This is a genomic window from Bacillus sp. YH3-2-B2, from assembly GCF_053663335.1.
In genome coordinates, this window is sequence record NZ_JBSJQE010000004.1 from 230,035 (window position 1) to 343,681 (window position 113,647).

Genomic DNA, 113,647 nt, shown 5'->3' on the forward strand with positions numbered 1-113,647 from the left:
ATCGGCGCCCTGCTCCATCATTCCGGCTATGACGTAGTTTTCGCTGATGTGAATGAAACGATGGTCAGCCTTCTCAATGAAAAGAAGGAATATACCGTGGAGCTTGCCGACGGCGGCAGGCAGACAGAAATCATCGGCCCCGTTTCAGCCATCAACAGCGCGGTGCAAGAACAAGAGCTGTACGGGCTGATTAATGAAGCGGCGATCATTACGACGGCGGTGGGCCCGAACGTTCTCAGACTCATCGCCCCGTCCATCGCGGAAGGTCTGAAGCGCAGAACGTCCTCTGAGCCTCTCAATATCATTGCCTGTGAAAATATGATCGGCGGCAGCAGTTTTCTGAAAAAAGAAGTTTTCGGACATTTGACGGAAGCGGAGCGGGAACTCGTGAACCGGACAGTCGGCTTCCCGGATTCTGCGGTAGATCGGATCGTGCCGATTCAGCACCATGAAGATCCGCTGAAAGTATCCGTAGAACCGTTTTTTGAATGGGTCATAGACAGAACCGGCTTTGCCGGCGATCAGCCGGTACTTAAAGGCGCGTTGTTTACGGATAATCTTACACCTTTCATTGAGAGAAAGCTGTTTACCGTCAATACCGGGCATGCCGTCACGGCGTATGTCGGCTATCAGCGCGGATTAAAAACCGTCAAAGAGGCCATCGGCCATCCGGAAATCCGGCGTGTCGTGTACGATGCACTTTCAGAAACGGGCGAGTACTTGGTGAAAGCGTACGGCTTTAAGCAAGCCGAACACGAGCAGTACATGAAAAAAATCATCAGCCGCTTTGATAATGAATACATCACGGATGATGTGACAAGAGTCGCCAGATCACCGCTCAGAAAACTCGGAGCGAATGACAGATTAGTAGGGCCGGCCAAAAAAATAAAAGAACCGAATGCGCTGGCGGAAGGTATCGCCGCCGCCCTGCGCTTTGACTATCAGGATGATCCGGAAGCGGTTGAGCTGCAAAAGCTTATCGCGGAAAAAGGCACGAGCGGCGTTCTTCAAGACATTTGCGGTATTCAGCCGCATGAACCGCTGCATGGCATCGTGCTCAAAAAGCTCAATCAATAAAAATGAACCCGCGTCGGGGGGACGCGGGTTTTTTCTTGCGTTATAATGAGAGAGAAGGGAGGCTGCGTGATGAATCAGAAGCTATTGCCCCATCGTTTTCCGTTTCTTTTGATTGACGGCACGACGACCAGTGAAGCCGGAAAATGGGCGGGTGCTTACAAAAACATCAGTGAAAATGACTGGTTTATAACTGAATCCCAAAAAGAGATGCCATTTTCGCTCGTCGTTGAAGCAATGGCCCAAACGGCGGCTTGCGCGGGAATTACCGGCGGTGACGGTCTCGGTCTCTTATCCGCGGTGAAGAAAGCGGAAAGGTTAGGTGCCGCTTTGCCGGGAGACCGTCTGGATCTTTTTTTTGAGGTCACGCGAATCAGACGCGGTTTTGTGTTCGGCCGGGCGAAAGCGTCCGTTGCCGGGAAGCCTGTGGCGGAAGCTGAACTCAGCATATTTATCCAGCTATCGTAAAAAAAGCCGCCACTGGAGGCGGCTTTCGGACAAGCGTGTTATTTTGTATCATAATCTCTTTCACTTTGTGAATTGTCCCTCTGGTCATGTTTGTGTTTTTCGTCATTGGCGTTTTCCTTCAGCTCTTCCAGCGGAATCGGATCGGTTAAATCATGATGTTCAGGATTTTCATTCGGTTTGTTCTTTTGTTTTCTTTCTTTCATCCTCCATCACCTCAATATTTATTTTCCTCAACGCTCGCCCTGCCAAACGCAGGAAGCGGTTTTTTGTTCCTGTGGGTCATATGTATTAAAATAGAGACGACTACAATATAAAAAGTGAGGTACATATATGCCGATACAAAGAGAAGACGCAGATATTAAACTGATCGCGATTGATATGGACGGAACCCTGCTCAATGACGAGCAGCTCATCCCGGAGGAAAACCGGCGGGCGATCAAGGAAGCGGAGGCGAAAGGAATTCACGTCGTCATCAGCACAGGACGCACGCTGATGACCTGCCGCGAACTGGCTGAGTCTCTCGAGCTGTCATCCTTTTTAATCACGGCAAACGGCAGCGAAATCTGGGATTCCAACTTTGAGCTGGTTGAGCGCAAGCTTCTTCATACCGATCATATTCAAAAATTATGGGATCTGAGGAATAAGCACAACACGAATTTCTGGGCTTCTACCGTCGATAGAGTGTGGAGAGGGGAATTCCCGGAAACGATTACGGATCATCAGTGGCTCAAGTTCGGGTTCGAAATCGAGGATGATGAAGTGCGGAATGAGGTGCTGAAAGAGCTCAAAGAATACAAGGAGCTCGAAATCACAAACTCAAGTCCGATCAACATCGAAGTCAATGCCCTCGGTATCAACAAAGCGGCTGCGCTGGCGAAGGTATCGGAAAAACTCGGCTTCACGATGGAAAATGTGATGGCCATGGGTGACAGTCTGAATGACATTGCCATGATTGAAAAAGCGGGTGTCGGCGTCGCCATGGGGAACGCGCAGGACATCGTGAAAGAAACAGCTGACTGGGTGACTGATGTCAACACGGAAAACGGGGTCGCCAAAGCGATCCGCCACTGGGTGTTATAATAGAAAAAAGAGAGAGTCTCAGCATGAGGCTCTCTTTTTTTGTTTTGTCAGATTTGTGACTAGGTCTATGGTAGGTTTTCTGACAAAAGGATGTTCAAACCTGTCAGAATTAAATATAATGAAGAGAAATTCAACAATTCGGAATAATCGTTCCGAATATCGGAATGATAATAAAATAAAACGTTTACAATACAGGAGGGAGCTTATGTTTCAGATTGACATCAATTGTGATTTAGGAGAGAGTTTCGGTGCTTATAAAATCGGACTGGATGAAGAGATTTTGGATTATGTGACATCTGCAAACATCGCCTGCGGCTTTCATGCGGGTGATCCCAGCGTGATGCGCAAAACGGTTGCGCTTGCGGCGGAAAAAGGCGTGAAAATCGGCGCTCATCCGGGACTGTTTGATCTGCAGGGATTCGGGCGGAGGCAGATCGCGATTACGCCCGAGGAAGCGTATGATCTGACGCTGTATCAAATCGGCGCGCTGTCAGGGTTTTTAAAAGCGGAAGGTGTCGAGATGCAGCATGTGAAGCCGCACGGCGCTTTATATAATATGGCCGCCGTCAATCCCGGCTTGTCAGAAGCCATCGCTCAGGCGGTCTTTCATTTTGATCCCGGACTCATTCTTTTCGGGCTTTCCGGAAGCGAGCTGATTAAAGCGGGAGATCGAATCGGACTGAGGACGGCAAGCGAAGTGTTTGCGGACCGCACCTATCAGGAAGACGGCACGCTGACGCCGCGTTCAGAGCCGGATGCGCTGATTCAGGATGACAAAAAAGCGGTCGGTCAAGTGATTCAAATGGTGAAAGACAGCACGGTGACATCACGTAAGGGACAAGCTGTAAACCTGAAAGCGGACACGGTCTGCATTCACGGAGACGGCGCCCACGCCCTCACATTCGCAAAAACAATCAAAAAAGAATTAAAAGCGGCAGACATTCAAATCAGCGCGCTTGCAAAAGACTGAGCAGCAGAGGGAGGAAGACAGCATGGAGCAAAAGAAAAAAACAGCCGGAAAGGCTTCCGGCAAATGGTCGCTTCTTTTAGGCGCGACATTTTTGATGGCGACATCATCAATCGGGCCCGGCTTTCTGACGCAAACGGCCACGTTTACCAATACATTGGCGGCAAGCTTCGGCTTTATCATTTTAATCTCTATTATTTTGGACATCTTCGCGCAAACCAATGTATGGCGGATTATCGCGGTTTCCGGAAAGCGCGGCCAAGAGATTGCCAATATGGTGCTTCCGGGCGCTGGTTATGCCATTGCTTTTCTGGTCGTGCTCGGCGGACTTGCGTTTAATATCGGAAACATCGGCGGCGCGGGTCTCGGTCTTCAAGTATTATTCGGAATCAAACCGGAGATCGGCGCTTTAATCAGCGCTGCGATTGCGGTTCTGATTTTCGTCATAAAGGAAGCCGGAAAAGTCATGGACCGTTTTATGCAGATCGCCGGAATCGTCATGATCGTATTGACTGTGTATGTTGCCGTAACGACGGCTCCGCCGGTCGGACACGCAGTTGTGAAAACTTTTATGCCTGATCATATCAGTGTGCTGGCAATCGTGACGCTTGTCGGCGGCACGGTCGGCGGATACATTACATTTGCCGGCGGCCACCGCTTGCTTGATTCAGGCATCCAAGGGAAGGAAGTCATTCCTCAGGTCACGAAAAGCTCCATCACAGGCGTCTTGATTACATCTATTATGCGGATTGCCCTGTTTCTCGCCGTGCTCGGCGTCGTCTCAAAGGGCCTGCGCATCGATCCTGATAATCCCGCGGCTTCTGTGTTCAAGCTTGCGGCGGGAAATGTCGGCTATAAAATTTTCGGCGTCATCATGTGGTCTGCCGCTATCACGTCTGTCATCGGCGCCGCCTATACATCGGTGTCATTCTTCAAATCGTTTTCGGCAAAAATCGAAAAGCACTCACATGGCGTAATTATCGGTTTTATCATTGTATCCACTCTTATTTTTGTCACGATCGGCCAGCCTGCCAAAATTCTGGTCGCGGTCGGTTCGCTTAACGGCTTAATTCTGCCGCTTGCATTAGCGATGATTCTGTTGGGCGCTTATAAGAAAAAAATCGTCGGCGATTACAAGCATCCGATCTGGCTCACGATTGCAGGGGCGATCGTAGTGGTTGTCATGGCGGTTATGGGCATCTATACATTATTCTCGCAAATGCCGCAGCTATGGAGCTGATGATATGAAAAACCATATGAGAGATACGAGTCCCGAAGAAGTCAGACAGCTTATCAGGAAAGGGCAGATGACCGGGCCGACGGCGGGGTTGGCCGCTTCTTACGCACAAGCCAATCTCGTTGTTTTGCAAAAGGATCTTGCCTTTGATTTTCTTTTATTCTGCCAGCGTAATCAAAAGCCTTGTCCGGTGCTTGATGTGACGGATGCGGGTTCACCTGTTCCGGCAATAGCGGCGCCGGGAGCTGATATCCGGACGGACTTTCCGAAATACAGGATTTATCGGCATGGCGTGCTTACTGAAGAGGTAACGGATATTACGCCGTATTGGAAGGATGATTATGTCGGGTTTTTGATCGGCTGCAGTTTTTCATTCGAGCAGGCCCTTATCAATCAGCACATTCCAATCAGGCACATTGATGAAGGCGTGAACGTTCCCATGTATAAAACAAATATTGACTGTGTTCCGGCGGGCTCGTTTTCAGGAAAGATGGTCGTCAGTATGAGACCGATTCCGGAAAGGCTTGCAGTCCGCGCGGCGCAGGTCACGTCACGTTTTCCCGCCGTGCACGGCGCCCCCGTCCGCATCGGAAATCCGCAAAGCATCGGCATCAGCGATTTGCATCAGCCGGATTTCGGAGATGCCGTAACGGTGCGGGAAGGTGAAGTTCCCGTATTCTGGGCCTGCGGCGTTACACCCCAGGCGGTGATCATGGAAGCAAAGCCTGATATCGTAATAACACATTCACCGGGGCATATGCTGATCACCGATATACGAAATGAATCGCTTGCTGTCCTGTAAGTGAGAAAGAATACAACGAGGTGATGACAATGATGCAGTATAGCGGAAATACAGCGCTTGATATACAGCCGTACGGTGATTCCGCCGTTATCATCCGCTTTGGCGGGCACATCAGCGAAGAGGTCAACAGCCGGGTGCATGCGGCGGCAGCCTGTATGGAAGAACGGCCGTTTCCGGGCTTCGTTGAATGTATTCCGGCATTCACAAGCTTAACGATCTTTTATGACGTGTATGCCGTCTCAAACATAAAAAAAGGCGTCTCTCCTTTTGCCCTGGTCAAGAAAGAAGTGACAGAACGTCTCAGTCATATAATGACCGGCCGCAAAGAAGAGCGCCGGGTGATGGAAATCCCCGTTTGCTACGGCGGTGATTTCGGTCCCGATTTAGAAGAGGTCGCTGAGATGAACGATCTGACCCCGGAAGACGTCATCCGCATTCATACTGAAGGCGAATATCTCGTTTATATGCTCGGATTTGCGCCGGGGTTTCCGTTTTTAGGAGGAATGTCTGAGCGGATCAGAGCGCCGAGAAAGGCGTCGCCAAGGCCGTCCATCCCGGCCGGTTCAGTAGGAATCGCGGGAATGCAGACCGGTGTGTATCCGATATCCACTCCCGGCGGCTGGCAGCTGATCGGCAGCACCCCGCTCCGGCTTTTCAGGCCGGAAGAACATCCGCCGAGTCTTTTGAGAGCGGGCGATACGGTGAAATTCGTCCGGATCACAGCAGAGGAGTACAGCCGCATCAAGGAGGGAGCCGAATGAGTATGAAAGTGGTAAAACCCGGTCTCTTGACGACGGTTCAGGACACGGGACGGACGGGATATCAGAAATACGGTGTATTGGGAAGCGGCGCAATGGATACGATCTCTCTGCGCATCGCCAATCTTCTTGCCGGAAATCAAGAAAAAGAGGCGGGGCTTGAAGTTACGCTCATGGGGCCAGGGCCTTCCTTTGAGTTCTCAGAACCCGCGGTTATTGCCGTTACGGGAGCTGATTTCGCCTTTCATATTAATGGGGAGCCCGCCCCTCTGTGGAAACCGGTTTTGATAAAGGAAAACAGCGTCGTCTCATTCGGGCCGTGCAAGATGGGGAGCCGCGCATATCTCGCCGTCGCGGGGGGATTTGACGTGCCCGCCGTCATGGAAAGCAAAAGCACGTATGTCAGAGCGGGGATCGGCGGCTTTTGCGGAAGAGCGCTGCAAAAAGATGATGAGCTGCCGCTCGGCCGTATGACGCCATGTTCGGAATCAATCGCGTACCGTCTGAGCGATTCTTTCGGACAGCATGGTTTCTCAGCGCCTGATTGGTCTGTCAGCAGCAGAGGGTTTCTGCCGCTGAAAAAAAATCCGGTCATACGAGTGCTTGAAGGCGCTCAATTTCACGCTTTTACAGAAGAAGCAAAATTACGTTTTTATCAAGAGTCATATACGGTCACGCCTCAATCCGACCGAATGGGCTACCGGCTGAAGGGCGCTCCGCTTGAATTGCGGGAGCCGCTGGAAATGGTATCTGAGGCTGTGACGTTCGGAACGGTGCAGGTGCCGCCGGACGGCAATCCGATTATTCTGCTGGCTGACAGACAGACGACGGGGGGCTATCCGCGAATGGCGCATATCATATCCGCCGATCTTCCCCTCGTCGCCCAAACGATGCCGGGGGAACATATTACGTTCCGGGCCGTTTCGCTGGAGGAAGCGGAAATGCTGCTTTTGGAGAAGGAACAGCAGCTGAAGGAGCTGAAAGCAAGGCTCAAAATGGAATGGCTGATCTGACAAAGGGGCTAAAGACCATGGAAAACAAAAACAAAACCGTCATCAAATCAATGGAACTGCTTCATTTGTTTCTCACTGAACCGAGCCTGAGCTTAAATGAGCTGGTTTCTCTATCGGAAATGCCGAAGACTTCGGTTCACCGGATGGCAAGCTCACTGGAGGAAACAGGGTTTCTCACCCGGGCGGCGGACGGCCGTTATCAGCTTGGTCTGATCTTTTTACAATTCGGCCAGCTCGTCTCTGAACGTCTGGATATCAGGAAAATAGCCAAACCGATTATGGAAGAGCTGTGCAGCGAAGTGGATGAGGCCGTTCAGCTGATCATGAGGGACGGGGATGAAGCCATTTACGTCGAAAAAATTGAAGGCACCCAAACCGTCCGCCTGTATACGGCAATCGGCCGCCGGTCGCCGCTGTACGCGGGAGCGTGCGCCAGAAGCATTTTATCGTTTCTGCCGGAAGAGGAGATTGACACATACATTCAGAAGACAAAGCTTGCCGCAATCGCCTCAGGCACGATGACGGATCGGGCTGAACTGCTTCACTCCATTGAAAGATCCTTGCAATCAGGTTATACGATCAGCTATTCGGAATTAGAAGATTATACGGCGGCGATCGGGGCGCCGATTTTCAATCACGAAGGTAAGGTGGCTGCCGGAATCAGCATCGCCGGCTTCGAAGCCCGGTTTTCAGAGGACAGGCTGCCGTATTTAACCGAAAAGGTCAAAAACGCCGCACAGCATATTTCTGAGAAATTGGGTTATTGACCGAGCCAATTTTTCTTCACTCGCGTACATTACAATATCGATAGTAACGAGTGGAGGAAAGTAAATGGGACTTGTTTATACGGCGCTGGGGGATTCTTTGACGACGGGGAGGGGATCCGGGCCGTTTTCCGCCGGTTTTGTCCAGCGGTTCGGGCGCTTGATGGCAGAAGATTTACAGACAAAAACCGACATATCCATCTTTGCCAAATCAGGCCTTGAGACGGGAGAAATTCTCGGGCTTATGTCCTTGCCGTACATTCAGAGGCGGATTCAGGCTGCTGATATGATTACGATTACAGGCTGCGGAAACGATTTGATTGATTCGGTTCAGGCATATCAGCAAACATCGGATGCTTCGGTATTCACCAGCGTGTCCAGTCACTGCCATGAGAACTTTGAAAAGATGATAGCCAAGATCGCTGCCTTAAAAGGGCCGCACCCGTCTCCTTATGAGATCCGCGTCTTCAATTTATACAATCCTTTCCCGGGCATCTCCATTGCAGAGAAATGGATATCCTCTTATAATGCGCACCTCAGCACGCTCGCATCGGCGCCGCACGTCAAAATTGCCGACGTCCACAGCGCTTTCAAAGGAAAAATGAATGAATATCTTTCTCATGACCGCGTACACCCCAACAGCAAGGGGTATGAAGTCATGGCATGCGTCCTGCGGGGGCTCGGATACGGAAGCCTCGCCCGCTCATAACCGCGCGCTCCTTTTCATGGGGAGCGCGCTTTTCGTGCTCCTTAAAACAAACTTAAAATTGTCCGACTTTCGTTCTATCCGCACAAAAAGTACGCTAGAATAATGGGGGATAAAGACAGAAATAGAATTGTGTTCAAAAAATGATAATAGAAAGGATGGATTGCTTTGCTGCGCGCCTTAAAACTGTCACTCGCGATGCTGATTATTATACTTGCGGCCGCCGCATTTACGTATGCGGAACATACCTCTGTCATACAGCCGGTTATGCTCGTGTTTCTCGGTGCGGTCATGTTCATTCAGGGGCTGGAGGAAAAACGGAAAGAAAACGACGGCTCCGGGAAATTCAATATCTATACCGCTGTTTTTGTATGGTCAATCTCCTTAATCGGTTTTACGCTTCACGCGATCTGAGTCTGATAGATCCTGAAAATGCTCCACAACGGGAAATGGTGAATAAAAACGGTGCAGTAAGGCTTTCCACTCCTGATATTCCGGCGATCCGCGAAAGCCTTTTGTATGATCTTCTAATGTCTCCCATTCCACAAGCAGCAAATATTTATGCGTCTTTTCCATACATTTGGACAAGGAATGGGACAGATAACCTTTCATGCCCGCGATAATCGGCTCCGCCCGGCGGAATGCCTCTTCGAATTCCCCCTCAAGGCCTTCTTTTACATACAGCATGGCTGCTTCTCTGATCATCTGAAATTCCTCCTTTTTTTAATAGATACATTGTATAAGAATATGGGCCGTGACGGCCGGAAAAACAAAAAAATTTTAAACGCTCTGAGAAAAAAATCCTTGCCAGCCTGATTTGGTTTAGGAGAAAATAACAGTTGGAAGGCAGGGGAATAGATAGTGAAAAAAGGGTTATACCTATTACTTTTACTCGCAGGAATCATAGGTTTGATCGGCTGCTCGAAAACGGAATCGGCCGAAGACAGAATGAAAGATTTCGTAAAAGACTGGAACGGCGGTCATTACGATAAGATGTACCAAAGCCTCACCCAAGATGAAAAGAAAAAACGATCCAAAAAGGATTTTGTAAAACGATATGAAACCATTTATGAACAAGCAGGGGTCAAAAATCTGAAAGTCACTGCCGAAAAACAGGACGAAGACGATAAGAAAAAAGATGACCTCCAGCACATCGATTATAAAGTCAGCATGGATACAAAAGCAGGGAAGGTCGCTTTTGAAAACACGGCCGTCCTGAAAAAAGAGAAAACAGACGATGGCGAATCATGGAACATTGACTGGAATCCTTCTTTTATTTTCAAACAGCTTTCCGATGACAAAACCGTGCAGATCGCAAATGAGGAACCGAAGCGCGGACAAATTTACGACAAAGACGGAAAAGGTCTCGCCGTGAATACCGAGGTGCCGGAAATCGGCATTATCCCTGGAAAACTCGGCAAGGATAAAGACAGCGTGATCAAAAAACTGTCTGAAAAACTGGACCTTTCTGAAGACGATATCAAAAGCAAACTGAACCAGGGCTGGGTAAAAGACGACTCCTATGTCCCGATTCAAAAAATCAGACCGGATGATGAAAGCAAGGTCAAAAGCCTGCTCGCACTAGACGGCGTGACGAAAACGAAAGTCAGCTCCCGCTACTATCCGTACGGCGAAAAAGCGGCCCATCTGACCGGCTATATTAAAACCATCACAGCGGAGCAGCTGAAAAAAGCGAAAGACGGCCAATACAGCGATACTTCCAAAATCGGCATCGCCGGCCTTGAGAATGTATATGAAGACAAGCTGCGCGGCACGACCGGCTGGAAAATTTACGTCCCGCAAACAGGTGAGGTCATTGCTGAAAAGAAAGCCGAAAGCGGGCGGGATATTCATGTAACGATTGACATGAAAACGCAGACGAAGCTGTATGATTCTATGAAAGACGACAGCGGAGCGGCAGTCGCCCTCGAACCGCAAACGGGAGAGACCCTCGCGCTCGTCAGCGCACCGTCTTATGACCCGAACGGCTTTCTTTTCGGCTGGAGCGGAAAAGAGTGGAAAAAGCTGAATGAAGATAAAAACAATCCGTTTTCAGCGAAATTCAACAAACTTTATGCGCCGGGATCAACGATTAAACCGATTGCCGCGGCAGTCGGCCTGACAAACGGCACATTGAAAGCGTCGGAAAAGAAAAAAATCACCGGTAAAGAGTGGCAGAAAGATTCGAGCTGGGGCGGTTACCATGTCACACGCGTATCAGAGCGCCTGAATGAAGTGGATCTCGAAAACGCGCTGATCACATCGGACAACATCTACTTTGCGCAAAATGCCATAGATGCCGGAGCGGACGCGTTTACAAAAGGATTAAAAACATTTGGCTTTGATGAAGAGATTCCGTACCAATTTCCGATTGAAAAGTCCTCAATCGCTAACGGCAAGCTTGATTCCGAGATTCTTCTCGGAGATACGGGCTACGGCCAGGGGCAAATGCTGATGTCTCCGCTGCACTTAGCGGCTGACTATACCGCATTTGTAACAGACGGAAATCTCGTCAAACCGACATTGATCAAAGACGGAGAAAAAACACCGCAAATCTGGCATAAGCAAGTGGTATCAAAAGCCAATGCCGAAGAAATCACAAAAGGGCTGAGAGGCGTCGTTGAAGATCCGCGCGGCTCTGCATATCAGCCGGCCGTAAGTGGCATTACCGTAGCCGGAAAAACCGGCACAGCCGAGCTGAAAACGTCTAAAGAAGATAAAGACGGCAAAGAAAACGGCTGGTTTGTCGGTTACGATTATAAAAAGAAAGACCTCTTGATCGCGATGATGATTCAAGACGTCAAAAAACGCGGCGGAAGCCATTACGTCGTTGAAAAAGCGAAAAAGCAGTTTCAGAATCATTAAATGACGATTTTTGCGGGCTGAAAGGAAAATCGGCCGCCGAAGCAGAATGAAACAGCATGGGCAATTCCTGAAAACAGAGATACAAGAGGCTCTAAGAAAAAGGGGGATTTCACATGCAGCGCATTCAATTGGCTGAAGACCTGGAATTTTCAAGAGTGATACACGGGCTTTGGCGTCTGAACGAATGGAATGTTTCAGACGGAGAGCTGCTGAATCTGATTGAATGGTGTATCAGCCAAGGCATCACCACCTTCGACCATGCCGATATATACGGCGGTTATACGTGTGAAAAGCTGTTCGGCGGCGCTTTGTCCCTTTCGCCTTCAATAAGGGAGCGAATCGAAATCGTCACAAAATGCGGGATTGTCATTGAATCACCGGAGCGGCCCGGAAACAAGTCGCATCATTATAATACGTCGAAGTCTCACATCTTAGCGTCGGCGGAGCAGTCGCTTTTGAATCTGAATACGGATTATCTGGATGTGCTGCTCATTCACAGACCGGACCCGCTTATGGACCCGGAGGCTGTGGCTGAAGCGTTTCACGCGCTGAAAAGCTCGGGCAAGGTCAGATATTTCGGGGTATCGAACTTTAAAGCGCACCAGTACAGAATGCTCGAATCCTATTTGGATGATCCGCTCATCACAAACCAAATTGAAATCTCGGCGTACGAGCTGGAAAATATTCATGACGGCACGCTGGATTTCTGTCTGGAAAAACGCATTCCGCCGATGGCGTGGTCACCGCTTGCGGGCGGGAGCGTCTTTACAGGACAATCAGATAAGGACCTCCGAATCCGTGCCGCGCTTCGTTCCGTACAGGAAGAAATCGGCGCCGCTTCCATTGACGAAGTCATGTACGCATGGCTGTTCACCCACCCGGCAGACATCATGCCGATTGTCGGCAGCGGAAAAGAGAACCGCATTTCCGCCGCGGTGCGTGCATCCGCGTACAAACTCAGCCATGATCAGTGGTTCAGGATTTATACCGGTGTCCAAGGCTGCGATATTCCATAAACAGAACAAACGCCCGGAAGGTATCTTCCGGGCGTTTGTTTATGTGGTGTGCAATGTCTAAAAACAAGTAAGGTCACTTTGAAGTATAGCTGTGCGGATCAAGAGTAACAAGCGTCATGGCATATTATCTGACACATTTTTCTTTTTCAATACTGTCACACGGCCCAGTGCCAAATTGCCATTTGAAAATGGTTGAATAATCATTGAAAGCGTTTTATATTATAATTTACACCACTTTCCCCGGCAGCACTCCCCATATGCCATACTTCTCACAACTAGAAAATCTGGAGGCGCGTTTCATGTATATGACAGCGAGAGAACAAAAATTAATGAAACATCTATTACTGCAGAACCGTTACGAGACAGTGCATGAACTGGCAGAAGCTTTACAAGTCAGCACAAGAACCGTTCACCGCGAGTTAAAAACAATCAAACCGATGATGGAATCATTCGGTCTGGCACTTGATAAACAGCCCGGCAAAGGACTGAAAGCGGTAGGAAACCCGGAGGACAAACAAAAACTCCTGTCAGACCTGTCCTATGAACAGCATGAATACAGCGCTGAGGAGCGGAAACTTTTAATTCTATGTTCACTATTAGAGTCGCAAGAGCCGATCAAGCTCTACAGTCTGGCGAACGAACTGCAAGTGACAAACGCGACAATCAGTTATGATCTGGATGAGCTGGAGACCTGGATCGCGCCCTTCGGCTTGACGCTGATCCGAAAAAGGGGCTTCGGCATTCAGCTGACGGGGCCGGAAAATGCGAAACGGAAAATCGTCGGCAATCTCATCGTCAACCGGCTTGATATTCAGAGCTTTTTGGAAGCGGTTGAATTCAATATTAAAGGAAAACCTGACGATGCTGAAAAAATGTTCGGGGTCGTAAATAAAGCGGAACTTTTGAAAATGGACCGGCTCTTGATTCAGCTCAAGGAAAAAATCGCGATCGCCTTATCTGACAGCTCATACATGGCGCTTGCGGTTCATTTAACCTTTGCGATGGACCGGATCAGACTCGGAGAAACCATCACGATGGAGGCTTCGGAACTAAAAGCGCTGCAGCAGACGAAGGAGTACGGCTCTGCGCTGGAAATGGCAAAAGAGCTTGAAAAAGCGTTCGGCGTTTCAATTCCGGAAGCTGAGATCGGTTATATCACCATTCATTTGCGGAGCGCCAACCGCCAATACAAAACGGAATTCAAACCGGAAAACATTGAAGTTGAAACGGCCTTGCAAACGAAGCAGCTGATCGGCTTCATTTCTGAAAAAATCAAAATTGATCTGACGGAAAACGGTTCTTTATACGACGGTTTAATCGCCCATCTGGAGCCTGCGATCAACCGGGTGAAAGAAAATATCGACATGTACAACCCGATGACCGAGCAAATTAAACGCGACTACTTTCTGCTGTACATGGCCGTAGAAGAAGGAATGGAAAAATTCTTTCCGGGGCTTCTTTTCTCTGATGATGAGATCGCTTTCATCGTTCTTCACTTCGGCTCCGCTCTGGAAATCAAACGGGAAGAAGCGAAGATCAAAGCGCTGATCGTCTGTTCCAGCGGCATCGGGTCGTCCAAAATGCTCGCATCCAGACTGAAAAAGGAGCTTCCGGAAATCCGTTCCTTTGATATGTCTTCCCTCATCGAACTGAAGGACCGAGACATCACCGCGTATGACATGATCGTATCCACCGTTCCGATCCCGTATGGAAACATTGATTACGTCATGGTCAGTCCGCTTTTAAACGAAGAAGACGCTGATCAGGTGAAGCAGTACATCAAAAGAAAAATTCCGCTGATTCTTGACAAAAAAAGAAACGGTAAAAGAGAAGAGAAGCAGCCGGAGACGCCTGATATGCTGGAAGCGGCCGGCCGTATGGCACATTATGCGGCGGTTATCCAAAGCGTGCTGCGGAACTTTTCGATCAAATCCATTGAGTCAAACACGGCGTACGAACTGTTTTTGAATCGTTTGTTTGCCATGCTTGAGCAAGAAGGATTTGTCCGTAATGCCAAACAAACCGCACAGCGCCTTGCAGAGCGTGAACGACAGGGCGGACTCGGCATTCCGGGAACGGCGATGGCGCTGTACCATCTCAAAAATGAAGAAATTGTCACGCCTTTTTTCAAAATTTATGATTTGACAGCTCCATGCAGTGTCAAAGGCATGGACGGAAATTCCCTGACCGTCGGCCGCGCTTTGGTGATGATGGCGCCGGCTGATATGCCCGCTGAAGGGTCGGAAATACTAAGTGCGGTCAGCTCCGCCATCATCGAGTCCGAAGACAGTATAAAAGCCTTCCAGACGGAGGATGAAGCCGATTTATACAAACGTTTAAACAAGCTGTTTTATCATTTCATTCAGGAGAAAGGACAGCGGTAAACAGAAAGCGCACACCTCATATGGGGTGTGTTTTTTTCTGCATGCATGAGGGTAAGGGGAAGGGAAGAAACTAAAAACATGGGACTATTGTATCATTCACGAATGGAATAGTTCTAAAACAAAATTGTTTTACAAGTTATATTTTTTGGTTTAAAATGGGTTGCGTGAGGAAGAAAATCTGACAGAGTTTTTTGTGATTTATGATTATGGGAGATGAAAATATGGAGACATTACAGCATATGATTCTGCATGACATTTCAAATAGCGAAGAGATCGAAGCTGTAAAAAGCGGTGCGCATACCCTGACCTACGCGGAATATCGAAAACGAATCAACCAGCTTGCACAAGCGCTTCTTGATAAAGGAATAAAAAAAGGCGACAGAGTGGCGATGCTTTGCAAAAACGGCCACGCGTCATCCATTGTCATGTTTGCGGCACTCGAAATCGGCGCGGTTGTTGTGCCGGTCAGCTGGCAATTAACACCTTACGAAATGAAAGGCATTTTAGCAGCCTGTGAACCGAAAGCTGTCTTTTTCGGCACTGAATTTAAAGAGATTATGGAAGAAGTTCTTCCTGCGCTGGTATCTTCTCTTAAACTGAAGATCGAGACAGGAACAGCTGCGGAGACAACGCCTGAGTTTGACGCTTTATTGACAGGCTCCGGTGATACACCGGATGTCGAAACGGTGTCTGAAAACGATACGGCATTGCTGATGTTTACCTCAGGTACAACCGGCAATCCGAAACGCTGCATGATCACTCACGGCGGCATATACAACTACGTAAACGCGACATTGGCTTACACGGGGAGAATGCAGCATGTCCGCTTCTTAGCATGCCATCCGAATTACCATACGAGCGCGATTATCTGCCAGATGGTCGGCACGATGAGCGGAACGACATTCATTATGACAGACAATCAGGACCCTGTGGAAAACTTGAAGCTCATCGAAAAAGAAAAAATTCAAACCATCATGGCGCTGCCAGTCTATTTCACATACCTGCTGAAAGCATGGGAAACGCACCAGACTGACATGTCTTCTATCGTTTATATGATGACGGGAGGCACAAAGGTGCCAAGCAGCCTGATCCAGCAGTATCTCGACATCGGCATCCCGCTCATGCACGGATACGGAAGCACGGAAGCGTGGGGCATCAGCTCTTGGAATCCGCAAATGGGAATGGATAAAGCCGCTTCCGCGGGTAAACCGATGGAAGAAGTGGACGTCCGCGTTGTAGATCCGGAAACAGGTGAAGTCCTTCCGCAAGGCTCAATTGGAGAAGTCGTTGTGACAAGTCCGTTTTTATTCAAAGGCTACGAAGGTAACGAAGAAGCGACACGAAAAGTGCTGAAAGACGGCTGGTTCCATACCGGCGATTCCGGCTATGTGGATGAAGACGGATTTATCTTTATCACCGGACGTTATAAAGATGTCATCATCTACGGCGGCGATAATATTTATCCTGACCAGATTGAAGAAGTCATTCAGCAAGTGCCGGGAATTCTCGAAACAGCGGTTGTCGGTATCCCTGATCCGCTCTACGGCGAAAAGCCGAAAGCGTTCATCGTGACAAACGGCAGAGAAGACCTGACAGAAGAAGAAGTGACCCGATTCCTTCAAGAACGTCTTGCTGCCTTTAAAATTCCGGACATTGAGTTCGTCAGCGAACTTCCGAAAAACAACCTTGGAAAAGTGAGAAAAGACGTGCTCCGCAAACAAGCGGTACGTTCATAATAGAGAACAAAAACCCGGCTGCCAGCCGGGTTTTTTTCTTGCGTTCCATGTGAAACATTTTTCTCCGAAAACGTTTTGAACTGTCTCAATCATGTTTATCCGGAAGACAGCAGAGGTAGACAAGAAATATGACAACGAACCAGAAGGAGGAACTTGACATGGAAAACTATCCGAAGGAATTCCCGGCGGAATCACAAAACCGCCAGCCGGGCATTGAAAGCGAAATGAATCCGGCGCCTGTTTACGAATACAAAGAATATAAAGGCGCTGACAAATTAAAAGGGAAAACCGCGCTCATCACAGGGGGCGACAGCGGTATCGGACGCGCCGTTGCGGTTGCTTACGCGAAGGAAGGCGCAAATGTCGCGATCGTCTATTTTGATGAACACGATGATGCGGAAGATACAAAAAAACGAGTGGAAGAAGAAGGAGTAAAATGTCTGTTAATCCCCGGCGATGTCGGTGAGGAAGACTTTTGCAATGAAGCCGTTGAAAAAACGGTTGAAGAATTCGGGCGTCTTGATATTCTCGTGAATAACGCCGCGGAACAGCATCCGAAAGAAAGCATTAAAGACATCACAAGCGAGCAGCTTCACAGAACCTTTAAGACAAACTTTTACTCACAATTTTATTTGACTAAAAAAGCAATTGATTACATGAAGCCGGGCAGCGCGATCATCAATACGACATCCATTAATCCTTACACAGGCAATCCGCAGCTGATTGACTACACGGCTACGAAAGGCGCGATTAACGGTTTTACGAGATCCATGGCGCAAGCGCTCGTCAACGATGGTATCCGTGTCAACGCCGTGGCGCCGGGGCCGATCTGGACACCGCTTATTCCGGCGACATTCTCAGAAGAAACAGTCGCTTCCTTCGGTCAGGATACGCCGATGGGCCGGGCAGGCCAGCCTGTTGAGCATGTCGGATGCTATGTGCTCTTGGCCTCAGACGAATCCTCTTATATGACCGGACAGACGCTGCATGTCAACGGCGGCAGATTTGTGACCACATAAGGAGGCTGACCGATGACGATATCGAAACATGACGTGAATGCATACTATCAAAAAGCGGGAATCGTTCTGACTGATGATGAAGTCGAAGACATTCAAATCATGGATTACGGCTTAGGCAAGGTTGAGGAAACCGGGCTTCAGCTGTTTATTTACGTGAATACCGACCGCTACTGTTCGAAAGAATTGGTGCTCTTCCCGCGCCAGACGTGTCCGGAACACCGCCATCCGCCGGTCGGCGGCGAGAAGGGAAAACAAGAGACATTCCGCTGCCGCTGGGGGAAGGTGTATCTCTACGTGGAAGGCGAAAAGACAGAGAACCCAAGCGTCCTCCCGCCGGAAGAAGACAAGGAGTACTACACCGTCTGGCATGAGATTGTGCTTGAGCCGGGCGGACAATACACCATTCCGCCGGATACGAAGCATTGGTTTCAAGCGGGAGAAGAAGGGGCGGTCGTTACGGAAATGTCATCGACAAGCACGGATGATCACGATGTTTTCACCGACCCGCGCATTTAAGGATGAGGCTGCACGCCTCATCTTTTTTGTATGGAAAAAAATAAATTTACCTGTATAATGGCTAATAAAGGAAAGAAGGTGCGGTCGTGTTTTCCTGTCAAATCCGGGAACATCTGACGATCAGATTGCTTGCCAAAGAAGATACGGACGAATTGTATTCTGTTATGAAGCGAAATCAAAACCATCTCAGCGAATGGCTCAGCTGGGCGGAAGAACTGGCTGACATCGATACGTACCGCGATGTGATCATCCCCGAATGGCGCTATAAATACGCGGAAGAGAATGGGTTTGACGCCGGAATTTTTGTGAAGGGCCGGTTTTGCGGCATGATCAGCATCCATAATTTTGACACAGTCAATCATCAAGCGGAAATCGGCTACTGGCTGGATCGAGAGCATGAAGGGTTCGGCATCATCACCGCAAGCTGCCGGGCGGTCATCACCCATGCATTTCAGGACCTCGGGCTGAACCGCATCATGATCAGCGCGGCTGAAGAAAACACGAAAAGCAGGGCGGTGGCGGAACGGCTCGGATTTCAGAAAGAAGGACTGACGAGAGAAGGCATTTTCGTACAGGGCGCCTATCATGACGCGGTGAAATACAGCATGCTGAAGCGGGAATGGAGCGAAGATCGGCAGAAGAGCACATTTCTTGGTTTAAATGTCTCCCCAATGTGGAAAAGTAACAGCGGAGACGTTAAAAAGGAGTGATTCTTCATGAATCAAAATGAAATCAAAGAAAAAGTGCTTGAAGTACTGGATCATCATAAAGTCGGTTCGCTTGCGACGGTAGAGCAAGGCAAACCGCATTCACGCTACATGACATTTTTCCATGACGGCTTAACGATTTACACGCCGACGAGCAAAGACACTCATAAAGCGGAAGAAATTGAAAACAATCCGAATGTTCATATTCTGTTAGGGTATGACTGTGAAGGATTCGGTGACGCTTATGTGGAAGTGGCCGGAACCGCCAAACTGAACAACTCAGCAGATTTAAAAGAAAAGCTGTGGGATCCGAAACTGGAACGCTGGTTTGACGGAAAAGACGATCCGAACCTGGTGATTCTCGAAATTGAACCGAAGCAGATCAAGCTCATGAACGCGGGTGAAAAAACGCCGGCCGAGCTGGAACTTTAATAAATCATTTGATTATTCAGGGGCAATCTGTTATACTTAACTGCTAAGTGACAACATGCAAATAAAAAAGAAAGTAAACTTCTTTTTTCTGTTTTGATATAGAAGCTTCAGGCTTCAACGGACAGCTTGAAAAAAAGCTGAGCTTATTCTTTTCCTTCTGATATTCGCCCCTAACGAAGAGATGGAAAAAAGACTTTTTGTTTTACAATTCACACCGGCGCGGCTTCGGAGCCGCAGTGACGATTGAGAGGTAGGGCTTTCGTTGTCTTGTGTTCAAGAACTTCCATGGTGTTTACTTTCGAAGAATGATTCTGTCGGAACTGTTAATACGAATCACCCGCGGGCTAAGGCGGGCAACCATATATTATTTATTTGCGTAAGAAAAGAATAAGACAAAACCGCGCCGGACATCCGGGCGGTTTTTTTATGTAAACGGCCGAAACCTCGCCGCAGTCTGCAGAGTCTAATCAGTATGAAAAGATTTGGAGGAATCATACATTGCACGTTATTACTTCACAAGTACTGTTTATCTTCTGTTTTCTGCTGCTGATACATTCGATTGAAACGCTTGCCTATGCAACACGGCTTTCCGGCGCGAGAGTCGGATTTATCGCGTCCGCGCTGTCATTATTTAATGTCATGGTTATTGTGTCGCGCATGTCAAACATGGTTCAGCAGCCGTTTACCGGACATCTGATTGATGCCGCCGGATCAAACGCTCTGTCTGTTGTGGGCGCTCAGTTTCGATTTTTAATATTCGGCTCCACGGTCGGAACGATGCTCGGCATCTGTCTTTTGCCGACATTCGTCGCGTTATTCTCCAGGGCGATTATACACTTGGCGGACGGAGGAGGCTCCGTCATGCAGGTATTTAAAAAAGGATTTTCACTGAACGGGCTTAAGCATGCGCGTTCTTATATCAGACTGCCGTCAGTCTCCTATTTAAAGGGGCTTCAATTCCGAATGATCCCGAAACGCTTGTTTGTCATTAATATGGTCATTACGTCGATTTACACGATCGGCGTTCTGTCCGCTCTGTACGCCGGCCTTCTGGCGCCTGAGCACAGCACGACGGCCGTGATGGCATCAGGCTTAATCAACGGAGTTGCGACTATGCTGTTGGCCGTGTTTGTTGACCCGAAAGTCTCCGTACTGGCAGACGATGTGGCGAAGGGCAAGCGCAGCTACGTCTCCTTAAAATGGACATCATTGACGATGGTCACATCAAGGGTCGCGGGCACGCTTCTCGCCCAGCTCGTATTCATCCCCGGCGCTTATTATATCGCCTGGGTGACGAAATGGATGTAACGCATGAAAAAAGCTCCTCTGCAGAAGAGGAGCTTTTTTATTGATAATTTCTCAGGCCGCGATCATAAATAAAATTACCGAACGGAATAAAGGCCGCGATAAAACCGGCGGCTGACCATTTCACATGCCATTTGACAGTAAACGCCACATACGCCAGCACCGCCAGATAAATGATAAACAAACCGCCGTGAATGGAACCGGCAATGGTGACGGCGAGCGGATGATGAGCCCAATACTTCAGCGGCATCGCGATAAACAGCAGCACCAAAAGCGACATTCCTTCAATAAACCCCATCGTGCGAAGTCTGCCGATCGGCGTGTGTAACATACAGCTCCCTCCTGTCGGACATCTTTTTTCCTCTATACTATAAGCAAAGGGCAGTCCTAATATGACCATTTCGCGTCTGTTCCTGAAAAAACCTTCATGATTTCAGCCTGTTGTTCTTGTCATTTTTCGGATTTCTCTTGATAATATAGCCAAAAGGGTAAGGAAGGACTACAGTCATGAAACTAGATAATGTGGATCTGAGCATCATTAAAGAGCTGCAGCGGGACAGCCGCCTGTCCATGCGGGAGCTGGGCAGAAAAATCAAATTGTCAGCCCCGTCCGTCACAGAGCGTGTCAGACAGCTTGAATCCTTCGGCGTTATTAAGCGCTATACATTGGACATTGATCAAAAAAAGATCGGGCTCCCCGTCTCCTGCATTGTCGAAGCGACGGTGAAAAACGGAAAATACGATCAATTCAAAACCTACATTCAATCCATTCCCAACATTGAATTTTGTTTTCGGGTCGCCGGGGCGGCGTGTTATATGCTGAAGATTAACGCGGACAGCCTGGAAACGATCGAACACTTCATCAACCGCACCTCTCCGTATGCCCAAACCGTGACCCACGTCATTTTCTCAGAAATTGACACAAAAAACGTCCTCGATTAGAGAGAGCGTGAGGAAGTCTGTTATAATAACAGGATGAGTGTGAAAGAAAGAGAAGTGAAAAGCATGTCAAAAACAGTTGTATTAGCTGAAAAACCTTCAGTCGGCCGGGACTTGGCCCGCGTTCTGAAGTGTCATAAAAAAGGAAACGGATATCTTGAAGGCGACCGCTACATCGTCACATGGGCGCTCGGGCATCTGGTAACGCTCGCTGACCCTGAAGGATACGGCAAAGAATTTCAATCATGGCGGCTTGAGGATCTTCCGATTATTCCGGAGCCTTTAAAGCTCGTCGTCATTAAAAAAACAGGAAAACAGTTCAATGCGGTCAAAGCTCAGCTTGTCCGGAAAGACGTCAGCCAGATCGTAATCGCTACAGACGCAGGACGGGAAGGGGAACTTGTGGCCCGCTGGATTATCGAAAAGGCAAACGTCCGCAAACCGATTAAGCGGCTGTGGATTTCCTCTGTGACGGATAAGGCGATTAAAGAAGGATTTCAAAAGCTCCGCAGCGGCAAAGAGTACGAAAACCTGTATCATTCCGCCGTTGCCAGAGCGGAAGCGGATTGGATTGTCGGCATCAACGCGACCCGCGCCCTGACCACGAAATTTAACGCGCAGCTGTCATGCGGACGCGTCCAGACTCCGACACTGGCGATGATCGCCAAACGCGAAGCGGATATTCAGGCGTTCAAACCCGTTCCTTATTACGGCCTCCGCGCGGCGGCTGATCAGATGACGCTGACATGGCAGGATAAAAAAACAAAACAGACAAGAACGTTCGATCAGACGGTGACCGGCCGTTTGGCAAAAGACCTGCAAGGAAAGCCGGCAGTCATTTCAGAATTGAAAAAAACGGCGAAGAAAAGCTTCGCTCCCGGTCTTTACGACTTGACGGAATTGCAGCGGGACGCTCATAAGCGCTTCGGTTTCTCCGCAAAAGAGACGCTGTCCGTGCTTCAAAAGCTGTATGAACAGCATAAGCTTGTCACTTACCCGCGGACGGATTCCAGATTCCTTTCCGCAGACATCGTGCCGACTTTAAAAGACCGTTTAAACGGCATGGAAGTTAAGCCGTACGCCCAGTACGTCAATCAAATACTGAAGCGGGGCGTCAAAGCGCATAAAGGATTCGTCAATGATGCGAAAGTATCGGATCACCATGCCATCATTCCGACAGAGGAGCCGCTGATCCTTTCAAGCCTCAGCGACAAAGAACGAAAGCTTTACGATCTGATTGCCAAACGTTTTCTCGCCGTGTTAATGCCGGCGTTCGAATACGAAGAAACAAAGGTCACAGCCGATATCGGCGGCGAAACATTTACCGCAAAAGGGAAAACGGTTCAATCGCCTGGCTGGAAAGCCGTGTATGATATGTACGAGGATGACGACGATCATGAGGAAGACAAAGACCAGACGCTCCCGGATCTTCAGCAGGGGCAGCGCCTCACTGTCTCATCATTGAAAGAAACGAGCGGTCAGACGAAACCGCCGGCGCGCTTTAATGAAGGCACGCTGTTATCCGCGATGGAGAACCCAAGCGCCTTTATGCAGGGAGAAGAGAAGAACCTTGTGAAAACATTGGGTGAAACCGGCGGACTCGGAACAGTCGCCACCCGCGCTGATATCATTGAAAAACTGTTCAACAGTTTCTTGATCGAGAAAAAAGAAAAAGATATTTTCATTACGTCAAAAGGGAAGCAGCTCTTACAGCTCGTCCCGGAAGATTTAAAATCGCCGGCCTTAACCGCTGAGTGGGAGCAAAAGCTCTCCGCCATCGCAGCGGGCAAACTGAAATCCGCCGTGTTCATTAAAGACATGAAAACATATGCGGGCAAAACGGTGAAGGAGATCAAAAACAGCAGCCAGACTTTCAGACATGACAACATTTCAGGCACCGCCTGCCCTGATTGCGGCAAAATGATGCTTAAAGTCAACGGCAAACGCGGCACGATGCTCGTATGTCAGGATCGTGAGTGCGGCAGCCGGAAAACGCTGGCAAGAAAAACAAACGCCCGCTGTCCGAACTGTCATAAGAAAATGGAGCTTCGCGGCCAGGGCGAAGGCCAAACCTTCGCATGTGTATGCGGCCACCGGGAGAAATTGTCCGTCTTTGAAAAGCGGAAGGCGAAAGATAAATCCGGACGCGCATCCAAGCGGGACATTAACTCTTATATGAAAAGCCAAAACAAAGAGGAGCCGATGAACAACGCGCTGGCAGAACAGCTGAAAAAACTCGGCCTGGATAAATAGATCAGAGAAAGGCAGCATTTGTAAAGAAATGCTGCCTTTTGTTGTGTTTTTTACTGTAATGGGAATACGATCCATGTGAAGAGGGAAAAGGTGAGAGGCGGCGCTTCCATTTAAAATTTTCCAATGTGAAAAAATGCTAGTATTCTTTTATCGTTTCCTTTATAGTAAAAATACTTTGTGAAAAAATAAGATATGGGTCTAAAAAAGGATTTGTAAAATAGGAGGATGGACTGTGAAGCAATTCGTTTTTCGTCTGATGATCCTTTTGATTTCGATCGTTCTGACGGCGGGGTGCGCGGAGGCCGGCACTGAAAAACAGACGGCGGCCGAACCGTCCGGACCGCTTCAGCCCGCAGAGCATTTTATTTATCATAAATTGATGAACGGGCGGGGGATGATCCGGACGAACATATCCGGTGAGCCGGAATATTTATCTGAGTCTCTCGGACTATGGATGGCATTTTTGCTGAACAGGAAAGATGAACGGCAGTTTCAAGCGCAATATCAGCTTCTCACCGATTCGTTTCTGACGAAAAACGGGCTCGTGTCGTGGAAGATTGACGGGAATAAAGCGAGCGGCACCAATGCCTTAATTGACGATTTCAGAATCATGAACTGTCTGAATGAGGCCGGAACCCTGTGGGGAAACAGTGAATACGGGAAAACAGCGGTGCAGATCGGGAAGGCGCTGGAAAAATACAATACAAATGACGGGTATTTTACGGATTATTATGATGCCGCTTCAAATGCCGCATCAAAGACCGTGACCTTGTCCTATGTTGACCCCGGCGCCTTACAGATGCTCAGAGAAAAAGGGATTATCGATGAGAAAACGGAAAACCGGAACCTTGATGTTCTCAATCTTGCGCCCCTGAAAAATGGTTTTCTGCCGAAATCATTCAATACCGAAACAAAGGAATACAAATATGACAGCGAAGTGAATGTCATCGACCAGCTGTACGCCGCCGTGAATCTGAAGCGGGGCGATGGCAAGGCTGCCGCGCTGTCAAAATGGATGATAGAGGAATTTAAGTCGCGCGGACAGCTGTACGGACGATACAGCGCAGACACGAAGGAGCCGGCGGTTCAGTACGAATCACCGTCCGTTTACGCCCTGGCCGTTCTTTTTTTAGCAGAACAAAAAGCTGATCCGGCTGTCATCAAGCCGCTTTATGAAAGAATGACTTCATTTGAAACACTGGACACGCTGAAACCCGATTACGGCGGCTATATGAGCGGGAGCGATACACATTCTTTCGATAACCTGCTGCCGCTTCTGGCTGAAAGGAAATTGTTTAATGAAAATATCATTCAATGAATCACAAAAACTGTGCAGCTACACAGCAGTTATGCTGGTGCTGCTGTCTTTTTTTATTTACTATGCGTCTCAGCAATCCGCAGGGCTTCTGATAACCTGCATCACATTGCTTGTTGCGGGAGCCGGCATATGGTTCGGGGCAATCTACGCGCTCGTCATCACCTTACTCGTCTTATTTGTTCTCGGCAGCCTGCTCCTGTGGTTTCAGACCGGGAGCTTTATGGCGTCTGCCGGTGCCGAAAGTCTGCAGGTGCTGGTCATTTGGGGGATTGCGCTGCTGCTCTTTTCTTACATAGCGGGAAGGATTCACGAGTTGGCGAAGGGGCTTGAGCGCTCAGTGAAACAGCTGCGTGAAGAGATTACGAGCTTTGTCGCCGTCGACAGGGTGACAGGCTTTGACAACCATCTGCGGATGAAGCTGGAGCTTTCCGAGGAGATCAAGCGGGCGGAACGCTACGGCAATTCCTTCGTCTTTTTGCTGCTGCACATGCATTATTTCAAGGAATTCAAATCCCTGTACGGAGAAAAAGAGACCGATCGGCTGCTGGCGTTTATCAGCCGCCAAATCCGGTCAAGCGTTCGGGAAACAGACAAAAAATTCAGGCCGTCCGCCGAACGGTTCGGCATCGTGCTGACCCATACGCCTGAAGAAAACATGCCGGCCGTTCTGGCGAAGCTGAAAAAGGAATTGGATACGTACCGGCTGCAAAACGGTAAATACGTCTCCATCACCTTCCGTGTATGTTACTTGGCGTACCGAAAAGATTTACAAACGGCCGAGCAATTTTTAAACGAACTGGAAAACGAGATGATGATGAATGAACTCTAAATGGATACGTCTCTTACTCTCGGCGCTCTTCATGATTTCGGCGGTTTATGTTCCCCGTCCGGCGGAAGCAAAAGACAAAAAGGACGGCATTCTCATTATTTATACAAGCACGGACGGCAAAGAAACCGCTGAGGTCAAAATGCTTGATCTGACCGCGGGCCATTTCTCATCCGCCGTGACCGTGAAAAGCGACGGAGACATCACAGCCGCGGACCTCAAAAAGAATCGGCGCGTCATCTATTACGGCGTCACGAAAAAAAAGCTCAGCACATCATTTATATCTCTGATCAGCAGCATGCCGCAGCAGCTTATCAGCATCGGCTATAACGCCGGACAGTTCCGCCAATTTGCGGGGTTGTCCCTGACAGAAAAAGAAACGGTATACCGCATTTACAGCAAGAAAGAAAAAACAGACATGCCGCTTGAAAAAGGGGTGTCCGTGCTCGGCGTATCGGGAGTAAAAGGAAAGTCCCTTTATACATACCGGTCCGGTGACGGCAGCACCCGCCCTTTTATGTGGAAAACGGCGCGCTCTGACTATTATTTCGGTGTGACGAGCCTGTTAAATGATTCGTTTCTGACGGCGAAAGCGCTGCGCAACGCATTCGGAGAATCAGAGGGCGGCACCCTCCTTTATTTGCGGCTTGAAGACATCAGTCCGATGTCAGATGAAACATTGCTTTACGAAGCGGGCGCTTACCTGCATAAAAGACACATTCCGTTTATTCTGGCGGTCATTCCGGTCTATCTCAATCCGGAAAACGGAGAAAAAGTATACCTGGCGGACAAGCCGAAAATGGTCAGCGTCCTGAAAAAACTTCAGCAAATGGGCGGCAGCATCATTATTCACGGCTACACGCACGCATACCGATACAGCGAAACGGGAGAAGGCTTTGAATTTTGGGATGCCAAAGCGGATCAGCCGATTACGTCAGAAAATGCGGATGATACTCCGGTCAAGCTTGAAAAGGAACAGGATTTTCCGAATGAAAAAGCGTACCGGGCGTATGTGAAACCTTTTCGTGAAAAAGAAAACATCTACACGAGAACGAAGCTGGAGCAGGCGATTGACGATCTGACAGAGCTCGGCCTTTACCCGCTGTCATTCGAAGCGCCGCACTACACGATGTCTGAAGAAGGCTACAAAATCGCATCTTCTTATTTCTCCAGCATTTTCGGACAAGTGCAGCTCAGCGGCACGACGTGGAAAACCTCGGGCGCCCCTCCGTTCGTCTCAAAGCCGGCTATGCTGGACGGGATGACGCTGTACCCTGAAACAATCGGTTATGCCGATAACTCAAAGGAAAATCCGCTCGGAGATATGGAAAATCATATTTCGCAGATGATTGATTTCGGCGGCGGAACGGCGGGCGGTTTCTACCATCCGTATCTCGGCATGAAATACCTTCCCGAGCTCGTCAATCAGATGGAGCGGATTCCCGGCGGCGAGTGGCTCGATCTGAAGAAAACGAAGCAAACGGTAACGTCGGACAGCGTCAGGATCAAAACGGACGGAGACGGAACCATTCATGTGGAAAACAAGATTCATCCGGTAACGGCCTTTTTCAATCACCATCAGCAGACGCCTCTGGAAAAAGCGCTTTGGATTCTCTCCGGCGTGGTGTTATTGTTTATCATCATGTTCGCCTGCTACGTTCTTTATTTGCGCGCCACATTAAAAAAACGAATCTTTAAGGAGAGAAGAAGCCTTGAGTAACATTCTGTTTTTTATCTCATTAAGTTTAATATGGGTGATGCTTCTCTATCACATGTTTCTGATGCAGGGCGGATTCAGGCATTATATGACCTTCGAACGGAACATTCCGAAATGGCGCGCAAAGATGGGGGAGCTCCCGAAGGTCAGCGTGCTCATTCCCGCGCATAACGAGGAGGTCGTCATCAGGCAGACGCTGAAGGCGATGGTGAACCTGTATTATCCGAAAGACAGGCTTGAGATCATTGTCGTTAATGATAATTCCTCCGACCGGACGGGAGATATCGTCAATGAATTTTCCCGTCAGTATGACTTCATTAAAATGGTTATCACAAAGCCCCCTAACGCCGGAAAAGGAAAATCTTCGGCGCTGAACTCAGGGTTCGCGGAATCGAACGGAGACGTGATCTGCGTGTATGATGCGGACAATACGCCGGAAAAAATGGCGGTGTACTACCTGGTTCTCGGTCTGATGAATGATGAGAAAGCGGGAGCGGTTGTCGGGAAATTCCGTGTTATCAATGCGGCCAAAACGATCCTGACGAAGTTTATCAATATTGAAACCATCTGTTTTCAGTGGATGGCGCAGGGCGGCAGATGGAAATGGTTCAAAATCGCCACCATCCCGGGAACGAACTTCGCGATCAGGCGGAGCATTATCGAACAGCTCGGCGGCTGGGATGATAAGGCGCTGGCGGAGGATACCGAGCTGACCATCCGCGTGTATAATCTCGGCTATCATATCCGCTTTTTCCCGGCGGCTGTGACATGGGAGCAGGAGCCTGAGACATGGAAGGTCTGGTGGCGTCAGCGGACAAGATGGGCGCGCGGCAACCAATACGTCGTTCTCAAGTTTTTATCCCAATTTTTCAAGCTGAAACGCAAGCGGATCATCTTCGATCTGTTTTATTTCTTTTTTACGTATTTTTTGTTTTTCTTCGGTGTGATCATGTCAAACACGATTTTTATCATCAATCTTTTTTACGACCTGCATCTGGCAGTCGGGTTTTTGGCGATGATTTTGTGGATACTGGCCTTTTTCCTGTTTATGACTGAGGTCATGATTACTTTGAGCATTGAAAAAACAGAAATGAACAAACAAAACTTCTTTATCGTATTTCTGATGTACTTTACATACTCCCAGGCTTGGATCGTGCTCGTCATCTGGTCATTATTCACAGAGATCAAGCACCGCTTGTTCAAGCAGGAAGTCAAGTGGTACAAAACGGAGCGATACAATCAAAATAAAAGCGGGTGACCTTTTTGAAAAAAGCGATCATATTGATAACCGGCCTTTTGCTATTGATGTATAACGGGCAGGCGGCCGCGGCCCGGGAGCTGAAAACGGACCGTTCCGCCCTCGGAACAAGCGCCGGCGCAAAAGAGCAGCAGGCGCTGACTGGCGATCTGATGACACTGTACGGGGCGAAAGACAGCTCAGAGCTGACCTATCAGATTCCTGCGGGAGCTTCGAATGCCGATCAGTCGCTTCTGATTGATTACGAGGCGTCAAACTTATTAATTGCCCCGTCTTCTTTAACCATCGCCATTGATGATGAACCCGTCAAATCCATAAAGCTTGACGGCAGCTCCAAGCGGAAAACGGTGAAGCTCAATCTCAGCAAAAGCCAATCCGCCCAAGGCTATCACAATGTATCATTACGGTTTTACGGCGTATTAAAAGAGGGCGTCTGCGTCAGGCAGGATACGTCAGGCAACTGGATAAAAATTTATCCGGACAGCCGCCTTGTGCTTTCAGAAGCAAGCAAGTCAAAGGGAGCGGATCTCGGCCATTTCCCGTATCCGTTTGCCCAATCAGGCAATACGGGTGAAGAAACCGATATTATCCTTCCTGACAAACCGACCTCGGCTGAAGCTGAAGCCGCAGTCAAAACAGAAGGATTTCTGAAAACGGCTGACAGCAGGCTGAAGGTATCCTATGTAAAAGAATCCGACGCCGGAAAAATCAGCAATCCGTCAATTGTCATCGGCGCTGATCAGCATTGGGACGGGAAAATAAAAGAGCTTTTCGATCGCGGGAACCTCAAAGCGGAAGACAACAAACTCCTTCTCGCTGAACGGGTTCTGACATCAGGGGACAAACGGCAGCCCGTCCTGTTTGTCACGGCGCACTCAGACAAAACGCTGGCGGATAAAATCCGCGTCATCACAGACAGCGCTTATTCAAGCCAGCTGGGCGGAGATACTTTGACAATCGGCCGCCTTCAGCCCGCTGCGGAAAAAACAGGCAATAAACTGACATTAGAGGACTTCGGCGCGGGAAATGTAACGGTCGGATCAAACAAAACGGCGTCAGAGCACTTCTTTTACCCTGCGGCGGCCGCTGTTGATAAAGACGGTAAGGTTAAGCTTTCACTTACATTAAAAACGTCGGAATCGATCCGGACGAAGGCGGATTCAGCTAATGACGCCGAGAGAGCGGAGCTGAACGTCATGGTCAACGGACAGCCGAATGCGGTGCGTCTTGATGATCTCGGCAATCAAGATAAAGACGGCTTTTACCACGTCTCAATCCCGATTGATCCGAAGCTTTTGCGAAGCAGCAGGTACATTGATCTGCAATTTGTCACGTCAGGTTTGAAACATAACAACCCGTGTATCGACCGTGACGAAAATAAATGGGTCTATATTGATAAAAGCAGCATGCTGACGTATCCGGTAAGTGATGCGGCGCAGAAAGCGGATTTCGGGCAATGGCCGCTCCCGTTTGCGGGCGGCGTGAAAGAGAAAACAGTGATCGTCATCCCGGATGACGTAAACATACAGACACTGAAAGAGCTTTCTCTGGTGGCGGATTCATTCGGAAACGGCTTTACCGTAAAGACGGCATCAGACATGAAGGAAGCGGATGCCAAAGGCCGGAATGTTGTGTTTATCGGAGGCCTGCCGCAAATTCCGCTTTTGAAATCAAACGCCTCTAAGCTTCTCGTGCCGTCAGACCGCAGCGGCGCGTACGATGTTTCTTCGTTTCAGATGCTGAATGAGACAACGAAACAAGTCGCGTTTACACAGGAATCACCTTGGGACTCCGGCCGGAGCATCGCTGTTTTTGCTCCGTTATCAGGCAGCGGCGCGTCTGTCACAAAAGAGCTGATCAGCTTTTTAGACAGCACAAGCGATGCCGCAACCGTCATTAACGAAACGGCCGGCCGGCAGCTGTTTTCGAACCATCAGCAAATCAAGTCCGATGACAGCAGTCCGGCGGCTGATACGAAGAGCCGGTCCGCAGCACTGAATGTTACGTATATCGCTGTTTTCGCTGCGCTTATAATTATTGCGGCCGGTCTGATTTGGCTGACGGCAAGAAGGAAAAAAAGAAAAGCGGACAATGAAAAAAGTGAAGAGTAATGAAGGAAAAAGAGGCCGTTAACAGGCCTCTTTTTTTGTATTTTTATTTCCATTTTTGGCGGTGATTTTTTTATTTTTGAAACAGCATAAAAGCCCCTTTACAACTGAACGGGACGGGAGTATGATCTCTTTTATAATCTATATCGCTTAATCTGTAATCAGAGCGGGGGAACCAATTTGCGGCGCGTCATGCCGCTTGGGGTGAATCCTTTTTCAGGTAGGGCCAACTCTCATCAGCCCGAATCCGACAGCTAACCTCGTAAGCGTTCATGAGAGGAGATGAATGAAACCTGTGCACGATTATGGCGCAGGGGCATCCGTTTGCCTCTGTGTCTTTTTGCTGTGCTGAAATATGGCATGCAATCGTTATTCGGAGACATCATAGCAGTAAGGGTTTGTAAATCAAACGGAAAATGAAAAAAAGGGGAAGACAAAAAATGTACCATTCAATCAAAAGATTTTTGATTGGGAAACCGCTGAAATCACAGGCGGCCGGAGAGCAGAAACTCACGAAACTCAAGGCGCTCGCCATGCTTTCTTCAGACGCGCTGTCATCAGTTGCTTACGGAACGGAACAGATTCTGATCATTTTGGCTGCGGTAAGCGCGGCCGCGTTTTGGTATTCCATTCCGATCGCAGCGGGTGTTCTCATTTTGCTGCTTGCTTTGATTCTGTCCTACAGACAGATTATTTACGCTTATCCGCAAGGCGGGGGCGCTTATATGGTGTCAAAAGAAAACCTTGGTGAGAAGCCGGGCCTGATTGCGGGCGGCTCATTGCTTGTTGATTATATTCTGACGGTGGCGGTAAGCATTTCTGCCGGAACTGATGCGATTACATCGGCATTTCCGGCTTTGCACCCGTATCATTTGCTCATTGCTGTTTTGCTTGTGATTCTGATTATGATTTTAAATTTGAGAGGACTGTCAGAGTCGGCGTCCATTTTGGCGTATCCCGTCTATCTGTTTGTGGCGGCGCTTGTCCTTTTGATCGTCGTCGGACTGTTTAAGCTCATGACGGGGCAGGTTCATCCGGCCGAGCATACACCGATCGGCACGCCCGTAGCGGGCATCACGCTGTTTTTGCTGCTGAAGGCCTTTTCATCCGGCTGCTCGGCACTGACCGGTGTTGAAGCCATTTCAAACGCGATCCCGGCCTTTAAAAATCCTCCGGCGAAAAACGCGGCCCGCACTTTGGCCATGATGGGGATTCTGCTGGCGATCTTATTTACGGGGATTACGGTGCTGGCGTACGGCTACGGCACGGGTCCGAAGCCTAACGAGACCGTTATTTCACAAATCGCCGCGGAAACCTTCGGACGGCATACGGTGTACTATTTCATTCAAGGCGTGACATCCCTGATTCTCGTGCTTGCGGCAAATACGGGCTTTTCCGCTTTTCCGCAGCTGGCGTTTAATTTAGCGCGTGATCAGTATATGCCGAGAATGTTTACAGTCCGAGGCGACCGATTAGGATTTTCAAACGGAATCATCTTTCTCGGTATCGCGTCCATCTTGCTCATTCTTTTATTCGGCGGCCGCACGGAACATTTAATTCCGCTTTATGCCGTCGGCGTGTTCATTCCGTTTACGCTGTCGCAGACGGGAATGTGCATCAAGTGGATCAGGCAGAAGCCGAAGGGCTGGGCGGTAAAAATGCTGATCAACTCATGCGGCGCCGCCATTTCATTTATGGTGCTGTGTATTTTATTCGCGACGAAGTTCAATCTTGTCTGGCCGGTGCTGTTATTCATGCCTGCTGTCGTCATGCTGTTTTTCGTCATTAAAAATCACTACACCGCGGTCGGCGAACAGCTGCGGGTCGTTGATCAGCAGCCTGAGGAAATCAAGGGAACCGTTGTCATCGTGCCTGTCGCCGGTGTCACCACCGTCGTCCAAAAATCGATTCAGTATGCGAAATCATTATCGGATCAGGTCATTGCGGTTCATGTTTCCTTTGACAGAGAACACGAAAAAAAGGTGGAAAAGCGCTGGGAAGAGCTTCATAACGGCGTCCGCCTCGTCACCCTGCATTCCTCATACCGCAGTCTGGTTCACCCGTTTGATAAGTTTTTGGAAACGGTCGAACAAAAAGCGAAAAAAGAACAGTTCTCCGTGATGGTGCTGTTTCCGCAATTTATTACGAAAAAACGCTGGCAGACCATCCTTCACAACCAATCAGCCTTCTTGCTCCGCGTCCGGCTGTTTTGGAAGAAGGACATCATCGTCGCCACCCTGCCGTATCATTTTAAAAAGTAACGGCAAAGACCGCAGGCTGAAATGCCGCGGTCTTTTTTGTAAAGGAGGACGACATGGCACAAGGCGCGTTTGTCATCATACAAAATGAGGGGCGGGAGATATTGCTCGTAAATCGAAAAGATATTCCCTTATGGGATTTGCCCGGGGGCAGGGTCGCAGAAGGTGAAATACCTGAAGCCGCAGCCGTCAGAGAGGCCTTCGAAGAAACCGGTTATAACGTGACCATTCTGCATAAAGCGGGTGAGTATGAAAGGCCGGCATTTGAAGATACACAGCATGTATTCATCGGGGCCATTACCGGAGGAACACCGCTGATGAACGGGCCGGAAACCGCCGCATTACGCTGGTTTCCCCCAAACCGGCGGCCGCTGTTCATGGTGCCGAACAGAAGACGGCAAGTAAAAGACGGACTCAATGGGGCGGCAAATCGTAAGACAGTTCTTAAAGACCGAAATTTGTTATCCATCCTTGATCTGCTGAGAAAAAAGCTGAGAGTATAGCCCGTGTTTCAACCCGTATGAAAAAGGGGATGAATACAGGTAAAAGGAGGATGCAGTATGCCAAGTAAAACAGCAGGACACGTAATGACGGAGCTGCTTGAACAATGGGGAGTCGGTCATATATACGGCATTCCCGGAGACAGCATTAATGAATTTATCGAAGAACTGAGACATGAACGAAATAACCTGACATTCATCCAAACCCGGCACGAGGAAGTCGCCGCCCTGGCTGCCGCGGCTGAGGCAAAACTGACCGGACAGATCAGTGTCTGCCTTTCAATCGCAGGACCGGGGGCCGTTCATCTGCTGAACGGTTTATACGACGCCAAAGCGGACGGCGTTCCGGTGCTGGCGATTGCGGGACAGGTGGCTTCCGATGAAATCGGCCGTGACAGCTTTCAGGAAATCAAATTAGAGCAAATGTTTGAGGACGTGGCGGTATTCAACCAGCAAGTACATACGGCAGAAGCGCTGCCCGATCTTCTGAATCAGGCGATCCGCACGGCTTACAGCAAAAAAGGCGTTGCCGTTTTAACCGTTTCTGATGATTTATTCGCGCAAAAAATCAAACGGGAGCCGGTTTACACATCGCCGATATACCTCAAAGCTGATATAGAGCCGAAAAAAGAACATCTCGTGACATGCGCGCAATATATTAACAACGCAAAAAAACCGGTCATTCTCGCCGGCCAAGGGTTAAAATCAGCAAAAGAGGAGCTGCTCGCATTCGCCGATAAAGCGGCCGCTCCGATTGTGATCACCCTTCCGGCAAAAGGCGTCGTGCCTGACAGCCATCCCCACTTTCTCGGGAATCTCGGGCAAATCGGCACAAAGCCCGCCTACGAAGCAATGGAGGAATGCGATCTGCTGATCATGCTCGGCACATCGTTCCCGTACAGGGATTATCTCCCGGATGATACGCCTGCCATTCAGCTTGATTCGGATCCGGCAAAAATCGGGAAGCGCTATCCCGTCAATGCGGGAATCGTCAGTGATGCGGCTCTGGGGCTGAAAGAGCTGACGGAATACATTGAATATAAAGAAGACAGAAGATTTTTGGACGCCTGCACCGAGCACATGAAGCATTGGTGGAAGGAAATCGAAAAGGATGAAACCGAAGCGACTCATCCGCTCAAGCCGCAGCAGGTCATTGCCCGGCTTCAGGATGCGGCCGCAGAGGACGCCGTCCTGTCAGTGGATGTCGGAACGGTTACAGTGTGGATGGCCCGCCATTTTAAAATGAAGAAGCAGGACTTTATCGTCTCAAGCTGGCTCGCCACAATGGGATGCGGGCTTCCGGGAGCGATTGCCGCAAGCCTTGCCGAACCTGAGCGGCAGTCCATCGCCATTTGCGGAGACGGCGGATTTTCAATGGTGATGCAGGATCTGCCGACGGCTGTTAAATATAAACTGCCGATTACGGTCGTCATATTAAACAACGAAAATTTAGGCATGATTGAATATGAACAGCGGGTCAAAGGCAACATTGACTACGTCACCCAGCTGCAAAATATGGATTACGCCGCTTTTGCAGAAAGCTGCGGAGCAAAAGGCATCAAAGTGACGAAACACGAGGAATTGGCTCCCGCTTTTCATGAAGCGCTCAACTCAAATGAGCCGGTCGTCATCGACGCGGTCATCGGCGACGAGCCGCCGCTTCCGGGAAAAATCACTTACGGCCAAGCGAAGGGCTTCAGTAAATACATGCTGAAAAACTTCTTTGAAAACCAAAAAATCGAAATGCCGTCACTCAAGAAAAGCTTAAAACGGCTGTTTTAAGAAGCCGGCGCTTATAAAAAATAAACAGGCAGCATGCCTGTTTATTTTTATTTATTTACCCAGATAAGCCATAGTAAAAGCCCGGCTTTTTATTTTAGTTTTTTCTTCAATAAGGTCATCCCGGGTTATATGGAATAGGTCAGCCAATTCCCAAGGGAGCCACCCATCTTTTTATAGAACTTTTGTGCACGGTAATTATCAGATGCAGTTATCCATGACATATGCGCATACCCGTTTTCTTTTGTAAAAGTTTCGCATCTTTTAAACAGTTCTTGGGCTGCTCCTGTGCCTCTTGCTTTTTCTGCCACGAATAAATCATTCATTATTGTTATTTTATCTGCTTTCGTCGTACTAAAACTAAAATATAATGTTGCAAAGCCAATAAGTTTCCCATCTTGTTCAGCAACGAATTGAATACCCCTGTTCTTCTCAAATAACATTTCAATCAAATGATGTATCTTTTCAATCGGTGGCTTAGGTTTTTTATAAAAATCCACGATATATAAATACATTAAATCGGTCAATTGTTTTACATCATAGTGTTCTGCGCTTCTGATTATCAAATGTTTCCCTCCTCACTCTTTTTTTAATTTTTGTTATACAAAACTTACACAGTTATTCTAAAAAATTCAATATTTTAAATTGGTTTTGAATCGGTTTGTTGCCTAAGAAAAAATAAGAAGGCGGAATCATGCTCATGAAGCGCTTAACTCAAATGAGCCGGTCGTCATCGATGCCGTCATCGGCGACGAGCCGCCGCTTCCGGGAAAAATCACTTACGGCCAAGCGAAGGGCTTCAGCCAGTATTCGCTGTCTGCCTTGATTTATTGAGAAGATTAGTTCTTATCAGTTTTACTGACCTCTTCCATGGTAAGGAAGAGGTCAGCAGTTCGAGCCCGCTTGGACACAGGAAGTCTATCATATTCAAATTTGCTGAAACGGTAACAGAGATCATAAAATCTGCAGCTAGCGAGCGATGGCTGATAAAAAAAGCTTTTGAAGGGCCAGGACAGTTCCTGCCAAACGTGGTTCGCACATTAGCGCCGTCAGCCCCCCTGATCAGCAAAAACAGGAAAAAGGACCGGTGGCGACGTCCACTGTCAAAAAAGGTGGAATATTATCGTCATTGCATAGGAGTCAGGCGTAAGCATGGCAACCCTGCAAAGCTTGAATGGCATCAAGGATCCGAACCTGATCAAAGTTGGCCAAGTATTAAAGCTGACTGGCTCGTCCAGCTCTCCATTCGGTAAAAAGACATTATCTTACACGCTGCCGCCAGACATTTTTAAAGTGACAAAGCCCCTTAACTAAGGGAACGTCCGTAAAGCAAATTCAATCGGCGTTAGCGGCTCTCTATTATTATCCGGACAAAGGGGCAAAGAACAACAGAATAGACGGCTATTACGGACCGAAGAAAGCAAATGCAGTCAAACGGTTCCAGTCCATGTATGGCCTATCTGATAACGGCATTTACAGGCCAAAAACGAAAGAAAAAATGTTGCCTCTTCTGAAATAAATGAAACAACCCTTTAATAAGGCTGTACCACAATTCTATATATTTCATAAAAATAAAGAAGTATATAGAATTGCGGTTCGCATCAATGGTAGAATATGTTTGTTGAGAAAGATATTTTAAATACTTGTGAATTTATGTAAAATTTGAAGGTTAACCTTACGAAGAAATAGTGAAACAACACATTGCCTGGTAAACATTGTTTAAAGCCCAAATCCTATAGTTCAGTTGGCACTACATGTCCCGATTTTGTGTGACATTATACACTCAATAGAAATGATTAAAATATCCCAAATAATTCAAAAAAGGTGTTTACAACCTTATTTACATCCTATATCTTAGAATAGAAGGAAAAATTATTCAATAGTAGGGGGATACTGATGTGAAAAAGATTAAATTTTTACTTACCACCATGTTCTCTACAACTATGTTGATTTCCGGTTTAGGATTGGGATTTGGGAAAAGTGCACATGCTGAAGGATTTCCGCAACTTACTAATGAAAAAGTCCAAACGGAAATACAGGAAATGAAAGATGCCGGCATGACAAGTGAGGAAGTACAGAAATTCTATGAAATGAGTAAAGAAGAGTATGCGTATGTACAAGAACATGCAGAAGACTTGTATAAGGATTCCCAAAAAGAAATCAAAGAATTGAAAGCCTCTGGTCAAATTGATGAAGTTCTTCCTAAATACAAGGAGCCTGAATATCAGCCCAAGAACCAAATTGCAGCAAAAGCGTTAGGTACAAAAGGTGATGTTCTTACAAGCTATGAAATTAATTCTGGAAGTTGGTCTATTGGTGTAGGACATGCTGCGATTGTTTCAACTAACAAATCAAAAACAGTTGAAGCATGGGCGAAAAGCTGGAGCCCTATAAACCAAGATGGAGTTCGCAGATATAATAATAACTGGGGAAGTAAAAAGAAAGTTTATGGTCTATGGGTTAAAGGATCGAATAACAATAAGTATATAAACGCTGCAAAATATGCGGAAAAGCAAGCAAATAATAAAAAGAAATATAATTTCAACTTTTTGAATAAAAAGACAACTGCTAAATTTTATTGTTCTCAATTAGCTTGGCGTTCTTGGAAAAACCAAGGTATTGATATTGACAATGTCAAATGGGACACCGTTGTAACACCAATGGAGCTTGTAAAATCCAATAACACAACAATCTTTTATCACAAGGGTTAAACAAATTGACAAAAACAATCGGTGATGCACCGGTTGTTTTGTCATTTCAAAGGGAGGAAAATATGAATAGACTTAAGACCCTGTTTATTTTCATTTGCATACTGATAGTCACAACCTCTTGCGGTCTCATCCCAACTGGGAATGAAAAAGAGGAAAGAACCAGCAATAAAAAGACTGTATTAAAGGATATTGACAATGCAAAATTTATTGTTGGTTTTTCTAACACTTTAGATAGGGGAAGTGAGATTGGGGTTTACGGTGAAGATGGTACTAAAATTGATAGCTTGGAATTGAAAGATGGTATAAATTTCACGATGTCTTCATATAACAAAAACGATACGTTCTTCTCATCAAATAGAAGCAATAATCACTTGATGATAGACAATAAAACCGGAAAAATAAACAAAATAAATGAAAAGAGTTTGTCAAAAACAACTGAGGATGAAGGTGCTTTCTTTATAAATAGTTCTGACGGTTATATCATCCATGACATTAACGTTGGATACACAGACAAAGGGCTGGAAAGTGAACTGGTATATTGGAAGGGAAACAGCCGAAAAAACAAGAAACAAATAAAGCTTGACGGAGAACTTGGATCAGCAATCGTCGCCAAAAATAAAATTTATGTCATTTCAAGTGGTGAAGAAAGTATGTCCATCCTTTCAATTAACCCAGAGACAAAAAAGCAAGAGAACAAGGCATCCATACCGAATAAAGGGATATACTTCATGGATGAAAAGGATGCATTCCAAGCTCTAGATGAAAATACATTTGTACTGGCAGTTAATGATAACGTGAATGAGAAAGAGAATTCTAAGCTCATATTAATAGACAGAGAGACTCTTAAGGTAAAAAAAGAAGTCGAGATGGAGAAAGGGTTTCATCCTGCAAAATTGAAAATATTAAAAGATAGCATCTTAGCTGTTTCTTTTGATGGGAAGATGCAGGTGTTTGATAAAAAAATGGTTAAGAAAAAATCTTTTGATTTTTATGCTGGGGATGATAACAAATTAATGAATGATGTTCAATTCAATGACAAAGAGATGTATGTTTTACTCAAAAACTTTGATATCCAGCGTGATAACAAGCTTGGAGATATCACGTCTTATGATTTGAAATCAGGCAAAAAGGTAAAAACAATCCCGCTAAAAGCAAAAAAAGAGTGGGAAATTGCACGTTTTGAAATTTTAAAATAAGTTGAAGGTGTTTATATTAGCATGCCATTGAGTCCTGTTTATATTATTCTCATCATTTTTCCGGCAGTTTCTTTTCTGTTGGGGATTTTAGGGTATCTCATCTTCAAAAAAGTATGGATTATGGCTGTTGTATTCGTTGTCATTGACATTTATGTTTATTGTAATAGGTGCCGAGCCGACATTTTTCAGGTGGATGGCTATGATGACGGGGAGCTATTTATCTCCGGTTTATCGGGAAGCATTAAGTATCGCCCGTGGGTTGGATGAGGAAAAAGTGAAAAGAATTATCGGAGTGATCTTTCATAACTTAGGCTTAGTTTATTTAAGAGGGGAAAGTTTGAGTGCCGCTGAAGAGAATTTTAAAAAGGCAATAGACGCTACTTAGAAGAGAAACGCCTTTGGTCTGATTTCGCAGAGCTGACTGAAAAATTAGGTGACTTTCATTTTGAAAAGAGAAACTATGCAGAGGGAAGAACCTTTTTAAAGAAAACTATACATGCCCAAACACAAATCCTTAAGGTTACGGAGGCTATATAATGAAGAAGGTTATAATCAGCTCCGCTTTAATCGGTATTCTTTTTACTGGATTATTAAGTGTAACAAATGTTTATACTGCTGAAATGAGTGTTTCTGGAACTTTCCACATCGCTGAAAAAGCTATAAATATTTAAAGTGTTCTCCAATTTTTGACCTCCACCTTTTAAGACTGGGGGATTTCTTTTTCTAATCCAGTAATCAACATACGCAGCCTCATAAGGTTCTTAAGCGTTACTTGTATTGCGTTCACTTTTCCGTTTTACTGTGATGATTTCTTGAACGATGCATGCATGAGAAAAACGCCGTCCATTTTTAAGCCTTTCTTCAATAATTCAAGGAAAAACAAAGGAGCTATCGAGAAGATCTCGACAGCTTGATAAACAGGCAGCATGCCTGTTTATTTTTTTGTTTGTTGAGCTACTTGGCTTGCATATAACCGTCCTAAACGGAAACGGAGATTGTGAAAAGCCGAAGCTGGCGAGCGATGGCTGATCAAAAAACTCGTGATGGATCAGCGCGGTTTCATCTTAAGAACAGCCAGAGAGCGGTCACAACAGCGATCATAAAGTAATCTCCATCATTCAGTGTAGTTCCATTTTTGACAAACATACGTGCCGTCCGGTTTGTCTTTGTCCCTTCCGGGGTTTTAAGCGCAATGTTCTTCCCTATATTGTAATAAACAACTTTAAACAAATAATATGCCAGCGAACAGAATAAAAAGAGCAACATGAACTTGCCAATAAACAATATCATGTTTCATTACTCCCTTTTGCAGTTTTTTCGTTTGAATATATGACGGAGAAGTCAGGATGTTATATAAAAGGAGAAGTATTTTACAGAGGCCGGTGTTAAACATTAATGAACGGTTCCCGCAACATCCCCAGATCCGGAGCAATTTCAAAATGAAAGAGAAGCCCTAGGATTATAAAAAAACAGACCCTAATTTGTCCGCTTTTTTTTGAAAATTTGATCCAAGATGAACATAAAGAGAGTGAATAAAAAGGACATCGTAATCATATCTATCAGAGATAGATTAGAGGTTTCTTTTATGAGTAGCAGCCATACCACCTGCAAAACTAAAGAAATAGAAAAATAAGATATATATGTCATGATCCTCATATCCGTTTCCCCCTTATTAGCCTAATTTCTCTTTTGAAATCTTATCCAAATTAGTAAAAAGGATATCCAATCCCGAAAATAAGAAAGTGATGAACAATGAAAGAAGCACTTCTCCGCCTTGAAATATAGATATGTTCTCAATGATATGATTGGAAACGTATTGAATTGAGAAGTAAACAGCAGCCCATGCAAAAATGAATTCAAGGATATAGGCTGACCAAGCAGGCAATGTCAAAACATGAGTCATTCCTTTAACAATTGCCGTAAGGATTAGCATATAAACTAAAGCTAAAATACTGACGACGACAGAAAATATGTATAAGTCTGATAGAGAATCATATATGATGTAATCTCCGAAAAAATGATGTATTGTTACAGCTGCAAAACAAATAATCAGGCTGGGTACAGTTATAGCGAAGAACAGGGAGAATCCAATAAGCCCTATGAATGCTGTATGAGCTAAGCGGTTTGGCGGTGTATCCACGATCTCTTTTTTTAATAGAATCATAAAAATAAGAGATGAAATCACAAGGCAGCATAAGAAAGTGAGCAAAACAGTAAAAAAGACAGTCAATGTGAAATCTCCAATGAAAAAGTGCTATTAGAGTGAATCTAACAGCACTTTGCATTACTTCATACGTATTTTCCTGCTGATTATTTATGAATGAGTTTAAAATGCTTTCATTGCTAAAGTTGTCAAATGAGCGAGGTTTTTAGCCTGGCTGTCAGAAAGTCCGGACTTTTTAAGTGAAAGATAAAGATTCTTTTCCACGTCAGTCCAGCTTAAGGCGACATACTCGTTCAGCATTTTCTTTAAAACTGGTTCTATATGTTGATTGAAAACGGATTCGAGTTCATTTCTTATTTTCTTTCCTGCTAATTTTTCAACAAGATTGAATAATTTTGTTTTATTTTTCAGCACCTCTCTGATTGCATCTTTGACTGGTTTTGACACAGATGCATCGCTTTGTGCTTTTAGTCCGTAGGAAAATTGCGTATCAGTCTGATAAAAAAATGATTTTGTCGTTCCAGTGGCGTTGGCAGTATTATTAGGATTTTCTTTAGCTAAGGATGCGGGGGCAAAAGCAGTAGTTACAAGGGCTAAAGATGCGGCAAACAGAATGCCTTTAGCTGCGTGTCTAATGGGAAATCCTCCTTTAGAAATGTAGTGTAGAGAGAAATGAAAGACTATGTATTTAGGCGGGACCTGTATGATCCGCTTTGAACATTTTTCCCTCTCAGATACCATTCTATCAATAGGTATTTTTTGGGTAAATAGGATTTTAATACGATATTTTTCTCGCAATTCAAAATCTTCTTTGGCAGGATTTATTTTAGCTGCAGTTTCGTGAAATAGAACATGGGCTGGAGCCTGCATGTACAGGCTGTTTGAGGCGGAATCACATTATCGGAGCGGTTTTTATCATTTAGGCTTAGGTAAAAAAATAAACAGGCAGCATGCCTGTTTATTTTCGTTTGCGTGAGAGAGCGAAGAAAAACGGAAAGGCGGAACCGGCCAATAACGTACCGAATAAAAACATGCCTCCGATGAACACATGATAGTTCACACCGCCGATCCAAAGCCCCGTGATTAAGGAAATGATACTTAATGCGATCATCACAAAGCCGGGAACCAGACGTTTCTTACCCGTTGTCCGATAAGCAAAAAGAGAACAGAAGATACCGATGACAATCGGCACAATCCACAGATAAAAAAGGATAAATACTGACATAAGCAAAACTCCGATTTTTCTTCTATCATACCAAAAACGCCCGGAAAAAGATACGAACGGCACCCGGTGCCAAAAGAAAAACCGGCCGCTATGGCCGGTTTTTTTCTAACGGAATGAATCGTAGATCACAAACAGATTAAGCGCGATCACCAAAACCGCAATCAGCCAGGCGAGAGCCGTCACCCATTTTCGGTTCGTCAGGGCGCCCATCAGGCGTTTGTTGCTTGTAAACATAATCAGCGGCACGAGTGCAAAGGAGATGCCGAATGAAAGAACGACCTGGCTCCATACGAGCGCTTCTGTGGCGTTGACCCCCGAGATAATGATGATCATCGGCGGAATGATGGTAATGAAACGCCGCAAATAAAGCGGGATACGGTAACGGATGAAGCCCTGCATGATAATATCGCCTGACAATGTGCCGACAGAAGAGCTTGAAAGCCCTGCGGCCAGCAGCCCGATCCCGAAGAGAATGGCTGAAGCCGGTCCGATATAGTGGCCGAATTGCTGATAAGCCACGTCTAAATCTTCTACATACAGCCCGTTCTTGAAGAAAAGCGCGGCAGCGACGATGAGCATGCTTGCGTTAATCGCCCCGGCGATCACCATCGCGATGAGAATGTCAATCGTCTCAAATCTAAAAATCTTTTTCCGCTCACTATCCGTTTTTCCGACGACACGGCGCTGTGTCAGTGCGGAATGTAAGTAAATGGCATGCGGCATCACGGTTGCGCCGAGTATACCGGTTGCCAAGAGCACACTGTCCATTCCGTCAATTTTCGGGATAAACAGCCCTTCGAGAACGGAGGCGGCGTCAGGTTTGGCAAAGAAGGTTTGCAGAGCGAAGGCGATCACCACGACAAACAGAAGTCCGGCGATGCCCGCTTCCAGCGCCCTGTAACCCCGGCGCTGAAGCTCTAAAATCGCGAATGATCCGATCGCCGCGATAATGGCCGCTTCAACCATCGGTATGCCGAACAGCAGGTTGAGCCCGAGCGCCGCCCCGATAAATTCTGCCAGATCAGTTGCCATAATCACCAGTTCACCCTGTATCCACAGCCCGGCGGATACCCATTTCGGATACCGGTCTCTGGCGATTTCCGGAAGGTTTTTACCCGTGGCAATGCCGAGCTTCGCGGAAAGAACTTGGATTAAAAAAGCCATCAAGTTTGAAAAGAGGATGACCCACAGCAGCATATACCCAAATTTCGAACCAGCTGAGATATTCGTAGCGAAGTTTCCCGGATCAATGTAGGCAATCGCCGCGATAAAGGCTGGGCCTAAGAAAGGCAGAAGCCGCTTGAATCCCTTGCTTTTGCCGTCAAGTGCATCCTGCACGGCTTTTGCTTGCAGTGATTGTGCTGAGATGTCTTTGCTCATTATGTCTCACCTAAATTCTGATAGATTTTTAGCTAAATAACAAAAAGTTTCCTAGATGCAAATTATTTTATCTACATCATAAATCCGCTATTATGAGATGTCAAGTTCTTTATGTTCAATAAACCGGTACATTGATGCCCTGTTTTATCTATGGTATGTATCCCGCCGAAGAAAGGTCCGAAAATGAAAACGGCATCGTTCCGGGAAAGAAGCGATGCCGTTCGCAAAGCGTGTTTCCGCGTCCGATCATGCGCGGATGCGTTGAGCGTTCTTTTAAAAAGGTGAAAAGAGGACACTTGCTCATATCACTTCACAACTTTCTGTCCGGTGCAACTGATCCTGAGAAAAAGACGCAGTATTTCCTCCGTTTTCCCGGGTAAATAGAATAATAATGTTTCTTTCCATTGGAAGATAAAACCTTTCTGTACCATTCAAATGACCTCCGTAAAAACTCCGGCCGCTCTGAATAAACGTTTGAATCAACGATATATCAGTGATTCCAGTCCAATAAACGGCTGTTATTTATCAAATAAAGAATCGGCATGGTCACTTGCGAAGAAAAGAAGTTGGAGCATTAGACTTATTTCAGTCTCCCGGGCAAAAAAGTATAATAACGTCAGGAAAGCTTTCCAGCCATATGATAAAAGAGGGGGAATTTTCTTGGTACGTCGTTTGTCGATCATTTCTTTAGCCATGATTTTTGCTGTTTCTTTATTCGCTTTTGGCGGCTCTGCATCAGCAGCAGCTTTCAAGCCTAAAGCTGAACCGGACGTTTCCATTTTAGCCAGCGGGGGTACAGTCGGTATTTACGGTGCTAATATGCGCTCATGCTCTAAGGTCAGCTGTTCAACGATCACAACATTCTCAAGCGGTAAAAAAATTACAGGTTCTTGGGTCACCGGAGAATATGTTCAAGGCCACTACACCAATTCTAATAAATGGCTGAAAGTCACGTATGCAGGAGCGACAGGCTACGTTTCAGTCACCACATTATCTTATTATTACGGTTTATAAGCAGAAAAACCTCGTTCTCTTGAGAGCGGGGTTTTTCCTTTATTCCGATTCAATTTCCGCGTTTCGTTTCATCATCGTGTTTCATCAGCTGATCGATTTCTTCTTTAGAAGCGTTTTTTTTCCACTCTTTCGCCTGACTTGTCGCAATGGGAATAGCCCGTCCTTCTTCATAACCCTCATCTACCATCGCATTCGCGATTTCGATCGCTTTTTTCTTCACAGGTTCCTCGAGATTCTTCCATGATTGCGGATAATCTTTCATAGACCAAGGCATGTCTATCACTCCTTTATGAAAAGTGTTTCCCGCCTGAAGAAAAAGAAAACCGCCTCATCAAAAAGAATGACAGCTATTTTTACGAGAGACCAGCAATTTCCGAATAAAATATAAAGGATAAAGAAGCAAGTACAAATTGAATGCCCACCACATCAGATCAAAATCACCGATAAATACCCAAAAGGCAATCGCTTGCAGGCCTGAACAAAAGGTCAGCACAAGTGATATTAATGCGAAAGGGCGCCATAATGCATGTTTCCGTTTATAAAGAAACAAGCTGTACAGCCCGGTCAATGAAATGAAAATATCTAGGGGAAAGAATGACCAGTTCCAGGCCATTATCATGGCGTTATCATAATCTTTAAACGCCATGTTTTTTGGAATCCACTCAAAAAAAGTAACAATCCAATAAATGATAAATCCAATATCTGTAATGAGGAAGAGAACCTTTAACCCTTTCATCATCTGTTTCTGTCCGTATGAACGCTGATGCCGTTTGATGACGTTTCACTTTCAGAAATAAAGTTTAAGGAAACGACACCGATGATGATCAGAAGAACAGAGACAGCTTTTATAACAGAGAACTGTTCATGAAAGAAAAAAATTCCGATCGCGGAAATCAGCACGATCCCCATTCCCGACCAGACCGCATACGCGATGGAGACACTTATATATTTCAAAGTCAAAGTAAGAAAACAAAGGCTGCCGATATAAAACAATAACAATAAAATACTTGGAACAAGTTTTGTAAATCCATTTGATAATTTCATGCTGACCGTACCCAATACTTCAAAAATAATCGCTAAACTTAAATAAATCCATTGCATTCAACATTCTCCTTCAATCGTATTATTCAAAATTATACAATATATAGAATTTGAAGAAAATTAATCAATGGAATGTTTTCCGGATAAAAAGTCCGGCCGGGTGTAAAAAGAAAACGCCATAAAGGTATACTATGTAGAAAGAAATCAGAAAGGACGTGCAGGACGGGTGACAGAAGATCGGACAGACCTGGAAAGACAACTGAGAGACATTCAAAAATGGGAAAAGGCGCAGCAGAGGGCGATGTTCTGGCAAACATTCACCCGCTTGCCGTTTCAGCTTTTGGACAAGCTGACACCGCAATTTATTCAGAGGAAAATCGGACTCATTCTCGATGAAACGGGAACGTTTATTCAGTCAGGCGGACAGTACCTTACATCAGAAAAGCGCATCATGAAAAAGTTTCAAAAACGGCTGCCGCACGGTACATGTCAAACGCTTCACGACATCCGCAATGCGCCGCTTGCCGTCATGGACGAAATCGCAGAAGCCATAGCGCGTACAAGCGTAAAGGCCGCGACGGTGCAGGGAGCCGCAACGGGAGTCGGCGGCGTGTTTACGCTTGCGGCAGACATTCCGGCGATGCTCGGCCTGTCCTTAAAGACGCTGCAAGACATCGCGGTTGCTTACGGCTTTGATCCGAAAGACAAAAAAGAACGCGTGTTTATCGTCAAATTGCTTCAGCTTGCATCCAGTGACGTCATCGGAAAAAAAGCGATCCTGCAAGATTTACGGCAATATGATCAAAACGACCAAACCTATCAGCGCGTCGCCTCGCAAATCCAAGGCTGGCGGGAAGTCGTTTACAGCTACCGCGATACGTTCGCCGCGAAAAAACTGCTGCAAATGGTTCCGGCCGCAGGCATCATCTTCGGCGCGTCCGCCAACCGTTCAGCTTTAGAAAGCATCGCGGAAACAGGCATCATGCTTTATAAGAAACGCCGGATTCTAAAACGCATGAAGGATACAGAATGATAAAAAACCACCCGAAAACACATTCAATGTGTTTTCTTTGTTTAGCAGTTCTGAAATCGGGAAACCAACAACCAACACCAATTAAAGGAGGAATTCAAAAATGGCACAAGATAATAACAAAATGAGCAGAGAAGAAGCAGGTAAAAAAGGCGGAGAAGCTACAAGCAATAACCATGACAAAGAATTCTATCAGGAAATTGGTCAAAAAGGCGGAGAAGCCACAAGCAAAAATCACGACAAAGAATTCTATCAGGAAATCGGTGAAAAAGGCGGAGAAGCCACAAGCAAAAATCACGACAAAGAATTCTATCAGGAAATCGGTGAAAAAGGCGGAGAAGCCACAAGCAATAACCATGACAAGGAATTCTATCAAGAAATCGGCCAAAAAGGCGGAGAAGCTACAAGCAAAAATCATGACAAAGATTTTTATAAGGAAATCGGCCAAAAAGGCGGAAACAGACGAAGCAGCTAATAAAAGCATAAAAGGCAGACAACCTGCAGATCAAAAGCGATCCGGCACATCAGCTGGATCGCTTTTTATTTTGGGAAAATCTTGATCTGAGCCGCCGTTACGATACAATAAAATGAAAAAGGGGTTTTTCACTCGTGTCTGACATGCTGAATTTGCTCGCTATCGCCAATAAAGTCAAAGAAAAACACGACAATTTTTCAATCGCGGAGATCAATGACCACTGTGTGCGCCTCGCAGTGTTTACGGGAGAATATGACTGGCACCATCACCCTGACTCAGATGAATGGTTCATCGTTCTGGAAGGTGAGCTGCTGATCGATTTTAAGGACAAAGAAACCGCAGTGCTCAAAGCAAATGACAGCCTGCTCATCCCGAAAGGCACGATTCATCGCACCCGCTCATACGTCAGAACCGTGAATCTCTGTGTCGAGCATACGCATGCGAAAACAGTCATCACAGAGGAACGGTCATGCTGATCAAAAAGATTGTATGTGAAACAGACGCTGCAAACGCTGAAGCATTTGGGCAAGCACAGTCAAGGTGGGGAGCATTATCCTGTGTAAATGGCTTCGTCAAACAGGCCGGCGGCTGGCGGAAAAACGCAGACGGCCTGTTCATCGCAGAGATCATCAGCGTTTGGGAGAACAGACAGGCCTATGATCATTTTATGGAGAACGAACATGACCGCATATACGAAGAAAACGAGCAGAAGGCTGCGATTCTTTCAATAGAAGTGATGCTGTACGAAGAGGATGAACCTTTCATTCACGAGCTGTTACATCACCCGGACACCCGATACGAACCGGATTGGACAGTTGTGCGCACCTAAAAAAAGCCCCTTTAGAGGGCTTTTTTATTTTCGTCCGGGAAGCGTGTTGTGGACATAAGGCGGGACGGGAGTCAGCTTTGCTATTTCGCCGTGCGCTTTCGGTTCCTTTTCGTATTCAAAATTTTCACCGTCCGGCGCTTTTTCTTTCAGCCAATTTTGTTCAGCGCTTTCTGCTCCATCTGAGAAATGGATAAGTTTATGCGAGAATGACTGCTTTTCCAGCGCCTTCGGGAAAGTGGAAGGAACGATCGGGCCTTCCTGTGCTTCTAATTCTTTAATGGCCGCAAGCCATTGGTTTTGATGCATGGTGTCGCGGGCCAATAAAAAGCTGAGCATATCTTTCACGCCTTTATCATCGGTCATTTCATACAGACGTGCGACTTGAAGCCTTCCTTGTGATTCGGCGTTCAGATTGGCGCGGAAGTCTGCCAGGAGGTTTCCGCTTGCGACGATATAGCCTGCGCTCCAAGGAACGCCCGTGCTGCTCTCCGGCATGGCGCCCAGTCCTGAGACGATTGCATGATGCGGATTCATGCCGCCTAAAATGGACCCGATGACCGGATCATCAGCCGCTTTCTCCTGCTCCGCCAGCGGGGCATCTTCTAACAGTCTAGCAATCATTGTCGCGATCATTTCGACATGGCCGATTTCTTCCGTCGCGGTATCCATCAGGAGATCTTTATATTTTTCATTGCCCCGTGTATTCCATCCTTGAAACAAATACTGCATGGCGACGGATATTTCCCCGTATTGTCCGCCCAAGATTTCCTGCATCTTTTTTGCGAACAGCGGGTCTGGACGATCCGGTTTAGCCGGATGCTGCAGTTTTTTCGTATGTGTAAACATGTCTCCATCTCCTTTTTTATTTGTCCCTATTTACTTCCCCATCAGGAAAAGGGATGAAACGGAGATGGGCGTATTGGTCCTGCTAAGGATCGCGCCGCAAAGATAACAAGTCTTGCACAAGCCCGCGGCCGATCACCTGTTCATATTGTCCGTAAACCGGATCGAGGCGTTTCATCCATGTGTTCTTTTCCGCTTTGCTCAGCACATGAATATGAATGGATGAATTCTTCTTTATCTCTTCAAGCTGGTCTTTATTCATTTTCTCAGCGGAAGCTTCGTTCCATTCCGTCGTTTCTCTCATCGCCTCCGTTAAGATGGTTCTCGTTTTTTCTGTCTGCGAATTCCAGAAATGCTCGTCGGTCATCACGGCATAACCGAGGTACCCGTGATTGCTGATTGTCAAATAATCTTGAACATTATAAAATTTTTTAGAATAGATATTTGAAATCGTATTTTCCTCTCCGTCTACGAGATTGCTTTCCAAAAGCTGAAACGTGGAATTAAAGGAATCCTGCCGCGGGTGCGCGCCGAGCAGGCGGTACTGGTCTTCGATCACGCTGCTCGGCATGATCCTGAGCGCCTGCCCTTTCAAATCGTCCGGAGTGAAGATCGGCCCTTTATTTGACGTGAGCTGCTTAAACCCGTTCGTCCAGTACGCCAGTCCTTTCAAATGATGCTTTTCTAAAGAAGCGAACAGGCGCGTGCCGATTTTGCCGTTGAGGCCTTCTTGCACGGCTTTATAGTTTGTAAACGCGTACGGCAGATCCAAAACACCCCATTCGGGAGACAGTGATCCGAGCTTTGAGGTGGAGGGAGCGATGAATTGCACGTCCCCGTTTTGGAGGGCGTTTATTTCTTCATTATCTGAATAGAGGCTCCCGTTTGGAAATACCTCTACTTTAATGGTGCCGCCGGACTTTTGATAGACCAGGTCGGCAAATTTATTCGCCGCCCGCCCTTTAGGCGTGTTTTCAGCCACGACATGGCTGAATTTGAAAACCATTTGATCTTTCAGGCCTTCCTGTTCGTCATCATAATACGGTTCTTCCGTTGAGAAACGATCATGAAAGCCGATGAATAAAGCGGTTCCGATACCGAGTACCATCAGGCTGAGACAAGTCAGCAAGCTTTTCATCGAAAACCCCCTCCGCCATTTTCTATAACAAGCATAATCGGGCGGGCCGTTTTCGTAAAGAGACGGAAAGGAAGAGGCCAATGACGAAAAAAAAGCTCACCATCCGCTGGAAAATCACCATACTTTCGTATATCGTCGTGCTTTTTACCTTTTTGATCGTCGGCATCGTGCTGATCGGCAATATCCAGCATACAGAGGAGCGCGAGCTGAAAAAACGGCTGATGAATACCGCGCGGACGGTATCTGAGATGACCGATGTCAAACGCGCCCTGGAGCAGAAAAAACAAAGGGAAGACGTGCGCCATGCGGTCGAAGAAATAAGGATCATCAATGAAGCGGACTACATCGTCGTCATGGATATGGATCATATCCGCTATTCACATCCCGTCAGCACAATGATCGGAAAGCGTTCAAGGGGTGAGGACGAAGCCGCGGCGTTCGCCGAGCACATTTATTTTTCCGAAGCAAAGGGAGAGATCGGCACCGCCGTCCGCGCTTTTTATCCCATCAAAGACCGGGATTTGAATCAGATCGGCGTCGTTCTGGCCGGTAAAACGCTGCCCGGATTCGGTGAAATTCTTCTTCAGCTGAAACATGAAATACTGTTTATCGTTCTGCTGGCGCTCGGGTTCGGACTGGCCGGCTCCTTTTTGCTGGCCCGCCACATCAAAAAACAAATGTTTTGGCTGGAGCCCCATGAGATCGTGAGAATGTATGAGGAACGGACAGCTACGTTTCATTCAATGAATGAGGGCGTCATTGCGATCGATAATCAGCATCACATCACCATTTTTAATGAAAAAGCGAAGCAGATATTCAATGTCAGACAAGAGACCGACGGCAGGCTGATCTGGGACGTGTTAAAAGATTCGCGGCTCCCTGAAATCGTCGAGCGGAACCGAGCCGTATATAATGAAGAAATCCAAGTCAGCGGAAAGGTGATCATGAGCAGCAGAATTCCGATCGTCATGAAAAAGAAGGTCATCGGAGCCGTCGCCATTTTTCAGGACAGGACGGAAGCGGCGAAAATGGCGGAAGAACTGACAGGTGTGAAAAATTTTGTCGATGCGCTCAGAGTCCAAAATCATGAACATATGAACAAGCTTCACACCATCGCGGGGCTGATTCAGCTCGGAAAATCAGAAAAAGCGCTCCAGCTTGCTTTTAAGGAATCATCAGAACAAGAAAGCGTCACTGATTTTCTTCATCAGGCCATTCAGAATGACGCTGCGGCGGGGCTGCTGTTAAGCAAAATCAAAAGAGGAAAAGAGCTTGGCATTTCTGTGAAAATTGATGAAAACAGCAGTTTCTCGGCATTTCCGGAGCATGTCGACCAGCATGACATCGTCGTCTTGCTCGGCAATTTAATTGAAAATGCGTTCGGCGCATTCGAAACAGCGGACACGGAGGACAAACATATTGACATCAGTATCGAGCAAAATGATGAAGTGCTTGCTATATTAATAGAAGACAACGGAAGCGGGATTTCCGATCAGCACATCCCGCGCCTTTATGACAAAGGGTTTACCGTCAATAAAACGGGAGGAACGGGATACGGCTTGTACCTCGTCAAACAAATCGTCGACAAAGGGATGGGCGTGATTGAAGTCGACACACGGCAGGGACAGGGAACGGCATTTTCTATATTATTTCCGATGAAGGGGGAGGAATCATTCGATGGACATCAAGGTGCTGCTTATTGAAGATGATCCGATGGTGCAGGAGGTGAATAAAGAATTTATCACCGGTGTTTCGGGGTTCAGCGTCATCGCCACGGCCGCTGACGGAGACGAGGGAATCAGGCTTATAAAAGATCTGCGGCCCGGGCTCGTGGTATTAGACGTATACATGCCGAAAAAAGACGGAATTAAAACGCTCCAGGAAATCAGAAAACAAAAGCTCGAAGTGGACGTCATCATCGTCTCGGCCGCAAAAGACAAAGAAACAATCCAGCTTATGCTGCAAAACGGTGCGGCCGACTATATTTTGAAGCCGTTTAAGCTGGAGCGGATGAGGCAGGCGCTCGAAAACTATAAACAATATAAACGGAAAATTGAAGAGCATGACACCATGTCGCAAGAGCAGCTTGACATGCTGCTTAAAATTCCGCAAAATCCGTCCCGGGATCTGCCGAAGGGGTTAAATCATTTTACGATGAATGAAATTTTGACCTATATGAAACAGCAGACGGAGCCGCTTTCAGCTGAAGAAGCCGCCAAAGCGCTCGGAATCGCAAGGGTGACGGCGCGGCGTTATCTTGATTTTCTTGAGAAGGACGGCCAGATTAAGCTCGACATTCAATACGGGGGAGTGGGACGGCCGGTTAACCGCTACAAATTCGTCCGCTAGCCGAGACCAAAAAGACCAAAATGTCCGTTATGATCATAAGCTTCCCCTCTTCGTATGAAAACGCTATCATTTTTGTATAGACGCAGCGAGAGGCAAGGGGGAGTAGGGATGAAAATTTTCAAAAATCTTACGGTGCAGGTCATCACGGCGGTGATCATCGGCGTCATTGTCGGACTCGTTTGGCCTGAGGCCGGGAAGCAGATGAAGCCGCTCGGCGATACATTTATCAATGCGGTAAAAATGATTATCGCACCGATCATATTCCTGACGATCGTGCTTGGCATCGCCAAGATGGGAGACATGAAAAAAGTCGGCAAAGTCGGGGGAAAAGCATTTATTTATTTTGAAGTCGTGACCACCATCGCCCTTATTATCGGGCTTCTGGTCGTCAATATCATGAAACCCGGTGAGGGCCTTGATTACAGCAAGCTTGAAAAAGGAGATGTCTCTCAGTACACCCAAAACGGGGGACAGGGGATTGACTGGATTGAATTTATCACTCACATCGTTCCGTCAAATATGGTTGACGCTTTCGCAAAAGGCGACATTCTTCAGGTCTTATTCTTTTCTGTTTTATTCGGTGTCGGCCTGGCGGCGCTCGGTGAAAGAGGCAAAAGCATTATTGATTTCTTCGATAAACTGTCGCACGTTTTTTTCAAAATCATCGGCTACATCATGCGCGCGGCGCCGATCGGCGCATTCGGGGCCATGGCCTATACGATCGGGCACTTCGGCCTTGATTCCATCAAGCCGCTGGCGAGTCTGATGCTGTCTGTATACGTTACGATGTTCCTGTTTGTATTTGTCGCTTTGAATATCATTTGCAAACTATTCGGTTTCAGCTTGTGGAACTATCTCCGTTTTATTAAAGATGAACTGCTCATCGTTCTCGGCACAAGCTCTTCTGAGTCCGTCCTTCCGCGGATGATGGATAAAATGGAGCGTTACGGCTGTTCCAAATCGGTTGTCGGCCTTGTCATCCCGACAGGATATTCTTTTAACCTGGACGGCACCTCGATTTATCTGTCCATGGCGACGGTTTTTCTGGCGCAGGTGTTCGGCGTTGACCTTACCATCGGCCAGCAGGTTACGATCATTCTCGTGCTGATGCTGACATCAAAAGGCGCGGCGGGCGTAACCGGAAGCGGATTTATCGTGCTCGCCTCCACTTTATCGGCGCTTCAGGTTATTCCGCTGGAGGGACTGGCGCTGCTCCTCGGCGTTGACCGCTTTATGAGTGAAGGAAGGGCGATCGTCAACCTGATCGGAAACGGAATCGCCACCATCATCGTAGCCAAGAGCGAAAATGAGTTTGACGAAGCGAAAAGCACACAGGCCGTAAAAGAAATGAAAACGGCGGTATAAAAGGAAAGGAACGGCATGCATCCGGCATGCCGTTCTTTTTTTCGGCCGCCATGAGTAAAAAAGATAAATTTGTTTAAATTTATTAAGAGGTGGACAAAGACCTTAGCGTCATTTTGTTATATAATTTACAATTAGAGAGTGAAAGATGAAATCTAAGGGCTTTTTGTCCTAGCAGGAGTGTATAAATGGCGGCTATTTTTAAATTTTTTCAGCATCCGGGTGTCAGACGTTTTTCCGTTTTTCTTGTTTTGACTGGGGTGTTAGTTGTATTCCGAAGTATGATTAATTTGATTTTGCTTACGTTTATTTTTACTTTTCTGATGGATCGGCTGGAGACTGTCATCCGGCACGTGTTGAACCATTTTTTCCGGATCAGCCAGAGGGTGGTCATCACCATTTTATATATTGCGCTGGCTGTCGGGGCGACTGTCGGAGGCTTTGTCTTTTACCCGATTGTTGCCAAGCAGATTGAACAGCTGATTAAGCAGATCAAGCACATCGCGTATCATCCCGATGTCATTCCGTTTTATGATGAGATATCGAGCGTGTTCGGCGATATCAATATCGGTTCCTATGTAAAAGAAGGTTTTAATGTACTGTATACATACTTGGCCGATATCAGCACTTTCGGTTTGCAGGTCGTGATGTCACTGATTCTCAGCATGTTTTTCCTGTTCGAGAAAAAGCGGCTCACGGAGTTTATGAAAAAATTTCAGCACAGCAAGCTGTCTGTTTTTTACTACGAACTTGCTTATTTCGGCAGCAAATTTGCGAGAACATTCGGCAAAGTGCTTGAAGCCCAATTTATTATCGCGCTGGTGAACTGTATCCTCACCTTGATCGCATTGGCGATTCTGCATTTTCCGCAGCTGTTCGGCCTGTCCATCATGGTCTTTTTCCTCGGGCTCATTCCCGTTGCGGGTGTGGTGATTTCGCTCATTCCGCTCAGCATCATCGCGTATACGACGGGCGGCGCTGCGTACGTCATCTACATCGTGCTGGTCATTTTCGTCATTCATGCGATTGAGACGTACTTCCTTAATCCGAAACTGATGTCAGCAAAAACGGAACTGCCGATCTTTTTTACCTTTACGGTTCTGATTTTCTCAGAACATTTCTTCGGCATTTGGGGCTTGATTATCGGAATTCCGATTTTTGTGTTCCTGCTTGATATTCTGGATGTCGTCAATAATGAGGAGAAGGAAAAAAACGGACCGGTCCCGGATAAGACATAACGACGGCTCCGGCTCTTCACGAATATATGACTAATGTTATAATGCAGACAGTGCCTATGTACGGGCACTGTTTATTTTTTGTGAAAAAGGAGGAAGGCTGTATGACTGAGCCGATTTTACATATTGAAGGCCTTGACAAAACAATAGGCAAAAAGCACATTTTAAAAAACATCAGCATGGATGTCAGGCAGGGCGAGATCATCGGTTTGCTCGGTCCGAACGGGTCGGGAAAAACCACACTTATCCGAATCATCGTCGGCCTTTTAAAGAAAAACAGCGGCACGATTACAATTAACGGCTTTCAGCACGATGCTGATTTCGAAAAAGCGCTTGAATCCGTCGGAGCGATCGTGGAAAATCCTGAATTCTACCCGTACCTGACGGGGTGGGAAAATCTGAAGCACTTTGCCAACATGCACAAAAACATCAAAGAAGACAGGCTTCAGGAAGTCATCGAGCGGGTCGGGCTCACAAATGCCGTTCATGACAAAGTTAAAACGTATTCCCTTGGCATGCGTCAGCGTCTCGGGATTGCACAGGCCATTCTTCACCGTCCGAATCTGCTCATTTTAGATGAACCGACAAACGGGCTTGATCCCGGCGGAATGAAGGATTTCCGCGATCACTTAAAGGAACTCGCGGAGCTTGAAGGGACGAGCATCCTTTTTGCGACGCATTTATTGCGTGAAGTGGAGGACCTTTGCGACCGTGTCATCATCATTCAAAAAGGTGAGATCAAAACAGAGGTTGTTCTGCGCGGCGCTGCGGAAAAAGAAGAAAAAGCCATCCTCGACATTCAGCCGGCTGACGAAGCATTCGAATGGCTGTCCCAGCAACAATTCGTTCCGGAGAAAAACGGCGGGAGCATTACCGTCACCGTAGCGAAGAAGGACATCCCGGCATTAAACCGTGCGCTCGTCGGACAAGACTTTCTCGTGTATTCCATCATGCCGTATGCGGAATCGCTGGAGGATGAATTCATGAAAGTGACGACGGCGCTTCAAGAGGAGGGGGAGACGAATGTTTAAATTGACAGCGAATGAGCATATGAAACTCTTTAATAGTAAAGTCTCATTAGTGGCGCTGATTTTGATGGCCGTTCTTCAGTTTATTATGGCGCTCGTCATTAAACGGCTTGTCATCAGCTCCGGAACGGACGAGAATTTCATCGGCTATATGGCGTACGCACCCGGGCTCAATATTCTGCTTGAAGCATTAACGATCGTCATTGCGGCGACGATCATTTCAGCTGAATTTGATAAGAAAACAATTAAATTTTTGTTAATCCGTCCGGTAAAGCGGGAGCGGATTTTTATATCTAAACTCATTACCGTACTTTTGGTCAGCTTGTACCTGTATGCGGCGTACTATATTCTGTCTCTGCTGTTCGGTATGGCTTTCTTCGGAGTGTCGGTGACATCTGAATCAGGGACGCTTCTTGTGAACACACTGAAAGTAATCGGCACGAACTGGGTCGAGGCGTTTGCGATGGCATGCTTTGGCTTGTTGTGTTCTTCTGTATTCCGAAACAGCGCAACGGCCGTCATTTTGTCATTTATCGTGCTGTACGGCGCAAAATCACTCGTGACGATTATGTCGCTCTTCCAAAACAAATGGGGAAGTTTTCTGCTGTTCGCAAATACTGACCTGACGCAATATATGAGCGGGGCGAAACCGCTGTTTGCGGGAATGACGCCGTTATTTTCCGCAGGCATTATCATTATCCATATCGTATTCTTCTTAGCCGTTGCTTGGTGGAGCTTTTGCAAACGAGATGTTCGGGTATAAAGTAAAGGAATGACATTTTTGTGAAAAAGATCACGATAAATCAATAATTTATGCTATTTTGATTTATAATAAAGGTAATGACGGAGGTGCTCACTTGAGAAATTTTATTACCGCATTACCGATTGTGTTATTGCTTGGTTTTTCCTTTTTGTCATTCATGTTTCAATTCGAACATCTTGTTTATTTCAGGCTTGCGCTGGGTTTGTTTTCTACAGTGGGGCTGTTTCTCTTATATAAAATGAAGACGGGATTCCGTTATTTCATCATCTACCTGTATGCAAGCTGGATCGTGCTTGCGGCGGTTACCGCGTTTGAAGAGCCGATTTTTTCAAGCTTTTTCTTTGGCGGGCTTGTGATGACGATGGGTTATCTCACATATATGCTGATTTATCTCGGGCTCAAGCAGGACCGCGGCCCGGAAGCAGTCTGAACGCGCTATTCCATGGAATAGCGTGTTTTTTTTGTACAGCCTCACAGTTGCGAAACGAGACTTGAATCTCTATAATACTTATTAACTTTATCGGAATTATAATGGGGGGATTCCAGTGTCTTTATGGATACAGAATGAACGGCAGCGGGAATGGATGGAAAAAATCGGCCTGCTTGCAGACGAATTTCAAAAAACAGCCGCGCTTGATGATGAGGCGGGCCGTTTTCCCGCGGAGAAAATTCAAAGACTGCGCGACGCGGGATATACGGCGTTAACGGTACCTGAGGCATTCGGCGGTGCAGGCATTTCCGTTTATGAGATGGTGCTGTTTCAGGAACGGCTGGCGCGGGGAGACGCGGCCGTCGCTCTCGGAATCGGCTGGCATTTATCCGTCATGGGTGAGCTCGGAGAAGGAAACAGCTGGGATGAAGATGTCTTTTCATTTATCACAGAAGAGGTGAAAAAGGGAGCCGTCCTGAACAGGGCAGCGACGGAACGGCAGACCGGCAGTCCGACGAGGGGAGGAAGACCCGGCACCTCCGCTGTCAAAAAAGACGGAAAATGGGTGCTGAACGGCCGAAAAACCTTTACAACCCTTTCGCTGACTTTGGATTATATGCTTGTGACGGCATGGATTGAAGAAAAACAGACGACCGGTGTTTTTCTCATTCATAAAGATCAGGCAGGCGTTTCAGTCGAAGAAACATGGGATATGATTGCCATGAAGGCGACCGGAAGCCATGATCTCCTTTTAGATCATGTCACGGTCAGTGACGAGCGGCTTGTGGAGCTTATCAGCGGGCCGAGAGCGGCGAAAGTGAATGGCTGGCTGCTTCACATTCCAGCTGCTTATCTGGGCATCGCTCAAGCGGCAAGGGACTATGCCGTCCGGTTTGCATCCGAATATTCGCCGAACAGCCTGAACGGACCGATTAAAGACGTGCCGGCCGTTCAGCAGCGTGTCGGGGAAATGGAGCTTGAATTGTTAAAAGCGAGACAGTTTCTCTTTACGGCGGCCCAAATGTATGATGACCCGAAACGCCGCCCTTTCATCAAAAGCGAGCTCGGTGCGGCAAAACATATTGTGACAAATGCCGTCCTTTCTGTTGTTGACAAAGCAATGAGAATCACCGGCGCAAAAAGCCTGGAGCGAAATAATCCGCTTCAGCGGTATTATCGGGATGCCCGGGCCGGCCTTCACAATCCGCCGATGGACGATGCGGTCATCGGCAAATTAGCGGCGGAAGCCTTTGAGTAATAAAAAAAGAGCCTGAAAAAGGCTCTTTTTATGTATGGCTGTTGTGCCGGAGCAGTTTTTGATGCTTGCGGTCAATTCTGTCATAGATCACATTCATCAGCTTCTGATTATTCATAATGGCCGCCTTGTTTTCTTTTATCAGCTGTTCGTATGTTTTTATTTTACGTTTCGCCATGAGCCCGCACCTTCCTTACATATTTGTATTCGCTTTCTAATTCTCCGAGCGATAATTCATATAAATGCCGTTCCGACTTTTTGTATATTCCGTTATTGATCAGCAAATGGATCAGATGTTTTTTTCGTCCTTCAACGGATGATCTGAGCTGAGGAGAAGACCTCATGATTACCCTCCTAATCAAATGATATTGAGAATCATTATCAGTTAATGAAAGTATACAATGGACATATTCATATGTAAAGGAAAAATACCGCCAATTTTTCGACAAAAGTTTCCCGGGGAATAATGCTGTCGAATATTGCATTTGGTCAGATCAAAGCTGCTATTTTTCCGCTTTTCCATCCATACTATGAATGAGAATGGAGGAGTCCTTGCATGAATGATCAAACGGCAAACTTAAAACGGGGCGAAAAAGGCGCGATTCTTAATATCGCCGCGTACCTCATCCTTGCCGCCGTCAAACTGGTGATCGGTCTTATTTATCATTCCGAAGCGCTCAGAGCGGACGGGTTAAATAATGCCACGGATATTGTCGCATCACTGGCTGTGCTGATCGGGCTCCGGATTTCCCAGCGCCCCGCGGACAGTGATCATGCCTACGGACATTATCGGGCTGAAACAATTTCTTCATTAATTGCGTCTTTTATTATGATGGCGGTCGGTATTGAAGTGCTGATCGGAGGAGCAAAGGCGATTGTCAGCGGAACGGAGGCCGAGCCGAGCTTCATTGCGGCATGGACGGCGCTCGGAAGCGCGATTGTCATGTACGGCATGTATGTATATAACAGCCGTCTGGCGGATCGGGTTAAAAGTTCTGCGCTTCATGCGGCGGCGAAAGACAGCCGTTCTGACGCCTATGTCAGTATTGGGGCGTTTATAGGCGTCTTAACGGCCCGGCTTCATCTGCCGTGGATTGATCCGGTCATTGCCTTTCTGATCGGAATTATCATCTGTAAGACGGCATGGGACATCTTCAAAGATGCTTCCCACTCATTAACCGACGGGTTTGATCTGAAAGATTTGGAGCCGTATAAACACACAGTGAAAGAAATAAAAGAGGTCAGCAGGCTGAAGGATGTGAAAGCAAGGTATTTGGGGAGCACGGTTCATGTGGAAATGGTCATTACGGTAGATCCGGGACTGTCTGTGAAAGAAGGCCATGAAGTAGCCGATGAAGTCGAATATGCAATAAAACATGAACATGATGTGACTCATGTCCATGTTCATGTAGAGCCTGAAGTCATAAACAAAGATCGTGAAACGAATTAAATATGCTGTGATAAAAACTCTGTGACTTCTTCGGGCGTTTTCGCGTTTGCGCTGTGAAGATGCGCTTTCTTTTCGCCGTTTTTAAAGATCAGAAGGCTCGGTATGCCCATTACCTGATATTTGTCGGCAAGCTCAGGGAGCTCGTCTCTGTTCAGCTCATACCAATCATTTTGATTATATTCTTCCAAAATATCGCCGATGAACATATTCATGCGCGTGCAGTCAGGGCACCAGTCAGCGAAAAATTTCACGATGATTTCCTTGTCGGATTGAATAAGTTCATTAAATTGTTCTGTTGTACTGATTTTTTTCATATGACACATCTCCTTTTCCATGCCATTTTAATATAAAATAAAAAGGAATTACATACAAATGCTTTCATATTCAGAATGCCCAAAAATAATTAGATCATTTTCTGAGGAAAGTGATAAGATAGTAAAGATGAATTGTTGTGGGGGGAATATCCATTGAAAACAAGTCTAGGATTGGTGTACGGCGGAAAGTCAGCCGAACACAATGTATCGCTGCAGACAGCATTAGCTGTAACAAAAGCGCTTAATACTGAGAAGTTTGATATACATCCGATTTACATCACTGAAAAAGGAGAATGGCAAAGAGGCCCGCTGCTGACTGAGCCGGTTTCCAACGTGAAAATGCTTCAGCTGGAACAAAACGGTGAAAGTTTCGCTCTATCAGCATTGAACCGGGAAATGTTTCCAGAAGCGTCGCCTGACGAAAAGGCGCCGATCGATGTCGTATTTCCGCTTCTCCACGGACCGAACGGTGAAGACGGCACGATTCAGGGTCTGCTGGAATTGCTGAACGTTCCTTATGTCGGCAACGGCGTGCTTGCATCATCAGCCGGCATGGATAAAGTCATCATGAAGCATTTGTTTGCTCAAGCGGGGCTTCCGCAGGCGAAGTACGCCGCTTTTTTAAAAAAGGACTGGAAACAGACGCCGGACAGCTGCTTACAGCAGGTTGAAGAGGAGCTGGGATATCCGTGCTTCGTCAAACCGGCGAACCTCGGGTCAAGCGTCGGAATCAGCAAATGCCGAAACCGTGAAGAGCTTGAAAAAGCCTTCGAACTGGCTTTTGAGTATGACCGGAAAATTGTGGTGGAAGAAGGAATCGCCGGCAGAGAAATCGAAATCGGCGTGCTCGGAAATGACGAACCGAAATGCTCCGCCGTCGGTGAAATCGCGCCGAAAACCGACTTTTACGATTACAAAGCGAAATATGAAGACGGCGACACGGATTTAATGATTCCCGCGCAAGTGACGGATGAACAATATGCGGAAATCAGCGAGATGGCGATTAAAGCCTTCAAAGCGATTGACGGATCAGGCCTTGTCCGCGCCGATTTCTTCCTGACCAATGACGGTCAAGTGCTCATTAACGAAGTGAACACAATGCCGGGCTTTACGCCATTCAGCATGTTCCCGCTGCTTTGGAAAGAAGCAGGCGTAGATTACAGTGATCTGATCGAACAGCTGGTTGAGCTGGCAAAAGAACGCCATGCCGAAAAACAGCTGATTAAACATACATTTTAATGAAGACGGACACTGCCTGAAGGGGCAGTGTCTTTTCCCGTAACAGACAACATTTTCAGAAAGCGAGGTGCCACCTTTGATAAAGCGAACTGTAAAACGAATCGCCGACATGGTCAAAGGCACACTGACAAATCCTGTATTTGAACAAACAATGATTGAGGGCGCCGCAACCGATACGCGGACTTTGGAAAAAAATCAGCTGTTCATTCCTTTAAAAGGCGAGCATTTTAACGGCCACACTTTTGTGCCGCAAGCATTCGAAAAAGGCGTTTCCGCGGTGTTGTGGGACCGCTCTGAACCGAATCCGCCGGAAGAGCGTGCTGTCATCCTTGTCGATGACACGCTGGAGGCGCTGCAGACATTGGCGAAAGCTTATTTGAAAGAACTCGGCACACGGGTCATCGGGGTGACCGGGAGCAACGGAAAAACGACAACGAAAGACATGCTTCACGCCGTTCTCGGCACTCAGTACCGCGTTCACAAAACCGCCGGCAATTTCAACAACCATATCGGCCTGCCGCTGACCGTGCTTGCCATGCCTGAAGATACAGAAATCGCCGTTTTAGAAATGGGAATGAGCGCGAGAGGCGAAATTGATTTTCTGAGCCGTCTTGCTGAACCGGAAGCTGCCGTCATTACCAATATCGGCGAATCCCACATGCAGGATTTAGGCTCAAGAGAAGGAATTGCGGAGGCGAAACTTGAAATTATAAACGGACTTCGGGAAGACGGTGTTCTGTTTTATTTCGGGGATGAGCCGCTGCTCCGCGAAAAGGCGTACACTTGCCGGACAACGACATACGGCGCAGGCGCTGACAATGATCTCCGTCTGAAAGAAATAAAACAGGCGGAAGAAGGCACGTACTTCAATATCGACGGGATCGAACGTTCTTTCTTTATTCCCATTCTCGGCAGACATAATGTGATGAATGCCATGGCTGCATACGCCGCCGGCATCTATTTCGGCATTACGCCGGAAAATGCCGCTCTGGGACTGAGCCGCCTGAAGGTGACGGGGATGAGATTGGAACTGGTTAAAACGGACAACGGCATCTCGATCGTAAACGACGCGTATAATGCGAGCCCGACGTCAATGAAAGCGGCGGTCGAATTAATCGAAACGATGAAAGGCTATCGGAAGAAAATGCTCGTGCTCGGTGATATGCTTGAACTCGGTGATGAAGAAAAAGCATTCCACGAAGAATGCGGAGCTGCGATCAATCCGGCGGAAATCGACCATGTATTTACTTACGGCACACTCGGCGCATTCATCGCTGACGGAGCGCGCCGGCATTTTGAAGAAGGGCGCGTCAGCCATTATCTTGACAAAAAAGAACTGCTTTGCGCCATACAGGAAAAGACCGCTTCCGGCGATCTCCTTCTGTTTAAAGCATCAAGAGGTATGAAGCTCGAAGAAATCGTTAAAGATTTATTAGAGAAGAACTGAAAAAATACCGATCAGCATCATAAAAATATACAAAAATGAAGAAACTAATTCAGGGTGAAATAATTCTGTCCGTATGAAAAAGCAAGGCCGCCGGCTGGGAAATCCCGTCCGGCGCGGGGTCCGGCCTCGTTCGCGGGAAGAATCCGGTCAGGCCGCTTCCGGCCGCCTGACCATCTCGCCTTATTGAAAAACACATAGTGTAATGGTAAGATTAAACGTAAAGTAATTCGGGCTTTGTATACGTATGATCCTGTCCTTTGGATGAAAGGGCAGTTTTTAGTGGTAAATCACGACATTACTGAAACAGCAATCAGAAGGAGTTTGAATAATTTGACTATAACGTTTCAAGATTTCCAATTAAGTTCTGATCTCATGAAATCAATCAATCGTATGGGATTTGAAGAAGCAACACCGATTCAGGCACAAACGATTCCGCTCGGACTTTTAAATAAAGATGTCATCGGACAAGCGCAAACAGGTACAGGTAAAACAGCTGCGTTCGGTATACCCCTTGTTGAAAAAATGAACCCCGAGTCTCCTAATATTCAAGCAATCGTAATCGCGCCAACCCGTGAATTAGCCATTCAAGTATCTGAAGAGTTATATAAAATCGGACAAGATAAGCGTGCGAAAGTGCTGCCTATTTACGGCGGTCAGGATATCGGACGTCAGATCCGCGCATTGAAGAAAAACCCGCATATCATCGTAGGTACGCCGGGGCGTCTTCTTGACCATATCAACCGCCGCACGATCCGTTTAAACAACGTGAACACGGTTGTCATGGACGAGGCTGATGAAATGCTGAACATGGGATTCATTGATGATATTGAATCCATTCTCTCAAACGTGCCGAGCGACCACCAAACGCTCTTATTCTCAGCAACAATGCCTGCGCCGATCAAACGGATCGCAGAGCGTTTCATGACTGAGCCGGAACACGTAAAAGTAAAAGCGAAAGAAATGACTGTGTCCAACATTCAGCAGTTCTACTTGGAAGTGCAGGAGCGCAAAAAATTCGATACGCTGACTCGTCTTCTTGACATTCAGTCTCCGGAACTAGCGATCGTATTCGGCCGTACAAAACGCCGTGTTGACGAATTGACGGAAGCGCTGAACCTTCGCGGATATGCGGCTGAAGGAATTCACGGCGACTTAACGCAGGCGAAGCGTATGGTAGCGCTCCGCAAGTTTAAAGAAGGTGCGATCGAAGTGCTTGTAGCGACTGACGTTGCTGCCCGCGGACTTGATATCTCAGGTGTTACCCACGTTTACAACTTTGACGTGCCTCAAGATCCTGAAAGTTACGTTCACCGTATCGGAAGAACGGGACGCGCAGGAAAAACGGGTATGGCGATGACGTTTATCACACCGCGTGAGAAAAACATGCTTCGCGCGATCGAACAAACGACAAAACGCAAAATGGACCGCATGAAAGAGCCGACGCTTGACGAAGCATTAGAAGGTCAGCAGCAGGTGACGGTTGACCGTCTGCGTACGGCGATCAGCGAAAACAACCTGAACTTCTACATGACGGCAGCTGCGGAATTGTTAGAAGATCATGATGCAGTGACAGTTGTGGCTGCAGCCATTAAAATGGCGACAAAAGAGCCGGACAGCACGCCTGTACGCCTCACTGATGAAGCGCCGATGGTCAGCAAACGCTATAAAAACCAGCGTACTTCTAAGCGCAGAGACGGCCAAGGCGGCGGCTACCGCGGCGGCAAAGGGAAAAACAACAACCGTTCTTCCTACGATAAAAAACGCTCAAGCGACCGCCGTTCTTCAGGTGACAGACGCCAGAAAAAATCTTACTAAAACACTGGAAGCGGACCCTTTTACGGGGTCCGCTTTTTTTGATATGCCGGAAAGTGAATCTTTTTTGCAAATCAGCCGTATTTGTATGTATGATAAAAATGGGAGGTAGGTATGTTGAGAGCACAGCCAAAAAATCGAATCAGTCCAAGCGGCTTAAAAGTCTGGCGTCTTCAGGAAATCATCCTGTCCGCCTTCTGTCTTCTGGCCGTTATAGCAGCAGCTGTTTTAAGCCATTTCTTCCATTGGCCGTATTGGATCACCGGAGTCCTCGGCATCATTTGGGTCATCGGTTCAGTGATATCCGTCTATGCCATACCGAAAATCAGGCACAGGATCTGGCGCTATGAGGTCCATGAAAATGAAATTGATATTCAATCCGGCATTTTTATAGTTAAACGGGTCATTGTGCCGATGGTGAGGGTGCAGCACGTAGATACTTCACAAGGCCCGCTCCTCAGAAGGTACCGTCTGGCCTCAGTCAAAATCTCCACGGCGGCAACCGTTCATTCCATTCCGGCGCTTGATATGGAGGAAGCTGACCGGCTGAGGGATTCCATTTCCCGTCTGGCAAGGGTGACGGAAGATGATGTCTGAGCCGAAACGTCTGCACCCGGCGGCCGTGATTTTGAACTTATTCCATATTATTATCGAAACCATTAAAAACATTATTCTGCCATTTTTTCTCGTCTATATTGTTAATTCCAACCACTTCATCCGCTTTTACGGAGGCATTGCGCTCGCCGTCCTGCTTATCTGGCTGATTACGGCAAGTGTGATCGAGTGGAGAAAATTTACATACCGGATTGAGGACGGAGAATTCAGAATTGAAGAAGGCTTGTTTTTTACGAAAAAGAGATACATCTCCATTGACCGGATTCAATCAATGAATACGAGTGCCGGCATCATTCAGCAGCTGTTTAAGCTTGTTAAGCTTCAAATCGAAACGGCCGGCGACGGGAAAGACGCCGAGGCTGTCTTATCCGCCATTACTGTGGAAGAGGCGGAACGGATCAGAGCGGCTGTTTTTCAGCAAAAAGCGGAGCAAGAAGAACGAGGGGAGACCGCAGCGGAGCAGGAGCCGATGCGCGGGGAAGATGTGCAATCCGTTTACCGCCTGTCTGTGGGTGAGCTGCTTATGGCCGCCTCAACATCCGGGGGGATCGGTGTCATCATCTCAGCGGTATTCGCCCTCTTTTCTCAGATTGATGAAGTACTTCCGATGGACTGGCTCTATGACAGGTTTTCCTTTCTCAAGCATGCGAGCATCGGCATATACGCCGTGATCATTTTCATAGGATTGTTCATCGCCTGGCTGTTAAGCATCGCCGGTATGATGATCAAGCATGCCAACTTTAAGATAGAAAAAAAGGAACACGAATTGGTCATTACGAGAGGAATTATTGAAAAACATCAAGTGACGATCCCGCTCCGTAAAATCCAAGCCATTAAAATTAAAGAAAATGTGATCAGGCAGTTATTCGGATACGCGACGGTTGCGATTGTCAGCGCCGGAAGTGCGGGGAATGAGAAAGAAGGAGCTCAGACGATTCTGTTTCCGATCATCCGCAAATCAAAGCTCGGTGTGATGCTGAACGGTTTCACACCGGATTACGTACTGGAAGAAAACAGGAATCATTTGCCGAAAAGGGCGTTGCGCCGGTATTTATTCCGCTCCGTTATCTTCTCGGTTTTCGTGATCATTCCGCTTTGTATTCTGTTTAAACCGTGGGGATATGCATCGCTCCTTGTGCTTCCCGTCGAACTGGTGCTGGGCTACGCCTCATTTAAGAGCGCGTCATGGTGCTTAAACGGCGGCCGGCTGCAGCTCACCACACGGCTGCTCGGGAAGACGACCACGATTATGCTGAGAAGAAGAATGCAGATGTTTGAAGTCAGCCGCTCCTTTCTGCAAAAAAGAAGGCGGCTCGCATCTGTGGCTACCGCAGTGAAATCAGCTCACCACATGGAGCATGTCATGCTGAAGGATGTCAGCGAGGAAGATGCCGAACGCATCGGGCGCTGGTATTCATATGAAAAAGCGGACGGTTAATACCGCCGCTTTTTTTGCTGCACGCATAAAAAGGAAAGCAAAAATCCGCCTGCCAATCCGAACAAATGCGCCATAATGTTAATATTAGAATTGATAAACGTCGACAGTACCGCGATGATAAGCAGGGTCATAATCATTTTCGACTGATCCCGGCCGATCAGCTCCTTGCGGAAAACAGTCAGAAACACATACACGCCGAAAAGTCCGAAGATCGCGCCGGATGCGCCGACATGCACATAATCAAGCGGTTCGGCAAGATACGTGCCGATATTGCCGATAATGCCCGATGCGATGTACACAATCAAAAAACGGACTTTTCCGAGCATCTGCTCCAGCGGGGGCGCGAATAAAAAGAGAGACATGGAGTTAAACAAAAGGTGAGTGAAATTCGCATGTAAAAACATCGGTGTCACCAGCCGCCACCATTCTCCCGAGGAAACGCCGTAATTATAGCCGGTCACTGCATCTGACCACATCATGACGGAATGAAGCGGCATACTGAAAAACAGCCACAAGAACGCCTGCAGCGCCAAGATACAGCTGACGGCCGGATAACGTCTGATAAAAGTCTGGAAATTTTCCGTACGTATAAACATCGCAAGCCCCTTTGCATCTGATTTGTTACATATATAGTAACACGTTTATGACATAAACCGTTTTTTAGTACGGACTTTTAGGAGGAATTCACATGATTTTCGGAATCGGAATCGACATCGTTGAACTGCACAGAATTGAAAACATGATCAGCCGGCAGGCGAGGTTTCCGCAAAGAATATTGACGGAGGCTGAATACGCCCGTTTTACATTGCTGTCGGATAAAAGAAAAATTGAATTTCTCGCGGGAAGATTTGCGGCAAAAGAAGCCTTTTCGAAAGCATACGGCACAGGTATCGGCAAAGAGCTCAGCTTTCAGGATATTGAAACCGGAAACGACACGGCGGGCAAGCCGGTGCTGACCTGCGCCAAGCTGGACGGCGCGGCGGTTCACGTCTCCATTACCCATACAAAAGAATACGCCGCGGCACAGGTCGTGATTGAAAGGTTGTCACGCTAGTCTGCATATTAGCCGAAACCCCTTCATATATTTGATAGTGCATTAAGGGAGACAAGTTGTTTGAGGCTTTTATGGTACGCGTCCGTCCGTTCAGGGCGTACCGTTAAAGTCAAACAAGCGATTTCTTCCCTTTACATCAATTGAGAAGAAGGGGTTGAAAAAAGGTGAGAAAAAGCTTTGTTTTGCTTTTAACGGGACTGCTTGCCGTCCTTATTCTTTCGGCCTGCGGCCAAAAATCACAGGAAGATATCGTGAACGGTTTAGATAAGAAGGCGAAAGAATACACCTCGTACAAAGCGAAAGCCAAAATGACCATTCAGACGGGGAGTGATCCGCAAGTATACAATGTGGAAATCTGGCATAAAAAACCTTCCCTGTACCGGGTCTATCTGGAAAATCCGAAAAAAGACCAAAACCAAGTCATTTTACGGAACGCCAACGGAGTCTTTGTCCTTACGCCGTCTTTAAATAAGAGCTTCAGGTTCCAAAGCGATTGGCCGAATAACAGCAGCCAAGTATATTTGTTTGAGTCACTTGTAAAGGACGTGCAGCATGACAAAGACGCCGTCTATTCCGCCAAAGATAAAAAGTACACGTTTGAAACAAAAACAAACTATCAGCACAACAAAATGCTGCCGACTCAGGAAATCACTTTCAACAAAAAGGACATGAGCCCGTCGCTCGTCAAAGTGATGGATACAGACCGGAAAGTGATGGTAAAAGTCGAATTCAAAAGCTTTGAATTCAACAAGCCGTTTGATAAAGACTCTTTTGACGAGAAGAAAAATATGACGCTTTCCCAGATGGACGTCGCCACAAGCGCCAAGCCGTCTGATTCATTTGCGGTCAAAACACCGCTTCAAGTGCCGGCCGGCGTCAAAAAGCTTGAAGAGAAAGATATTTCAACGGCGGACGGCAAACGGATCGTCATGACTTACGGCGGAGAAAAATCCTTCACCCTTATTCAAGAAAAAGCCCATATCGCAAAAGCCGCCTCTGCCGTCACGCTGAAAGGCGAACCAGTTAATCTCGGCTTCACGGTGGCCGCATTATCTGATACGTCTTTAACGTGGACATATGACGGAGTCGATTATCTTCTGTCATCACAGGATCTGACAAAAGATGAAATGGTGGCCGCCGCTAAAAGCATGCAGGGACAGTCGTCAAAATAATGTCAAAAAAGAGGCCGCCGCTGTCGGTCTCTTTTTTGATTCCATTTCACTTTGCAGAATAATTTTAGTATGATAATAACAATATGAATTGAAAATAATGCTAGGAAGTGTATCGAATGAACACAGCATCCTTTTACAGAGAAACGTGGGCGGAAATCAACCTGTCCGCGATTAAAGAAAATGTCACGCATATGAAAAAACACATCGGGCAAAACGTCCATCTCATGGCGGTTGTAAAGGCGAACGCTTACGGCCACGGAGATTTGGAAGTTGGGAAAGCCGCGCTTGAAGCGGGTGCCTCTTGTCTTGCCGTAGCCATACTGGATGAAGCGATTTCATTGAGAAAACGGGGCATTACAGCGCCGATTCTCGTGCTTGGCGCCGTGCCGCCCGAATATGTACAAGCAGCTGCCGAGTATGACGTAACACTCACGGGGTATTCTGTTGAATGGCTTCAGGAAGCTGCGCGCCACCTCGGAAGTGCGACATTGCCGTTTCATCTGAAAGTCGACACCGGCATGAACAGACTCGGAGTCAAAACGGAGGAAGAAATCCAAAGCGTGTTAAAAATCCTCAGCCAAAATCCCGGTTTAGTCTGTAAAGGCGTATTCACCCATTTTGCTACCGCGGATGAGAAAAACAGAGATTATTTCCTCTTCCAGTTTGACCGCTTTAAAACATTGATCGCTCCGCTCCCTTTAAAAGAATTGATGGTGCACTGCGCGAACAGCGCCGCCGGACTTCGCCTTAAAAAAGGCTTCTTTAACGCGGTTCGTTTCGGCATCAGTATGTACGGGCTTCGTCCTTCTGCTGACATCCAAAGCGAAATTCCGTTTCAATTAAAGCCGGCTTTTGCGCTGCACTCTGTGTTATCCCATGTGAAAAAGATCCGCAAAGGGGAAAGCGTCAGCTACGGCGCAACATATACGGCAGAGAAGGATCAATGGATCGGAACGGTTCCCATCGGCTATGCAGACGGGTGGCTCCGCAAGCTGAGCGGCACGTCTGTGCTGATCGGCGGCAAACGGATGAACATCGCGGGAAGAATCTGCATGGATCAATTGATGGTCGAATTAGATCACTCTTATCCGCCGGGCACCAAAGTCACCCTGATCGGCAGCCAGAAGGAAGAAACGATCACGATGGATGAAATCGCAGGGCGGCTTGAGACGATTAATTACGAGGTCCCTTGTACCATTAGTTCCCGCGTTCCCCGTATGTTTTTGGAAAATGAGAGTATAATGGAAGTAAGAAATCCTTTACTGCAAGATAATACAAACAAGTAGCCGTCATCCGGAAAAAGAGAATTTATAAAACAGCTTTGCTTGACGTTTGAATAATGGTATCATTATGTCTGGATGGATGAATTGGTCGTATCCGTAAGTTTGGTGGAGGTGTATGTTTTTTGTCTGAATCCAGCGCAAGAACCGAAATGAAAATCAGCTTGCCCGAAAACTTAGTAGCTGAATTGGATGGTGTAGCGATGCGGGAGAAACGAAGCAGAAACGAACTGATATCACAAGCAGTGAGAGCGTATGTCAGCGAACGGACAACTCGCCATAACCGTGATTTGATGAGACGCGGGTATATGGAAATGGCGAAAATCAACTTGAATATCTCTTCTGAGGCTCACTATGCTGAGTGCGAAGCAGAAACGACCGTTGAGCGCTTAGTCAGCGGAGGATAATCATTTTGATTGTAAAGCGCGGCGATGTTTATTTTGCTGATTTATCTCCTGTTGTTGGCTCAGAGCAAGGCGGCGTACGCCCGGTTTTAGTGATCCAGAATGATATCGGAAATCGCTTTAGCCCGACTGCTATTGTTGCAGCCATAACAGCCCAAATACAGAAAGCGAAATTACCAACCCACGTCGAAATTGATGCAAAACGCTACGGTTTTGAAAGAGATTCCGTTATTTTGCTGGAGCAAATTCGGACGATTGACAAGCAAAGATTAACGGATAAAATAACTCATCTGGATGATGAAATGATGGATAAGGTTGATGAAGCCCTGCAAATCAGTTTGGCACTCATTGATTTTTAGTCATATTTTGGTTGCTCATATAGAGCAACTTTTTTTGTTTTCGAAAAACATAAGCGCTATAATAAAGAGATAATCAAACAAAATTTGTTGTTTTGTGTCGGGAGGTCAGTGAAACCCATGTCGAATCAGAAAGTGTATCAGTTCATTATTGATCAGCATGATGAACTGCTTGATACTTGGACAGCCAAACTAAAAGAAGTAGGCAATCAGGAAGACTATCAGCTTACGAATCACATATGTGAAAATATTTGTAAAGACTATATAGACATTCTTTTATTATCGACAAAAAATGACGAGGCTACGGAAGAGCAGATCAGTGAACTCGCACTGCGCGCCGTTCAGCTCGGCCTGTCGCTGAAACTTCTTTCAGCCACCCTGTCAGAGTTTTGGAAACTGCTTTACGAAACGATGGTCGACCTTAATATGGCCGATCAGGACAGAGCAGATTTGATTTTGGAAATAGACAGCTTTTTCAATCCGATCAACACGGAAATTTTAAATCAGTATTCTATCTCCTGGGAAAAAACGGTTACTTTGCAAAAAATCGCGCTTCAGGAATTGTCGGCTCCGCTGATCCCGGTATTTGAGCATGTAACGGTCATGCCGCTTGTCGGGACGATTGATACAGAGCGTGCAAAGCATATTATGGAAAATCTGTTAAACGGCGTCGTAAAGCACCGTTCACAGGTTGTATTAATTGATATCACGGGCGTGCCGGTCGTTGATACGATGGTGGCGCACCATATTATTCAGGCATCAGAAGCGGTGCGGCTTGTCGGCGCGAAATGTCTGCTCGTCGGAATCCGTCCGGAAATCGCGCAGACGATCGTTAATCTGGGAATTGATTTGTCGCAGGTTATTACGAAGAATACCCTTCAAAAAGGAATTCAAACAGCGCTTGAAATGACAAATCGAAAAATCGTTTCATTGGGGGAATAACATTGTGAGACATCCAAAAATCCCGATCCTGAAACTGTATAACTGCTTATTGGTATCCATCCAATGGGAGCTTGACGACCAGACAGCTTTGCATTTTCAAGAAGATCTGCTGAACAAAATCTATGAAACCGGCGCAAACGGGGTCGTCATTGACCTGACATCCGTTGACATGATCGATTCATTTATCGCGAAAGTGCTCGGCGATGTCATCACCATGTCTAAATTGATGGGTGCAAAGGTCGTATTGACGGGAATTCAGCCGGCTGTGGCGGTCACATTGATTGAACTCGGAATCTCACTTGAGGAAATCGAAACGGCGCTCGATTTAGAGCAAGGGCTTGAGACATTGAAGCGGGAATTGGGGGAATAGCGATGAACGACCAATCCTGTGTGAAAATCATGACAGAATGGGATATCGTAGCCGCCAGACAGCTTGGCCGCAACGTTGCGAAGGAATTAGGCTTCGGCACGGTGGACCAGGCCAGAATCACGACGGCAATCTCAGAATTGGCCAGAAACATTTACTTATATGCAGGCAAGGGCCAGGTCAGCATAGAACAAGTAAACGACAGAGGGAAAAAAGGCCTTAAAATTATAGCAGAAGACAAAGGACCCGGAATCCCCGACATCCGTAAAGTGATGGAAGACGGCTTTTCAACGTCAGGCGGACTGGGAGCGGGACTTCCGGGCGTCAAAAGGCTGATGGACGAATTCAGCCTGCAATCTGTTGCAGAGGAAGGAACAGAGATTCAAGCCGTAAAATGGCTTCGGTAGGAGGTTAGAACGTGGATTTCAGGGAGGTTATAGAGCAGCGGTATCATCAGCTGCTTAGCCGATATATAGCCGAATTAACAGAAACATCTTTATATCAAGCCCAAAAATTCAGCCGAAAAACGATTGAACATCAGGTTCCTCCGGAGGAGATCATCAGCATCCACCGAAAAGTGGTAAAGGAACTGTATCCGGATCTGCCGGAAGATGTTTTTCATTCGCTGGATTTTTTAATAGAAGTCATGATTGGCTACGGGATGGCTTATCAGGAACACCAAAGTCTGCGAGATATCCAGCAGGAGCTTCGTTCAGAAATTGAAATTGCCGCAAATGTTCAGCAGACGCTGCTGGGCACAAAAATTCCTGAAGAAGAAGAACTGGATATCGGGGCGATCAGCGTCCCCGCCAAGCAAATGAGCGGGGACTATTATCACTTTGTCAAAGACAAGGAATCGATTAACATCGCGATAGCCGATGTCATCGGAAAAGGAATACCCGCCGCATTGTGCATGTCGATGATCAAGTATGCCATGGACTCTCTTCCGGAGATCGGCATTCACCCCTCCCAAGTGCTGAAAAATCTTAACCGCGTTGTAGAACAGAACGTGGACTCAAGCATGTTTATCACCATGTTTTACGCAAACTACAATACGAAAAATCACCAATTTACATATGCTTCTGCGGGGCATGAACCGGGCTTCTACTACTCTGAAAAAGAAAAAAAGTTTTATGATCTGGAGGCAAAAGGATTGGTGCTGGGAATTTCCCAGGATTTTGATTACAGCCAATATGAACAGCACATGGACGAAGGAGACATGATCGTTCTTTTTTCTGACGGCGTCACCGAATGCCGCACCGAAAACGGTTTCTTAGAACGCAGCGACATTCAGCGCATGCTGGAAGAACATATGGACTGCTCCGCGCAGGATATGGTCAAAAATATTTACGACAGCCTGCTGAGACTTCAGGACTTTCAGCTTCATGACGATTTTACGTTAATTGTTTTGAAAAGAAAGGTTTAAAAAAACAGCAGCACGGGTAAAAAGCCATTAGCACGAGTAAGGATAACTTTCAGAGGTGATACGATGAATTTAACGGTAGATATGAAGGAGAATCTTTCAGATATACAAATCAATATCGCTGGAGAAATCGATGTATACTCAGCTCCGGTGGTTCGTGAAAAGCTGATGCCCCTGGCAAACGAGGGGAAGGACATGAGAATCTGCTTAAAAGATGTAAACTATATGGACAGTACGGGTTTAGGCGTTTTTGTAGGCGTGTTTAAAACGGTGAGCAAGGAAGGCGGCTCTCTGAAGCTTGAGAATCTTTCCGACCGGCTCGTCCGTCTGTTTGAAATTACGGGGCTTAAGGACATCATCGACATTTCGGCAAAGTCAGAAGGTGGCGTGCAATGAGTACATCAGTTGATTATATAGAGATGAAAATTCCGGCCGAACCGGAATATGTAGGAATCGTCAGGCTTACGTTATCAGGAGTCGCCAGCAGAATGGGCTATACCTATGATGACATTGAAGATTTGAAAATCGCTGTCAGCGAAGCTTGTACAAACGCTGTCCAGCATGCATACAAAGATGAAAATAAGGGAGAAGTATCCGTGCGGTTCGGTGTGTTTGAGGATCGGCTGGAGGTCATTGTCGCCGATCAGGGAGACAGCTTTGATTTTGATCAGAAGCAGCAGGATCTCGGGCCGTACACACCTTCGCACACAGTCGATCAATTGTCAGAAGGAGGGCTCGGTCTGTATTTAATGGAAACGCTCATGGATGAAGTCAAAGTTCAAAGCAACTCTGGCGTAACCGTGGCGATGACAAAGTATTTAAATGGGGAGCGAGTTGATCATGGCACAACCATCAAAAACTACGAAACTAACTAAAGATGAAGTTGATCGGCTCATACGCGACTTTCAAACACATGATAATAAAGAAGCCCAGGAAACACTCGTCGAGGTGTATACCAATCTCGTCGAAATGCTGGCAAAGAAATATTCAAAAGGAAAAAGCTTTCACGAAGACCTCCGCCAGGTCGGGATGATCGGACTTCTCGGAGCCATTAAACGGTATGATCCCGAGGTCGGCAAATCCTTTGAAGCATTTGCGATTCCGACCATCATCGGCGAGATCAAACGCTTCCTCAGAGATAAAACATGGAGCGTACACGTCCCGAGACGGATTAAAGAACTCGGTCCGCGCATTAAAATGGCGGTGGATCAGCTGACGACAGAGACGCAGCGGTCGCCGAAAGTCGAAGAAATCGCAGCCTTTCTCGATGTGTCAGAAGAGGAAGTGCTTGAAACGATGGAGATGGGAAAAAGCTATCAGGCGCTTTCTGTCGATCACAGCATCGAAGCGGATGCGGACGGAAGCACCGTCACGATTTTAGATATCGTCGGGTCGCAGGAGGAAGGATACGAACGCGTCAACCAGCAGATGATGATCAAAAGCGTGCTTCATGTGCTGTCCGACCGCGAAAAACAGATTATCGATCTAACATTTGTGCAAAATAAAAGCCAAAAAGAAACAGGGGACATTCTCGGAATATCTCAAATGCACGTCTCGCGCCTGCAGCGGAAAGCGGTGAAAAAACTGAGAGAGGCCTTGATTGGAGATCCCTCCATGGAGCTAATGTAATGATTCAGGTTGAAGAAAATGAACATGTTCAAACTCTCGTATACCAATTAAATAAAGAAGGCAAGTCCATATGCGGCGACAGCTTTTTTATGAAGGCGAATGAAGAAGAATTAGTTTGCGCGGTAGCGGACGGTCTCGGCAGCGGATCTCTTGCCAACGAATCCTCGTCAGCCATTAAAGACATCGTGGAAACGTATGCGGATGAGGATGTGGAAAGCATCATTGAGCGCTGCAATCAAGCGATGAAAAACAAAAGAGGGGCGACTGCCTCCATCTTAAAAATCAATTTCATCAAAAGGGAATTGACATACTGCTCGATCGGCAACGTCCGTTTCTTCCTGCACTCCCCATCAGGCGAAGTCTTTCATCCACTGCCGATTTCGGGTTACCTCTCAGGCAAACCGCAAAGATACAAAACGTATACGTCATCATACGAAAAAGGGGCGACATTCATCATCTACACGGATGGGCTTGAGGTTCCGCATATCCGCACCTGCTTAAAGCAGGGACACTCAATAGAAGAAATATCAAAATCACTTCATCCGTACACAACATCCAGACGTGATGATTTGACCTATATTCTCGGGCAGCTTTTATCGTAAGGCTGCTTTTTTTACGTTCCGCCGTTTTTTGATACACTAGAGAAAGAAAGAAGAGATGGAGGCTTTTGTGATATGGAAACGTTAGCCCTTTTGAAAAAACAAATTGCTGAAGAAACAGCGTTATCCCAAAAACATGTCGAAAGTGTCATCCGCCTGCTGGAAGACGGCAATACCGTCCCGTTTATTGCGCGGTACCGAAAAGAGCAGACCGGCTCAATGGACGAGGTGCAGATTCAGGCAATCTCCGAGCGGTGGCAATACATACAAAACCTGACGCAGCGGAAAGAGGAAGTCATCAGATTGATCTCTGAGCAGGACAAGCTGACGGACGGGCTGAAGCAAAAAATCGAGCAAGCGGTGAAGCTTCAGGAAGTCGAGGATTTATACCGCCCCTTCAAACAAAAACGGAAAACAAAAGCCACCGTCGCCAAAAGCAAAGGCCTTGAACCGCTTGCGGACTATATTCTTTCTCTCCCGAAAGAAAACCGCCTTCACGACGTCGCTGATCAATATATCAGTGCAGAAAAAGAAGTCGCTTCAAGAGAGGAAGCCATTGAAGGCGCGAAGCACATCATAGCCGAACAAATCTCGGATGATCCTCATTTCAGAAAGTGGATCCGCCAGGAAACGTATAAAAAAGGAATTCTCACTTCCGCGGCAGGCAAGTCAGCCGCAGATGACGAGAAAAACGTCTATGAAATGTACTACGAGTACGAAGAGCCGATCCAAAAGGTCGTTCCTCACAGAGTGCTTGCGATGAACCGCGGTGAAAAAGAAGGCATTTTAAAGATTGCGATCGAACCGCCCGCCGATCAGATAAAAGCTTATTTAGAAAAGCAAATCATCAAACACCGTGAAACACCTGTGAAAGAAACGCTGAAAGAAGCCATTGAGGACAGTTACAAGCGCCTGATCCAGCCGGCTATTGAGCGTGACATCCGCAAAGAGCTGTCAGAAAAAGCAGACGCCCAGGCGATCCATATTTTCGCTGAAAACCTGCGTAAGCTCCTGCTGCAGCCGCCGATGAAGGGAAAAGTCGTGCTCGGCGTCGATCCGGCCTTCCGTACGGGGTGCAAACTGGCAGTCGTTGATGAGACGGGAAAAGTGCTGAAAATCGACGTCATTTACCCGCACGCTCCCGTCAAAAAGACAGCGGAAGCCCGAAAAAAAATCAAAGAATTGCTGGACCGGTACGAAGTCGAGGTTGTGGCGATCGGAAACGGCACGGCATCACGGGAGACAGAGCAATTCGTCGTTGATGTGCTGAAAGAAACAGAGCGGGACATTTATTATGTCATCGTCAATGAGGCCGGAGCAAGCGTGTATTCCGCATCAGAAATCGCCCGTGAGGAATTTCCGGATTTTCAGGTCGAAGAGCGCAGCGCCGTCTCCATCGCGCGGAGATTGCAGGACCCGCTGGCCGAGCTTGTGAAAATTGATCCTAAATCCGTCGGTGTCGGGCAATACCAGCATGATGTCAGCCAAAAGCATTTAAACGAATCTCTCCGTTTTGTCGTAGAGACCGTCGTCAACCAAGTCGGGGTGAATGTCAATACAGCATCAGCCGCGCTGCTTCAATATGTAGCCGGGTTATCCAAAACCGTTGCCGGCAATATCGTTAAAAAAAGGGAAGAGCTCGGAAAATTTACAAACCGCAAAGAGCTGAAAGAAATCCCGCGTCTCGGCGCAAAAACATATGAACAGTGCATCGGCTTTTTGAGAGTGCCCGGAGGACGGGAGCCGCTCGACCGCACCGGAATACACCCGGAAAGCTATAAAGAGACAAAGGCGCTGCTCAAAAAACTGCAGCTCACTGCGGATCAGATCGGAAGCGCGGACGCCAAAGAGAAAATAAGCGCATTGCCGCTGTCTGAAACGGCTGAAGAGCTCGGTATAGGGGAGATTACGCTTGCGGATATTTGCGGGCAGCTGACAAGGCCGGAGCGAGATCCCCGTGACGAAGTGCCGAAGCCTTTGCTGAAAAAAGACGTTCTGCAGCTTGAGGATTTAAAGGAAGGAATGGAATTGCAGGGCACCGTCCGCAACGTTGTGGACTTCGGCGCTTTCGTCGATATCGGCGTCAAGCAGGACGGGCTTGTGCACATCTCAAAACTGAGCAATCAATTCGTCAAACATCCTCTCGACGTCGTATCGGTCGGAGACATCGTCACCGTATGGGTCGAAGGGGTGGACGTGCAAAAAGGCAGAGTGTCGCTGTCTATGGTAAAATAAAAGCACTGCTTACGAGCAGTGTTTTTTTCTGTAGAAATACCAGCACTGGTTCAGCAGTTTGATTTGGTAATTGTCCTTTTCTAAAAATGCTTTTTGCATTTGTTTCATCAGCCAATTCGGCATGGCTCATTCCTCCTCAGCTTTTAGTTAGAGGTCGGTTTTAACACATTGTATGCGAACGGTGAATTGTCCCGTTCAATGTTTTTAAAGCGGGGTGCACATATGGATAACGAACAACTTCAAAAGCTGACGGAAGACATCTCTGCACAGGATTTCGGAAAGCCGTTCCGTCACCGGGCCTTTTTCAATGACCGGCTGAAAACGACAGGCGGCCGCTACATGCTGTCTTCCCATAACATCGAATTAAACCGCAAATATCTTCTCGAACACGGGCGGAGCGAGCTGATAGGCATCATCAAGCACGAGCTGTGCCATTACCATCTTCATCTTGAGGGAAAAGGGTACAAGCACAGAGACAAAGACTTCAGAGACCTGCTTCAGAAAGTCGGAGCGCCAAGATTCTGCACGCCGCTGCAAACCAAAAAGACACAAAAGAAAACATATATGTATAGATGCGAGGCTTGCGGCCAACAGTATATAAAGAAGCGGGCAATGAACCCGGAAAGATATGCCTGCGGAAAATGCAGAGGAAAAATCAAAAGAATTTTTTAAAAAGGCTTGACTCATCTCAATGATCTGTGTTAAATTATAAAAGTCGTTGAGAGACAACGATACTTTCTCAAAAAAATAAATGTTGCTTATTGACACAATATGTCGCATCATTTATAATGAAGAAAGTCTGATTATTCCACAGTAGCTCAGTGGTAGAGCTATCGGCTGTTAACCGATCGGTCGCAGGTTCGAATCCTGCCTGTGGAGCCATTATGGAGAAGTACTCAAGTGGCTGAAGAGGCGCCCCTGCTAAGGGTGTAGGTCGCGTAAGCGGCGCGAGGGTTCAAATCCCTCCTTCTCCGCCAGATAAGTTCTCAACCAGACGGCCCGTTGGTCAAGCGGTTAAGACACCGCCCTTTCACGGCGGTAACACGGGTTCGAATCCCGTACGGGTCACCATTTACCTTCGTTGGGCTATAGCCAAGCGGTAAGGCAACGGACTTTGACTCCGTCATGCGTTGGTTCGAATCCAGCTAGCCCAGCCATTTTATTTAAAATTTTTGAATCACTTTTAGAGCGAGCCATTAGCTCAGTTGGTAGAGCATCTGACTTTTAATCAGAGGGTCGAAGGTTCGAGTCCTTCATGGCTCACCACTTGTCACGCGGGTGTGGCGGAATTGGCAGACGCGCTAGACTTAGGATCTAGTGTCTTACGACGTGGGGGTTCGAGTCCCTTCACCCGCACTTTCTTTTCAAAGTGCTGATCATCATCACTAGCTTATATGCTTAGTGGAAAGACAGCTTCATAGCACGCGGTCGTGGCGGAATGGCAGACGCGCTAGGTTGAGGGCCTAGTGGGTGAATAACCCGTGGAGGTTCAAGTCCTCTCGGCCGCATCTCAATGATACCAAGGGTTTAACTACCTTTGGTATTTTTTTGTTTATAGAAATTTGTCTGTTACTGCCTACTTACTGCCCAGTTACTTATAGTAAGTCGTCTAGTTTGATGCCCTTTGTTTTTTATTTTACTTATCTTGGTGAGTGGTCAAGGTTTCTTTACTCCCATTTACTGTCCGGAAAATATGAAAAAACATCAAAAAAGGTGTAAATAATGATAATGAGCGCTGTATAACCCTTAAATATAGGACAGGATAATATTTCATAAAAGAGCAGGAAAAGCAGGAGCGGAAAATTGGAGAAAAGTAATTACTAATCGGTTTGATTTGCATCATATAGGATTTAATACAAAAACCTTTTATTTCCAGAAAAAGAGAAGATGAAAAACCTGGAGTGAATTTATCTCCAAAGTATAGAAAGTAAGGAATCTTTTAAAAAACTAAAAAATGATGAAATTACGGAAAGGTAATGAGTGATTACCTTTCCGTAATTCGTTAATTATTTCTTTGGGCAATTTTATATTTCATCTTAACACTGCCACCTTGAGCCGTTGGTGAAGCTGTAAATGTGTAATTGTATGTCCAACCAAACCAACCATTTTTAACCTCGGCAGAAATGTTGCCTTGCTTGCCTGGTGCGATGGTTCTTGAGACTTTTCCATCAATTGATATTTTTATGTCATTACTTCCGTTATTTGAAATCCAGAAGTTTACTTGTGCTCCGTCATTCTCATCTAATTCGAACTCCCGACTCCAGCTTGATTGATCAACAGAGCCCTCTGAAACCTCCTTGTCTAGAGCTTTGAATACCCCACTTGTAACTGCATAATTTTTCGGCGATACACTTGTAGTCGACTCCGCAAAAGCAGGTATAGTACAAGTTCCAACAATTACACCAGCTATCAGAGTCGATGTTACTCCTTTGAAAATGGATTTAAGATTCACGATCAAGCACTCCTTTTAATTTCATTTATTACACATACATATTCGCATGCACAATACAAATAATACCATGTAAAATAATTACAGTAAACGTTCTTTTGGATAATAATGTTTGTAACTCAACTTTTGTACCCCAAACATCCCAAATCAGACAAGTAAACCTTGATATAGCTAGGTAAGTGGAAATTGCGATCTTCTTATTGAGGCACTGCTACTAGCAAAGATTTTCCGATACCCGCAAAACGCAAAAACTATCGCACCTAGTGGGCGAGACTGCATTACTTCTCTTGTTAGTGGTTTCTTAGGTCTTAGCTGAAATTACAAATTTAAAGGTAATATTTTCAGTGATTGTGCCCAAAATTCATGAAAAAGAAGAAAACAGGTGGAAATGAAGATAAAGAATGCTTTATTTATAAGGTTTATGTAATACTTGATACGTTTTCATTAGGTTGAGGGCCCAGCGGCTGAATAATCCGTGAAGGTTCAAGTCCTCTCGGCCGCATCCCAATGATACCAAGGGTAATAGAGAGACCCTTGGTATTTTTTTGTGCTTATTTTTAAATGATCTACTGCCCACTTACCTAAAGTAAGTCATCTGCAGTAGACATCGCACAAATATTTTCATCATTTATAGTTAGCTTACTAATGCCTCAAACTCCAATTTGCAAAAGTAGAGAAAGTGCTGCTAAGCATGGAAGAAAACCAAGACTTCTAGGAGAATGTTTGCTGATGTTGAAGATTTTTCGATTGAAGTCACTGATTATCTCATAAACGAGGAAATTTAATGCTCTCTACGAAAATTAAAAAAGGGGAGATGATTGATGAAAATCAGCCGGGTTCTATTGGCTGCAGTGATTTTAGGTAGTGTATTTTCAATCACTTATTTCAAAGTGATCAAAATACTCAACGTATCTGGACAATACTTTGCTTGGTTCTTATTTGTCGATAGTCGCCGTGACGAAAGCACTAAACAACATATTAAAGAGATTCTTTTAATATGACGGACACATATGACAGTTTGCGATTGTCAAAATTCAATGTATTACCCTTGTTCAACTTACCAAGTTCAGTTAAAAGTTTGTTAAAATTGTGATAAATGCATGAAAGGATTAAATGTTCATATCGAAACATTAGGATTACAGGGAAGGGGAACAAATACATGTCGATTTACCATAAAGTAATTGGAGATGGATATCCGATCGTTATGTTGCATGGTTGGACACTTGACCATCAGGTGATGTTAAATGCAATGGAACCGTTATTCGAGAAACGAAGCGGTTGGAAGAGAATATACATAGACTTACCAGGTATGGGACATTCTAAGCCACAACCGTCTATTCAGAACTCTGATGATGTTTTAGAAGCGATATTGCGTCTTTTGGACGAGATTATTCCTGATCAACAGTTTATTGTTTGTGGTAATTCATATGGAGGGTACATTGCCAGAGGTATCGTTCGTTCACGTAAGGAAACAGTTCGTGGATTACTGCTGATGGCACCATTAACTATACCCGAATTCGATGAAAGGGTAGTACCGCAGAAGACTGTTCTAAAAAGAGACAGCGACTTGATATCACATTTGTCTTCAGAGGAGGCTGATGAATTTTGCTCTATGGGGATTGTGCAAGGTAAAACTGAATGGGAGAGGTTTCGGGATGAAATTTTACTTCCCTCTAAACAAACAAATTATGAATTCGTAAACAACATTCGTCAAAATGGATATGGGTTTACCTTCGATATTTCATCTAAACTTGAGTATCCCACGCTAATTATCACAGGGCGTCAGGACAATGTAGTCGGATACCACGATGCATGGCGATTAATAGAAGATTACCCAAGGGCAACTTTTGCAGTGCTTGATATGGCTGGTCACAACCTGCAAATCGAACAAACCGATGTATTTAATTCATTGGTTCAAAACTGGTTAAACAGACTTGAGTCGGAAAATTTTTGATTGGTATAACTTTCTATAAGTGTGAGTTTACTGTTATAATCCCAATTAATTAAACAATAATTAAGATAAGGAATATTGGGATTTACTATAATGTTTAGTAATTATTAGTATTTACTGTCATTGGGGGAAATTTAATCATTGATCAAAAATAAAACCATTATTTCATACCCGGTGCTACTTATTTCTGTTGTAGTCTGTATACTGATTAATAGGTAAAGAAAGTCGAAAAGGTATACGAAATTCGTCATACAAATTAAAGTTTTGAATGAAAGAGCAGGATTACTCTGCTCTTTTTCTTTCTAATTGGGCTAGATTAAACGCAGACGGTTATTCCTTGGGAAAAACAAAAAAATTTCTTCTATCCATTGACTAGCTTGGCTTTAGGCTGGTTTCTACCACCCTGTTGGGCTTGTCAGATTTTAAAAAGGTATGCTACGTTTATAGTGTTTTGTTTCACCTGATTGTGGGGTAATAAAGATAGAATCAGTAAATAATCCTTAGGAACGACCTCAACCTTATAATAAACATATTGGAAGACGTAATGGAAGATCTAAAATAAAGGTTTAGGATACTTTGAAGAAATAAAAGTTTTTTTTCGATTGTGATCATATTCACAATAGAGCTGTATGAAGGGGAATCATTTCTCCAAATAGTCTGCAGAAAATACCAACCACAGCCCAAGGATATCTCACTAACCGCTTAGGCTGGTATTATCTGTTGGCTGTTTCTCTTTTTGTTGCTTCTTGTATTATTTTTAGCCCAATCGGCAAAAATAAGTTAAGGAAACCAGCGAAAACACTGAATTTCATCCTTTTTCCTGGTTTACAATGTTATTTGGCGCTGATATGGATATTAGTCTAGTCTTTTAAGGTACAGTTGAACCAATCAGCCACTATGCCGTTAGCTCTCCATCAGGTGAAACAGAAACCCCCAGACTTTTAGAGAAGCATTACGCTATACATTCTGGGACTGCATGCTCGGACCGTTTATGCGCTTGTATAATGTGGATTTGATAATTAAGGAGTCGATATTATTAAATGAAGTTTAACAAGAAAAAAATTAACGTTGTAGACATTCAAAAAGCGAAGAAAAGCGTGTTTGCTACAGGGATAGGAAACGCGATGGAATGGTTTGATTTTGCTTTATATTCTTATTTGGCAGTTATTATTAGTAAAAACTTTTTCAGTCCGGTTCAAAACGATGAATTAAAGTTAATATTTACTTTTGCTACATTTGCAATTGCCTTCTTACTTAGACCGGTAGGCGGAATTATTTTTGGTAAAATGGGTGATAAATTTGGTCGGAAAATGGTATTAACAATTACTATTTTAATGATGGCTTTATCTACTTTAATAATTGGTGTGCTTCCTACCTATGATCAGATTGGTGTATGGGCCCCTATATTATTACTCTTTGCCCGTATTCTGCAAGGCTTTTCTGTGGGTGGAGAGTACGCTGGGGCAATGGTATATATCGCAGAATCTTCTCCAGATAATAAACGTATAAGGTTAGGCAGCGGTTTAGAAATCGGCACATTATCTGGTTATATAGTAGCTTCTGTTTTAGTTACAGTACTTTTCTGGACTTTATCTGATGTTCAAATGAATAGTTGGGGATGGAGAATTCCTTTCTTCTTAAGTATTCCAATAGGATTATTTGGTTTATATTTGAGAAGTCATTTAGATGAATCACCAATCTTTGAAAATGACATCTCTGAAAACCAAGAACAACAACCAGGTTTATTTGAAGTCATTAAAACATATAAAAAAGATATCTTTTTATGTATCGTATTTGTGGCATTTTTCAATATAACCAATTACCTATTGTTAGGGTATATGCCTTCTTATTTAGATGAGAACCTTGGTATAAGTGATAATATAAGTACACCGGTTACAGCAATTGTATTGATTATTATGGTACCGTTCGCTTTAACTTTTGGTAAACTGGGAGATAAATTAGGAAATAAAAAAGTTATAGCAATTGGATTAGTATTAGGAATTGTATTTTCGATTATCTCTTTCCAATTTCTTAATATGGGGAATATAACTTTCTTATTTATAGGACTTTTAATGTTAGGTATTGTATTATCTGTATACGAAGGTACTATGCCAGGATCTTTACCTACGTTGTTCCATACGGACATTAGATATCGTACATTATCCTGGACATTCAACTTATCAGTTTCTATTTTTGGCGGAACAACACCTTTAGTTGCTTCTTGGTTAACCCATGTGACAAGAAACAATTTGGCGCCGGGTTTCTATTTATTGGCAGTCAGTTTAATTGGCTTAATAGTTGTGTTAACCTTATTTAAAGATACTTCAGGTAAATCTTTAAAAGGTTCATACCCAACAGTTGCTTCTAAAGCTGAGTTTCAAGAAGCTGTTGAAAATCCAAAAGATTCACTGTGGTGGAAAATGGAACAAACAGAAAAGGAATGAAAAAAACATCCATTTAATTGAACGACTACTCGAAATACAGACTCAGAATAAGCTGGGATTATCCGAGCAGCAATGACTGCAGCTCTTTTATATTCTAGAGGGCTCACTGCTTTGCAAAAGCAGCGTTGCTATTCTCGATCGTCATTATTTTATTGGTTGTGTCCTAATAATAAAACATTGACGCAAGAACGAAGAGAAATTAAAAGGTCCGGGCAATACAGCAAAATAAGAAGCTTTGTTATGCCAGTTCTTCTCCCGAAGGAGAGCTGGCTTTTTATTTTCTATATGGGGTCCAAAGCAGAAAACGAGAACTTGTACGCTAACTAATCAACAAAGGTTTTTTGGATATGAAGAGGGTGAAGTGGTGAAAAAATGGAGTTTGTTGTGGAGTTAGCTTTTCAATTAGGGGGACATCTCAACAACAAAATAATAACCAGCCCGATTAAAAAGCTCATCAAAAGTTCCATTATTCCAATATACGATCCACTCAATTATTTGAGTGGATCTGTTTGTTTTTTATTTATTTGCAGCAGTCTCTATGTGACGAAACAATAAATGGATTAAAACCCTTTACGCAGCCAGGTTGCGGCGAGATCAATTGCTCCGCGCGCAGCTTCAGTTTTAGCTAAGGCGTTGAGCATCACGAAATCGTGAATGATACCTTGGAAACGTACGGCAGTGACCGGAACACCAGCTTCACGAAGTTTATTGGCATATGCTTCTCCCTCGTCACGAAGTACATCAGCTTCAGCTGTGATAATCAATGCAGGTGGAAGCCCTTGAAGCTGCTCAGCAGTTGCACGCAGAGGTGATGCTGTAATTTCAGCACGCTCGTTCGAATTGGTTGTGTACTGATCCCAAAACCACATCATCGCGTCCTTGCGTAAAAAGTATCCCGCAGCAAACTGTTGATAGGATTCCGTATCGAAAGAAGCGTCTGTTACCGGATAGAAAAGTAATTGTTGCCGGATATTCAAGTCACCTCGTGCTTTGGCCATTAGCGTGACAGCAGCAGCCATATTGCCTCCAACACTATCACCTGCAATTGTTAGACTCTCGGGAATCATGCCGTTCTCACGGCCATTTTCAGATGCCCACTTCACTACTGCATAGATTTCTTCAATGGCTGTCGGATATTTTGCTTCTGGAGATAAGGTGTAATTTGGAAAGACAATAGCAGCTTGTGCTCCGACTGCTAGCTCACGGATGAGCCGATCATGTGTATGCTCATTACCAAATACCCAGCCGGCCCCATGAATGTACACGATGACAGGAAGGTGCGCAGGTGCATTCTGCGGGCGCATTATTCTTACTGATACCTGTCCGCTCGGTCCTCCTGAAATCATAATATCTTCAATATCAACTGGCAGTTTATCAATTGGGTCAGATTGAACCTCATCTACAGCTTTTCGTCCTTTCTCAGGTCCAAGGTCGAATAGATAGGGTGGGTTCGCGGTTGCTTCTGCAAATTCTTGAGCTGCTTTTTCTAATTGTACTTTCTTTAACATCAATCTCACTCCTTATTTGAAGGTTGATCACCTATATGTTTTAATCAAATTTTTTTATTCTATTGCCTATTGATCTTGGCATCTTTCGTCTTACATTGCTGTTGTAATGATTTGTACATCAATATTTCCGCGAGTAGCTTTAGAATATGGACATACTTGATGAGCTGCATGTGTTAATTCTTCCGCTTGCTCTTGAGATACCCCTTGAATTTCCACCTCCAGAACAACTCCGATTTTATAACCATTATCACTTTCATCTTTTAATAAACTTACTTTACCGGTAACAGCTGATTCGATTTTTAATCGTTGTCTCTGGGCTGCTAAATGAAGAGCACTGTCATAACAAGCTGAATAGCCTGCCGCAAATAATTGTTCTGGATTTGTAGCAGTGGATACTTGATTTCGTTTTGGCATAGCTAAATCCAAATCAATAATAAGATCATTAGATGTTACATGACCTTCTCTTCCGCCTTTTGTTGTAGCTTCTGCTGTAAAATATACTGTCATCATCAAACACTCCTATAAATTAAATTTAACACAATTGAATTTTAATCAATATAACAAGCGTTGTCAATTAAATTTTTGAAAATTAAATTGTTCTCAATTGAAATTCGCAATTAAAATCCTCTAAATGATTGATTAGACTAAAATAAAGAACAGTTTTCGGCAGTTTAAAGTTAGTGTACATAATAACCACATTGAGAAAATAGGAGATCATATTATTGGTGATAGATTCTTTCTGATTTTGCATAAGTTATGATTAATTAAATTGTTAGTCATTCAATTTTACTTAATGTAATTCTTATGCTATTATGTGTAGTAATGAATATAAATATTGTGAGGGATTTAACATGAAGAATGATAAATTACTGTTAAGTAATCATCTATGTTTTGCGATTTATGCAGCTTCCCGTGAAATGATAAAGTTATACCATCCTCTCTTAAAAGAATTAGGAATTACGTATCCACAGTATTTGGTTCTTCTTGTTTTATGGGAGAAGGAAAAAATATCTGTTAAAGGTTTAGGCGAAGAATTATATCTGGACTCCGGAACATTAACTCCAGTTTTAAAACGACTTGAGGAGCGAGGTCTTATTATAAGAGAGCGTTCAAAAGAGGATGAACGAAGTGTAATTATTACGTTAACAACTGAAGGGAATGAGTTTAAAGAAAAAGTCACAATGATCCCTAATGCAGTATTTGATAAAACCGGTTGTAATGAAGAAGAAATTAAAAGTTATAACAAGGAAATTCGTAATTTACTTCACATGCTGACAACTGAGCAATAGTTTTGTGAATATAGATGGTGGCCCAGCGGGTGATAACCTGCGGAGGTTCAAGTCCTCTCGGCCGATCCCAATGACACCAAGGGTTTTGACACCTTTGGTATTTTTTGTTTATAGACTTACTATAGTAGGTCGTATGATTTGTCAGTCACCTTCATCCTTCTGCTGACTGCGTGCGGCGGTAGTAAATAGGATAATGCAATTAATGAAGTGATTAAGCAGGAGAAGAAAGTCAGAAAAGAAATGCGAGCAGATTCTGATGAGTACAAAAGAGATAACGCCATAATTTCTGTATATGATGACGGGAAGTATATTCAGCTTGCGTTTTATCAGCCAGAAGAAAGTTCTCGCAAGCTTACTGCTTAAAAAGCCATTTTTTTTAATCAAAAAATCAATATCAATTCGGGGCTGGATTCAATATGATCCAGTCCCTTTTTGTTTTATTGATTTTTCTTATCCCCAGTCTGATAAAAGATTTTCTGTGAATCATTTAACAATTATTGGCCGATTTTTCTTTTTCGATAATATCCTTTACCACATCCTCAATTGTTATATGTCCAAGAGCTTTTTCCAAGGCAGATTGGGCGAGTTCAAATATTGGACCAATTGTACTTTGAATGTTCCGGCCTACAGGACATTGAGGATTGGGATTTTCATGTATACTAAACAATTCTTTATCTTGAACAACATTTACTGCTCTATAAACATCAAGTAAGGTGATTTCAGTTAAATCCTTCGCTAATTCAGCTCCTGCAATACCTGGCCGTACATTTACTAAACCTGCTTTTTTCAGCATCCCCATAATTTTTCTTATTAAGGCGGGATTTGTATTTACACTTCCAGCTAAAAATTCAGAAGTGCTAATTCCGTCTTCATTTATTTCAATAAGAGCCAATATATGAATTCCTACAGCAAAACGGCTGCTAATAGACATGATTTCTTCACCATCCTAATTACTTTACACTCTTTATAGTACACTTGTAACTGAATGTATTACAAGTTTATTTCACTCTAATATGCTCAATTAACAAGATGATAAAAGTATTGACAAATAAATAAGGTGTAACTAAAATTATTACATGTAATCAATTTGGTTACATTTAAAATTTTGAATGATTAGGGGGACTTTAAATTGAAAATTGGAATCATTGGTGCAACCGGAAAAGCTGGAAGTCTTATCTTGAAAGAAGCGGTAAGCAGGGGACATGAAGTAACTGCAATTGTAAGAGATGCTGCAAAACTTAAAGAGGAAAAGATCTCAATCATTGAAAAAAATATAATTGATCTGACATCGGATGATCTAAAAAAGTTAGATGTAGTAGTTAATGCCTTCGGAGCTCCATTAGGAGAAGAACAGGCACATGTAGATGCTGGCCGGGCATTAATTAGGGCATTAAAAGGAATGGGGACAAGAGCCGTAATTGTAGGCGGAGCAGGGAGTCTTTATGTAGACGAAAATAAAACTGTCAGTGTAATGGATACATCAGATTTCCCGGAGATTTTTATTCCAACAGCTAAAGGGCAAGGTCGTAACTTGCAAGAGCTAAAGGAGACTTCTGATATTAACTGGACATTTATCAGTCCTTCAGCGGTATTTGACCCAGACGGGAAAAGAACTGGGTTTTATCAGTCAGGAAAAGATCATCTTCTTGTGAATTCGAAAGGCGAAAGTTATATCAGCTATGCAGACTATGCAATTGCAGTATTGGATGAAATAGAAAATCCAAAACATATAAATGAACGCTTTACAGTTGTGGGAGAAGCTGAATAAGTTATTGAGTAAGAAACAAAGGTGCCATTAGCGTCATTGCTAATGGCATTTTCCTTTTAAGAATGTACGGAGACATTGAAAACTTTGCAATCAGAGTAGCTGATTATTTTTATGAAAAAGGGGATTTATCATGTTCCAATGAATATTATCGAACTGATGACAGAGCAGGTGCTTAGTGAGTTGGATCAAAAAAATACGTATAAATAGCTCTGACTAAAACCTTTGCGGGTTAGTTAGAGCTTTTGTAAACCCACTCGTTTTCATGAGTGGGCTTTTTAAAAATACACCTCTCAACATGATATTTATTATTAAGTACGGTAAGGGGTCCGTCAAAACTTCTAAATTACAAATGAAGGTTCTCACTAAAAAACCTGCCGCACGTTTAACAAATAAAACATGAATGAACATATTATTAATTTGCAGTTATTTCCGTTTCGTGCTATGATAAAGGAGAATTATTTTTGTTCGTGTAAAGGATAGTATGAATATCGACTTTTCGTCTTGATGATACTTTGGGCAAGGATAGTAATACAATGTGTAATACACTAGGAGGCAACAAAAATGGAACAAGGTACAGTTAAATGGTTTAATGCAGAAAAAGGTTTTGGATTTATCGAACGTGAAAATGGAGACGATGTATTCGTACACTTTTCTGCAATCCAAAGTGACGGATTCAAATCTTTAGACGAAGGTCAAAAAGTAACGTTTGACGTTGAGCAAGGTGCTCGTGGAGCTCAAGCTGCTAACGTTCAAAAAACTGCTTAATCTTCAATCGTTTATACAAACAGGCTCTTTATATAGGGCCTGTTTTTTATGTTCTCTGTATCATACTGAATAAAAAACCCTACTCAACGTTCGAGTAGGGACAGATGCTACAAGGTAAGAAAAAGGTTTAAAACCTCAAAGGATTGTTTACAGTATAACATACCGGATTGACGATATGTGGAATATATAAATGATTTGTTTTTATGTTCTCAAGATAACTGTATGTTATTCTATTCTTTGTTACAATTCGTATATCTCTTTTATGAAAAGAAGATAAACAACTGCTATTCACTGTCGCAAGAGATGTAAGGAATTCTTAAAGATAAAGAGGGGAGTGGTTGTTTTTTCTTCCGGAAATAATCACTTAGACCTAAAACAATGAAAGCCCTGCCTCTCTTCCATCCTTACGGCTCCTTGTCCGTGCCAGTGTGAATCAGGATTACAAAAATCAAGTGACTATTTCATCGAGAATTCAAGTGTTCGTTGAAGAAAAAATAAAACAGATTAGATTGAGGAGTAATAAAAGCGGTTAATGTTTAAAAAGTAAGTTGAAGAAGTTGAACGTCTAATCGTAATATTCTGAAAAAATATCTATCGTTAACCTTAACAGAAACTTTTTATTTGTTTTTCAGTGATTCCTTTAATGACTTCCAGTTCACTAATCAAAAATTCATATGCATTATCCAACATTTTTTTTTCGCTTGAATTAAGTGCTTTTTCTTTCTTCATTCGCATTAAATCACGTACAACTTCAGCACCTTCTTGTATTTCACCCGTTTTTATTTTGTTCGTGTTTACTATATACCTTTGTTTCCACGGCAGTAACCTATCTGATTCTCCATGCTGAAAAATGTGTATAATGTGTTTTAATGCACGTATATCAGTAACTGGCCGTATATTTGAACTCGATATTTTACGCGTTGGAATCATAACTGTCATATTACTGATTGACATTCTTATGACATAATACTGTTGTTTTTCCTCTAAGAATTGTTTTTCTTCTATGGCTTCAATCGTACCTGCTCCGTGCATTGGATAAACAATGTTATCGCCAATTTGAAACATATAATCCACCTCCATATATGGGAACTTAACTTAAGGTTACCATATATGAAGTGAGATATCAAATTTTCAATAATAACATGATCGTTTATTTGTGTCAATAACTTTTTTTGAAAAAACAACATCAAAACAAGAGGGAACCTTTGGGATTCCTAAAAAAGGAAGGTCAATTGGTCGGGGTATATCTTGGAATCTCGACTAATTAACAGAGATCAGTTTTTCGTTGAAAATGAGTTATTAAATATCCTTTAGGAGTTCATGCCTTGACATCAATGACACGTTTACTAATCTATATGGGCACAATTTAATCACCGATTTTTAACCATCATTCATGAAAACATAGTAATGAAAACAAGCTTTCATAACCTTAGTGTATCTGCCATTCTTCTGCGTGCGGCGGAATTAGATATGATAATTCGATTAATGAAATGATAAAATAGGAGAAGAAAGCCAGAAAAGAAATGAGTGCAGATTCAGATGAGAAACACAAGAATAACTCATCATGATCGTATTCGTACACATTTTTACAGAGGAGGACAATTATGATTGGAATACTGGCAGGCATGGGGCCAAAATCTACTGGGCCATTTGTAGATAAAGTCGTAGACGAGTGCCAAAAAATATATGGAGCAATACATGACATGGATTTTCCTCATATGATGATTTATTCCTGTCCGACACCTTTCTACATGAATAAACCTCTCAATCATACGGACATGGAAAATGCAATTATTAAGGGTGCTGTAAAGCTTGAAAAAACGGGTGTTGATTTTATTGCCATTCCATGTAATACCGCACATCTCTATTTTAATCAAATAAAAAAATCGATTTCAGTCCCTTTACTAAATATGATTGATGAAACCATAAAAAAAATACCTAAAGGCTCAAAAAAAGCAGCTCTTTTAGCCACCGTTCCTACGGTTCAATCCGGAATATTTCAAGAAGCGTTAAACAGAGAAGGTTATGATTTTTTACATCAAGATAGTTGGCAAATCTATGTCAATCAAATAATAGAAAAGATTAAACAAGGTCAAATCGATGAGGCTAGTACACTATATGATGAATTACACCGTGAATTAGCAGAAAAGGTTGATACGGTTATCATTGCATGTACGGATTTAAATATGGTTACGGATCAAAAAAGAAGCGGGCTTACCTTTGTTGATTCATCAGCCTGTCTCGCTCAAGCCATTGTAAATAAGTATGTATCATTAACAAAATAAGTCATCTGATTTATCAGCAAATTCAGGGCGCTTTTTTTCCTTTAAAGCGCCCGGATTCGGCAGATACATGATCCTCAATTACTTCTTTGAATGTAACTTCCCCGCGTTATTGTTCTTTTAACATTGAATACTTTCGATACGCTTTATAGAAACTGCAGCCAAATAGAACAGCCATAAGGGCGGGAAGCGACCTCAAAAGGGCAAATGGAGTTTCAAATAAAAATGCCTTCCAAAACATTGCGCCTTCCATACTCCACAGACCTTCAGCTAAATACAAACCTGAATTCGTGTAAATCATATTACAATAAAACAAGCACAGTAACCCAAAACAAGATGAAAAACTCATTAGTCTTTTATAATAATTACTCTTTGACTGGCGATCCGAGAAGATTTCATTTTGATCATCATCTTCTTTTTGCCAATATCGAGTTCCAAGCCCCCAAGGGCCATTTATATAACTCCAGCCGAAGTCTTCATAGATCTCTTTGTAATCTTTAAATTTTTTCTTTGATAAATAATCTTGATAATCCAGTCTCATCACATATTTTTTGTCGGTTTTTTCGAAAGTGTATATTCCTAATCCGCTGATATTTGTACAGCGATAGCCTTTTTGTAATTGCTCGTTCAGCCATTGCTCCTCTTTTTCAATATCAAAAAACATCTTAAATTTCTTCATTCGATTCACTTCCTTCGTGCAGGGATAAAATATGCAGTAACCTGTTTTGTTCCATCTTCAAAATGGCGCTTCCTTCCGCAGTTATCTTATAGACTTTTCTCCGGCCTGATTCTCCAACAGGCTCAATCCAGCCATGCTTATTCAAGTTTTCAATCGCGCCGTATAATGTGCCGGCCGCTAAAATAACAGTTCCGTTACTCATCTTTTCGATCTTCTGCATGGCGGCATAGCCATGAAGCGGCTCACGCAGAGCTAATAAAATATAATGCATGGTTTCAGACAGCGGTAATAATTTATGTTTCATATCCTCATCCTCTATTCAGTTCGACTATATAGTTAAACTTAATACAGTACAACTGAATAGTCAATGGTCTTTTCAAAATTTGTAAAAGGAACTTGAAAATCAAATCTAAAAAGTCGCTTTCTTTACGTAATGGGAAGCGACTTTTTGTATGTCCATATTAACGTCAAAAGAATGTATCCCGGTACGTAATTGTTTTCCGATGTAACAGTGTCGTTTATTTTCAATGTGTTTTTTTACGGTAAGAAAATCATCAAATTGAAAGGGGATGAAAATTAATAGTTGACTCAAGCAACTGTTCCGATTACGATGGAAAAAGTTGCTTAAGTCAATCTTTTGGAGGAGGTTCATCCAATTTGGAAACAAAACGTGTTTTGGCATTCAGACAATTTAATAGATTTTATACAGATGTTTTGGGTTTTCTAAATGAACATATTTATGACAGTCCATTCTCTTTAACGGAAACCAGGATTTTATACGAAATTTATAATACGCCCGATTGTACAGCAAAAATCATTCAAGAAAGGTTAGACCTGGACAGAGGATATGTAAGCAGAATTATCAGAAAATTTGAAGAAGAAGGCTTCATATACAAGCAAAAATGCAGAGAAGACGGACGCAACCATTTCCTTTATGTCACCGAGTCAGGGAAAAGTATTTATAAAAGCCTGGAGAAAAAAGCTAATCAGCAAGTTGAATATATCCTTGAACGCATAGACAAAGAGGAACAAGAAAAACTTGTACATTCAATGGAAATCATTCAAAACATTTTGCAGCATTCTTTTTATGATAAAGAATCTCCGATTTCAATAAGAGACTATTATACTTCAGAGGATGTCAAAAACATAATTGAGAAACAGCGATTATTTTATGCCGAATCCCATGGCTGGGATGAAACATTTTTATCCTATCTTCACGATACGTTTAAAGCGGATATTGAAAAAATATGGGTGGCAGAAAGCGGGAATCAATTTGCGGGTTGTATCGGCTTAGTGAATGACGATGAAAAAACAGGTCAGTTAAGGTGGTTCTTAGTCGATCCGTCATTTCAAAGAAAAGGTGTCGGCAGCCGTCTGATTAAGGCACTTGTTCAATATTGTAAAGAAAATGGATACGAGCGTATATTTCTTTGGACGGTAAGAGACATGTCAACAGCCCGGCCATTGTATAAAAAGAATGGATTCGAAATTACAGAAATTCATGAAGAAAAACCTTTATGGGGATCAAATTTAATAGAAGAGCGCTGGGATTTGGAATTATAAAGTGAGGGGGGATAGGATGCGAATAAAATATCACTATGCATGGATCATTGTGTTTGTCACTTTTTTTACCTTTTTAGCAGTTCAAGGCGCGCGTCTTTCATTTGGAGCTTTTGTTGAACCATGGGAAAAAGATTTTTCTATGAATAGAGGAACAATCTCACTTATTTCCACTCTGAGTTTTATCATATATGGCATATCTCAGCCCATAATAGGGAGGCTGGTTGATAAATTAGGTCCCCGAATGATTTTGTCAGTCAGCACTTTCGTAGTCGGGGTCAGCTTTATATTGACTTCTTTTGTAAATCATCCATGGCAATTATTTATCCTTTACGGAATTGTTATCTCAGTCGGTGTCGGAGGGGCATCCAATGTAGCCGCAACAGTTGTTGTTACAAATTGGTTTAATGAAAAACGCGGACTTGCTTTTGGAATTATGGAGGCAGGGTTTGGCGCGGGTCAGATGCTTCTTGTTCCCGGCTCTCTCATTTTGATTCAATGGTTTAACTGGAAGTTAACTGTAGTGATTTTGGGTCTGCTTTTAATGGTTATTGTGTTTCCTGTCATACTGTTATTTTTACGGAATCATCCCGGCGAGATGGGGTTATCTCCTATGGGCGGTTTTATGAAAGCAGGAGTTGAAAGTGAACAGCATACGGCCCGCTTTTCTGTTTGGGCTGTGTTTTGCAAGAAACAATTCTGGTTTTTAATATTACCTTTTGCTATATGCGGTTTTACAACTACAGGGCTGATGGATACTCACCTTATCCCTTTTTCTCATGACCATGGATTTTCAACAAGTGTAACCAGTGCCGCAGTTAGTGTATTGGCGGGATTTAATATATTGGGGATAATCATTTCAGGAATTGCGGCAGACCGTTGGAGCAGTAAAAAGATGCTTATTCTTTTATATGCCATACGCGCATTATCAATTTGTATCCTGTTATATAGTCATCATCCGGTCATATTACTTATTTTTGCCACCCTGTTTGGACTAGTTGATTTTGCAACTGTAGCCCCTACTCAAATGTTAGCCACGCAATATTTTAAACAATATTCAGTTGGTTTTATTTTAGGCTGGTTATTCCTGAGCCATCAGATAGGATCAGCGCTGGGAGCTTATGTACCGGGTTTTCTCTATAGTGAAATGGGTAACTATGATCTTTCTTTTTATTTCTCAATTATTATTTTGTTGGGAGCGGCAATATTTACTTTCTTACTGCCTGAAACGGTGAAAATAAAAAAAGAGCAAAAACCGACCGATTCAGCTTCAAATGAAACAGTATCCCAGCGTGTGAATAACCCGTGAAGGTCCAAATCCTCTCAGCCGCATTAAAAATACCAAGGGTTTGAGTCCCTTGGTATTTTTTGTTCATTGTATGATGATGTAAACTTCTTGCTTATTTAGCGCTGTCGTTCCAGTTTTTCTCTATAAATGTATTCGCAGGCTGTAAGTTGGTTTTGTTCGCAATTTCAATGACAGCGGGAACCACGGAAGGGTCTGTTTTGGAGAAGTTAGGAATCCGCGGATCTAACCGGAAAAAGCGATTTCCCAGCAGATTCGCGCTGACCATGGATTCATAGTAGCCATTTCCGCCGGAGATCATCTGAAGAAATGGCAGTAAAGGTTCATTAGGCGACCTGTCCAAAAGGACTCCCCAATTTGGAGGAAGGTTCTTCAGATTTTCGGGACGTATGTTATCCGCACTTACCATTCCCCATCCCCTCGTATCTCTTCTTAACCGAGTCGGGGCTTCACCTGTCCCGATGGATAGCGCCGCAATTTGATCCAATGGCACGTTGGCTTTACCAACCGCAAACGCGATACTGGCCGTACTGGGGTTCGTTGCCACTACATATCCGTCCACGTAGTTTTGATAGGCGCGCTGTGTCGCGGGAGCACCGCTGCTCCGCAGTATGACATCACTCACTTTCTCATTTAAATAGGGAGAGCCGGGAAAGTTGTGAAATAATACGGGCGTCCAACGATCCAGTGCCGGGGAGTATAATTTGAATGAAGGGACAACAATTCGTTTTCTTACATCTTTAAGACGAAGGCCTGGCGGGAAAAAGTTTCGTACCGCTTTAATAAAACCGGAATATGGTAATTGCTGATTGAAAACAGGTCCGCCCGGCCGGGAAGTGCTGAATGCGGGCAGGATTTCATCCTCAAAATACTGAAGTGTTTCCTTCGGAGATCTTCCGCTTGCTAATGCCAGGGCAGTAAATGAACCGATTGAATTTCCCGCAAATACATGGGTTCGGCTTATTAATGCCGGATTTTCTTCAGCCAGTCTGTTCAATAGTTGTAAACTTAAAGCACCTAAGGTACCGCCCCCGTCAAAGGTCATGATCCGATATTTTGCCAAAGCTGATTTCTCCTTTCTGATGAAAACTATCATTCAGTATATGTTCAGCCAGAGTCTATTGTATGGATGAATGAATATCTTCTTATCTTAAAAATGGTTTGATTATCAATCCAGCGAGTCGGGAAAGGATATGTTTTTTATTTGAAGAGGTTTTTTCCGTGAAGAAGGAGAATTATTATTTAAAAATAAAAGGGGGAAAATACTTGAATACAATTGACCTTATTGTTTTACATTTTGAAGAGGTAAGACGGCGAAGCATCAAGTTATGGACAGCTGTACCTGAGGAAAAAATGGACTGGCGCCCGGATTCCGAAGCAATGTCGTGCAAGGAAATGATAAGACATGTATTAGAAGCGGAATTTCTTTATCATCACATTTTACTAAAACAAATGAATGAGTCTTCAGAGGAATCCGAAAACCCGTATGAATCAAAAACGTTTACCACAGTAACCGAAGAATTAGAATTCGCAAAACCGTATCGGGCCGAGTTTTTGTCATTCATCAAATCGTTAAACGAAACAGATTTAACAAATATAAAGATTGACAGGTCTGATGTTGGATATATTCGCGAACTGGGAGACATGTTATTAAGAATCGCTTACCATGAGTCTGTACATACGGGTCAGCTTTTAGACTACCTCAGAACTGCTGAGGTTGACAGGCCTTTAATTTGGGACTAGTAAAATGATTGAGTTTTACACGGGAAGGGGAAAGAATGGAATATAAACCGATTAATTTCCAAGAGAAATTAGCTGCGTTCCAAGATCAATGGTCTCCAAAAGTAATCGCTGAAATGAATGATTATCAATTTAAACTTGTTAAAGTACAAGGGGATTTTGTTTGGCATAAGCATGACGAAACAGATGAAGTCTTTATTGTTATTAAGGGTAATTTAATCATTGAATTTCGTGATGGAGAAGTAAAATTAAATGAAGGTGAAATGTTTGTCATTCCGAAAAATGTTGAACATAAACCTTATGCAGAATCAGAGTGTAACATTTTGCTTGTAGAACCTAAAGGTGTTGTGAATACCGGGCAGGAAATAACTGATCAAACAGCTGAAAATGATGTCTGGGTCTAGCCTGTAACAAAAAACGATCAAAACTCCGAAAGACCGAATGACATTAGAGACAATGATCAGGAAAACCAATTAAGAATGATTTAAGGTTAAATATTGAAAAATTTTGTTGATATTATAATACATTGTTTGGAAATGTAATCATTTTATAAGGAGTTTTCTAATTGCGTTGGAGTAAATGGTTCAATATTTTTTGCATAGCAGCATTGGGATCAATATATGGCTATAAATTGTTTACTAACCAAGAAGTCAGTACGGCTCGTGTAATCATCGCTGCTGCTATTATCTTGTGGAACATTGTCGGACTTTTTAGCAAAGAACCAGTAAAACAAACACAGCAAGCAAACTAAAAGCCAAAAAACACTTTCCAATCGTTCAATAAAAAGTTGGTACAGAAGGATGCTGCAGCGTGCAGCATCCTTTTTATCATTCCTGGAAAGCGCAATGAAAATAAACGTCCATAACAAGTGATATGATTATAATGTTTAAGACCCAGTGGAGGAATACCCATGAAGCACAAGTCCTCCCGGCCGCATCTCAATAATACCAAGGGTTTAACGGCCTTTGGTATTATTTTTTGTGTAGAAAATACGGCTATGGAAGTCTTGCTCACTATAACTCATCAGTTACTTAAAATAAGCGGTCGGCAGTTTCCGTCGGTTTATTAGGAAAAAGATGTTCTTAAGTATTCATTGTAAAGAAACGGAACTATGTCCTAAGCGTTTCTCATCACATTCCATAACGTGTTGTTGGATTGGAACATTTAACAACAAGCTGTATCCGTTTTGGATCAGAAAGCGTTAATGTTTTCTCTTCCTCGTCGAAGACGGCTTTTGGGCATCACCAAAAGACTTTCACCATTTGAGGAACAATAGCGTAAACATAAACAAGTTTCATACATAGCAACTTGAGAAACAACTAACCTTGACATTCAGTTATGTTTATATTTAATTAACTCTTTGTGAGAGATAATGTTATCAATCTGTATCATGTCACGAGATTCATAAATCATTAAAGGTTCCTTATCTCTAAGAGCGGATTGATTCATTGCATGTGCAACCACACTTGGTTTTATGCCCATTTTAGCTTGAATGGATAGAGGAAAAGCCCATGAAGTATATTTAACTAATTTTACAGCAATAAGTTCACCTAATCTGAATTCTTCTCGATCAGCGATTAATAATGAAGGTCTAAATACGGAAAGCTTAGGTAGGTTTAAAGATAAGAGTTTGTCCTCCAGTTCGCCCTTTATTCGAGTGTAAAACATGTTCGATTTAGGATTTGCCCCCATAGCACTCACCAATAAAAAATGACTTAAGCCATTCTTTTTTGCCAGTGTCGCTATCTGGTATGGATATTCGACATCAACTTTATACATCTGGTCCTTTGATTTCGCTTTTTTTATTGTTGTACCCAAACAACAAAATACATCTGTTACCTCTTCGGCTGGATACTCATCTTCTAAATGATCAAAATTAATTTTAAGTACTTTGAGTTTTTCATGCTCTATCTCAAGTGGTTTTCTAGCCAATACAATAATTTCACTATATGACTCGTTTTTCAGGAGGATTTCGATTAGTTTAGTACCAACTAAACCAGTTGCTCCAACGACTAAAGCTTTTTTGTCACTCAATATGATCACTTCCAATTCGGTTTAAGTCTTCAAAACTAATCGCTTTCGTGTTCGCCTTTCTCACTCCATCTTAACGACAGTCAGCTCGGCTTATGCTCTCCAAACGGCTTTGCTATTGTCTTCTCATACCTGCTTCAGATGTAAAAAAAATCCAATTTATTCTTTGAGTATTATATTCTCGTTCTCCTAGGTTTTATTGTATCCATTTTTTATTTTATTACAAACTGGTTTGATTCTAATAGCCATTAGAAGCCGTGCTTTTCTATTTTTATTTCTAAACCCTTACAGTTCTGTAACTTCAGATGGCGCGTATTATCAAAAAACTGACGCCTTTAGCTATATAGTTATTCATGATAGGAATGTATGATTACACTATAAATTCAATGGGGGGAAGATAGATATGAGTAAAAAAGTTATTTTGATTACTGGAGCAAGCAGCGGAATTGGCTATCATACAGCGGAAGTGTTGGCAAAACAAGGACATAAAGTATACGGAGCTGCTAGACGGGCAGAAAAAATCCAGCCATTATCTGCGGTGGGTGTAGTTGCAGTAAAATTAGACGTAACAAATGAAGAATCTATGCAAAAAGCCATTCAAACAATCATCAAAGCTGAAGGTAAAATCGATGTATTAATCAACAATGCCGGTTATGGCTCTTATGGTGCTGTAGAGGATGTTAAGATCGAAGAAGCAAAAAACCAATTTGAGGTAAATCTCTTTGGTCTTGCCCGGCTGACACAGATTGTTTTACCGCATATGCGACAACAACAATCAGGTCGAATCATCAATACTTCTTCAATGGGTGGACGTCTGACAAGTTTCATGGGCGCATGGTATCATGCGACGAAATATGCGCTGGAAGGATTCAGTGATGCTTTACGAATGGAAGTTAAACAATTTGGCATTGATGTTGTGTTGATTGAACCAGGCGGAATAAAAACAGACTGGGGATTTATCGCCGCTGATCACTTAGAAGAATCAGCAAATGGGGGAGCCTATGAAGCAGCCGCAAAGAAAGCTGCTGCGGGTATGAGAAAACAATACTCATCTAATATGCTTTCAAATCCGTCGGTCATTTCAAATGCTATTTCAAAAGCGATAAATAAGAGAAGACCTAAAACTCGCTATTTAGTAGGTTTTGGTGCAAAACCATTAGTGTTCATGCACACTATTTTGCCGGACAGAGTATTTGATTTTATTATGAAGAATGCCAGCTGACTGACTTGGGATGGCACCATTATTAATGACCGAAATCCGTATTTTTCAAAGTGAAAAAATAGATCAGTGAAAGTAAAGCAATCAACAAAATCATTAGAATTGGAGCAAATAGATTTGAATAACGTAAAAAGAATAAATTTCTTTAAACGTGATGGATTGACTTTTAATGTTATTGATAAAGGCCCAATAGATGGAGAAGTTGCAGTCCTTTTACATGGCTTTCCACAAAGGGCTTCATCTTGGTCAAACGTAATGAAAGAATTAAACAAAGCTGGATATCGTACAATTGCTCCGGATCAACGAGGATATTCCCCAGAGGCCAGACCAAAAGGACGTTATGCTTATAGAGTGTCAGAATTAGCAATGGATGTTGTTGAACTAATCAAACAGCTTATTACAGGACCCGTTCATTTAGTAGGTCATGATTGGGGTTCTTTCGTTGGGTGGACTGTTGCTGGTAAATATCCCAAGTTTATTAAGACGTGGACTTCTGTATCTTTACCGCATCCTAAAGCATTTGTTCGTTCCCTGTTTTTAAGTAAACAGTCTTTCCATTCTTGGTATATGCTTTTTTTCAGTTACCTCTTATACCTGAATTCCTATTAACCAACATGCGCTCTTTGAGAAATACAATGCTTAAAAATGGGGGGATGGATGACGAACTTGTAAATAGGTATGAACAAGAAATGATTAAAGAGAGAGCGTTAAAAGGGGGGATAAATTGGTACAGAGCAATGCCTTTCTTCGGAAAAGCACTTAACATAAATGTTCCAACCACTCATATATGGGGAGACAAAGATGTTTCATTAGAAAGAAAGGGTGCGGAATTGGCAGGGAACTATGTAAACAGCTCATATAATTTTGAAATCATTGAAGACGGAACTCATTGGCTTCCTGACCAATCCCCTAAACAGCTTGCTAAGTTATTAATTAAATCGTTTGAAAGGTAATAAATGAGTTGTTGCTATACTATTGGTGATTATTAATAACTACAGCATTAAAAGAACTACCCATAGCAGCCGATAAAGGCAGATGCTGCGGATATAAGAAATCAATGCTCTTCTAGTATGCTATAAAACTGCCGGTCATTTCAATTGCTGTTTCACAAGAGAAAACTAAAAATTCATTATTCAGTTGGCCCTTGTATAAAACTAACAGTGTTTATGTACACTGTTTTATCAGTTAGAGCCTTAAATTTATGATGAAGAACGTAAGCTAATCAATTTAGAAAGAAGTTTTTAAAATGAAGTTAACAATTACTACTCAATTTCAAGAATTTATTTTGAGCTTAGGACTTTCTATGGAGGATTTATTGCGCCGTGCGGGGATTCCAAACTTACTTTGGAAAGAGGAACTTGTCGTTACTGATCAAGAATACTATCGTTTATTACATGAATTTGATCTTTTAGTAACGGACGAGCAACTTTTAGCTTTTAGCGAAGTTAAAAACATTAACATGTTTATGCCGCCTATTTTTGCAGCGCTGTCTGCCCAAAATGGTATAGAAGCACTGCACCGGTTTGCCACCTACAAGAAGCTGATTGGTCCTGTTTCAATTCGTGTACAAGCGCTCGAAGAGGTGGTTAGTGTTCACTTTTCGTTTATTTATCCTGAGCAGAAACTTCCGCGCTTTGCGCTATTAAATGAACAGCTGCTCTTGATTAGTCTGTTAAGGACAGGAAGCGGTGCGGACATTAACCCGCTCACGATCAGCGGTCCATTTGAATATGGCGGACAGATTGAAGGGTATGTAGGAGCTGTGCCAGAAGTAGGGGAAGAGAATCAGCTGGTGTTTAAAGTGGAAGATTTAAATCGGCCATTTTTAACCCAAAATAATAGCATGTGGCAATATTTAGAGCCGGCACTAAAAAATAAACTCGCAGAGCTCTCAGCTCAAAGGTCATTTTCAAGTACTGTTCAGACAGCCTTATTTCAAGCAATACCTAGCGGTAACTTCTCATTAGAAGAGATTGCACATTCATTAGGAGTCAGTCCTAGAACGCTTCAGCGCAATTTAAGTGCTGAGGGTACTGCCTTTAATCAACAATTACAAGCAACACAAAAAATGCTTGCGCTGAATTATGTGCAAAATGATAGCTTAAACATGAATGAGATCACGTATCTTGTAGGATACGCAGACCCTAGTTCATTTTCCAGAGCTTTTAAAAAATGGACAGGCAAGACAATCTCTCATTATAAAAAGGAGAACACTGAGAAGAGAGAGGGATAATGATGGAACAGCATTTTAAAGCGGTCGGAATTTTTGCTGATGATATACCGGCCGATGGCAATCAGGATCGCTTAGGCTTAACACCGGATTATGGGAAAGAAACGAAGTAAGAGGAGTAGACTATGATGTGTTTACTCCTCTTTTTCTGTCTATGAACCTTTTGTTGTAATTGATGTAAATTTGCGCTGACTGCTCTGGTGTTTCTTTTCTCTCCGTATCGATCCACTTTTCAAGTATGTCAAATTCCGCAGAATCGAATTCATAATAATACTTCAAAATCCTTCATTAAGTCAGCTTTGAATTTCTAAAATACCGCAGGGGCGTATTCCTCTAAATGTTTCACATTCTTTTTCAGCCTCTAATATTCAAATCGTACTATTCAGCAGCAAGTAATTTGTAACGCTTTTCTTCCGTCGAATTCTTTATAAGATATTTTAGCTAAGGATTATAGAATGTTGATTACTTGCAAATCATTAAAAAACAGCTGTCTTTTTTTTAGACAACTGTCCCTTGACCTTCACCTCATTATAAAGATATAAGGAGAACTTTGTGAATCGGCGTATTACAGTTAATCAGCTCTTCAAATGAGGGTTATTTAATGCAATATCAGAGTAAATTTGAGCTAATTGCTTTGGGGTTTCCTGGGTGCCGCTGGCAATCCATTTTTCAAGCATGTGCCAAATGCCTGCGGAATGGAAGTCATTATAATACTTTAAAAACGTATCATCAAAATCTTTCATTACATGAGCTTTAAATTTTTCAAATACAGTAGGTGCATATATTCTCAAGTGCTTGAGAATCATAATAAAAAGATTATTTTTATAAATAAGCTTTAAAAAATCGACATGTTCATACCAAAACTCGAAGTAGGCATAAGACATGGAGTAAGGCGTGAGTGATTCTAAAGATTCAAATGCTTTTTCAGTCTCCTTCATTAACCCTGAAATATATTCGTAAAGCACATCTTCTTTAGAGTCAAAATTACGATAAAAAGTTTTTCGTACCAGTCCGGCTCTATCTGAAATTTCCTTAATCGAAATCTTATCATAAGGCTTTTCTTCCATTAGTTTTAACAATGCTTCAATAATCCATTTCCTTGAACGGATAGAAATAGGATTATTACTTTTTTCGTTATTCATTCATCATGATCTCCTTATCAAAACAAATGTCTCATATTCTCAAATATGTATCACTTGTTCTCAATATATTGACTTGAACTTCTCCTATTCATTATAATTCACCTTAACGAGTGATACAAGTGTGTATCTTGATACATGTGTTACATTTTATCGATCGAACAAATCTCTTCCTGGAGGAATGGACGGTATGACTCAGAATAAAAAAGGCGTGGTCTTAATTACGGGGGCATCCGCAGGGATGGGGAAGGCGACTGCGGAGCTCTTGCTAGAACGAGGGTATATTGTTTATGGAGCGGCAAGACGTGTAGACAAGATGAAAGACTTAGAAGTAAAAGGTGCAGAGATTTTAGCTATGGATGTGACAGACGAACAGTCTATGATCGATGGTGTAAACCGAATCATTCAGGAACAAGGAAGAATCGATGTGTTATTTAATAATGCAGGCTATGGCTCTTATGGGGCTGTAGAAGATGTTCCGCTAGATGAAGCGAAAAGACAGTTTGAAGTAAACCTTTTCGGACTAAGCCGTTTAACCCAATTAGTATTACCCCATATGAGAGAGCAAAGATCAGGTAAGATCATTAATAACTCCTCAATGGGCGGAAAAGTTTATACTCCATTAGGTGCATGGTATCATGCGACAAAGCATGCATTGGAAGGCTACTCTGATTGTCTTCGTTTTGAAGTTGCTCAATTTGGGATAGATGTAGTGATTATTGAGCCAGGATCAATTGAGAGTGAATGGAACGATATTACTTTAGAGAACGTTCAAAAAACTTCTGGTCATACAGCATATGCAAAGATGACAAAAGCCTTCGTAGATATGTCAAAAAGGTCACCAAAATCGACTTCTCCAAAAGTCATCGCAGAAATTGTCTTACGAGCGATTGAATCAAAAAAGCCAAGGACTCGATATGTAGCCGGACAGTTTGCAAAACCTCTGATCACACTGAGAAAACTAGTATCTGACCGCATGTTTGATGGCATTCTTTATAGAATGTTTAAGCTGAAGTAAAAGATACTTTTGAATTTGATGAAATGGTTCTTTATTAAGATAGACAAGAACTAAAAAACATAGAATCGCACAACCTGCGGGTATTAATCAAAGGAGTGTTAACATTGAAAAAAGAAATGAAAGGTCAACAATTTTTACCGATAAACGACATTAAAGGAGGAGCGGACAAAGTTGATGCATATAATCCCTTTTCTTGGTATGAAAAGATGAGAAAAGAGTCTCCTGTTTACTATGATCAAAATACAGGAATATGGAGTGTCTTTCTTTACGAGGATATAAAAAGAGTGCTCAGTGAAAAAGAAACCTTTTCAAGTCACTTTTCAACAAATAAAGGTTCCATCGGCAAAACATTGATTAATCAAGATCCGCCTAAACATACTCAAATAAGATCGATTGTTAACCGAAGCTTTACCCCGCGCGTAATGAAGGAGTGGGAGCCGCGCATTCAAGCGATTACGGATGAACTCATCCAGCGTATGGATGGAAAAGAAAAAATCGATATTTATAAAGACTTTGCCCATCCTCTTCCGATTATAGTGATTTCTGAGTTGTTAGGCGTACCTTCTGAATATATGGATCAATTTAAACAATGGTCTGATGTCTTAGTCAGTTCACCAAAAAGCAGTAAAGAGGAAGACATGAAAGAATTTTTAACTGCCCGAGAAACAGCAGAAAGAGAATTAGAAGAATTCTTTCAAACGATTATCGCGGAAAAACGAAAAAATTTAAGCAACGATCTTATTTCAATCCTTATACGGGCAGAAGAAGAAACTCTTAAAATATCGGAGAAAGAATTGATTCCTTTCTGTAACCTTTTATTAGTAGCCGGAAACGAGACGACAACTAATCTCCTAACAAATGCTGTTTTTAGTATATTGGAAAATGAAGGAGTTTACGATGAACTAAGAAATGATTTGTCTCTTATTCCTTCGATGGTTGAAGAATCTTTACGCTATCGTTCACCTGCACAGGTTCTCAGACGTAAGGTGATACGGGATACAGAGATAGGCGGTCAACAGTTGCGAAAAGGTGAAACGGTTATTGTATGGATTGGCTCAGCGAATCGTGATGAAAATAAGTTTAAAGATGCATCGACGTTTGATATTCATCGTAAACCAAATCCTCATATCGCTTTTGGGCACGGAATTCACTTTTGTTTAGGAGCGCCTTTAGCACGTATGGAAGCAAATATTGCGATGACGGCATTAATTAAAAAATATTCTTCTATCTCTCTTCCAGAAGGGTTTACTCTGGATCCAATCGAGAGCAGTGCCGTATATGGACTAAGAAGTTTTCCTGTACTTGTAAAACAATAATCCATCAACATGCAGGACGCAGAAATCCAATAGAGGGCGTAGAGGGCAGGATATACAAAAGGAGACGGAGGTGAGCCGAAGTTGGCTAAGTACACGATTGTAGATAAAGAAACTTGCATTGCATGCGGAGCTTGCGGAGCCGCAGCACCGGATATTTATGATTATGATGAGGAAGGGCTTTCCTTTGTTATTCAGGATCATAATCAAGGGACAGCCGAGGTGCCGGATGTACTGGAGGACGATCTGATGGAAGCCTTCGAAGGCTGCCCAACAGAAGCGATTAAAGTGGCAGATGAACCATTCGATGGAGATCCTCTTAAATTTGAGTAAAGCCTTCATAAGTACAGGGATGAAAACCTAAGAAAAGCTATAGTAAGTGAACCATCAACGCACCCATTGAAAGTGTTAAACTTAGAGTTGAGGTTTATACAATCTACTATATACCGAATAAAGGAAGTTGAGAGATGCCAGAGTATTCAAGAAACAACCCCTTTCCAGCAAAGGTGCTCAAAAATATTAATTTAAACCATGAGGGCTTTAATAAAGAAACAAGACATATTGAATTATCCTTAGAAGGTTCAGGGTTTTCTTACGTTCCAGGTGATGCTCTGGGTATCGTACCAGAAAATGATCCAGAATTAGTAGCTGAACTTCTGGCAGAAATGCAGTGGGACGGAGAACAGGTTATAACGATTAATAAGAAAGGCGATACGCTTCCGCTGAAGGAAGCCTTAACAACCTATTTCGAAATTACGTTACTAACGAAGAAAATTTTACAACAAGCAGCAGAATTCACAGAAAGTGAAGAGCTAAAAGTACTTGTGACTTCTGAAGATGCAAGTCAAATAAAGGAATATATGTATGGACGCGATTTACTGGATTTGTTACGTGAATTTGGTCCGTGGAAAGCTTCTGCTCAAGACATCACAGCTCTTTTAAGAAAAACCCCGCCGCGTCTTTACTCGATTGCCAGCAGTTTAGCTGCACATCCGAATGAAGTACATGTAACAATAGGCGTTGTACGTTATAACTCTTACGATAGGGATCGAAAAGGAGTTTGTTCGGTTCAATGTGCAGAACGTGCAGCAGAAGGGGATACGCTTCCCATCTTCATCCAACCCAATAAGCACTTCCATCTGCCGGAATCGGAAGAAACAGATATTATTATGGTTGGTCCAGGAACAGGGATTGCGCCATTCCGTTCCTTTATTGAGGAACGTGCAGTAAATAAAGTAAGCGGGAAAACATGGTTATTCTTTGGAGATCAGTATTCAGCAACCGATTTCCTTTATCAAGACGAGTTAGAGAAGTATCAAGAAGAGGGCGTACTTACAAAGGTAGATAAAGCGTTCTCTCGTGATACAGAACAAAAAGTATATGTACAACATAAAATGCTCGAAAACAGCAAGGAAGTGTATCAATGGTTACAAGACGGAGCTTATTTCTACATTTGCGGAGATAAGGAGTATATGGCAAAAGACGTTCATGAAACATTGATATCCATTATTGAAGAAGAAGGAAACATGAGCCGTGAGGAAGCTGAAGAACAGCTGGCAGCCATGAAAAAAGAAAAACGTTATCAACGTGATGTATATTAATAGTGATTAGTTAGAGAGAGCAGCTCCATTTCACAATGTGATGGAGTTGTCTTTTTTTATGAAGTTTTCACTCCATAATAATCTTCCATACTTTGTAAACGAAATGGCCGGTTTCAAAATTGCAGAAGATCAAGCTAGGGACTAAAAGGAAGAACAGAACTTTCCTTTTTTACTCGGACAGTTTGAAAACTAATTTATCGTTAAGTCCCGGCCGCATTAAGAAGACCAAGGGTTTTAGTCCCTTGGTCTTTTTTGTGTCCGTTACTCTTACGTCTAGTAGAACTTGCAGTCTTTGGTGGGAGCAGTAATCTTGTATTCACTTTTAATGATAGAAAGTGCCTTAAAAACATGTTTTTCTTTTCTTATACGGTCAATATCAGTCAAGCATCCAGAATCTGTTTGTATCGAAAAATGAAAATTCCCTAAAATGTGCCGGTTCATCAAAATACCAGTCCAAGCTGCAGTTCTTTCTTTACATAGTATGTAGAGATTAAAAAATGAGAGAAGGAGTGGCGTAATGTATTATAACGAAGGTGAAGATCAACAGTACGTTCCGAAGAAAAAGCCATACAATGAAGCCTGTGACCTTGGTCATGATTTTGATATGGCGGACGACGCAGCAAGAGCGGAAGCGGCAAGAGAAGCAGAAGCGAGAGCCAGAGCGGAAGAAGCCATAGCAAGGGCGGAAGAAGCAAGAGCCAGAGCGGCAGAAGCAGCAAAAGCAGCAGCAGAAGCAAAGGTAGAAGCGGCAAAATTAGCAGCCAAAGCGAAATGTAAAAAACGTCATAAGAAAGAGAAAAAACATGATTGCAAACGTAAGCACAAGAAGAAAAAATAAGAGCTTTTCATCATGTAAAAGATAAGATTCAATGTGTATTGATTTTATCCGTACAGGGGTGCAAAAACGATAAAGAAAAAGATTCTTGTCGGGGGATCAAACAGAAAGATTGCTCAGCAGAACCACGCATGGCAGGGCAAACATAATGTTCTATGGACTTCCATAGTCAGGTCGGGATATCACGCCGATAAATGTAAGTGCCTATCATGGTAGGAAAGACAAGAGTTTCGGCAGGTTGCCGCTCTTGTCTTTTTTTGTTTTTATATCATCTTCCCGTATATGTATCTATTTTTAAGTTTGCAGAACATCTGTCTAAGAATTTGTCCAATTCCTGCATATACTGGTATCGGAATCAAATGCTTATTGGGAGTGAAATAGATGGGATCAGCACAGTTAACGGGACGTGTCATCTTCAAAGGGGACCCCGGCTATACACAGGCGGTTAAGAATTGGAACCCTTATGTTGATGTCTGTCCGCTTGTCTTTGTTTTTGCACAAAATTCATACGATGTAAGTAATGCTATTAAATGGGCTCGTGAGAAGAATGTGCCTTTGCGTGTCAGAAGCGGCCGCCATGCTCTGGATAAAAATCTTTCCACGGTAAGTGATGGGATTGTTATTGATGTGAGTGACATGAATAAAGTTTTCTTAGATGAAAAAAACGCGGTAGCAACCGTTCAAACCGGCATTCACGTCGGCCCGCTTGTAAAAGGTTTAGCTCGGGAAGGTTTTATGGCCCCGTTCGGAGACAGTCCAACCGTCGGAATCGGAGGAATCACGATGGGAGGCGGATTTGGAGTGCTTTCACGATCGATCGGCCTGATAAGTGATAACCTTCTCGCACTGAAAATGGTAGATGCCAAAGGCAGGATCATTCAAGCAAATCATTCCCGCAATGAAGATTTACTGTGGGCTTCCAGAGGCGGCGGGGGAGGCAATTTCGGATATAACACCCAATATACATTCAAAGTTCACCGTGCCCCTAAAACCGCAACCGTCTTTAATATCATTTGGCCGTGGGAACAGTTAGAAACGGTATTTAAAGCGTGGCAAAAATGGGCGCCGTTTACAGACGAACGATTAGGATGCTACCTTGAGATTTACAGCAAAGTAAATGGTTTGTGCCATGCGGAAGGATTGTTCCTCGGTTCAAAACCGGAGCTGGTTCAATTATTAAAACCTTTATTAAATGCAGGAACGCCGGCACAAACAGTAATCAAAACACTATACTACCCGGATTGTATAGATTTCTTAGATCCTGACGAACCGATTCCCGGCAGATCTGATCAGAGTGTTAAATTCTCCTCGGCGTGGGCGCTCAATCTTTGGCCGGAAGAACCTATTGCAGTAATGAGACAATTTTTAGAAAAAGCGACTGGGACAGAAACCAACTTCTTTTTTATCAATTGGGGCGGCGCGATAAGCAGAGTTCCAAGCAGTGAAACAGCCTTCTATTGGCGCCGTCCATTATTTTATACGGAATGGACGGCCAGTTGGGAAAATAAATCACAAGAAGCTTCGAATCTTGCATCAGTTGAAAGAGTGCGTCAGCTGATGAAACCATATGTAACAGGTTCATATGTGAATGTTCCGGATCAAAATATCGAGAACTTCGGAAAAGCATATTATGGCTCAAACTTTGCAAGGCTTCAAAGAATAAAGGCGAAATACGATCCCGAAAATGTATTCCGTTTTCCGCAAAGCATCCCGCCATCGTATAAATAGGTTGATCGTTGTGGGAAACAAATTAAAAAACACACCAGAACATTCAGGTGTGTTTTTATTGTTGCTATAAAATTTGGTTATTCACTTGCATCCCAGTGCGGATTCCAAACGATTTCCCACAAGTGCCCGTCGGGGTCTTGGAAGTGACCGGCGTATCCGCCACAAAAGTATCATGAGCGGGATCAGTTAACGTAACGTTTGATTCATGTGCGATGTCTTTGCGGTCCCAAAGGGCAAGTTTCAGTCCCGTTTGCAAGTCGTTCAAATCTGTACCGGCTGTTCCTTCTGTAGGCAGAGCCAAGCCATCCCGATAGAAGTGCAGCGATTTTTCTAAATTGTCTGCGCCTAAAGTAATTACTGTAATCCGCGGCTTCATAGCAATGCAACCTCCCAAGCTAAGCTAATGATAAGAAACATTTTCATTGAAAATATTTTGACATTTCAGTAAAGAACCTATATATTCATATATGAGCACATAATCATATAAGGTTATTTTTGTGTCCGTGTTAGAATGCTTCATAGCAGAAAAGAAATAATAAATACAGTGTATGAGATAAGGAGGAGATTTTTATGGGTCACAATCACAATCACGCTGGCGGATCCAATAAGAAGGTTTTATTGATCTCTTTTATCATGATTACAGGTTATATGATAATAGAAGCGATAGGCGGATTTTTAACCAATAGTTTAGCGCTTTTGTCAGATGCAGGCCATATGCTGAGTGATTCAATCTCATTAATGGTGGCTCTGATTGCTTTTAAATTGGCCGAAAAAAAGGCAAGTCATCATAAGACATTCGGCTACAAACGATTTGAGATTCTTGCAGCTGTGATCAACGGTGTTGCATTAATATTGATTTCCCTTTATATCATTTATGAAGCAATCAAACGTTTCTCTCATCCGCCGGAGGTAGCAACAACCGGCATGCTGACGATTAGTATCATCGGGTTAGCTGTGAATATATTGGTCGCTTGGATTATGCTGAACGGCGGAGATACAAAGAATAACCTGAACATTAGAGGAGCTTACTTACATGTGATAAGTGACATGCTCGGATCTGTAGGTGCCATACTGGCTGCGATCCTTATCATCTTCTTCGGATGGAGCTGGGCAGATCCAGCGGCCAGTGTCATTGTGGCTATTCTTGTGCTGAGAAGCGGTTACCATGTGACGAAAGACTCCATTCACGTATTAATGGAAGGAACTCCGGAAAATATCGATGTCACTGACATCATTCATACAATTGAAGAGACAGAAGGAATTCAAAGCATTCATGATTTGCACATATGGTCTATCACAAGCGGATTGAATGCTCTTTCCTGCCACGCTGTTGTTAACGATCAGCTGACCATTTCTGAAAGTGAAAGTATTTTACGCAAAATTGAACATGAACTTGGAGATAAAGGCATTACACATGTAACCATTCAAATGGAAACAGCTGCGCATAATCACGACAATACGATTCTTTGTCAGGCCCAAACTGAGAATCCGCGTGACCATCATCATCATTAAAGGAGGAGATAGGGACTCACTTTGTCTGCTGACAATTAAGATAAAACCGGAGGGGGGCTTCATATGTACGACACGATAGTAATCGGAGCCGGTCAGGCAGGAATCTCAGTAGGATATTATCTAAAGAAGTCGGAACAAAAGTTTATCATTTTGGATAAAAGTCATGAAGTGGGGGAAAGCTGGAAAAACCGGTATGACTCATTGGTCTTATTTACTTCTCGAATGTACAGC

The 113,647-nt window shown here is 44.2% G+C and carries 120 protein-coding genes, 7 tRNA genes, 8 pseudogenes and 1 riboswitch (2 of these 136 running past the window's edge); of the genes and pseudogenes, 105 read left to right on the plus strand and 30 right to left on the minus strand.

The features are described 5' to 3' along the window. A protein-coding gene (locus tag ACWJJX_RS15750; RefSeq protein WP_077721802.1) for a mannitol-1-phosphate 5-dehydrogenase crosses the window boundary here: on the plus strand, nt 1-1,077 show its 3' portion. 45 nt of this gene lie to the left of the window's left edge; the window shows 1,077 of its 1,122 coding nt (coding positions 46-1,122); its start codon lies off the left edge, out of view; the stop codon is at nt 1,075-1,077. Between the two features lie 69 nt (nt 1,078-1,146). Further along, entirely contained in the window at nt 1,147-1,542 is a 396-nt protein-coding gene (locus ACWJJX_RS15755) for a 3-hydroxyacyl-ACP dehydratase FabZ family protein (protein WP_077721804.1), read from the plus strand. Between the two features lie 38 nt (nt 1,543-1,580). Here ACWJJX_RS15755 and ACWJJX_RS15760 read toward each other — a convergent pair whose 3' ends face one another. Further along, complete coding sequence (locus ACWJJX_RS15760) at nt 1,581-1,745, minus strand: hypothetical protein (RefSeq protein ID WP_003156294.1); 165 nt, start codon at nt 1,743-1,745, stop codon at nt 1,581-1,583. 127 nt (nt 1,746-1,872) lie between these two features. On the opposite strand from ACWJJX_RS15760, the gene ACWJJX_RS15765 reads away from it, so the two are divergent. The 9 genes from ACWJJX_RS15765 (at nt 1,873) to ACWJJX_RS15805 (ending at nt 9,283) form a co-directional block, all read left to right on the plus strand. After that, on the plus strand, nt 1,873-2,622 hold the full coding sequence (locus tag ACWJJX_RS15765) for a Cof-type HAD-IIB family hydrolase (protein WP_003156292.1): 750 nt from the start codon (nt 1,873-1,875) through the stop codon (nt 2,620-2,622). Between the two features lie 205 nt (nt 2,623-2,827). Beyond that, the gene (locus ACWJJX_RS15770) at nt 2,828-3,592 is read left to right on the plus strand and encodes a 5-oxoprolinase subunit PxpA (protein WP_044053271.1); all 765 of its coding nucleotides are present in this window, start codon (nt 2,828-2,830) and stop codon (nt 3,590-3,592) included. Between the two features lie 22 nt (nt 3,593-3,614). Then, the gene (locus tag ACWJJX_RS15775) at nt 3,615-4,829 is read left to right on the plus strand and encodes an NRAMP family divalent metal transporter (RefSeq protein ID WP_044053272.1); all 1,215 of its coding nucleotides are present in this window, start codon (nt 3,615-3,617) and stop codon (nt 4,827-4,829) included. A gap of 4 nt (nt 4,830-4,833) precedes the next feature. Then, nucleotides 4,834-5,628 (plus strand): putative hydro-lyase, encoded by a 795-nt coding sequence (locus tag ACWJJX_RS15780; protein WP_094247234.1) that lies wholly within the window; start codon nt 4,834-4,836, stop codon nt 5,626-5,628. Nucleotides 5,629-5,657: 29 nt separating this feature from the next. After that, nucleotides 5,658-6,389, plus strand: a complete 732-nt coding sequence (pxpB, locus tag ACWJJX_RS15785; RefSeq protein ID WP_012116821.1) for a 5-oxoprolinase subunit PxpB — start codon at nt 5,658-5,660, stop codon at nt 6,387-6,389. Nucleotides 6,390-6,391: 2 nt separating this feature from the next. Beyond that, the gene (locus ACWJJX_RS15790) at nt 6,392-7,399 is read left to right on the plus strand and encodes a 5-oxoprolinase subunit C family protein (RefSeq protein ID WP_103695332.1); all 1,008 of its coding nucleotides are present in this window, start codon (nt 6,392-6,394) and stop codon (nt 7,397-7,399) included. Between the two features lie 17 nt (nt 7,400-7,416). Continuing rightward, complete coding sequence (locus ACWJJX_RS15795; protein WP_003156285.1) at nt 7,417-8,166, plus strand: IclR family transcriptional regulator; 750 nt, start codon at nt 7,417-7,419, stop codon at nt 8,164-8,166. 64 nt (nt 8,167-8,230) lie between these two features. Continuing rightward, nucleotides 8,231-8,872 (plus strand): GDSL-type esterase/lipase family protein, encoded by a 642-nt coding sequence (locus tag ACWJJX_RS15800; RefSeq protein WP_353575483.1) that lies wholly within the window; start codon nt 8,231-8,233, stop codon nt 8,870-8,872. 195 nt (nt 8,873-9,067) lie between these two features. After that, nucleotides 9,068-9,283: a YczI family protein gene (locus tag ACWJJX_RS15805; RefSeq protein WP_369719110.1), complete on the plus strand. Its 216-nt coding sequence runs from the start codon at nt 9,068-9,070 to the stop codon at nt 9,281-9,283. Here ACWJJX_RS15805 and ACWJJX_RS15810 read toward each other — a convergent pair. After that, nucleotides 9,254-9,574 (minus strand): antibiotic biosynthesis monooxygenase family protein, encoded by a 321-nt coding sequence (locus ACWJJX_RS15810; RefSeq protein ID WP_003156282.1) that lies wholly within the window; start codon nt 9,572-9,574, stop codon nt 9,254-9,256. The two genes, ACWJJX_RS15805 and ACWJJX_RS15810, sit on opposite strands and share 30 nt — an antisense overlap. A 156-nt stretch (nt 9,575-9,730) precedes the next feature. On the opposite strand from ACWJJX_RS15810, the gene ACWJJX_RS15815 reads away from it, so the two are divergent. The 9 genes from ACWJJX_RS15815 (at nt 9,731) to ACWJJX_RS15855 (ending at nt 20,852) form a co-directional block, all read left to right on the plus strand. After that, entirely contained in the window at nt 9,731-11,734 is a 2,004-nt protein-coding gene (locus tag ACWJJX_RS15815; RefSeq protein WP_077721815.1) for a penicillin-binding transpeptidase domain-containing protein, read from the plus strand. A gap of 113 nt (nt 11,735-11,847) precedes the next feature. After that, nucleotides 11,848-12,750, plus strand: coding sequence for an aldo/keto reductase (locus ACWJJX_RS15820; protein ID WP_014304356.1), 903 nt, complete (start codon nt 11,848-11,850; stop codon nt 12,748-12,750). Nucleotides 12,751-13,049: 299 nt separating this feature from the next. Then, a complete protein-coding gene (locus ACWJJX_RS15825) occupies nt 13,050-15,134 on the plus strand; it encodes a BglG family transcription antiterminator (RefSeq protein ID WP_043866838.1) in 2,085 nt (694 codons plus the stop codon). Between the two features lie 221 nt (nt 15,135-15,355). Beyond that, nucleotides 15,356-16,870 carry a class I adenylate-forming enzyme family protein gene (locus tag ACWJJX_RS15830; protein ID WP_015388698.1) on the plus strand — a complete coding sequence of 505 codons (1,515 nt, stop codon included), beginning with the start codon at nt 15,356-15,358 and terminating at the stop codon, nt 16,868-16,870. A 158-nt stretch (nt 16,871-17,028) separates the two neighbouring features. After that, on the plus strand, nt 17,029-17,889 hold the full coding sequence (locus tag ACWJJX_RS15835; protein ID WP_015388697.1) for an SDR family oxidoreductase: 861 nt from the start codon (nt 17,029-17,031) through the stop codon (nt 17,887-17,889). Between the two features lie 12 nt (nt 17,890-17,901). Further along, a complete protein-coding gene (locus tag ACWJJX_RS15840) occupies nt 17,902-18,405 on the plus strand; it encodes a D-lyxose/D-mannose family sugar isomerase (protein WP_454023108.1) in 504 nt (167 codons plus the stop codon). 86 nt (nt 18,406-18,491) lie between these two features. Further along, entirely contained in the window at nt 18,492-19,115 is a 624-nt protein-coding gene (locus ACWJJX_RS15845) for a GNAT family N-acetyltransferase (protein ID WP_454023109.1), read from the plus strand. A gap of 6 nt (nt 19,116-19,121) precedes the next feature. Then, entirely contained in the window at nt 19,122-19,544 is a 423-nt protein-coding gene (locus ACWJJX_RS15850; protein WP_003156270.1) for a pyridoxamine 5'-phosphate oxidase family protein, read from the plus strand. A 498-nt stretch (nt 19,545-20,042) separates the two neighbouring features. Further along, the gene (locus ACWJJX_RS15855; RefSeq protein ID WP_014304362.1) at nt 20,043-20,852 is read left to right on the plus strand and encodes a lipid II flippase Amj family protein; all 810 of its coding nucleotides are present in this window, start codon (nt 20,043-20,045) and stop codon (nt 20,850-20,852) included. Nucleotides 20,853-20,889: 37 nt separating this feature from the next. Here ACWJJX_RS15855 and ACWJJX_RS15860 read toward each other — a convergent pair whose 3' ends face one another. Continuing rightward, nucleotides 20,890-21,180, minus strand: a complete 291-nt coding sequence (locus ACWJJX_RS15860) for a DUF3817 domain-containing protein (protein ID WP_016937217.1) — start codon at nt 21,178-21,180, stop codon at nt 20,890-20,892. A gap of 176 nt (nt 21,181-21,356) precedes the next feature. Between ACWJJX_RS15860 and ACWJJX_RS15865 the strand changes: the two genes are divergently transcribed. The 10 genes from ACWJJX_RS15865 to ACWJJX_RS15910 all read left to right on the plus strand — a co-directional run bounded on the left by ACWJJX_RS15865 (nt 21,357) and on the right by ACWJJX_RS15910 (nt 35,808). Beyond that, on the plus strand, nt 21,357-21,791 hold the full coding sequence (locus tag ACWJJX_RS15865; protein WP_003156263.1) for an Lrp/AsnC family transcriptional regulator: 435 nt from the start codon (nt 21,357-21,359) through the stop codon (nt 21,789-21,791). A 63-nt stretch (nt 21,792-21,854) separates the two neighbouring features. Continuing rightward, on the plus strand, nt 21,855-24,041 hold the full coding sequence (locus ACWJJX_RS15870) for a DNA topoisomerase III (RefSeq protein WP_003156261.1): 2,187 nt from the start codon (nt 21,855-21,857) through the stop codon (nt 24,039-24,041). Between the two features lie 232 nt (nt 24,042-24,273). Then, the gene (locus ACWJJX_RS15875; protein WP_044053280.1) at nt 24,274-25,359 is read left to right on the plus strand and encodes a hypothetical protein; all 1,086 of its coding nucleotides are present in this window, start codon (nt 24,274-24,276) and stop codon (nt 25,357-25,359) included. After that, entirely contained in the window at nt 25,340-26,188 is an 849-nt protein-coding gene (locus ACWJJX_RS15880) for a diguanylate cyclase domain-containing protein (protein ID WP_003156258.1), read from the plus strand. The genes ACWJJX_RS15875 and ACWJJX_RS15880 overlap by 20 nt, the downstream gene beginning before the upstream one ends. Continuing rightward, nucleotides 26,178-27,905, plus strand: a complete 1,728-nt coding sequence (locus ACWJJX_RS15885) for a DUF2334 domain-containing protein (protein ID WP_454023110.1) — start codon at nt 26,178-26,180, stop codon at nt 27,903-27,905. The genes ACWJJX_RS15880 and ACWJJX_RS15885 overlap by 11 nt, the downstream gene beginning before the upstream one ends. Next, nucleotides 27,898-29,160 carry a glycosyltransferase family 2 protein gene (locus ACWJJX_RS15890; RefSeq protein ID WP_017419244.1) on the plus strand — a complete coding sequence of 421 codons (1,263 nt, stop codon included), beginning with the start codon at nt 27,898-27,900 and terminating at the stop codon, nt 29,158-29,160. Before ACWJJX_RS15885 ends, ACWJJX_RS15890 begins: the two co-directional genes overlap by 8 nt. Before the next feature lie 5 nt (nt 29,161-29,165). Continuing rightward, nucleotides 29,166-31,271 carry a cellulose biosynthesis cyclic di-GMP-binding regulatory protein BcsB gene (locus ACWJJX_RS15895; protein WP_454023111.1) on the plus strand — a complete coding sequence of 702 codons (2,106 nt, stop codon included), beginning with the start codon at nt 29,166-29,168 and terminating at the stop codon, nt 31,269-31,271. Between the two features lie 134 nt (nt 31,272-31,405). Continuing rightward, nucleotides 31,406-31,552: riboswitch (cyclic di-AMP (ydaO/yuaA leader) on the plus strand. Nucleotides 31,553-31,708: 156 nt separating this feature from the next. Continuing rightward, entirely contained in the window at nt 31,709-33,529 is a 1,821-nt protein-coding gene (locus ACWJJX_RS15900; protein WP_003156252.1) for an APC family permease, read from the plus strand. Between the two features lie 53 nt (nt 33,530-33,582). Beyond that, on the plus strand, nt 33,583-34,029 hold the full coding sequence (locus ACWJJX_RS15905) for an NUDIX hydrolase (RefSeq protein ID WP_069013099.1): 447 nt from the start codon (nt 33,583-33,585) through the stop codon (nt 34,027-34,029). A 57-nt stretch (nt 34,030-34,086) separates the two neighbouring features. Next, complete coding sequence (locus ACWJJX_RS15910; protein WP_043866846.1) at nt 34,087-35,808, plus strand: pyruvate oxidase; 1,722 nt, start codon at nt 34,087-34,089, stop codon at nt 35,806-35,808. Nucleotides 35,809-35,933: 125 nt separating this feature from the next. Here ACWJJX_RS15910 and ACWJJX_RS15915 read toward each other — a convergent pair whose 3' ends face one another. Then, on the minus strand, nt 35,934-36,371 hold the full coding sequence (locus ACWJJX_RS15915) for an N-acetyltransferase family protein (protein ID WP_454023112.1): 438 nt from the start codon (nt 36,369-36,371) through the stop codon (nt 35,934-35,936). 133 nt (nt 36,372-36,504) lie between these two features. Here ACWJJX_RS15915 and ACWJJX_RS15920 point away from each other — a divergent pair. The 7 genes and pseudogenes from ACWJJX_RS15920 to ACWJJX_RS15950 form a co-directional block, all read left to right on the plus strand. Then, nucleotides 36,505-36,621, plus strand: a pseudogene (locus tag ACWJJX_RS15920) (hypothetical protein); the annotation flags it as partial. Between the two features lie 447 nt (nt 36,622-37,068). Beyond that, nucleotides 37,069-37,324: pseudogene (locus tag ACWJJX_RS15925) on the plus strand (peptidoglycan-binding domain-containing protein); the annotation flags it as partial. Nucleotides 37,325-37,748: 424 nt separating this feature from the next. Continuing rightward, nucleotides 37,749-38,516, plus strand: coding sequence for a YiiX/YebB-like N1pC/P60 family cysteine hydrolase (locus tag ACWJJX_RS15930; RefSeq protein WP_079898242.1), 768 nt, complete (start codon nt 37,749-37,751; stop codon nt 38,514-38,516). A gap of 62 nt (nt 38,517-38,578) precedes the next feature. Beyond that, the gene (locus tag ACWJJX_RS15935) at nt 38,579-39,712 is read left to right on the plus strand and encodes a hypothetical protein (RefSeq protein WP_063174386.1); all 1,134 of its coding nucleotides are present in this window, start codon (nt 38,579-38,581) and stop codon (nt 39,710-39,712) included. A gap of 21 nt (nt 39,713-39,733) precedes the next feature. Further along, nucleotides 39,734-39,926, plus strand: a pseudogene (locus tag ACWJJX_RS15940) (DUF2651 family protein); the annotation flags it as partial. Next, complete coding sequence (locus tag ACWJJX_RS15945; RefSeq protein WP_223883521.1) at nt 39,906-40,097, plus strand: hypothetical protein; 192 nt, start codon at nt 39,906-39,908, stop codon at nt 40,095-40,097. The pseudogene ACWJJX_RS15940 and the gene ACWJJX_RS15945, both read left to right, overlap by 21 nt. A gap of 151 nt (nt 40,098-40,248) precedes the next feature. Then, on the plus strand, nt 40,249-40,383 hold the full coding sequence (locus ACWJJX_RS15950) for a hypothetical protein (RefSeq protein WP_257997176.1): 135 nt from the start codon (nt 40,249-40,251) through the stop codon (nt 40,381-40,383). 388 nt (nt 40,384-40,771) lie between these two features. Here the strand turns inward: ACWJJX_RS15950 and ACWJJX_RS15955 are convergent, their stop codons facing one another. The 5 genes from ACWJJX_RS15955 to ACWJJX_RS15975 form a co-directional block, all read right to left on the minus strand. Beyond that, complete coding sequence (locus ACWJJX_RS15955; RefSeq protein WP_060563104.1) at nt 40,772-41,002, minus strand: hypothetical protein; 231 nt, start codon at nt 41,000-41,002, stop codon at nt 40,772-40,774. Nucleotides 41,003-41,384: 382 nt separating this feature from the next. Then, entirely contained in the window at nt 41,385-41,942 is a 558-nt protein-coding gene (locus ACWJJX_RS15960) for a hypothetical protein (RefSeq protein ID WP_077721824.1), read from the minus strand. A 96-nt stretch (nt 41,943-42,038) separates the two neighbouring features. Beyond that, nucleotides 42,039-42,746, minus strand: a complete 708-nt coding sequence (locus ACWJJX_RS15965; RefSeq protein WP_454023113.1) for a hypothetical protein — start codon at nt 42,744-42,746, stop codon at nt 42,039-42,041. A gap of 88 nt (nt 42,747-42,834) precedes the next feature. Continuing rightward, complete coding sequence (locus ACWJJX_RS15970) at nt 42,835-43,101, minus strand: hypothetical protein (RefSeq protein ID WP_063174391.1); 267 nt, start codon at nt 43,099-43,101, stop codon at nt 42,835-42,837. A 105-nt stretch (nt 43,102-43,206) separates the two neighbouring features. Beyond that, nucleotides 43,207-44,484: an Nramp family divalent metal transporter gene (locus tag ACWJJX_RS15975; RefSeq protein ID WP_088005335.1), complete on the minus strand. Its 1,278-nt coding sequence runs from the start codon at nt 44,482-44,484 to the stop codon at nt 43,207-43,209. A 657-nt stretch (nt 44,485-45,141) separates the two neighbouring features. On the opposite strand from ACWJJX_RS15975, the gene ACWJJX_RS15980 reads away from it, so the two are divergent. Continuing rightward, nucleotides 45,142-45,495: a hypothetical protein gene (locus tag ACWJJX_RS15980; RefSeq protein WP_007410203.1), complete on the plus strand. Its 354-nt coding sequence runs from the start codon at nt 45,142-45,144 to the stop codon at nt 45,493-45,495. Between the two features lie 58 nt (nt 45,496-45,553). Here ACWJJX_RS15980 and ACWJJX_RS15985 read toward each other — a convergent pair. From ACWJJX_RS15985 to ACWJJX_RS15995, 3 genes and pseudogenes are all read right to left on the minus strand, one after another. Next, nucleotides 45,554-45,769, minus strand: a pseudogene (locus tag ACWJJX_RS15985) (DUF2188 domain-containing protein); the annotation flags it as partial. Nucleotides 45,770-45,826: 57 nt separating this feature from the next. After that, nucleotides 45,827-46,234 (minus strand): DUF5360 family protein, encoded by a 408-nt coding sequence (locus ACWJJX_RS15990; RefSeq protein ID WP_025853738.1) that lies wholly within the window; start codon nt 46,232-46,234, stop codon nt 45,827-45,829. Next, nucleotides 46,231-46,596, minus strand: a complete 366-nt coding sequence (locus ACWJJX_RS15995; protein ID WP_007609539.1) for a DMT family transporter — start codon at nt 46,594-46,596, stop codon at nt 46,231-46,233. Before ACWJJX_RS15995 ends, ACWJJX_RS15990 begins: the two co-directional genes overlap by 4 nt. A gap of 166 nt (nt 46,597-46,762) precedes the next feature. Here ACWJJX_RS15995 and ACWJJX_RS16000 point away from each other — a divergent pair, with 166 nt between their 5' ends. From ACWJJX_RS16000 to ACWJJX_RS16015, 4 genes are all read left to right on the plus strand, one after another. After that, on the plus strand, nt 46,763-47,569 hold the full coding sequence (locus ACWJJX_RS16000) for an EcsC family protein (protein WP_077721827.1): 807 nt from the start codon (nt 46,763-46,765) through the stop codon (nt 47,567-47,569). A 100-nt stretch (nt 47,570-47,669) separates the two neighbouring features. Beyond that, entirely contained in the window at nt 47,670-48,041 is a 372-nt protein-coding gene (gene gsiB / locus ACWJJX_RS16005) for a glucose starvation-inducible protein GsiB (protein ID WP_012116853.1), read from the plus strand. 134 nt (nt 48,042-48,175) lie between these two features. Next, entirely contained in the window at nt 48,176-48,517 is a 342-nt protein-coding gene (locus ACWJJX_RS16010; RefSeq protein ID WP_014304387.1) for a cupin domain-containing protein, read from the plus strand. Beyond that, the gene (locus ACWJJX_RS16015) at nt 48,511-48,870 is read left to right on the plus strand and encodes a YdbC family protein (RefSeq protein ID WP_454023114.1); all 360 of its coding nucleotides are present in this window, start codon (nt 48,511-48,513) and stop codon (nt 48,868-48,870) included. The genes ACWJJX_RS16010 and ACWJJX_RS16015 overlap by 7 nt, the downstream gene beginning before the upstream one ends. Nucleotides 48,871-48,894: 24 nt before the next feature. On the opposite strand, the gene ACWJJX_RS16020 is transcribed toward ACWJJX_RS16015, so the two are convergent. Both ACWJJX_RS16020 and ACWJJX_RS16025 read right to left on the minus strand, forming a co-directional pair. After that, a complete protein-coding gene (locus ACWJJX_RS16020; RefSeq protein WP_278071586.1) occupies nt 48,895-49,716 on the minus strand; it encodes a manganese catalase family protein in 822 nt (273 codons plus the stop codon). 82 nt (nt 49,717-49,798) lie between these two features. Then, nucleotides 49,799-50,851, minus strand: coding sequence for a TRAP transporter substrate-binding protein (locus ACWJJX_RS16025; protein ID WP_454023115.1), 1,053 nt, complete (start codon nt 50,849-50,851; stop codon nt 49,799-49,801). Between the two features lie 80 nt (nt 50,852-50,931). Here ACWJJX_RS16025 and ACWJJX_RS16030 point away from each other — a divergent pair, with 80 nt between their 5' ends. The 8 genes from ACWJJX_RS16030 to ACWJJX_RS16065 all read left to right on the plus strand — a co-directional run bounded on the left by ACWJJX_RS16030 (nt 50,932) and on the right by ACWJJX_RS16065 (nt 59,276). Continuing rightward, nucleotides 50,932-52,554, plus strand: coding sequence for an ATP-binding protein (locus ACWJJX_RS16030; protein WP_014416956.1), 1,623 nt, complete (start codon nt 50,932-50,934; stop codon nt 52,552-52,554). Beyond that, on the plus strand, nt 52,529-53,200 hold the full coding sequence (locus ACWJJX_RS16035) for a response regulator (protein ID WP_003156219.1): 672 nt from the start codon (nt 52,529-52,531) through the stop codon (nt 53,198-53,200). The genes ACWJJX_RS16030 and ACWJJX_RS16035 overlap by 26 nt, the downstream gene beginning before the upstream one ends. Before the next feature lie 108 nt (nt 53,201-53,308). Next, on the plus strand, nt 53,309-54,565 hold the full coding sequence (gene dctP, locus ACWJJX_RS16040; RefSeq protein ID WP_012116859.1) for a C4-dicarboxylate transporter DctP: 1,257 nt from the start codon (nt 53,309-53,311) through the stop codon (nt 54,563-54,565). A 185-nt stretch (nt 54,566-54,750) separates the two neighbouring features. Next, nucleotides 54,751-55,800 (plus strand): AI-2E family transporter, encoded by a 1,050-nt coding sequence (locus tag ACWJJX_RS16045; RefSeq protein ID WP_003156215.1) that lies wholly within the window; start codon nt 54,751-54,753, stop codon nt 55,798-55,800. Between the two features lie 101 nt (nt 55,801-55,901). After that, a complete protein-coding gene (locus tag ACWJJX_RS16050) occupies nt 55,902-56,828 on the plus strand; it encodes an ABC transporter ATP-binding protein (protein WP_069013422.1) in 927 nt (308 codons plus the stop codon). Then, the gene (locus ACWJJX_RS16055; protein ID WP_454023116.1) at nt 56,821-57,588 is read left to right on the plus strand and encodes an ABC transporter permease; all 768 of its coding nucleotides are present in this window, start codon (nt 56,821-56,823) and stop codon (nt 57,586-57,588) included. The genes ACWJJX_RS16050 and ACWJJX_RS16055 overlap by 8 nt, the downstream gene beginning before the upstream one ends. 94 nt (nt 57,589-57,682) lie before the next feature. Then, on the plus strand, nt 57,683-58,018 hold the full coding sequence (locus ACWJJX_RS16060) for a hypothetical protein (RefSeq protein WP_070081397.1): 336 nt from the start codon (nt 57,683-57,685) through the stop codon (nt 58,016-58,018). A 115-nt stretch (nt 58,019-58,133) separates the two neighbouring features. Continuing rightward, entirely contained in the window at nt 58,134-59,276 is a 1,143-nt protein-coding gene (locus ACWJJX_RS16065) for an acyl-CoA dehydrogenase family protein (protein WP_107994535.1), read from the plus strand. Between the two features lie 28 nt (nt 59,277-59,304). Here the strand turns inward: ACWJJX_RS16065 and fbpB are convergent, their stop codons facing one another. After that, nucleotides 59,305-59,451, minus strand: a complete 147-nt coding sequence (fbpB, locus tag ACWJJX_RS16070) for a Fur-regulated basic protein FbpB (protein WP_003156206.1) — start codon at nt 59,449-59,451, stop codon at nt 59,305-59,307. Beyond that, nucleotides 59,438-59,617 (minus strand): Fur-regulated basic protein FbpA, encoded by a 180-nt coding sequence (locus ACWJJX_RS16075; RefSeq protein ID WP_003156203.1) that lies wholly within the window; start codon nt 59,615-59,617, stop codon nt 59,438-59,440. The genes fbpB and ACWJJX_RS16075 overlap by 14 nt, the downstream gene beginning before the upstream one ends. Before the next feature lie 212 nt (nt 59,618-59,829). On the opposite strand from ACWJJX_RS16075, the gene ACWJJX_RS16080 reads away from it, so the two are divergent. Then, nucleotides 59,830-60,723, plus strand: coding sequence for a cation diffusion facilitator family transporter (locus ACWJJX_RS16080; RefSeq protein WP_007410221.1), 894 nt, complete (start codon nt 59,830-59,832; stop codon nt 60,721-60,723). Here ACWJJX_RS16080 and ACWJJX_RS16085 read toward each other — a convergent pair. Continuing rightward, on the minus strand, nt 60,720-61,037 hold the full coding sequence (locus ACWJJX_RS16085) for a thioredoxin family protein (protein WP_003156200.1): 318 nt from the start codon (nt 61,035-61,037) through the stop codon (nt 60,720-60,722). The genes ACWJJX_RS16080 and ACWJJX_RS16085 overlap by 4 nt on opposite strands. 153 nt (nt 61,038-61,190) lie before the next feature. On the opposite strand from ACWJJX_RS16085, the gene ACWJJX_RS16090 reads away from it, so the two are divergent. The 5 genes from ACWJJX_RS16090 (at nt 61,191) to ACWJJX_RS16110 (ending at nt 67,588) form a co-directional block, all read left to right on the plus strand. Continuing rightward, nucleotides 61,191-62,276, plus strand: coding sequence for a D-alanine--D-alanine ligase (locus ACWJJX_RS16090; protein ID WP_003156199.1), 1,086 nt, complete (start codon nt 61,191-61,193; stop codon nt 62,274-62,276). 76 nt (nt 62,277-62,352) lie between these two features. Continuing rightward, nucleotides 62,353-63,723, plus strand: coding sequence for a UDP-N-acetylmuramoyl-tripeptide--D-alanyl-D-alanine ligase (locus ACWJJX_RS16095; RefSeq protein ID WP_176283127.1), 1,371 nt, complete (start codon nt 62,353-62,355; stop codon nt 63,721-63,723). A 330-nt stretch (nt 63,724-64,053) separates the two neighbouring features. Beyond that, nucleotides 64,054-65,538, plus strand: a complete 1,485-nt coding sequence (gene cshA, locus ACWJJX_RS16100; protein WP_003156196.1) for a degradosome RNA helicase CshA — start codon at nt 64,054-64,056, stop codon at nt 65,536-65,538. 114 nt (nt 65,539-65,652) lie between these two features. Then, entirely contained in the window at nt 65,653-66,132 is a 480-nt protein-coding gene (locus ACWJJX_RS16105) for a PH domain-containing protein (protein WP_003156195.1), read from the plus strand. After that, nucleotides 66,122-67,588: a PH domain-containing protein gene (locus ACWJJX_RS16110; protein ID WP_146283806.1), complete on the plus strand. Its 1,467-nt coding sequence runs from the start codon at nt 66,122-66,124 to the stop codon at nt 67,586-67,588. The genes ACWJJX_RS16105 and ACWJJX_RS16110 overlap by 11 nt, the downstream gene beginning before the upstream one ends. Here ACWJJX_RS16110 and ACWJJX_RS16115 read toward each other — a convergent pair. Next, a complete protein-coding gene (locus ACWJJX_RS16115; RefSeq protein ID WP_003156193.1) occupies nt 67,585-68,184 on the minus strand; it encodes a rhomboid family intramembrane serine protease in 600 nt (199 codons plus the stop codon). The two genes, ACWJJX_RS16110 and ACWJJX_RS16115, sit on opposite strands and share 4 nt — an antisense overlap. A 92-nt stretch (nt 68,185-68,276) precedes the next feature. Here ACWJJX_RS16115 and acpS point away from each other — a divergent pair, with 92 nt between their 5' ends. From acpS to ACWJJX_RS16185, 14 genes are all read left to right on the plus strand, one after another. After that, nucleotides 68,277-68,642: a holo-ACP synthase gene (gene acpS, locus ACWJJX_RS16120; protein ID WP_070081400.1), complete on the plus strand. Its 366-nt coding sequence runs from the start codon at nt 68,277-68,279 to the stop codon at nt 68,640-68,642. Between the two features lie 164 nt (nt 68,643-68,806). Beyond that, a complete protein-coding gene (locus tag ACWJJX_RS16125) occupies nt 68,807-69,814 on the plus strand; it encodes a LolA family protein (protein ID WP_003156191.1) in 1,008 nt (335 codons plus the stop codon). Nucleotides 69,815-69,930: 116 nt separating this feature from the next. Continuing rightward, complete coding sequence (gene alr / locus ACWJJX_RS16130) at nt 69,931-71,100, plus strand: alanine racemase (protein WP_198863500.1); 1,170 nt, start codon at nt 69,931-69,933, stop codon at nt 71,098-71,100. A gap of 119 nt (nt 71,101-71,219) precedes the next feature. After that, nucleotides 71,220-71,501: a type II toxin-antitoxin system antitoxin EndoAI gene (gene endB / locus ACWJJX_RS16135; protein WP_003156188.1), complete on the plus strand. Its 282-nt coding sequence runs from the start codon at nt 71,220-71,222 to the stop codon at nt 71,499-71,501. 5 nt (nt 71,502-71,506) lie between these two features. After that, nucleotides 71,507-71,857 carry a type II toxin-antitoxin system endoribonuclease NdoA gene (ndoA, locus tag ACWJJX_RS16140; protein WP_003156187.1) on the plus strand — a complete coding sequence of 117 codons (351 nt, stop codon included), beginning with the start codon at nt 71,507-71,509 and terminating at the stop codon, nt 71,855-71,857. Between the two features lie 117 nt (nt 71,858-71,974). Further along, on the plus strand, nt 71,975-72,796 hold the full coding sequence (locus ACWJJX_RS16145) for an STAS domain-containing protein (protein WP_003156182.1): 822 nt from the start codon (nt 71,975-71,977) through the stop codon (nt 72,794-72,796). A 4-nt stretch (nt 72,797-72,800) separates the two neighbouring features. Next, nucleotides 72,801-73,166, plus strand: coding sequence for an RsbT antagonist protein RsbS (rsbS, locus tag ACWJJX_RS16150; protein ID WP_003156180.1), 366 nt, complete (start codon nt 72,801-72,803; stop codon nt 73,164-73,166). 2 nt (nt 73,167-73,168) lie between these two features. Further along, on the plus strand, nt 73,169-73,570 hold the full coding sequence (locus tag ACWJJX_RS16155; protein WP_003156178.1) for an anti-sigma regulatory factor: 402 nt from the start codon (nt 73,169-73,171) through the stop codon (nt 73,568-73,570). Nucleotides 73,571-73,581: 11 nt separating this feature from the next. Continuing rightward, nucleotides 73,582-74,589: a PP2C family protein-serine/threonine phosphatase gene (locus tag ACWJJX_RS16160; protein WP_003156177.1), complete on the plus strand. Its 1,008-nt coding sequence runs from the start codon at nt 73,582-73,584 to the stop codon at nt 74,587-74,589. 63 nt (nt 74,590-74,652) lie between these two features. Further along, a complete protein-coding gene (gene rsbV / locus ACWJJX_RS16165) occupies nt 74,653-74,982 on the plus strand; it encodes an anti-sigma factor antagonist RsbV (protein ID WP_003156176.1) in 330 nt (109 codons plus the stop codon). Then, nucleotides 74,979-75,461, plus strand: a complete 483-nt coding sequence (gene rsbW / locus ACWJJX_RS16170; RefSeq protein ID WP_003156173.1) for an anti-sigma B factor RsbW — start codon at nt 74,979-74,981, stop codon at nt 75,459-75,461. The genes rsbV and rsbW overlap by 4 nt, the downstream gene beginning before the upstream one ends. Further along, nucleotides 75,427-76,215: an RNA polymerase sigma factor SigB gene (sigB, locus tag ACWJJX_RS16175; RefSeq protein ID WP_003156171.1), complete on the plus strand. Its 789-nt coding sequence runs from the start codon at nt 75,427-75,429 to the stop codon at nt 76,213-76,215. The genes rsbW and sigB overlap by 35 nt, the downstream gene beginning before the upstream one ends. Continuing rightward, nucleotides 76,215-76,817 (plus strand): PP2C family serine/threonine-protein phosphatase, encoded by a 603-nt coding sequence (locus ACWJJX_RS16180; RefSeq protein ID WP_003156170.1) that lies wholly within the window; start codon nt 76,215-76,217, stop codon nt 76,815-76,817. Before sigB ends, ACWJJX_RS16180 begins: the two co-directional genes overlap by 1 nt. A 72-nt stretch (nt 76,818-76,889) precedes the next feature. Next, nucleotides 76,890-79,049: a Tex family protein gene (locus ACWJJX_RS16185; protein WP_070081402.1), complete on the plus strand. Its 2,160-nt coding sequence runs from the start codon at nt 76,890-76,892 to the stop codon at nt 79,047-79,049. A 9-nt stretch (nt 79,050-79,058) separates the two neighbouring features. Here the strand turns inward: ACWJJX_RS16185 and cmpA are convergent, their stop codons facing one another. Next, on the minus strand, nt 79,059-79,172 hold the full coding sequence (cmpA, locus tag ACWJJX_RS16190) for a cortex morphogenetic protein CmpA (protein ID WP_003156164.1): 114 nt from the start codon (nt 79,170-79,172) through the stop codon (nt 79,059-79,061). 99 nt (nt 79,173-79,271) lie between these two features. Here cmpA and ACWJJX_RS16195 point away from each other — a divergent pair, with 99 nt between their 5' ends. The 8 genes from ACWJJX_RS16195 (at nt 79,272) to ACWJJX_RS16230 (ending at nt 80,557) form a co-directional block, all read left to right on the plus strand. Beyond that, nucleotides 79,272-79,721: a SprT family protein gene (locus ACWJJX_RS16195; protein ID WP_015416877.1), complete on the plus strand. Its 450-nt coding sequence runs from the start codon at nt 79,272-79,274 to the stop codon at nt 79,719-79,721. Between the two features lie 135 nt (nt 79,722-79,856). Beyond that, nucleotides 79,857-79,931 (plus strand) — tRNA-Asn (locus ACWJJX_RS16200). A 4-nt stretch (nt 79,932-79,935) separates the two neighbouring features. Then, a tRNA-Ser gene (locus tag ACWJJX_RS16205) sits at nt 79,936-80,026 on the plus strand. Nucleotides 80,027-80,045: 19 nt separating this feature from the next. Next, nucleotides 80,046-80,120, plus strand: a tRNA-Glu gene (locus ACWJJX_RS16210). Between the two features lie 11 nt (nt 80,121-80,131). Then, nucleotides 80,132-80,206 (plus strand) — tRNA-Gln (locus ACWJJX_RS16215). A gap of 33 nt (nt 80,207-80,239) precedes the next feature. Then, nucleotides 80,240-80,315: transfer RNA gene (locus tag ACWJJX_RS16220), tRNA-Lys, on the plus strand. Nucleotides 80,316-80,323: 8 nt separating this feature from the next. After that, nucleotides 80,324-80,405 (plus strand) — tRNA-Leu (locus tag ACWJJX_RS16225). 68 nt (nt 80,406-80,473) lie between these two features. After that, a tRNA-Leu gene (locus ACWJJX_RS16230) sits at nt 80,474-80,557 on the plus strand. A gap of 494 nt (nt 80,558-81,051) precedes the next feature. Here the strand turns inward: ACWJJX_RS16230 and ACWJJX_RS16235 are convergent. Beyond that, complete coding sequence (locus ACWJJX_RS16235) at nt 81,052-81,501, minus strand: hypothetical protein (protein WP_077721839.1); 450 nt, start codon at nt 81,499-81,501, stop codon at nt 81,052-81,054. A 707-nt stretch (nt 81,502-82,208) separates the two neighbouring features. Between ACWJJX_RS16235 and ACWJJX_RS16240 the strand changes: the two are divergent. The 5 genes and pseudogenes from ACWJJX_RS16240 to ACWJJX_RS16260 form a co-directional block, all read left to right on the plus strand. Further along, nucleotides 82,209-82,363 (plus strand): annotated as a pseudogene (locus ACWJJX_RS16240) (tetratricopeptide repeat protein); the annotation flags it as partial. Further along, a pseudogene (locus tag ACWJJX_RS16245) lies at nt 82,320-82,447 on the plus strand (hypothetical protein). The pseudogenes ACWJJX_RS16240 and ACWJJX_RS16245, both read left to right, overlap by 44 nt. Before the next feature lie 210 nt (nt 82,448-82,657). Next, on the plus strand, nt 82,658-83,452 hold the full coding sequence (locus ACWJJX_RS16250) for an alpha/beta fold hydrolase (RefSeq protein ID WP_070081405.1): 795 nt from the start codon (nt 82,658-82,660) through the stop codon (nt 83,450-83,452). A gap of 633 nt (nt 83,453-84,085) precedes the next feature. After that, a pseudogene (locus ACWJJX_RS16255) lies at nt 84,086-84,451 on the plus strand (BCCT family transporter); the annotation flags it as partial. 38 nt (nt 84,452-84,489) lie between these two features. Beyond that, nucleotides 84,490-85,893 carry an MFS transporter gene (locus tag ACWJJX_RS16260; RefSeq protein WP_060563133.1) on the plus strand — a complete coding sequence of 468 codons (1,404 nt, stop codon included), beginning with the start codon at nt 84,490-84,492 and terminating at the stop codon, nt 85,891-85,893. A 560-nt stretch (nt 85,894-86,453) separates the two neighbouring features. Here ACWJJX_RS16260 and ACWJJX_RS16265 read toward each other — a convergent pair. Next, nucleotides 86,454-87,401 carry an alpha/beta hydrolase gene (locus tag ACWJJX_RS16265; protein WP_156735895.1) on the minus strand — a complete coding sequence of 316 codons (948 nt, stop codon included), beginning with the start codon at nt 87,399-87,401 and terminating at the stop codon, nt 86,454-86,456. Nucleotides 87,402-87,491: 90 nt separating this feature from the next. Next, complete coding sequence (locus ACWJJX_RS16270; protein ID WP_176283129.1) at nt 87,492-87,911, minus strand: organic hydroperoxide resistance protein; 420 nt, start codon at nt 87,909-87,911, stop codon at nt 87,492-87,494. 341 nt (nt 87,912-88,252) lie between these two features. Here ACWJJX_RS16270 and ACWJJX_RS16275 point away from each other — a divergent pair, with 341 nt between their 5' ends. Both ACWJJX_RS16275 and ACWJJX_RS16280 read left to right on the plus strand, forming a co-directional pair. After that, nucleotides 88,253-88,690 carry a MarR family winged helix-turn-helix transcriptional regulator gene (locus tag ACWJJX_RS16275; RefSeq protein ID WP_003156155.1) on the plus strand — a complete coding sequence of 146 codons (438 nt, stop codon included), beginning with the start codon at nt 88,253-88,255 and terminating at the stop codon, nt 88,688-88,690. A gap of 198 nt (nt 88,691-88,888) precedes the next feature. Continuing rightward, nucleotides 88,889-89,053, plus strand: a complete 165-nt coding sequence (locus ACWJJX_RS16280; protein WP_370649026.1) for a cystatin-like fold lipoprotein — start codon at nt 88,889-88,891, stop codon at nt 89,051-89,053. A 124-nt stretch (nt 89,054-89,177) separates the two neighbouring features. Here the strand turns inward: ACWJJX_RS16280 and ACWJJX_RS16285 are convergent, their stop codons facing one another. Further along, nucleotides 89,178-89,621, minus strand: a complete 444-nt coding sequence (locus tag ACWJJX_RS16285) for an Rrf2 family transcriptional regulator (RefSeq protein ID WP_071181553.1) — start codon at nt 89,619-89,621, stop codon at nt 89,178-89,180. A gap of 198 nt (nt 89,622-89,819) precedes the next feature. On the opposite strand from ACWJJX_RS16285, the gene ACWJJX_RS16290 reads away from it, so the two are divergent. Both ACWJJX_RS16290 and cspC read left to right on the plus strand, forming a co-directional pair. Further along, nucleotides 89,820-90,458 (plus strand): NAD(P)-dependent oxidoreductase, encoded by a 639-nt coding sequence (locus ACWJJX_RS16290; protein WP_326375103.1) that lies wholly within the window; start codon nt 89,820-89,822, stop codon nt 90,456-90,458. A 561-nt stretch (nt 90,459-91,019) separates the two neighbouring features. Further along, nucleotides 91,020-91,223 (plus strand): cold shock protein CspC, encoded by a 204-nt coding sequence (gene cspC / locus ACWJJX_RS16295; RefSeq protein WP_003156143.1) that lies wholly within the window; start codon nt 91,020-91,022, stop codon nt 91,221-91,223. 603 nt (nt 91,224-91,826) lie between these two features. Here the strand turns inward: cspC and ACWJJX_RS16300 are convergent. Beyond that, a complete protein-coding gene (locus ACWJJX_RS16300) occupies nt 91,827-92,288 on the minus strand; it encodes a CarD family transcriptional regulator (protein ID WP_060563139.1) in 462 nt (153 codons plus the stop codon). A gap of 539 nt (nt 92,289-92,827) precedes the next feature. Here ACWJJX_RS16300 and ACWJJX_RS16305 point away from each other — a divergent pair. Continuing rightward, the gene (locus ACWJJX_RS16305; RefSeq protein WP_146283802.1) at nt 92,828-93,508 is read left to right on the plus strand and encodes an aspartate/glutamate racemase family protein; all 681 of its coding nucleotides are present in this window, start codon (nt 92,828-92,830) and stop codon (nt 93,506-93,508) included. A 106-nt stretch (nt 93,509-93,614) separates the two neighbouring features. Here the strand turns inward: ACWJJX_RS16305 and ACWJJX_RS16310 are convergent, their stop codons facing one another. Together ACWJJX_RS16310 and ACWJJX_RS16315 are read right to left on the minus strand one after the other, a co-directional pair. After that, entirely contained in the window at nt 93,615-94,184 is a 570-nt protein-coding gene (locus ACWJJX_RS16310) for a DUF2812 domain-containing protein (protein WP_369614651.1), read from the minus strand. Further along, a complete protein-coding gene (locus tag ACWJJX_RS16315; RefSeq protein WP_014304415.1) occupies nt 94,171-94,488 on the minus strand; it encodes a PadR family transcriptional regulator in 318 nt (105 codons plus the stop codon). The genes ACWJJX_RS16310 and ACWJJX_RS16315 overlap by 14 nt, the downstream gene beginning before the upstream one ends. A gap of 353 nt (nt 94,489-94,841) precedes the next feature. On the opposite strand from ACWJJX_RS16315, the gene ACWJJX_RS16320 reads away from it, so the two are divergent. Beyond that, nucleotides 94,842-95,747 (plus strand): bifunctional helix-turn-helix transcriptional regulator/GNAT family N-acetyltransferase, encoded by a 906-nt coding sequence (locus ACWJJX_RS16320; protein WP_102422365.1) that lies wholly within the window; start codon nt 94,842-94,844, stop codon nt 95,745-95,747. Between the two features lie 16 nt (nt 95,748-95,763). Next, the gene (locus tag ACWJJX_RS16325; protein WP_454023117.1) at nt 95,764-97,053 is read left to right on the plus strand and encodes an MFS transporter; all 1,290 of its coding nucleotides are present in this window, start codon (nt 95,764-95,766) and stop codon (nt 97,051-97,053) included. A 91-nt stretch (nt 97,054-97,144) separates the two neighbouring features. Here the strand turns inward: ACWJJX_RS16325 and cotR are convergent, their stop codons facing one another. Continuing rightward, entirely contained in the window at nt 97,145-98,113 is a 969-nt protein-coding gene (cotR, locus tag ACWJJX_RS16330) for a sporulation hydrolase CotR (protein ID WP_014304416.1), read from the minus strand. Nucleotides 98,114-98,316: 203 nt separating this feature from the next. Here cotR and ACWJJX_RS16335 point away from each other — a divergent pair, with 203 nt between their 5' ends. The 3 genes from ACWJJX_RS16335 (at nt 98,317) to ACWJJX_RS16345 (ending at nt 99,541) form a co-directional block, all read left to right on the plus strand. Continuing rightward, nucleotides 98,317-98,793: a DinB family protein gene (locus tag ACWJJX_RS16335; protein WP_070082684.1), complete on the plus strand. Its 477-nt coding sequence runs from the start codon at nt 98,317-98,319 to the stop codon at nt 98,791-98,793. A 35-nt stretch (nt 98,794-98,828) separates the two neighbouring features. Further along, nucleotides 98,829-99,194, plus strand: coding sequence for a cupin domain-containing protein (locus ACWJJX_RS16340; RefSeq protein WP_044802983.1), 366 nt, complete (start codon nt 98,829-98,831; stop codon nt 99,192-99,194). 161 nt (nt 99,195-99,355) lie between these two features. Beyond that, entirely contained in the window at nt 99,356-99,541 is a 186-nt protein-coding gene (locus tag ACWJJX_RS16345; RefSeq protein ID WP_015388652.1) for a hypothetical protein, read from the plus strand. A gap of 581 nt (nt 99,542-100,122) precedes the next feature. Here the strand turns inward: ACWJJX_RS16345 and ACWJJX_RS16350 are convergent. Further along, nucleotides 100,123-100,824 (minus strand): NAD(P)H-binding protein, encoded by a 702-nt coding sequence (locus tag ACWJJX_RS16350; RefSeq protein ID WP_454023118.1) that lies wholly within the window; start codon nt 100,822-100,824, stop codon nt 100,123-100,125. Between the two features lie 400 nt (nt 100,825-101,224). Between ACWJJX_RS16350 and ACWJJX_RS16355 the strand changes: the two genes are divergently transcribed. From ACWJJX_RS16355 to ACWJJX_RS16370, 4 genes are all read left to right on the plus strand, one after another. Continuing rightward, a complete protein-coding gene (locus tag ACWJJX_RS16355) occupies nt 101,225-102,043 on the plus strand; it encodes an oxidoreductase (RefSeq protein WP_454023119.1) in 819 nt (272 codons plus the stop codon). A 114-nt stretch (nt 102,044-102,157) separates the two neighbouring features. Then, a complete protein-coding gene (locus ACWJJX_RS16360) occupies nt 102,158-102,649 on the plus strand; it encodes an alpha/beta fold hydrolase (protein ID WP_049627957.1) in 492 nt (163 codons plus the stop codon). A gap of 44 nt (nt 102,650-102,693) precedes the next feature. Further along, a complete protein-coding gene (locus tag ACWJJX_RS16365; RefSeq protein WP_156524396.1) occupies nt 102,694-102,993 on the plus strand; it encodes an alpha/beta fold hydrolase in 300 nt (99 codons plus the stop codon). Nucleotides 102,994-103,286: 293 nt separating this feature from the next. Further along, nucleotides 103,287-104,273, plus strand: a complete 987-nt coding sequence (locus ACWJJX_RS16370) for a helix-turn-helix domain-containing protein (RefSeq protein WP_454023120.1) — start codon at nt 103,287-103,289, stop codon at nt 104,271-104,273. Between the two features lie 572 nt (nt 104,274-104,845). Here ACWJJX_RS16370 and ACWJJX_RS16375 read toward each other — a convergent pair. Beyond that, complete coding sequence (locus ACWJJX_RS16375) at nt 104,846-105,412, minus strand: TetR/AcrR family transcriptional regulator (RefSeq protein ID WP_049627960.1); 567 nt, start codon at nt 105,410-105,412, stop codon at nt 104,846-104,848. 187 nt (nt 105,413-105,599) lie between these two features. Here ACWJJX_RS16375 and ACWJJX_RS16380 point away from each other — a divergent pair, with 187 nt between their 5' ends. The 6 genes from ACWJJX_RS16380 to ACWJJX_RS16405 all read left to right on the plus strand — a co-directional run bounded on the left by ACWJJX_RS16380 (nt 105,600) and on the right by ACWJJX_RS16405 (nt 111,904). Beyond that, a complete protein-coding gene (locus ACWJJX_RS16380; RefSeq protein WP_173613263.1) occupies nt 105,600-106,427 on the plus strand; it encodes an oxidoreductase in 828 nt (275 codons plus the stop codon). A gap of 116 nt (nt 106,428-106,543) precedes the next feature. After that, complete coding sequence (locus tag ACWJJX_RS16385) at nt 106,544-107,743, plus strand: cytochrome P450 (protein WP_049628794.1); 1,200 nt, start codon at nt 106,544-106,546, stop codon at nt 107,741-107,743. A gap of 81 nt (nt 107,744-107,824) precedes the next feature. Beyond that, complete coding sequence (locus ACWJJX_RS16390; RefSeq protein WP_454023121.1) at nt 107,825-108,073, plus strand: ferredoxin; 249 nt, start codon at nt 107,825-107,827, stop codon at nt 108,071-108,073. Nucleotides 108,074-108,207: 134 nt separating this feature from the next. After that, on the plus strand, nt 108,208-109,341 hold the full coding sequence (locus ACWJJX_RS16395; protein ID WP_454023122.1) for a diflavin oxidoreductase: 1,134 nt from the start codon (nt 108,208-108,210) through the stop codon (nt 109,339-109,341). A gap of 517 nt (nt 109,342-109,858) precedes the next feature. Beyond that, nucleotides 109,859-110,179 (plus strand): hypothetical protein, encoded by a 321-nt coding sequence (locus tag ACWJJX_RS16400; RefSeq protein WP_070081414.1) that lies wholly within the window; start codon nt 109,859-109,861, stop codon nt 110,177-110,179. A 378-nt stretch (nt 110,180-110,557) separates the two neighbouring features. Then, complete coding sequence (locus tag ACWJJX_RS16405; protein WP_102422371.1) at nt 110,558-111,904, plus strand: FAD-binding oxidoreductase; 1,347 nt, start codon at nt 110,558-110,560, stop codon at nt 111,902-111,904. Between the two features lie 77 nt (nt 111,905-111,981). Here the strand turns inward: ACWJJX_RS16405 and ACWJJX_RS16410 are convergent. Beyond that, nucleotides 111,982-112,280, minus strand: a pseudogene (locus ACWJJX_RS16410) (VOC family protein). Between the two features lie 194 nt (nt 112,281-112,474). On the opposite strand from ACWJJX_RS16410, the gene ACWJJX_RS16415 reads away from it, so the two are divergent. Both ACWJJX_RS16415 and ACWJJX_RS16420 read left to right on the plus strand, forming a co-directional pair. Beyond that, nucleotides 112,475-113,416: a cation diffusion facilitator family transporter gene (locus ACWJJX_RS16415; protein ID WP_015239240.1), complete on the plus strand. Its 942-nt coding sequence runs from the start codon at nt 112,475-112,477 to the stop codon at nt 113,414-113,416. 63 nt (nt 113,417-113,479) lie between these two features. Next, nucleotides 113,480-113,647, plus strand: the 5' portion of a protein-coding gene (locus tag ACWJJX_RS16420) for a flavin-containing monooxygenase (protein ID WP_146276180.1). The gene runs 870 nt beyond the window's last position; 168 of the gene's 1,038 nt are visible here — the first part of the coding sequence; the start codon lies at nt 113,480-113,482; its stop codon lies off the right edge, out of view.

Excerpts from the sequence above, each read along its gene's own strand:
- ACWJJX_RS15755 (WP_077721804.1), top strand. The coding sequence starts at position 1,147 with ATGAATCAGAAGCTATTGCCCCATCGTTTTCCGTTTCTTTTGATTGAC.
- ACWJJX_RS15760 (WP_003156294.1), bottom strand. The coding sequence starts at position 1,745 with ATGAAAGAAAGAAAACAAAAGAACAAACCGAATGAAAATCCTGAACAT.
- ACWJJX_RS15765 (WP_003156292.1), top strand. The coding sequence starts at position 1,873 with ATGCCGATACAAAGAGAAGACGCAGATATTAAACTGATCGCGATTGAT.
- ACWJJX_RS15770 (WP_044053271.1), top strand. The coding sequence starts at position 2,828 with ATGTTTCAGATTGACATCAATTGTGATTTAGGAGAGAGTTTCGGTGCT.
- ACWJJX_RS15775 (WP_044053272.1), top strand. The coding sequence starts at position 3,615 with ATGGAGCAAAAGAAAAAAACAGCCGGAAAGGCTTCCGGCAAATGGTCG.
- ACWJJX_RS15780 (WP_094247234.1), top strand. The coding sequence starts at position 4,834 with ATGAAAAACCATATGAGAGATACGAGTCCCGAAGAAGTCAGACAGCTT.
- pxpB (WP_012116821.1), top strand. The coding sequence starts at position 5,658 with ATGATGCAGTATAGCGGAAATACAGCGCTTGATATACAGCCGTACGGT.
- ACWJJX_RS15790 (WP_103695332.1), top strand. The coding sequence starts at position 6,392 with ATGAAAGTGGTAAAACCCGGTCTCTTGACGACGGTTCAGGACACGGGA.
- ACWJJX_RS15795 (WP_003156285.1), top strand. The coding sequence starts at position 7,417 with ATGGAAAACAAAAACAAAACCGTCATCAAATCAATGGAACTGCTTCAT.
- ACWJJX_RS15800 (WP_353575483.1), top strand. The coding sequence starts at position 8,231 with ATGGGACTTGTTTATACGGCGCTGGGGGATTCTTTGACGACGGGGAGG.
- ACWJJX_RS15805 (WP_369719110.1), top strand. The coding sequence starts at position 9,068 with ATGCTGATTATTATACTTGCGGCCGCCGCATTTACGTATGCGGAACAT.
- ACWJJX_RS15810 (WP_003156282.1), bottom strand. The coding sequence starts at position 9,574 with ATGATCAGAGAAGCAGCCATGCTGTATGTAAAAGAAGGCCTTGAGGGG.
- ACWJJX_RS15820 (WP_014304356.1), top strand. The coding sequence starts at position 11,848 with ATGCAGCGCATTCAATTGGCTGAAGACCTGGAATTTTCAAGAGTGATA.
- ACWJJX_RS15825 (WP_043866838.1), top strand. The coding sequence starts at position 13,050 with ATGTATATGACAGCGAGAGAACAAAAATTAATGAAACATCTATTACTG.
- ACWJJX_RS15830 (WP_015388698.1), top strand. The coding sequence starts at position 15,356 with ATGGAGACATTACAGCATATGATTCTGCATGACATTTCAAATAGCGAA.
- ACWJJX_RS15835 (WP_015388697.1), top strand. The coding sequence starts at position 17,029 with ATGGAAAACTATCCGAAGGAATTCCCGGCGGAATCACAAAACCGCCAG.
- ACWJJX_RS15840 (WP_454023108.1), top strand. The coding sequence starts at position 17,902 with ATGACGATATCGAAACATGACGTGAATGCATACTATCAAAAAGCGGGA.
- ACWJJX_RS15850 (WP_003156270.1), top strand. The coding sequence starts at position 19,122 with ATGAATCAAAATGAAATCAAAGAAAAAGTGCTTGAAGTACTGGATCAT.
- ACWJJX_RS15860 (WP_016937217.1), bottom strand. The coding sequence starts at position 21,180 with ATGTTACACACGCCGATCGGCAGACTTCGCACGATGGGGTTTATTGAA.
- ACWJJX_RS15865 (WP_003156263.1), top strand. The coding sequence starts at position 21,357 with ATGAAACTAGATAATGTGGATCTGAGCATCATTAAAGAGCTGCAGCGG.
- ACWJJX_RS15870 (WP_003156261.1), top strand. The coding sequence starts at position 21,855 with ATGTCAAAAACAGTTGTATTAGCTGAAAAACCTTCAGTCGGCCGGGAC.
- ACWJJX_RS15880 (WP_003156258.1), top strand. The coding sequence starts at position 25,340 with ATGAAAATATCATTCAATGAATCACAAAAACTGTGCAGCTACACAGCA.
- ACWJJX_RS15885 (WP_454023110.1), top strand. The coding sequence starts at position 26,178 with ATGAACTCTAAATGGATACGTCTCTTACTCTCGGCGCTCTTCATGATT.
- ACWJJX_RS15900 (WP_003156252.1), top strand. The coding sequence starts at position 31,709 with ATGTACCATTCAATCAAAAGATTTTTGATTGGGAAACCGCTGAAATCA.
- ACWJJX_RS15905 (WP_069013099.1), top strand. The coding sequence starts at position 33,583 with ATGGCACAAGGCGCGTTTGTCATCATACAAAATGAGGGGCGGGAGATA.
- ACWJJX_RS15910 (WP_043866846.1), top strand. The coding sequence starts at position 34,087 with ATGCCAAGTAAAACAGCAGGACACGTAATGACGGAGCTGCTTGAACAA.
- ACWJJX_RS15930 (WP_079898242.1), top strand. The coding sequence starts at position 37,749 with ATGTTGATTTCCGGTTTAGGATTGGGATTTGGGAAAAGTGCACATGCT.
- ACWJJX_RS15935 (WP_063174386.1), top strand. The coding sequence starts at position 38,579 with ATGAATAGACTTAAGACCCTGTTTATTTTCATTTGCATACTGATAGTC.
- ACWJJX_RS15945 (WP_223883521.1), top strand. The coding sequence starts at position 39,906 with ATGGCTATGATGACGGGGAGCTATTTATCTCCGGTTTATCGGGAAGCA.
- ACWJJX_RS15950 (WP_257997176.1), top strand. The coding sequence starts at position 40,249 with ATGAAGAAGGTTATAATCAGCTCCGCTTTAATCGGTATTCTTTTTACT.
- ACWJJX_RS15955 (WP_060563104.1), bottom strand. The coding sequence starts at position 41,002 with ATGATATTGTTTATTGGCAAGTTCATGTTGCTCTTTTTATTCTGTTCG.
- ACWJJX_RS15965 (WP_454023113.1), bottom strand. The coding sequence starts at position 42,746 with ATGCAGGCTCCAGCCCATGTTCTATTTCACGAAACTGCAGCTAAAATA.
- ACWJJX_RS15970 (WP_063174391.1), bottom strand. The coding sequence starts at position 43,101 with ATGTCAGTATTTATCCTTTTTTATCTGTGGATTGTGCCGATTGTCATC.
- ACWJJX_RS15990 (WP_025853738.1), bottom strand. The coding sequence starts at position 46,234 with ATGATGAAAGGGTTAAAGGTTCTCTTCCTCATTACAGATATTGGATTT.
- ACWJJX_RS15995 (WP_007609539.1), bottom strand. The coding sequence starts at position 46,596 with ATGCAATGGATTTATTTAAGTTTAGCGATTATTTTTGAAGTATTGGGT.
- gsiB (WP_012116853.1), top strand. The coding sequence starts at position 47,670 with ATGGCACAAGATAATAACAAAATGAGCAGAGAAGAAGCAGGTAAAAAA.
- ACWJJX_RS16015 (WP_454023114.1), top strand. The coding sequence starts at position 48,511 with ATGCTGATCAAAAAGATTGTATGTGAAACAGACGCTGCAAACGCTGAA.
- ACWJJX_RS16020 (WP_278071586.1), bottom strand. The coding sequence starts at position 49,716 with ATGTTTACACATACGAAAAAACTGCAGCATCCGGCTAAACCGGATCGT.
- ACWJJX_RS16025 (WP_454023115.1), bottom strand. The coding sequence starts at position 50,851 with ATGAAAAGCTTGCTGACTTGTCTCAGCCTGATGGTACTCGGTATCGGA.
- ACWJJX_RS16030 (WP_014416956.1), top strand. The coding sequence starts at position 50,932 with ATGACGAAAAAAAAGCTCACCATCCGCTGGAAAATCACCATACTTTCG.
- ACWJJX_RS16035 (WP_003156219.1), top strand. The coding sequence starts at position 52,529 with ATGGACATCAAGGTGCTGCTTATTGAAGATGATCCGATGGTGCAGGAG.
- dctP (WP_012116859.1), top strand. The coding sequence starts at position 53,309 with ATGAAAATTTTCAAAAATCTTACGGTGCAGGTCATCACGGCGGTGATC.
- ACWJJX_RS16045 (WP_003156215.1), top strand. The coding sequence starts at position 54,751 with ATGGCGGCTATTTTTAAATTTTTTCAGCATCCGGGTGTCAGACGTTTT.
- ACWJJX_RS16050 (WP_069013422.1), top strand. The coding sequence starts at position 55,902 with ATGACTGAGCCGATTTTACATATTGAAGGCCTTGACAAAACAATAGGC.
- ACWJJX_RS16055 (WP_454023116.1), top strand. The coding sequence starts at position 56,821 with ATGTTTAAATTGACAGCGAATGAGCATATGAAACTCTTTAATAGTAAA.
- fbpB (WP_003156206.1), bottom strand. The coding sequence starts at position 59,451 with ATGGCGAAACGTAAAATAAAAACATACGAACAGCTGATAAAAGAAAAC.
- ACWJJX_RS16075 (WP_003156203.1), bottom strand. The coding sequence starts at position 59,617 with ATGAGGTCTTCTCCTCAGCTCAGATCATCCGTTGAAGGACGAAAAAAA.
- ACWJJX_RS16080 (WP_007410221.1), top strand. The coding sequence starts at position 59,830 with ATGAATGATCAAACGGCAAACTTAAAACGGGGCGAAAAAGGCGCGATT.
- ACWJJX_RS16085 (WP_003156200.1), bottom strand. The coding sequence starts at position 61,037 with ATGAAAAAAATCAGTACAACAGAACAATTTAATGAACTTATTCAATCC.
- ACWJJX_RS16110 (WP_146283806.1), top strand. The coding sequence starts at position 66,122 with ATGATGTCTGAGCCGAAACGTCTGCACCCGGCGGCCGTGATTTTGAAC.
- ACWJJX_RS16115 (WP_003156193.1), bottom strand. The coding sequence starts at position 68,184 with ATGTTTATACGTACGGAAAATTTCCAGACTTTTATCAGACGTTATCCG.
- acpS (WP_070081400.1), top strand. The coding sequence starts at position 68,277 with ATGATTTTCGGAATCGGAATCGACATCGTTGAACTGCACAGAATTGAA.
- alr (WP_198863500.1), top strand. The coding sequence starts at position 69,931 with ATGAACACAGCATCCTTTTACAGAGAAACGTGGGCGGAAATCAACCTG.
- ACWJJX_RS16145 (WP_003156182.1), top strand. The coding sequence starts at position 71,975 with ATGTCGAATCAGAAAGTGTATCAGTTCATTATTGATCAGCATGATGAA.
- ACWJJX_RS16155 (WP_003156178.1), top strand. The coding sequence starts at position 73,169 with ATGAACGACCAATCCTGTGTGAAAATCATGACAGAATGGGATATCGTA.
- rsbV (WP_003156176.1), top strand. The coding sequence starts at position 74,653 with ATGAATTTAACGGTAGATATGAAGGAGAATCTTTCAGATATACAAATC.
- rsbW (WP_003156173.1), top strand. The coding sequence starts at position 74,979 with ATGAGTACATCAGTTGATTATATAGAGATGAAAATTCCGGCCGAACCG.
- sigB (WP_003156171.1), top strand. The coding sequence starts at position 75,427 with ATGGCACAACCATCAAAAACTACGAAACTAACTAAAGATGAAGTTGAT.
- ACWJJX_RS16180 (WP_003156170.1), top strand. The coding sequence starts at position 76,215 with ATGATTCAGGTTGAAGAAAATGAACATGTTCAAACTCTCGTATACCAA.
- ACWJJX_RS16185 (WP_070081402.1), top strand. The coding sequence starts at position 76,890 with ATGGAAACGTTAGCCCTTTTGAAAAAACAAATTGCTGAAGAAACAGCG.
- cmpA (WP_003156164.1), bottom strand. The coding sequence starts at position 79,172 with ATGCCGAATTGGCTGATGAAACAAATGCAAAAAGCATTTTTAGAAAAG.
- ACWJJX_RS16195 (WP_015416877.1), top strand. The coding sequence starts at position 79,272 with ATGGATAACGAACAACTTCAAAAGCTGACGGAAGACATCTCTGCACAG.
- ACWJJX_RS16250 (WP_070081405.1), top strand. The coding sequence starts at position 82,658 with ATGTCGATTTACCATAAAGTAATTGGAGATGGATATCCGATCGTTATG.
- ACWJJX_RS16260 (WP_060563133.1), top strand. The coding sequence starts at position 84,490 with ATGAAGTTTAACAAGAAAAAAATTAACGTTGTAGACATTCAAAAAGCG.
- ACWJJX_RS16265 (WP_156735895.1), bottom strand. The coding sequence starts at position 87,401 with ATGTTAAAGAAAGTACAATTAGAAAAAGCAGCTCAAGAATTTGCAGAA.
- ACWJJX_RS16270 (WP_176283129.1), bottom strand. The coding sequence starts at position 87,911 with ATGATGACAGTATATTTTACAGCAGAAGCTACAACAAAAGGCGGAAGA.
- ACWJJX_RS16275 (WP_003156155.1), top strand. The coding sequence starts at position 88,253 with ATGAAGAATGATAAATTACTGTTAAGTAATCATCTATGTTTTGCGATT.
- ACWJJX_RS16285 (WP_071181553.1), bottom strand. The coding sequence starts at position 89,621 with ATGTCTATTAGCAGCCGTTTTGCTGTAGGAATTCATATATTGGCTCTT.
- cspC (WP_003156143.1), top strand. The coding sequence starts at position 91,020 with ATGGAACAAGGTACAGTTAAATGGTTTAATGCAGAAAAAGGTTTTGGA.
- ACWJJX_RS16300 (WP_060563139.1), bottom strand. The coding sequence starts at position 92,288 with ATGTTTCAAATTGGCGATAACATTGTTTATCCAATGCACGGAGCAGGT.
- ACWJJX_RS16305 (WP_146283802.1), top strand. The coding sequence starts at position 92,828 with ATGATTGGAATACTGGCAGGCATGGGGCCAAAATCTACTGGGCCATTT.
- ACWJJX_RS16310 (WP_369614651.1), bottom strand. The coding sequence starts at position 94,184 with ATGAAGAAATTTAAGATGTTTTTTGATATTGAAAAAGAGGAGCAATGG.
- ACWJJX_RS16315 (WP_014304415.1), bottom strand. The coding sequence starts at position 94,488 with ATGAAACATAAATTATTACCGCTGTCTGAAACCATGCATTATATTTTA.
- ACWJJX_RS16325 (WP_454023117.1), top strand. The coding sequence starts at position 95,764 with ATGCGAATAAAATATCACTATGCATGGATCATTGTGTTTGTCACTTTT.
- ACWJJX_RS16340 (WP_044802983.1), top strand. The coding sequence starts at position 98,829 with ATGGAATATAAACCGATTAATTTCCAAGAGAAATTAGCTGCGTTCCAA.
- ACWJJX_RS16355 (WP_454023119.1), top strand. The coding sequence starts at position 101,225 with ATGAGTAAAAAAGTTATTTTGATTACTGGAGCAAGCAGCGGAATTGGC.
- ACWJJX_RS16365 (WP_156524396.1), top strand. The coding sequence starts at position 102,694 with ATGGATGACGAACTTGTAAATAGGTATGAACAAGAAATGATTAAAGAG.
- ACWJJX_RS16370 (WP_454023120.1), top strand. The coding sequence starts at position 103,287 with ATGAAGTTAACAATTACTACTCAATTTCAAGAATTTATTTTGAGCTTA.
- ACWJJX_RS16375 (WP_049627960.1), bottom strand. The coding sequence starts at position 105,412 with ATGAATAACGAAAAAAGTAATAATCCTATTTCTATCCGTTCAAGGAAA.
- ACWJJX_RS16380 (WP_173613263.1), top strand. The coding sequence starts at position 105,600 with ATGACTCAGAATAAAAAAGGCGTGGTCTTAATTACGGGGGCATCCGCA.
- ACWJJX_RS16385 (WP_049628794.1), top strand. The coding sequence starts at position 106,544 with ATGAAAGGTCAACAATTTTTACCGATAAACGACATTAAAGGAGGAGCG.
- ACWJJX_RS16395 (WP_454023122.1), top strand. The coding sequence starts at position 108,208 with ATGCCAGAGTATTCAAGAAACAACCCCTTTCCAGCAAAGGTGCTCAAA.
- ACWJJX_RS16400 (WP_070081414.1), top strand. The coding sequence starts at position 109,859 with ATGTATTATAACGAAGGTGAAGATCAACAGTACGTTCCGAAGAAAAAG.
- ACWJJX_RS16405 (WP_102422371.1), top strand. The coding sequence starts at position 110,558 with ATGGGATCAGCACAGTTAACGGGACGTGTCATCTTCAAAGGGGACCCC.
- ACWJJX_RS16415 (WP_015239240.1), top strand. The coding sequence starts at position 112,475 with ATGGGTCACAATCACAATCACGCTGGCGGATCCAATAAGAAGGTTTTA.